Source organism: Asticcacaulis sp. P2_B1, from assembly GCF_056404915.1.
Map to the genome: position 1 here is coordinate 230,687 of NZ_JBFUDD010000002.1, position 111,846 is coordinate 342,532.

Annotated in this window: 112 protein-coding genes and 1 tRNA gene (2 of these 113 only partly in view); 44 read left to right on the forward strand and 69 right to left on the reverse strand. The window is 61.5% G+C overall.

The annotated features are described in order from the left end of the window. Positions 1-298, forward strand: partial view of a hypothetical protein gene (locus AC1DX3_RS05445; RefSeq protein WP_476988231.1) — the 3' end only. It extends 314 nt beyond the left edge of the window; only the last 298 of its 612 coding nucleotides appear in the window; its start codon lies off the left edge, out of view; it ends in the stop codon at positions 296-298. Positions 299-317: 19 nt separating this feature from the next. Here AC1DX3_RS05445 and AC1DX3_RS05450 read toward each other — a convergent pair. Both AC1DX3_RS05450 and AC1DX3_RS05455 read right to left on the reverse strand, forming a co-directional pair. After that, positions 318-394, reverse strand: a tRNA-Met gene (locus AC1DX3_RS05450). 203 nt (positions 395-597) lie between these two features. Next, a complete protein-coding gene (locus AC1DX3_RS05455) occupies positions 598-1,626 on the reverse strand; it encodes a glycosyltransferase (RefSeq protein WP_476988232.1) in 1,029 nt (342 codons plus the stop codon). A 163-nt stretch (positions 1,627-1,789) separates the two neighbouring features. Here AC1DX3_RS05455 and AC1DX3_RS05460 point away from each other — a divergent pair, with 163 nt between their 5' ends. From AC1DX3_RS05460 to AC1DX3_RS05480, 5 genes are all read left to right on the forward strand, one after another. Then, positions 1,790-2,320: an Lrp/AsnC family transcriptional regulator gene (locus AC1DX3_RS05460; protein ID WP_476988233.1), complete on the forward strand. Its 531-nt coding sequence runs from the start codon at positions 1,790-1,792 to the stop codon at positions 2,318-2,320. Further along, entirely contained in the window at positions 2,320-3,576 is a 1,257-nt protein-coding gene (locus AC1DX3_RS05465; RefSeq protein WP_476988234.1) for an NHL repeat-containing protein, read from the forward strand. Before AC1DX3_RS05460 ends, AC1DX3_RS05465 begins: the two co-directional genes overlap by 1 nt. Positions 3,577-3,980: 404 nt before the next feature. Further along, a complete protein-coding gene (locus AC1DX3_RS05470; RefSeq protein ID WP_476988235.1) occupies positions 3,981-4,148 on the forward strand; it encodes a hypothetical protein in 168 nt (55 codons plus the stop codon). Positions 4,149-4,274: 126 nt separating this feature from the next. Then, the gene (locus AC1DX3_RS05475) at positions 4,275-4,793 is read left to right on the forward strand and encodes a hypothetical protein (RefSeq protein ID WP_476988949.1); all 519 of its coding nucleotides are present in this window, start codon (positions 4,275-4,277) and stop codon (positions 4,791-4,793) included. A gap of 140 nt (positions 4,794-4,933) precedes the next feature. Beyond that, positions 4,934-5,425 carry a winged helix-turn-helix transcriptional regulator gene (locus tag AC1DX3_RS05480; RefSeq protein ID WP_476988236.1) on the forward strand — a complete coding sequence of 164 codons (492 nt, stop codon included), beginning with the start codon at positions 4,934-4,936 and terminating at the stop codon, positions 5,423-5,425. Positions 5,426-5,533: 108 nt separating this feature from the next. Here the strand turns inward: AC1DX3_RS05480 and AC1DX3_RS05485 are convergent, their stop codons facing one another. The 7 genes from AC1DX3_RS05485 to flgK all read right to left on the reverse strand — a co-directional run bounded on the left by AC1DX3_RS05485 (position 5,534) and on the right by flgK (position 15,843). Then, positions 5,534-7,207: a carboxylesterase/lipase family protein gene (locus AC1DX3_RS05485; protein WP_476988237.1), complete on the reverse strand. Its 1,674-nt coding sequence runs from the start codon at positions 7,205-7,207 to the stop codon at positions 5,534-5,536. A gap of 60 nt (positions 7,208-7,267) precedes the next feature. After that, a complete protein-coding gene (locus tag AC1DX3_RS05490; protein ID WP_476988238.1) occupies positions 7,268-8,854 on the reverse strand; it encodes a GH39 family glycosyl hydrolase in 1,587 nt (528 codons plus the stop codon). Positions 8,855-9,289: 435 nt separating this feature from the next. After that, positions 9,290-10,477: a tRNA 2-thiouridine(34) synthase MnmA gene (gene mnmA / locus AC1DX3_RS05495; RefSeq protein WP_476988239.1), complete on the reverse strand. Its 1,188-nt coding sequence runs from the start codon at positions 10,475-10,477 to the stop codon at positions 9,290-9,292. Between the two features lie 161 nt (positions 10,478-10,638). Then, positions 10,639-11,292, reverse strand: coding sequence for a hypothetical protein (locus AC1DX3_RS05500; RefSeq protein WP_476988240.1), 654 nt, complete (start codon positions 11,290-11,292; stop codon positions 10,639-10,641). Positions 11,293-11,306: 14 nt separating this feature from the next. Next, positions 11,307-12,680: a hypothetical protein gene (locus AC1DX3_RS05505; RefSeq protein WP_476988241.1), complete on the reverse strand. Its 1,374-nt coding sequence runs from the start codon at positions 12,678-12,680 to the stop codon at positions 11,307-11,309. Between the two features lie 99 nt (positions 12,681-12,779). Then, the gene (locus AC1DX3_RS05510; RefSeq protein WP_476988242.1) at positions 12,780-13,706 is read right to left on the reverse strand and encodes a flagellin; all 927 of its coding nucleotides are present in this window, start codon (positions 13,704-13,706) and stop codon (positions 12,780-12,782) included. 13 nt (positions 13,707-13,719) lie between these two features. Beyond that, positions 13,720-15,843, reverse strand: a complete 2,124-nt coding sequence (gene flgK / locus AC1DX3_RS05515) for a flagellar hook-associated protein FlgK (protein WP_476988243.1) — start codon at positions 15,841-15,843, stop codon at positions 13,720-13,722. A gap of 623 nt (positions 15,844-16,466) precedes the next feature. Between flgK and AC1DX3_RS05520 the strand changes: the two genes are divergently transcribed. The 6 genes from AC1DX3_RS05520 (at position 16,467) to AC1DX3_RS05545 (ending at position 23,139) form a co-directional block, all read left to right on the forward strand. Further along, positions 16,467-19,115, forward strand: a complete 2,649-nt coding sequence (locus AC1DX3_RS05520; protein ID WP_476988244.1) for a flagellar hook-length control protein FliK — start codon at positions 16,467-16,469, stop codon at positions 19,113-19,115. A gap of 10 nt (positions 19,116-19,125) precedes the next feature. Next, entirely contained in the window at positions 19,126-19,782 is a 657-nt protein-coding gene (locus AC1DX3_RS05525; RefSeq protein WP_476988245.1) for a flagellar hook assembly protein FlgD, read from the forward strand. A 24-nt stretch (positions 19,783-19,806) separates the two neighbouring features. Next, positions 19,807-21,285, forward strand: coding sequence for a flagellar hook protein FlgE (locus AC1DX3_RS05530; RefSeq protein WP_476988246.1), 1,479 nt, complete (start codon positions 19,807-19,809; stop codon positions 21,283-21,285). Between the two features lie 234 nt (positions 21,286-21,519). Next, positions 21,520-21,801 carry a CtrA inhibitor SciP gene (sciP, locus tag AC1DX3_RS05535; protein ID WP_476988247.1) on the forward strand — a complete coding sequence of 94 codons (282 nt, stop codon included), beginning with the start codon at positions 21,520-21,522 and terminating at the stop codon, positions 21,799-21,801. 353 nt (positions 21,802-22,154) lie between these two features. Beyond that, on the forward strand, positions 22,155-22,574 hold the full coding sequence (locus tag AC1DX3_RS05540; protein ID WP_476988248.1) for a DUF805 domain-containing protein: 420 nt from the start codon (positions 22,155-22,157) through the stop codon (positions 22,572-22,574). Positions 22,575-22,749: 175 nt separating this feature from the next. Further along, positions 22,750-23,139 carry a DUF805 domain-containing protein gene (locus AC1DX3_RS05545; protein WP_476988249.1) on the forward strand — a complete coding sequence of 130 codons (390 nt, stop codon included), beginning with the start codon at positions 22,750-22,752 and terminating at the stop codon, positions 23,137-23,139. Between the two features lie 73 nt (positions 23,140-23,212). On the opposite strand, the gene AC1DX3_RS05550 is transcribed toward AC1DX3_RS05545, so the two are convergent. Beyond that, positions 23,213-23,977, reverse strand: a complete 765-nt coding sequence (locus tag AC1DX3_RS05550) for an EF-hand domain-containing protein (RefSeq protein ID WP_476988250.1) — start codon at positions 23,975-23,977, stop codon at positions 23,213-23,215. A gap of 335 nt (positions 23,978-24,312) precedes the next feature. On the opposite strand from AC1DX3_RS05550, the gene AC1DX3_RS05555 reads away from it, so the two are divergent. From AC1DX3_RS05555 to AC1DX3_RS05570, 4 genes are all read left to right on the forward strand, one after another. Continuing rightward, complete coding sequence (locus tag AC1DX3_RS05555) at positions 24,313-25,002, forward strand: EF-hand domain-containing protein (RefSeq protein WP_476988251.1); 690 nt, start codon at positions 24,313-24,315, stop codon at positions 25,000-25,002. Positions 25,003-25,108: 106 nt separating this feature from the next. After that, positions 25,109-25,867, forward strand: a complete 759-nt coding sequence (locus AC1DX3_RS05560; protein WP_476988252.1) for a prephenate dehydrogenase/arogenate dehydrogenase family protein — start codon at positions 25,109-25,111, stop codon at positions 25,865-25,867. 96 nt (positions 25,868-25,963) lie between these two features. Continuing rightward, a complete protein-coding gene (locus AC1DX3_RS05565) occupies positions 25,964-26,332 on the forward strand; it encodes a hypothetical protein (protein WP_476988253.1) in 369 nt (122 codons plus the stop codon). Between the two features lie 3 nt (positions 26,333-26,335). Further along, on the forward strand, positions 26,336-26,695 hold the full coding sequence (locus AC1DX3_RS05570; protein WP_476988254.1) for a hypothetical protein: 360 nt from the start codon (positions 26,336-26,338) through the stop codon (positions 26,693-26,695). 111 nt (positions 26,696-26,806) lie between these two features. Here the strand turns inward: AC1DX3_RS05570 and AC1DX3_RS05575 are convergent, their stop codons facing one another. Beyond that, complete coding sequence (locus tag AC1DX3_RS05575) at positions 26,807-28,654, reverse strand: cation:proton antiporter domain-containing protein (protein WP_476988255.1); 1,848 nt, start codon at positions 28,652-28,654, stop codon at positions 26,807-26,809. A 207-nt stretch (positions 28,655-28,861) separates the two neighbouring features. On the opposite strand from AC1DX3_RS05575, the gene AC1DX3_RS05580 reads away from it, so the two are divergent. After that, on the forward strand, positions 28,862-31,000 hold the full coding sequence (locus AC1DX3_RS05580) for a M13 family metallopeptidase (protein WP_476988256.1): 2,139 nt from the start codon (positions 28,862-28,864) through the stop codon (positions 30,998-31,000). A 506-nt stretch (positions 31,001-31,506) separates the two neighbouring features. Here AC1DX3_RS05580 and AC1DX3_RS05585 read toward each other — a convergent pair. After that, positions 31,507-31,743, reverse strand: coding sequence for a hypothetical protein (locus AC1DX3_RS05585; protein ID WP_476988257.1), 237 nt, complete (start codon positions 31,741-31,743; stop codon positions 31,507-31,509). After that, positions 31,740-32,342 (reverse strand): TetR/AcrR family transcriptional regulator, encoded by a 603-nt coding sequence (locus AC1DX3_RS05590; RefSeq protein WP_476988258.1) that lies wholly within the window; start codon positions 32,340-32,342, stop codon positions 31,740-31,742. Before AC1DX3_RS05590 ends, AC1DX3_RS05585 begins: the two co-directional genes overlap by 4 nt. Before the next feature lie 309 nt (positions 32,343-32,651). On the opposite strand from AC1DX3_RS05590, the gene AC1DX3_RS05595 reads away from it, so the two are divergent. Then, the gene (locus AC1DX3_RS05595; protein ID WP_476988259.1) at positions 32,652-32,864 is read left to right on the forward strand and encodes a hypothetical protein; all 213 of its coding nucleotides are present in this window, start codon (positions 32,652-32,654) and stop codon (positions 32,862-32,864) included. Positions 32,865-32,866: 2 nt separating this feature from the next. On the opposite strand, the gene AC1DX3_RS05600 is transcribed toward AC1DX3_RS05595, so the two are convergent. From AC1DX3_RS05600 to hisS, 3 genes are all read right to left on the reverse strand, one after another. Next, positions 32,867-33,100, reverse strand: coding sequence for a hypothetical protein (locus AC1DX3_RS05600; RefSeq protein ID WP_476988260.1), 234 nt, complete (start codon positions 33,098-33,100; stop codon positions 32,867-32,869). A gap of 36 nt (positions 33,101-33,136) precedes the next feature. Continuing rightward, a complete protein-coding gene (locus AC1DX3_RS05605; protein WP_476988261.1) occupies positions 33,137-35,269 on the reverse strand; it encodes a M13 family metallopeptidase in 2,133 nt (710 codons plus the stop codon). A 450-nt stretch (positions 35,270-35,719) separates the two neighbouring features. Then, positions 35,720-37,189, reverse strand: a complete 1,470-nt coding sequence (hisS, locus tag AC1DX3_RS05610; RefSeq protein WP_476988262.1) for a histidine--tRNA ligase — start codon at positions 37,187-37,189, stop codon at positions 35,720-35,722. 348 nt (positions 37,190-37,537) lie between these two features. On the opposite strand from hisS, the gene AC1DX3_RS05615 reads away from it, so the two are divergent. Both AC1DX3_RS05615 and AC1DX3_RS05620 read left to right on the forward strand, forming a co-directional pair. Further along, positions 37,538-37,711 carry a hypothetical protein gene (locus tag AC1DX3_RS05615; protein WP_476988263.1) on the forward strand — a complete coding sequence of 58 codons (174 nt, stop codon included), beginning with the start codon at positions 37,538-37,540 and terminating at the stop codon, positions 37,709-37,711. A gap of 86 nt (positions 37,712-37,797) precedes the next feature. Then, on the forward strand, positions 37,798-38,277 hold the full coding sequence (locus AC1DX3_RS05620) for a hypothetical protein (protein ID WP_476988264.1): 480 nt from the start codon (positions 37,798-37,800) through the stop codon (positions 38,275-38,277). 191 nt (positions 38,278-38,468) lie between these two features. Here the strand turns inward: AC1DX3_RS05620 and AC1DX3_RS05625 are convergent, their stop codons facing one another. The 4 genes from AC1DX3_RS05625 to AC1DX3_RS05640 form a co-directional block, all read right to left on the reverse strand. After that, positions 38,469-40,565, reverse strand: a complete 2,097-nt coding sequence (locus AC1DX3_RS05625) for a protein-disulfide reductase DsbD family protein (protein WP_476988265.1) — start codon at positions 40,563-40,565, stop codon at positions 38,469-38,471. Between the two features lie 73 nt (positions 40,566-40,638). Then, the gene (locus AC1DX3_RS05630) at positions 40,639-41,223 is read right to left on the reverse strand and encodes a class I SAM-dependent methyltransferase (protein WP_476988266.1); all 585 of its coding nucleotides are present in this window, start codon (positions 41,221-41,223) and stop codon (positions 40,639-40,641) included. Between the two features lie 34 nt (positions 41,224-41,257). Further along, positions 41,258-43,459, reverse strand: coding sequence for a phosphoenolpyruvate--protein phosphotransferase (gene ptsP, locus AC1DX3_RS05635; protein WP_476988950.1), 2,202 nt, complete (start codon positions 43,457-43,459; stop codon positions 41,258-41,260). 530 nt (positions 43,460-43,989) lie between these two features. After that, positions 43,990-45,273, reverse strand: coding sequence for an aspartate kinase (locus AC1DX3_RS05640; RefSeq protein ID WP_476988267.1), 1,284 nt, complete (start codon positions 45,271-45,273; stop codon positions 43,990-43,992). A 140-nt stretch (positions 45,274-45,413) separates the two neighbouring features. On the opposite strand from AC1DX3_RS05640, the gene ubiG reads away from it, so the two are divergent. The 3 genes from ubiG (at position 45,414) to AC1DX3_RS05655 (ending at position 48,712) form a co-directional block, all read left to right on the forward strand. Then, positions 45,414-46,211: a bifunctional 2-polyprenyl-6-hydroxyphenol methylase/3-demethylubiquinol 3-O-methyltransferase UbiG gene (gene ubiG / locus AC1DX3_RS05645; RefSeq protein ID WP_476988268.1), complete on the forward strand. Its 798-nt coding sequence runs from the start codon at positions 45,414-45,416 to the stop codon at positions 46,209-46,211. Positions 46,212-46,365: 154 nt separating this feature from the next. Further along, a complete protein-coding gene (gene prmC, locus AC1DX3_RS05650; protein WP_476988269.1) occupies positions 46,366-47,217 on the forward strand; it encodes a peptide chain release factor N(5)-glutamine methyltransferase in 852 nt (283 codons plus the stop codon). Between the two features lie 349 nt (positions 47,218-47,566). Beyond that, entirely contained in the window at positions 47,567-48,712 is a 1,146-nt protein-coding gene (locus AC1DX3_RS05655; protein WP_476988270.1) for a DUF4167 domain-containing protein, read from the forward strand. Between the two features lie 191 nt (positions 48,713-48,903). Here AC1DX3_RS05655 and AC1DX3_RS05660 read toward each other — a convergent pair whose 3' ends face one another. From AC1DX3_RS05660 to AC1DX3_RS05675, 4 genes are all read right to left on the reverse strand, one after another. Continuing rightward, on the reverse strand, positions 48,904-49,386 hold the full coding sequence (locus AC1DX3_RS05660) for a DUF1178 family protein (RefSeq protein WP_476988271.1): 483 nt from the start codon (positions 49,384-49,386) through the stop codon (positions 48,904-48,906). Further along, a complete protein-coding gene (locus AC1DX3_RS05665; RefSeq protein ID WP_476988272.1) occupies positions 49,383-50,222 on the reverse strand; it encodes a carbon-nitrogen hydrolase family protein in 840 nt (279 codons plus the stop codon). The genes AC1DX3_RS05660 and AC1DX3_RS05665 overlap by 4 nt, the downstream gene beginning before the upstream one ends. Beyond that, positions 50,223-50,477, reverse strand: coding sequence for a glutaredoxin 3 (gene grxC, locus AC1DX3_RS05670; RefSeq protein ID WP_476988273.1), 255 nt, complete (start codon positions 50,475-50,477; stop codon positions 50,223-50,225). 80 nt (positions 50,478-50,557) lie between these two features. Beyond that, entirely contained in the window at positions 50,558-51,403 is an 846-nt protein-coding gene (locus AC1DX3_RS05675; RefSeq protein ID WP_476988274.1) for a ComF family protein, read from the reverse strand. A 9-nt stretch (positions 51,404-51,412) separates the two neighbouring features. On the opposite strand from AC1DX3_RS05675, the gene AC1DX3_RS05680 reads away from it, so the two are divergent. After that, complete coding sequence (locus AC1DX3_RS05680; RefSeq protein ID WP_476988275.1) at positions 51,413-52,312, forward strand: class I SAM-dependent methyltransferase; 900 nt, start codon at positions 51,413-51,415, stop codon at positions 52,310-52,312. On the opposite strand, the gene AC1DX3_RS05685 is transcribed toward AC1DX3_RS05680, so the two are convergent. The 7 genes from AC1DX3_RS05685 to AC1DX3_RS05715 form a co-directional block, all read right to left on the reverse strand. Next, complete coding sequence (locus tag AC1DX3_RS05685; RefSeq protein WP_476988276.1) at positions 52,309-52,746, reverse strand: hypothetical protein; 438 nt, start codon at positions 52,744-52,746, stop codon at positions 52,309-52,311. The two genes, AC1DX3_RS05680 and AC1DX3_RS05685, sit on opposite strands and share 4 nt — an antisense overlap. Before the next feature lie 34 nt (positions 52,747-52,780). Continuing rightward, positions 52,781-53,341 carry a hypothetical protein gene (locus tag AC1DX3_RS05690; protein ID WP_476988277.1) on the reverse strand — a complete coding sequence of 187 codons (561 nt, stop codon included), beginning with the start codon at positions 53,339-53,341 and terminating at the stop codon, positions 52,781-52,783. A 47-nt stretch (positions 53,342-53,388) separates the two neighbouring features. Beyond that, on the reverse strand, positions 53,389-53,868 hold the full coding sequence (locus AC1DX3_RS05695) for a hypothetical protein (RefSeq protein ID WP_476988278.1): 480 nt from the start codon (positions 53,866-53,868) through the stop codon (positions 53,389-53,391). A 33-nt stretch (positions 53,869-53,901) separates the two neighbouring features. Further along, positions 53,902-54,108, reverse strand: a complete 207-nt coding sequence (locus tag AC1DX3_RS05700; RefSeq protein WP_476988279.1) for a hypothetical protein — start codon at positions 54,106-54,108, stop codon at positions 53,902-53,904. Positions 54,109-54,185: 77 nt separating this feature from the next. Then, positions 54,186-54,584 carry an 8-oxo-dGTP diphosphatase MutT gene (gene mutT / locus AC1DX3_RS05705; protein ID WP_476988280.1) on the reverse strand — a complete coding sequence of 133 codons (399 nt, stop codon included), beginning with the start codon at positions 54,582-54,584 and terminating at the stop codon, positions 54,186-54,188. Next, entirely contained in the window at positions 54,581-54,976 is a 396-nt protein-coding gene (locus tag AC1DX3_RS05710; protein ID WP_476988281.1) for a type II toxin-antitoxin system VapC family toxin, read from the reverse strand. The genes mutT and AC1DX3_RS05710 overlap by 4 nt, the downstream gene beginning before the upstream one ends. Then, complete coding sequence (locus tag AC1DX3_RS05715) at positions 54,973-55,230, reverse strand: type II toxin-antitoxin system Phd/YefM family antitoxin (RefSeq protein ID WP_476988282.1); 258 nt, start codon at positions 55,228-55,230, stop codon at positions 54,973-54,975. Before AC1DX3_RS05715 ends, AC1DX3_RS05710 begins: the two co-directional genes overlap by 4 nt. A gap of 122 nt (positions 55,231-55,352) precedes the next feature. On the opposite strand from AC1DX3_RS05715, the gene AC1DX3_RS05720 reads away from it, so the two are divergent. After that, positions 55,353-55,811, forward strand: a complete 459-nt coding sequence (locus tag AC1DX3_RS05720) for a hypothetical protein (RefSeq protein WP_476988283.1) — start codon at positions 55,353-55,355, stop codon at positions 55,809-55,811. Positions 55,812-55,965: 154 nt separating this feature from the next. Here the strand turns inward: AC1DX3_RS05720 and argJ are convergent, their stop codons facing one another. Continuing rightward, entirely contained in the window at positions 55,966-57,408 is a 1,443-nt protein-coding gene (argJ, locus tag AC1DX3_RS05725) for a bifunctional glutamate N-acetyltransferase/amino-acid acetyltransferase ArgJ (protein ID WP_476988284.1), read from the reverse strand. A 203-nt stretch (positions 57,409-57,611) separates the two neighbouring features. Beyond that, positions 57,612-58,757, reverse strand: coding sequence for a peptidylprolyl isomerase (locus AC1DX3_RS05730; RefSeq protein ID WP_476988285.1), 1,146 nt, complete (start codon positions 58,755-58,757; stop codon positions 57,612-57,614). A gap of 270 nt (positions 58,758-59,027) precedes the next feature. On the opposite strand from AC1DX3_RS05730, the gene secA reads away from it, so the two are divergent. From secA to AC1DX3_RS05755, 5 genes are all read left to right on the forward strand, one after another. After that, positions 59,028-61,907: a preprotein translocase subunit SecA gene (gene secA, locus AC1DX3_RS05735; protein ID WP_476988286.1), complete on the forward strand. Its 2,880-nt coding sequence runs from the start codon at positions 59,028-59,030 to the stop codon at positions 61,905-61,907. Between the two features lie 127 nt (positions 61,908-62,034). Continuing rightward, positions 62,035-62,619, forward strand: coding sequence for a hypothetical protein (locus tag AC1DX3_RS05740; RefSeq protein ID WP_476988287.1), 585 nt, complete (start codon positions 62,035-62,037; stop codon positions 62,617-62,619). 31 nt (positions 62,620-62,650) lie between these two features. Further along, entirely contained in the window at positions 62,651-63,520 is an 870-nt protein-coding gene (locus tag AC1DX3_RS05745) for a hypothetical protein (RefSeq protein ID WP_476988288.1), read from the forward strand. A gap of 93 nt (positions 63,521-63,613) precedes the next feature. Next, on the forward strand, positions 63,614-64,756 hold the full coding sequence (locus tag AC1DX3_RS05750; protein ID WP_476988289.1) for a succinylglutamate desuccinylase/aspartoacylase family protein: 1,143 nt from the start codon (positions 63,614-63,616) through the stop codon (positions 64,754-64,756). Positions 64,757-64,782: 26 nt separating this feature from the next. Further along, a complete protein-coding gene (locus AC1DX3_RS05755; protein ID WP_476988290.1) occupies positions 64,783-66,423 on the forward strand; it encodes a tetratricopeptide repeat-containing sulfotransferase family protein in 1,641 nt (546 codons plus the stop codon). 215 nt (positions 66,424-66,638) lie between these two features. Here AC1DX3_RS05755 and AC1DX3_RS05760 read toward each other — a convergent pair whose 3' ends face one another. Genes AC1DX3_RS05760 through AC1DX3_RS05780 form a run of 5 tightly spaced genes read right to left on the reverse strand, consistent with a single transcriptional unit; the run spans position 66,639 to position 70,142 of the window. Beyond that, positions 66,639-66,992 (reverse strand): nuclear transport factor 2 family protein, encoded by a 354-nt coding sequence (locus tag AC1DX3_RS05760; RefSeq protein ID WP_476988291.1) that lies wholly within the window; start codon positions 66,990-66,992, stop codon positions 66,639-66,641. After that, complete coding sequence (locus AC1DX3_RS05765) at positions 66,989-67,702, reverse strand: lysophospholipid acyltransferase family protein (RefSeq protein WP_476988951.1); 714 nt, start codon at positions 67,700-67,702, stop codon at positions 66,989-66,991. Before AC1DX3_RS05765 ends, AC1DX3_RS05760 begins: the two co-directional genes overlap by 4 nt. A gap of 5 nt (positions 67,703-67,707) precedes the next feature. After that, complete coding sequence (locus AC1DX3_RS05770; protein ID WP_476988292.1) at positions 67,708-68,427, reverse strand: YdcF family protein; 720 nt, start codon at positions 68,425-68,427, stop codon at positions 67,708-67,710. Positions 68,428-68,463: 36 nt separating this feature from the next. Beyond that, a complete protein-coding gene (locus AC1DX3_RS05775) occupies positions 68,464-69,369 on the reverse strand; it encodes a cell division protein FtsX (protein ID WP_476988293.1) in 906 nt (301 codons plus the stop codon). Beyond that, the gene (locus tag AC1DX3_RS05780) at positions 69,366-70,142 is read right to left on the reverse strand and encodes a cell division ATP-binding protein FtsE (RefSeq protein WP_476988294.1); all 777 of its coding nucleotides are present in this window, start codon (positions 70,140-70,142) and stop codon (positions 69,366-69,368) included. Before AC1DX3_RS05780 ends, AC1DX3_RS05775 begins: the two co-directional genes overlap by 4 nt. Before the next feature lie 120 nt (positions 70,143-70,262). Between AC1DX3_RS05780 and AC1DX3_RS05785 the strand changes: the two genes are divergently transcribed. The 4 genes from AC1DX3_RS05785 to nadS are packed head-to-tail and all read left to right on the forward strand — an operon-like array spanning position 70,263 to position 72,474. Then, positions 70,263-71,300 (forward strand): MJ0042-type zinc finger domain-containing protein, encoded by a 1,038-nt coding sequence (locus AC1DX3_RS05785; protein WP_476988295.1) that lies wholly within the window; start codon positions 70,263-70,265, stop codon positions 71,298-71,300. 1 nt (position 71,301) lies between these two features. Further along, positions 71,302-71,832, forward strand: a complete 531-nt coding sequence (locus AC1DX3_RS05790) for a phosphoribosyltransferase (protein WP_476988296.1) — start codon at positions 71,302-71,304, stop codon at positions 71,830-71,832. A gap of 37 nt (positions 71,833-71,869) precedes the next feature. Then, the gene (locus tag AC1DX3_RS05795; RefSeq protein ID WP_476988297.1) at positions 71,870-72,181 is read left to right on the forward strand and encodes a type II toxin-antitoxin system RelE/ParE family toxin; all 312 of its coding nucleotides are present in this window, start codon (positions 71,870-71,872) and stop codon (positions 72,179-72,181) included. A gap of 2 nt (positions 72,182-72,183) precedes the next feature. Then, positions 72,184-72,474 (forward strand): NadS family protein, encoded by a 291-nt coding sequence (nadS, locus tag AC1DX3_RS05800; RefSeq protein ID WP_476988298.1) that lies wholly within the window; start codon positions 72,184-72,186, stop codon positions 72,472-72,474. A gap of 288 nt (positions 72,475-72,762) precedes the next feature. Here the strand turns inward: nadS and AC1DX3_RS05805 are convergent, their stop codons facing one another. Genes AC1DX3_RS05805 through argH form a run of 4 tightly spaced genes read right to left on the reverse strand, consistent with a single transcriptional unit; the run spans position 72,763 to position 76,356 of the window. After that, a complete protein-coding gene (locus AC1DX3_RS05805) occupies positions 72,763-73,296 on the reverse strand; it encodes a DUF4175 family protein (RefSeq protein ID WP_476988299.1) in 534 nt (177 codons plus the stop codon). A gap of 19 nt (positions 73,297-73,315) precedes the next feature. Next, the gene (gene lysA / locus AC1DX3_RS05810) at positions 73,316-74,635 is read right to left on the reverse strand and encodes a diaminopimelate decarboxylase (RefSeq protein WP_476988300.1); all 1,320 of its coding nucleotides are present in this window, start codon (positions 74,633-74,635) and stop codon (positions 73,316-73,318) included. Continuing rightward, positions 74,636-74,992, reverse strand: a complete 357-nt coding sequence (locus tag AC1DX3_RS05815) for a hypothetical protein (protein WP_476988301.1) — start codon at positions 74,990-74,992, stop codon at positions 74,636-74,638. Then, a complete protein-coding gene (gene argH / locus AC1DX3_RS05820) occupies positions 74,989-76,356 on the reverse strand; it encodes an argininosuccinate lyase (protein ID WP_476988952.1) in 1,368 nt (455 codons plus the stop codon). The genes AC1DX3_RS05815 and argH overlap by 4 nt, the downstream gene beginning before the upstream one ends. Before the next feature lie 88 nt (positions 76,357-76,444). On the opposite strand from argH, the gene AC1DX3_RS05825 reads away from it, so the two are divergent. The 3 genes from AC1DX3_RS05825 (at position 76,445) to AC1DX3_RS05835 (ending at position 80,514) form a co-directional block, all read left to right on the forward strand. Further along, the gene (locus AC1DX3_RS05825) at positions 76,445-77,218 is read left to right on the forward strand and encodes a TlpA family protein disulfide reductase (protein ID WP_476988302.1); all 774 of its coding nucleotides are present in this window, start codon (positions 76,445-76,447) and stop codon (positions 77,216-77,218) included. Then, positions 77,218-77,853, forward strand: coding sequence for a Fe2+-dependent dioxygenase (locus tag AC1DX3_RS05830; RefSeq protein ID WP_476988303.1), 636 nt, complete (start codon positions 77,218-77,220; stop codon positions 77,851-77,853). Before AC1DX3_RS05825 ends, AC1DX3_RS05830 begins: the two co-directional genes overlap by 1 nt. A gap of 114 nt (positions 77,854-77,967) precedes the next feature. Next, positions 77,968-80,514 carry a beta strand repeat-containing protein gene (locus AC1DX3_RS05835; RefSeq protein ID WP_476988304.1) on the forward strand — a complete coding sequence of 849 codons (2,547 nt, stop codon included), beginning with the start codon at positions 77,968-77,970 and terminating at the stop codon, positions 80,512-80,514. A 6-nt stretch (positions 80,515-80,520) separates the two neighbouring features. On the opposite strand, the gene AC1DX3_RS05840 is transcribed toward AC1DX3_RS05835, so the two are convergent. From AC1DX3_RS05840 to AC1DX3_RS05860, 5 genes are all read right to left on the reverse strand, one after another. Further along, positions 80,521-81,687 (reverse strand): DUF418 domain-containing protein, encoded by a 1,167-nt coding sequence (locus tag AC1DX3_RS05840; RefSeq protein WP_476988305.1) that lies wholly within the window; start codon positions 81,685-81,687, stop codon positions 80,521-80,523. Continuing rightward, entirely contained in the window at positions 81,684-82,130 is a 447-nt protein-coding gene (locus tag AC1DX3_RS05845; protein ID WP_476988306.1) for a hypothetical protein, read from the reverse strand. Before AC1DX3_RS05845 ends, AC1DX3_RS05840 begins: the two co-directional genes overlap by 4 nt. A 2-nt stretch (positions 82,131-82,132) precedes the next feature. Next, positions 82,133-83,008 (reverse strand): 3-hydroxybutyryl-CoA dehydrogenase, encoded by an 876-nt coding sequence (locus tag AC1DX3_RS05850; protein WP_476988307.1) that lies wholly within the window; start codon positions 83,006-83,008, stop codon positions 82,133-82,135. A 126-nt stretch (positions 83,009-83,134) separates the two neighbouring features. Beyond that, positions 83,135-84,067 carry an electron transfer flavoprotein subunit alpha/FixB family protein gene (locus AC1DX3_RS05855; protein ID WP_476988308.1) on the reverse strand — a complete coding sequence of 311 codons (933 nt, stop codon included), beginning with the start codon at positions 84,065-84,067 and terminating at the stop codon, positions 83,135-83,137. A 1-nt stretch (position 84,068) separates the two neighbouring features. Next, the gene (locus AC1DX3_RS05860; RefSeq protein ID WP_476988309.1) at positions 84,069-84,815 is read right to left on the reverse strand and encodes an electron transfer flavoprotein subunit beta/FixA family protein; all 747 of its coding nucleotides are present in this window, start codon (positions 84,813-84,815) and stop codon (positions 84,069-84,071) included. 221 nt (positions 84,816-85,036) lie between these two features. Between AC1DX3_RS05860 and AC1DX3_RS05865 the strand changes: the two genes are divergently transcribed. After that, complete coding sequence (locus AC1DX3_RS05865) at positions 85,037-85,327, forward strand: hypothetical protein (RefSeq protein ID WP_476988310.1); 291 nt, start codon at positions 85,037-85,039, stop codon at positions 85,325-85,327. Here AC1DX3_RS05865 and AC1DX3_RS05870 read toward each other — a convergent pair. From AC1DX3_RS05870 to AC1DX3_RS05880, 3 genes are all read right to left on the reverse strand, one after another. Continuing rightward, a complete protein-coding gene (locus AC1DX3_RS05870; RefSeq protein ID WP_476988311.1) occupies positions 85,324-85,794 on the reverse strand; it encodes a hypothetical protein in 471 nt (156 codons plus the stop codon). The two genes, AC1DX3_RS05865 and AC1DX3_RS05870, sit on opposite strands and share 4 nt — an antisense overlap. 12 nt (positions 85,795-85,806) lie before the next feature. Continuing rightward, positions 85,807-86,364 carry a cob(I)yrinic acid a,c-diamide adenosyltransferase gene (locus AC1DX3_RS05875; RefSeq protein WP_476988312.1) on the reverse strand — a complete coding sequence of 186 codons (558 nt, stop codon included), beginning with the start codon at positions 86,362-86,364 and terminating at the stop codon, positions 85,807-85,809. 105 nt (positions 86,365-86,469) lie between these two features. Next, on the reverse strand, positions 86,470-86,670 hold the full coding sequence (locus tag AC1DX3_RS05880) for a twin transmembrane helix small protein (RefSeq protein ID WP_476988313.1): 201 nt from the start codon (positions 86,668-86,670) through the stop codon (positions 86,470-86,472). A gap of 298 nt (positions 86,671-86,968) precedes the next feature. Between AC1DX3_RS05880 and AC1DX3_RS05885 the strand changes: the two genes are divergently transcribed. Further along, entirely contained in the window at positions 86,969-87,634 is a 666-nt protein-coding gene (locus AC1DX3_RS05885) for a TetR/AcrR family transcriptional regulator (protein WP_476988314.1), read from the forward strand. Positions 87,635-87,691: 57 nt separating this feature from the next. Here the strand turns inward: AC1DX3_RS05885 and AC1DX3_RS05890 are convergent, their stop codons facing one another. The 6 genes from AC1DX3_RS05890 to AC1DX3_RS05915 form a co-directional block, all read right to left on the reverse strand. After that, a complete protein-coding gene (locus AC1DX3_RS05890; protein ID WP_476988315.1) occupies positions 87,692-88,789 on the reverse strand; it encodes a Rieske 2Fe-2S domain-containing protein in 1,098 nt (365 codons plus the stop codon). A 57-nt stretch (positions 88,790-88,846) separates the two neighbouring features. After that, positions 88,847-89,938 carry a histidinol-phosphate transaminase gene (gene hisC, locus AC1DX3_RS05895; RefSeq protein WP_476988316.1) on the reverse strand — a complete coding sequence of 364 codons (1,092 nt, stop codon included), beginning with the start codon at positions 89,936-89,938 and terminating at the stop codon, positions 88,847-88,849. 141 nt (positions 89,939-90,079) lie between these two features. Next, the gene (locus tag AC1DX3_RS05900; protein WP_476988317.1) at positions 90,080-90,874 is read right to left on the reverse strand and encodes a chorismate mutase; all 795 of its coding nucleotides are present in this window, start codon (positions 90,872-90,874) and stop codon (positions 90,080-90,082) included. Between the two features lie 104 nt (positions 90,875-90,978). Next, the gene (locus AC1DX3_RS05905) at positions 90,979-92,040 is read right to left on the reverse strand and encodes a DUF2125 domain-containing protein (RefSeq protein ID WP_476988318.1); all 1,062 of its coding nucleotides are present in this window, start codon (positions 92,038-92,040) and stop codon (positions 90,979-90,981) included. Between the two features lie 90 nt (positions 92,041-92,130). Beyond that, positions 92,131-95,046: an ATP-dependent DNA helicase gene (locus AC1DX3_RS05910; protein ID WP_476988319.1), complete on the reverse strand. Its 2,916-nt coding sequence runs from the start codon at positions 95,044-95,046 to the stop codon at positions 92,131-92,133. A gap of 68 nt (positions 95,047-95,114) precedes the next feature. Beyond that, positions 95,115-98,336 (reverse strand): SEL1-like repeat protein, encoded by a 3,222-nt coding sequence (locus AC1DX3_RS05915; RefSeq protein ID WP_476988320.1) that lies wholly within the window; start codon positions 98,334-98,336, stop codon positions 95,115-95,117. Positions 98,337-98,531: 195 nt separating this feature from the next. Between AC1DX3_RS05915 and AC1DX3_RS05920 the strand changes: the two genes are divergently transcribed. After that, positions 98,532-98,753 carry a hypothetical protein gene (locus AC1DX3_RS05920; protein ID WP_476988321.1) on the forward strand — a complete coding sequence of 74 codons (222 nt, stop codon included), beginning with the start codon at positions 98,532-98,534 and terminating at the stop codon, positions 98,751-98,753. Between the two features lie 137 nt (positions 98,754-98,890). Here the strand turns inward: AC1DX3_RS05920 and argF are convergent, their stop codons facing one another. Then, complete coding sequence (gene argF / locus AC1DX3_RS05925; protein ID WP_476988322.1) at positions 98,891-99,817, reverse strand: ornithine carbamoyltransferase; 927 nt, start codon at positions 99,815-99,817, stop codon at positions 98,891-98,893. Positions 99,818-99,908: 91 nt separating this feature from the next. Continuing rightward, the gene (locus AC1DX3_RS05930; RefSeq protein WP_476988323.1) at positions 99,909-101,117 is read right to left on the reverse strand and encodes an acetylornithine transaminase; all 1,209 of its coding nucleotides are present in this window, start codon (positions 101,115-101,117) and stop codon (positions 99,909-99,911) included. Between the two features lie 155 nt (positions 101,118-101,272). Between AC1DX3_RS05930 and AC1DX3_RS05935 the strand changes: the two genes are divergently transcribed. Continuing rightward, a complete protein-coding gene (locus AC1DX3_RS05935; RefSeq protein ID WP_476988324.1) occupies positions 101,273-101,560 on the forward strand; it encodes a hypothetical protein in 288 nt (95 codons plus the stop codon). Here AC1DX3_RS05935 and AC1DX3_RS05940 read toward each other — a convergent pair. From AC1DX3_RS05940 to AC1DX3_RS05965, 6 genes are all read right to left on the reverse strand, one after another. Then, on the reverse strand, positions 101,557-102,633 hold the full coding sequence (locus tag AC1DX3_RS05940; protein WP_476988325.1) for a TraB/GumN family protein: 1,077 nt from the start codon (positions 102,631-102,633) through the stop codon (positions 101,557-101,559). The two genes, AC1DX3_RS05935 and AC1DX3_RS05940, sit on opposite strands and share 4 nt — an antisense overlap. A gap of 58 nt (positions 102,634-102,691) precedes the next feature. Further along, the gene (locus tag AC1DX3_RS05945) at positions 102,692-103,474 is read right to left on the reverse strand and encodes a TraB/GumN family protein (RefSeq protein WP_476988326.1); all 783 of its coding nucleotides are present in this window, start codon (positions 103,472-103,474) and stop codon (positions 102,692-102,694) included. Positions 103,475-103,672: 198 nt separating this feature from the next. Then, a complete protein-coding gene (locus tag AC1DX3_RS05950) occupies positions 103,673-104,584 on the reverse strand; it encodes a TraB/GumN family protein (RefSeq protein WP_476988327.1) in 912 nt (303 codons plus the stop codon). A 24-nt stretch (positions 104,585-104,608) separates the two neighbouring features. Further along, positions 104,609-104,800: a helix-turn-helix transcriptional regulator gene (locus AC1DX3_RS05955; RefSeq protein WP_476988328.1), complete on the reverse strand. Its 192-nt coding sequence runs from the start codon at positions 104,798-104,800 to the stop codon at positions 104,609-104,611. Between the two features lie 16 nt (positions 104,801-104,816). After that, positions 104,817-105,032 (reverse strand): hypothetical protein, encoded by a 216-nt coding sequence (locus AC1DX3_RS05960; RefSeq protein WP_476988329.1) that lies wholly within the window; start codon positions 105,030-105,032, stop codon positions 104,817-104,819. Beyond that, on the reverse strand, positions 105,029-105,460 hold the full coding sequence (locus AC1DX3_RS05965) for a hypothetical protein (protein WP_476988330.1): 432 nt from the start codon (positions 105,458-105,460) through the stop codon (positions 105,029-105,031). Before AC1DX3_RS05965 ends, AC1DX3_RS05960 begins: the two co-directional genes overlap by 4 nt. Positions 105,461-105,685: 225 nt before the next feature. Between AC1DX3_RS05965 and AC1DX3_RS05970 the strand changes: the two genes are divergently transcribed. Continuing rightward, entirely contained in the window at positions 105,686-106,690 is a 1,005-nt protein-coding gene (locus tag AC1DX3_RS05970; RefSeq protein WP_476988331.1) for a glycosyltransferase, read from the forward strand. A 16-nt stretch (positions 106,691-106,706) separates the two neighbouring features. On the opposite strand, the gene AC1DX3_RS05975 is transcribed toward AC1DX3_RS05970, so the two are convergent. Then, entirely contained in the window at positions 106,707-107,348 is a 642-nt protein-coding gene (locus AC1DX3_RS05975) for a TolB family protein (protein WP_476988332.1), read from the reverse strand. A gap of 112 nt (positions 107,349-107,460) precedes the next feature. Here AC1DX3_RS05975 and AC1DX3_RS05980 point away from each other — a divergent pair, with 112 nt between their 5' ends. After that, positions 107,461-108,591, forward strand: coding sequence for a PA0069 family radical SAM protein (locus AC1DX3_RS05980; RefSeq protein WP_476988333.1), 1,131 nt, complete (start codon positions 107,461-107,463; stop codon positions 108,589-108,591). Here the strand turns inward: AC1DX3_RS05980 and AC1DX3_RS05985 are convergent. From AC1DX3_RS05985 to AC1DX3_RS05995, 3 genes are all read right to left on the reverse strand, one after another. Continuing rightward, positions 108,588-108,905, reverse strand: a complete 318-nt coding sequence (locus AC1DX3_RS05985) for a hypothetical protein (protein ID WP_476988334.1) — start codon at positions 108,903-108,905, stop codon at positions 108,588-108,590. The two genes, AC1DX3_RS05980 and AC1DX3_RS05985, sit on opposite strands and share 4 nt — an antisense overlap. Before the next feature lies 1 nt (position 108,906). Further along, positions 108,907-109,581 (reverse strand): hypothetical protein, encoded by a 675-nt coding sequence (locus AC1DX3_RS05990; RefSeq protein ID WP_476988335.1) that lies wholly within the window; start codon positions 109,579-109,581, stop codon positions 108,907-108,909. 63 nt (positions 109,582-109,644) lie between these two features. Continuing rightward, the gene (locus AC1DX3_RS05995; RefSeq protein WP_476988336.1) at positions 109,645-110,673 is read right to left on the reverse strand and encodes a 2'-deoxycytidine 5'-triphosphate deaminase; all 1,029 of its coding nucleotides are present in this window, start codon (positions 110,671-110,673) and stop codon (positions 109,645-109,647) included. 158 nt (positions 110,674-110,831) lie between these two features. On the opposite strand from AC1DX3_RS05995, the gene apaG reads away from it, so the two are divergent. After that, positions 110,832-111,230, forward strand: coding sequence for a Co2+/Mg2+ efflux protein ApaG (gene apaG, locus AC1DX3_RS06000; protein WP_476988337.1), 399 nt, complete (start codon positions 110,832-110,834; stop codon positions 111,228-111,230). A 129-nt stretch (positions 111,231-111,359) separates the two neighbouring features. Here the strand turns inward: apaG and gcrA are convergent, their stop codons facing one another. Next, positions 111,360-111,846: the 3' portion of a cell cycle sigma 70 cofactor GcrA gene (gene gcrA, locus AC1DX3_RS06005; RefSeq protein WP_476988338.1), read on the reverse strand. Its footprint extends 50 nt past the window's final position; the window shows 487 of its 537 coding nt (coding positions 51-537); the start codon falls outside the window, past its right edge; its stop codon occupies positions 111,360-111,362.

Below are 111,846 nucleotides of genomic sequence, written 5' to 3' on the forward strand. Positions count from 1 at the left end.
TCGCTCCGGCTGGATCACTGATCTTCTCAGCTATAGCCTGGCGTGGGCCGAACATGTGCCGGTGGCCGAAGGATTGGCCGTGCGGGAGGCTTTGCGGTTCGGGATCAAGGCGTGCGGCATCGGGAGCGTTGAGCTGGACGAAAAGTCGCTGATGGATGTGGCGGCGGAGAGGCTTGGCATGGCACCGGCCGGGATCGAGGCGCAGTTAAAGGCGCTTGGTGTGAGCGCCGGGAAGCCGTGGCGGAAAGAACAGAAGCTGGCCTGTCTGGCGGCGTGGCTCGCAATTGCCGGGTGGTAACCTTTGGCGAAGCCGAAGGTGGTGGTTGGAGGCGGGATCGAACCGCCGACCTGTGGGTTATGAATCCACCGCTCTAACCATCTGAGCTACCCAACCGTACCATCGGAGGGAGGGCCTATAGCCAATATGCCCGGACTGTTCAAGCCTTGTTATACCGACAGCGGATGATTTTGAATCATACGCTGTCGGCAGTGGGCAAGGCCTGCCGAGGGGGACGCCTAGTTCTAATGCGAGGAGTCATGCGGCGATTGAGCTCAAGAAAAGCTAATACCGACGGTCATTCTTCATGATCGTTGGTATTAGGGGAGACCGGACGCAATTTGTTGCAGGACGCTGGCCAGGCGGGCTTTTCCGGCGTCGAGGCTGAAATGGGTCAGGGCGTAGTGTTGCGCCGCCCGGGCGCGTTTCAGGGTCGCCGGCCAATCGCCAAGTGCCGCCGTGACGGCTTCGGCCAGGGCTTCCGGGTTCTCGTTATCGCTTAAAGCCCCCAGCTCGCCGTCGAGCAGGATTTCGCGCGGGCCGTCGATGCGCGTTGCTACCACCGGCACGCCGGCTGCCATGGCCTCGGTCACCACCAGGCCGAAGGGCTCGACCCGCGACGGCAAAACGAACAGATCCAGGCCTGCGAGATAGTCGGCCGCCGGACTGACCCAGCCGCAGAAATCGATCATCGCGGCGACTCCCAGAGATGCGGCCAGGCGGACCAGGTCGTCCTTCAGCGGGCCGTCGCCGGCGATCCTGAGCTTGACGAGGACACCGCGGGTTTTCAGCACCGCCAGGGCGCGGATCATGATGTCCAGGCCCTTATTGACATGCAGCCGGCCAAGCGTGCCCAGGACAGGCACGCCTTCGGGCGCCGACTTGACCGGACGTTCGGTCAGGGGACCGAAATTGACGACGTCATAGACGGGGATGCCGGGGTGGGCGGCGTGGACGCTGTCGTGGACGGAATGGCTGACGCAGATGGCGGCGCGGGCGCGATCCAATTGATTCTTGTGGCGGAAATTGTGCACGACCTGGACGGTCTTGTCCGCCGTGCCGAGAAACGGCAACAGGCAGATGCCGGTGGCGCGGTTGCCGTGGGTCAGGACGAGGTCGGGCCGGAAGGTCCCGGCGATGCCGCGCAGGGCAAAGGYGGCGAAAGGGTCGTGATTGACCATCGCGTTGAGCGGCTTGAAATCGCTGGTCAGGCTGTGTGCCAGGACACCGTCCTTGTGGCCCAGGCTGAGGACTTCGAACCCGGCGTCCTTCATGGCCTCGTGATATCTCAGCGCCATGGTCTCGACGCCGCCGCGTACCTGGGCAAGCATGATATTGAGGATACGCATGAACTTCCCGGAGTCGTGAGTCGAGGCAATCTAGGCGCAATTCCTGTAATTTGAAACTACCGGGGACAAATTTGCCGCCCCTGTGTCTTTGAGGTAGATTTTATCGCCAAAAGCCGTCAATAGTTACGAACTTACGAGAATAGTAGCGTTACAGGGGTATAATTTGTCTGATCTGATCGATGAACTGGACGTCCGCATTCTCGACCTCATTCAGGAAGATGCGTCCCTGTCGGTGGCCGACCTGGCCGAGCGCGTCGGGCTGTCGCCGTCGCCGTGCTGGCGCCGCATCAAGCGGCTGGAGGACATCGGCGTCATCAAGAAACGCGTCACCGTGCTCGATTCCGACAAGCTGGGCCTTGGGTTCGAGGTCTATGTCTCGGTCAAGCTGTCCCTGCCCTCACGCAGCAATCTCGAGGCCTTCGAGGCCCGTTTAGCCCATTGGCCGGAGGTCGTCAGCTGCGCCACCGTCACCGGTCACGAAGACTATATGTTGCGGGTGATGACGCGCGACATGCATGCCTATGACGACTTCTTGCGCGACAAGCTGCTGGCCTCGGACCTGGTGTCCGGGGTCGAGTCGCGCATCATCATGCGGACCGTGCGGCAAACGACCGCCGTGCCGATCCGCCTCGCGCTCGATACGCCCCCGGCCTTCGAACCCGTAAAAGACCTCAAGACAGGAGACGCCCGCTAATGCGCACCGCCGCCCTTGCCATGGCCTTAATCCTGACGGCGACGACCGCCGGCGCCCAGACCATCGACCCCAATTCCGATCTGGGGCAGTTCCGCGGCTTCCGCGCCGCCGGCATGCAGGCGATCGATGCCCGTGACGGCACGGCGGCGGTCGACAACCTGACCAAGGCCGGCACCATCATGCCGGATTCGCCGTCGATCATGCTGTTGAAAGCCCAGGTCGCCCTGCAGCAACGCCGCAAGGCCGACGCCAAGGCGGCGCTGAAGGATTACCTGACGCGCGGCTATGTCCTGGATCTGGCGAAGAATCCCGATTTCAACGCCGTGTGGGACGAAGAGTTGGAAGAGCTGTTGCAGGGCAATGAAAGCCCGGTCGGCGACATGCATGTCACCTCGACCCTGCCCGACTTTACCCTGGCCGAGGGCATTACCTATATGCCGGACGGCGAGATGTTCGTCAGCGGCGTGCGTTCCGGCAAGATCATTGCCCTGTCGGCCTCCGGTTCACGCGACGTCGTCACCTTTCGGCCGGGTGTGGCGGCCTATAGTTTGGGCGTACACGACGGCAGCCTGTGGGCGGTGACGGCGGCGACGCGCCAGACCAAGGGCTATGATCCGAAGGCCAAGATCGCTTCGAAGATCCTCACCATCGACCCGGCGAGCGGCGTCATTTCCAACCCGATCAGCGACCCGACGAAGGACCGTAATTTCACCCATATGCTGTTGGGCCGCGACGATCTCTATGTCACCGACGCCAATTCGGGCGAGGTGCTGCGCGTCCAGGGCTATGGCAATGCGTTGCAGACCCTAATCCCTGAAGGCTATATGGATGCGCCGGGCGGCATGGCGGAGAATGAGGACGCCTCGGTTTTGATGGTCGCCGATTTTATCTCGGGACTGTACCGCATCGACCTGACGCAAGGCTCGATGGTGCGTTTGCTGCCGCCGGACAATGCGGCGCTTTTGGGTATTTCCAGCCTGTCGCGTTACGGCAACGACCTGATCGCCATCCAGAACGGCTTCCAGCCCAACCGCATCCTGCGCCTGCATATGTCGGACGACTGGAACGCGGTCGAGTCGGTGGACGTGTTGCTGGCGTCGCCGAAAGTGCTGGCCCAGCCGACCCAAGGGTTCGTGGCCGACGATCACTTCATCTTCGTCGCCAAGAGCCAGTGGGCCAATATGGACGACCAGGGTAACCCGTTGAGCGATAGCCCTGAGCCGGCAGTGATCGGGGCGATCAAGCTGGAGCCGTGAAAGTAAAAGGTTTGTCCACGGATAGGAAGGAATGCGCCGCTACGCGGCGTCACGGTTATAGGCGCTGCTAACAATTGTGTTTGACAACTATTGCGCCGAACACAGGAACGCCTCGCACCATGTATCGGGACGCCAGCGGATGAGATCACCAGCTGAAGAAAGTACCCCTCACCCGGCAGGCTGAAGCCTGCCACCCTCTCCCCTTGAAAGGGTAGAGGGGATACGTGAAGCATGTTCAGTCTCCGGCGCGAGAACACTTTGTGCCTTCGTCCGGGCCCGCGCAGCGGTATCTCTTCTTATCCGTGGTTTCCCCTCTTCCTGACTTCACGCGATCGTTCCTAACAAACCGCTTGCCTTTTATGATTTGCGAATTATTCTCAATCGCAAATTACTGGAGGCACGCCATGCTGCTCTTGAGTCTCGGTCCCGAAGTGCTGATCGCCCTGATGCGGTCGGGTGATACACGCGGATTCAGCGGTCCCGACCTGTCGTGGCTGTTGTTCGGGCCGGACGGTTTTGCCGTCCAGGACGAGGATCCGCAAGGCGAATTGGCGACTCGCCCAAATGGTTAACAAATTATTATTGTCCCCTGCCCCGGTTTATGGCAAAGCTGGCACCGAACCTGCGTGAGAAACACGCAAAGGCGTTGTTTATGTGCTGTTTTCGCACACGGACACGACCTCAAAGGTCGATAGGTGATGGTGGTGATCTTCAAGTCCTGCGCGAAAAGCGCTCTTATCGCGGCGGCGCTTTGCCTGGCCGCCGGCGCCAGTCAGGCGGCATCGCTGATGCCCAATGTCAGCGCGCTCAATCCGGCCTTCGATCTCACCCGTCAGGGTGATTTCGACGGCGACGGCCGCACCGACACCCTCTATCTCATCGGCGAGGACAGCGGCCGGACGGCCGTCCATATCCGCCTCAATACCGCGGCCGGCACCGAAGACGTCCGCGTCACCAGTGTGGATTTGCCGGACGGGGTCGTGCCCGATATCCAGGTCGTCAAGGCAGGCGCCTATCGCCTCGATTGCGGCAATTTCGCCTCCGATTGTTCGCAAATCGCCATTCACGCCGCCCATGACAGCCTGATCCTGGGTTTGGACGGCGGTGTCAGCGTCCTCGCCCATTGGCAGGATGGCCGTTTCGAGCAGGATTTCGTGCGCAGCGACGAAGCCTTGATGGCCCATGCGGTCGCCGCCCTCTATGCCGTTAATCCGTAAAACGCGGGTTTAGGCCAAAATATACAAATAATAGCAATTTGCTGCGACGGAATAATGATCCGCCTACGTTGAATCCTTGCGCGTCATGTCGGCGAAGATCGGCCACGCCAACCAGATCAACAGTTAAGAGTACGACTGACATGGGGCGATCCGCAGATTACAGTAAACAAAAGTGCGCCATCGCGGCCACGCTCGATATCGTTGGGGAGCCGTGGACCCTGCTGATCCTGCGCGACTCGTTCCGCGGCCTGTCGCGGTTCGAGCAATGGCAGGACTCGCTGGGGCTGGCGCGCAACGTGTTGGCAGCGCGGCTGAAGTCCCTGGTCAAGAACGGCGTGCTGGAAACCAAGGTCTATTGCGAACGCCCGCGCCGGCAGGAATATCTCCTGACTGAAAAGGGCTTTGAGTTGCGGCCGATCATTCTGCACATGATGGATTGGGGCGAACGCAATGTCTATGGCGAGCACCAGTCGGAATCGGAACTGGTCCATATTTGCGGCCAGCGCTTCAAGCCGGTCGTGCATTGCGCCCACTGCGACGCGGCCGTCAAGCGCGGCGACATGACCGTGGTCCACAATGATCAATCACCGACGGTCGGCGATATCCAAAGCCTGCGCTTCGAAAACGCCTAGGCATTTCCCGCCAAAATGGACGCCGGAAGCCGGGATATTCGCACATCGGCTTGGCGAGTAGGGCGGGATCGCGAACCGGACGGACTGCCGGTTCGCGACCTTTAACAATCAACCAAGCAGGATCCGCCGCGTGGCGCCTTCCGGATCGTCGCGCATGCCGCAGGCATTGTCGAAGACCATGGTCTGGCACCTGACCGGGTCGCTGGGCGTCCAGGCCAGGGCGGCCTGGCTGGGGCTGCCTGTTCGCGCGAAGCTGGCCCACGCGCGGGCCATCTTTGTCGCCAGGGTCCGCGCCTGCGGCGTATCGCCGGTGCCCTGGTCGCAGCGGCGCGTATTGTCGAAGCAGAAGGCCAGTTCGGCCGTGTGCCAGGCGCCGGCGATGCCGTCCAGTTGCGGCGACTGCCACTGAAACAGGTATTGGTAGACCGGCGCCGCCTTCTGTTCGTACTTCAGCCGCACCATGCGTTGGACATTGTTGCGGGCAACGATCCCGCCGACACCGTAGGACAGGGTGCGGATCGCTTTTTCGGGATGTGCAGCCTTCATGGCGGCGATCAGGGCGTCGGCCTTGCCGTCGCCCAGCGAACCTGCGAGGTCGGCGCGCCATTGGGCCTCGGTCGGATTCGAGCCGAAGCGCATACCCTCCTCGCTAACATTGCCGATGATCACCGGGACATTGCGCGAGGCGTCCGGCGCGATGTCCTGAAAAGAGCGGCAGATCACCATGCGGCCGTCAAGGGTCGGCGCCCAGCCGACGCGCGGTGTCGGGTTGGGATTGGGCGCGGGCGACAAGTAGCCGCCCTTCATAGGGCCGTTGATGCGCTCGGCAACGCGCATGCCGGCGGCGTTTACGGTGGCCCAGTCCATCTTTTGCAAGGCTGCCATATCGCCCGCCGCCACGCCCAGCTCCTTGATCACCTGGCGGGCGAAGTCCTTCGACTGATCCGCCGAGGGGATGTTGCCGGCGCCGCCCGACTGGATGATGCCCTTGTGGATCATCCCCGCGGCCGCTGGCATGCCCAGCAGGGTCGTCACCTTGGACCCGCCGCCGGACTGGCCGTAGATCAGCACATTGTCGGGGTTGCCTCCGAAATTGTGGATGTTCTCGCGCACCCAGCGCAGGGCGACGACCAGGTCCATCATGCCGATATTGACCGAGTCGTCGTAGGCGGAACCGCCGAATTCCGACAGGTCGAAGAAACCCAGCACGTTCAGGCGGTGGTTGACCGACACCTGGACGACGTCGTGGTTGCGCGCCATCTGGGCGCCGTCATGTGACGCCAGCTCGTAGGACGAGCCGAAGCTGAACCCGCCGCCGTGGAAATAGACCATGACCGGGCGATTTCCGGTCAGGGACGGCGTCCAGATGTTCAGCTTGAGCATGTCCTCGCCGAGGAAGCCGTCCGTCCATTGCTGCAGGAAGGTGTGTTCGGCTGCGCGGAAATTGTGCAGGGTCTGTGGGCAATTGGCGCCGTAGGCCAGGGCGGGATAGGCGTCCGTCCACGGCTTGGGCGGCTTGGCGGGAAGCCAGCGATTCTCGCCGCCCGTGTCGTCGCCATAGGGTATGCCCTTGAAGGTGAGGACGTCATGGTCGACATAGCCGCGCACCGGGCCATACTGGGTTTTGGCAATGGCCGACACGGGTGTCGAACAGCCGGTGTCTTCGGCAACATGGGATGCCGTCTCGGCCTTGGCCGAGCCCTGGAAGGCGAGACCGGCGCCCGCCGTGGCGGTGGCGAAAAGCGCGTGGCGCCGGCTGAGAGGCAGGTTCTCGAAGGTCATTGGCTTGGTTCCCTGTTTCAATGTGGCTGCTCTTTTCGGCAGTTTGGCGGCCCGTCCTTGCTATTTCACAGGGATCAGGATGAATTCGAAGCAGTCATTGGCCCGCAGTGGCACCTGGCGGGTGAAGCGTCCGTTGCTGACCGAAACCTCTCCGTCGAATACCGGTGCGCCGCTGCTGATGTCCTTCAGGTCGCTGACCTGGGTGCGCGTCAGCTGTTTGGGCGAACCCATGGCGACGTAGGCTGTAAAGGGGTCGTTCTGGTGGTAGCCGATCTGGTAGATCTGGAGCCGGTAGCGGCCGTTGGCCACGCCGGCCAGGTCGAGCGTCAAGTGGCCCTTGTCGACGGTCGGCAGGTCATTCCTGTAGAAGACCTGGTCGGTCTGGCCCTTGGGCGGCACGACGGGCGAGTAGTCCCAGACGAGGGCCTGGATCGAACCATCCCGCGATTTTGTGATCCACGACGCCGCGTCATTGGTTTCGACATCGGTGTCGCCGAGCCGGCGGAGAAACTTGAACGCATGATAGGACGGCTTCTTGATGCCTTGCAGGTTCAGCATGCCGAATCCACCATGGAAGGGCGTGAAACGCGGGCCGTTCTCCTCGAAAATATCGGTGAAGGTCCAGTAGGACATCGAATCGACATAGGGCGTGGCGCGCTTGACCATGTTCAGGATGAAACTGGCCTGGTGGTACTGGTCGTGCATGTAGTCGGTGGGCGTGTAGGACGAGCTCCACTCGGTGAAGTGTAGTTGGCGGTCGTGCAGCGGGGTGGCGTTCATCAATTCGCGCGAATGGCGCATGCGCCCGCTGACCCGTTCGGGGTTGGGATCGATGATCGTGCCGGCCGTACCGTCTTCGTCCAGGAAGCCCTGTTCGACGCCATAGGCGTGCAGGGCGATGAAGTCGATCGGCGCGGGATTAGCGATGATCCACTTCTCGAAGGCTTGTTCGGAGGCGTAGGGAATGGCCGTCGCCGGGCCGCCGATGCGGCATTTGGCGCATTCCGACCGGATGGCTTCAGAGGTCGTCTTGTAGAGCTGGAAATAGTCCTCAAGGGGGTGGGGCCAGAAGCCGTGGATGTCGGGCTCGTTCCACACCTCATAATACCATTGCGAAATCTCGTCCTCGCCGTAACGTTCTTTCCAGTGGTCGATCAGAGCCTTGATGAGGCCGGCCCATTTCGCCTGGTCCTTGGGCAATGAGGTGTTACCCTTCCACCAGAACACGGTCGTCGTACCGCTGGCCAGCTTGCTGGGCATGAAGGTCAGTTCGACGAACGGACGGATTTTCTTTTGCAGAAGCGAGTCGTACAGCACGTCGACATATTGGAAATTGTACTGGGGATTGCCCTGCTTGTCCTCGTCATAGACGGCCATCTCGTCATTAAGAATGCCGTGCATGCGCAGATAGTGGAAACCGATGTCGTCCTGGACAGTACCAAGCTGTTCCTGCCAATCCGCGCGAAGGCCCTCCGCGGCGCGGCCGGCGCCGACGACCTCGAGCGGGACGGTCGAGTGCGGGCCGATGACGCGTGACACATCGGCCGTGACGACCCTGTCTGCCGATTGAGCCAGGACGGGCGCGGCCGACAGCAGCAGGACCGTCGCCGAAAAGACGAGGGTATCAAGGGTAAGCCCCAAGCGCATTCGTTGTCTCCCTGGCAAGCGGTCGAACGCCGCATTTTTTTATATATCAAATATTGACGTCAAAAAATTGCAGCCGTCAACTTTAATGTCGGACAAATGGCGTGTTTGGAGCCGGCTTCATTTATCTGGAAACCTATCCTGAGTTTTTGAGATAATTATTGCATCCCTGTTGTGAGAACAGGTGCAGCCGTTCACGGGGCTATTTCCATGCGGCTGCGCCGGCCCGTCCGCGTAAATTTCCGAATAAAGTCGTGGCGTGCAAACGGGTCTCATGACCCAGACAAAAGCCTCAATCACGACACCGACGATTTGGGAATCCCGGTCAGTAAAGTGTAAAGCATGCTCTAAACGAGCGCAGCGCGGGTGGAGGCGATGAAGCCACCGCTCCGCGCTCAAGCAGCGTAGCGGTAGCGCACTAAAATTGCGAGGCGGCGCTCAATAGGCAGCTCGCGTACTCGATATAAAGCCACCGCCGAGCACGCGGCCGTCATCGGCGGCGTCATAGAGCACGCAGGCCTGACCCGGCGCCACGCCTTCTTCGGCGTCGAGAAATTCAACTTCGATACCGCTTTCGGTGGCGACCAGGCGCGCAGGCGCCGGCGGGCGCGTCGAACGTACCCGCGCCAGGACCGATTTATTGAGCCGGGCGGCACTGATCAGATCGGCTTCGCTGCCCAGCCAGTTGGTTTCCTTGAGCACCAGGGCGCGCGTCAGCAGGGCTTCGCGCGGCCCGACGATGACTTCGCGGGCGTCGGCGTCGATGCGGATGACGAACAGGGGCTCGCCGACCGCGACATTGAGGCCGCGCCTTTGGCCGATCGTATAGCCAGTAATGCCGTCATGGGTGCCCAGGACCCGGCCGTCGATATGGCGGATGTGGCCCTTTTCCATGCCTTGCGGCCGCAGCTTGTTGATCAGGGTCGTATACTTGCCTTCCGGCACGAAACAGATGTCCTGGCTGTCGGGCTTGTGAGCGATTTTCAGGCCCAGTTGCAAAGCGATGTCGCGGACCTGGGGCTTCGGGATGCCGGCCAGCGGAAAGCGCAGATAGTCGAGTTGGTCCTTCGTCGTGGCGAAGAGGAAATAGCTTTGGTCGCGCGATTGATCAGCGGCGCGGCGCAAGGACACGACACCGCCGTCGTCGGAGCGTTCGACATAGTGTCCGGTCGCCATGGCTTCGGCGCCGAGGTCGCGCGCCATGTCGAGAAGATCGTGGAACTTGACGCTTTGATTGCAACGGATGCACGGCACCGGTGTTTCGCCGCGCAGATAGGAGTCGGCGAATTCCTCGATGACCTGGTCGCGAAAACGGCTTTCGTAGTCGAGGACGTAATGGGCGATACCGATCTTTTCGGCGGCCATGCGAGCATCGTGGATGTCCTGGCCGGCACAGCAGGCGCCGGTCTTTTTCAGGGCGGCGCCATGGTCGTAGAGTTGCAGGGTAACGCCGATGACTTCGTAGCCGGCTTGGTGTAGCAAGGCGGCTACGACGGTCGAGTCGACGCCGCCGGACATGGCGGCGACGATGCGCGCGCCGAGTGGCAGGCCAACGCTTTGGCGCGTGGCGGCGATGGCGGCATCGAGATCGGCCGATTCAATGATGGGTATAACGCAACTGTCCATGCCGCGCTAAATAGGGCAATCCTGAGAAAATTGCTAGGTTATAGAGTCTAGCTTTTACGCGCAATTTATCCAAAAAGTGGGAGGCACTTTTTGGATTGCGCTTAGAATTTGGCCAGGCAGGTATCGGCGGCAAAGGTCCGGATCAGCGTATCGTAGATATTTTAGAAAAACTTTCCCTGACTCGGACAGGCCGTGCCATGTCCGTAGCTATAGGCCTTGCCGGTATCGGGGTGAATCGTAGCGATACAGGTCTTGGTGGAGGCAAGAAGCGCCTTGAACGTCACCAAATCCTGGCGCAATCGGCGTGGCGTCGTCACCAGCGCGAACTGTGCCTCGGCTTCGACGTCGGCATTATAGCGGCCGGCGATACCGATACGCAGCATGCCATCCTGGCGGCTTTGACACAGGTTATGGCGGACGCCTAGAAAGCGCACACGCCCGATCCTGTGGCATGGCGGCTTGGGCGGTTCGTCCTCTCCCATCCAATAGGCGTAAAATATTTCGATACGTGAGGGATTGGAGGTAAATCCTCTGCTGCTGGAGGGATAGCCTGCGCCTCCGCACGTCTTGGGCTTGACCAGGAACAGGACCGTACCGTGATCCGAGCCTGTGAAGTCTTTCGGTAGCGGACAGTAACTCAGACCCGGCGGCACATGGAAGGTCAAGGTGTAGGCGTCGGTCAAGAATATGCCGTGCGCCGGCTGTGGCTCGCTCGCCATGCCCTGGCGAGCCAGGCACAAGGCCAGACCAATGCCGACCAAGGCCAGGTATCGCGCGGTCAGGAAGACGGTATGCATGCGCGCACGATAACGCACAATGCGGTGAAATCCTAGTGCCCGATGGAGGCGTCGGCCCGCACCATCGCCTGGTCGCGGTGATGGTCGCCATGGCGGCGATCGTGGGTGGCAGGCTTGGGCGGTGTGACGGCTTTCGGCGGCACATGGCCGGGCCGGGCCGCACGCGGCGGTTTGGCCGCGGGCTTGCCGGTGTCGCTATGATCGCGGATATGACCGGCGTCTGGTTTGGCCTGGGCGTTGTTATGGGCGCGTTCCTGACGATTGTGGTCGGCCCGGGCTATGCGTTCGCGTTCCTGACGATTTTGCTCGGCGCGGGCCTGTTGGGCGCGCTGCTGGGCTTCGCGGTCGGCCTTCGCCTTGGCGTCCGCCTGGGCTTTCACGTCGGCCTGATGCTGGCGGTCGGCGGCAGCCTGATCCTGACGCGCATGGGCGGCGGCGTCCTGTCGATGGTCGCGGCTTTGGTCTCCGTAACGATTGTCATGACCGTCGCGGTCCTTGTGATCGTTGTTGCGATTGTCATTGCGGTTATCTGGCCGGTTATCTGGCCGGCTATCTGGCCGATTGTCCGGTCGTTGATAGACGACCCTGACCGGTTGGGGCGGGGCGCCCTGATAGCCGCGGTTTTTCCAGCCGTCGAAATCATGGGCGGCGCGTTCCCGGCGCGTCTGTTCCGCCTGCCATTGCGTTCGCTGGGCGGCCTCATGCTGATCGTGATAGGCCTGCCATTCGCGCGATTGGCGTTGTTGTTCACGTTCGCGGGCACGGTCCTGGGCGATGCGGTCGCGCTGCGATGCCCAATTGCTGGCGGCGATCTGTTCGCGGCGGTCGCGATAGGCGGCGGCTTGCAGGGCGCGGGCGCGGGCCAGGTAACGGCCGGCATAGTCGGTGCGCGGGCCGAGGTCGCGCTCGGAGACGACACGGCCGCGGTCATCATAAACGGTGACCAGTTCGCCGCCCGAATAGGCGTAGGCATAGTGCGGATCGCGGACCAGGTAGGGGTCCGACTGACCCGGGCGGTAATAGTAGTAGCGGTCGCCGTCGGAGGTGTTTTCGACGACGCGCATGGCATTGTCGTCGCTGCGCCAGACATAGGGGCGGCTGCCGCCATAATCGAAGCCGTAGTCCGGTGGGGCATCGCCGAAGGCGTCGTTCATGGCGTAGGCGTCGTCGGCATATTGATAGGCTTGCGCCGGCTGCCTGACATAGACGACCTTGGGCGCCGGTGCGGCCGGCAGGGATTCGACGGGCGGGGCCGGAGCATAGGCTTGCGCCGAAGTGGTCAACGGCAGGGCGTCGACGTCGGCGCTGGCCTGGTTATCGGCGGATGAGCCGTCCATCCGGCAACCGGCCAGGGTGGCGGCCGCGAGGACGATGAGGGAGGCTTGGGTAAGATATCGGAGCGACATGGCGCGACCTTTGTGCGTTCAAAATGATCGCAATTGGGCGCTCCAGCCAAGGCTATTCCATGACCGAAAGATAAGCGGACGATTGGATTTTAAGCGCCGCTATTTCAACAGGTTCAGCAAGCTGGACTGGTTGAGATTGGCCAGGACCTGGGCCGAGGCCTGGACCGAGACCTGGGCCTGCTGCAGGTCGGAATAGGCCTTGGACAGGTCGACATCGGTGCGGTCACTGACCAGGCCGGACAGCGAATCCGATTGGCCTTGCAGGGATTTCTGGCTGTTGTCGACGCGGTTTTGCAAGGTGCCGTTCAGCGAGGTCGCCTCGGTCAGCTGGTCGTATTCGGCGCTGAATTCCTGCGATTTGGTCGTCAGGAACGCCTTTTGCGCTTCGGTCAGCTCGTTGCCGAACGGGCCGGTCAGCGGGTCGTCATTATAGGCCTGAATGTCCTTGAAGGTCTGCATCATCGCCTTGCCGAGATCCGATGCCAGCATGCCGGTTTGCAGCGAGGTGCTGGCGTCGATGCGCGACGTTTTCTTGACGGTGCCGTTGACGAAGATCGAGTCGACGTCGGGCGCCGCCGCCAGCGCGGACAAGCTGGTCGTCGTTACCGGGGCGTTGTTGTCATTGCCGCCGCCGAACAGATATTGGCCGTTGTGCTCGAAATTGAGTCCTTGCAGGGCGGTGGCGAAATTGCCGCGGATCGATTCCATCAGCGAAGCGCCGCTGTTGGAGGCCAGGGCGTTCATGACGCTTTCCTTGGCGTCGCCGGCGCCCTGGCTGGCGGTGCTGAGCGCCAGATCCTGGCTGTTCAGCCGCTCGGTCACGGTCTTGTTGACGGCGATATAGCTGTCGGTCTTGGCAAGGCTGGATTGGTAGGCGGCGATGATTTCCGACGACCGGCCGTAACCCATGAGGTCGGTGGCGACCTTCTGGGTCGAGACCTGGTTATTGGCCTCTTCCTGCCGTTGTTGGGCGGATTGCAGATTGTTGAGGGCGTTATGCCAGCTCTCAGATGTCGAAATGCGCATGTTAACTCCTCTCTTAGATCATGTTCAGCAGGACATCGTACATGTCCTTGGCGGCCTGAATGAGGCGGCCGGCGGCGCTGTAGCCCTGCTGGTAGGTGGTGAGATTGACCAGTTCCTCGTCGAGATTGACGCCTTCGTAGGAATTGCGGCGCGAGCTGGCTTCGGTGAGAAGGGAGCCGTTGCTTTCCTTCATGGTCTTGGCATTGGCGGCGAGATTGCCGACCTGGCCGGCGAGATCGGAGCCGTAACGCTCCAGCGTCGAGATGCCGCCGCTGTTGAGGCCGGTCTTGGCGAAGGTCAGGGCGGTGGTGCCGACGCCCGCCAGTTCCTGGCCGCCGCTGCCGTCGCCGGCGAGCAGGTTGGCCTGGCCGGCTGCGGCGGCGAGATTGACCTTGGCGAGCGACAGTTTCGACGGGTCGTTATAAACGATCGGGTTGACGTTGAGGTGGCCGGCGACATTGGATTGGTTGCCGGCCAGGCCGAAGAAGGACGAGAACGAGGCGCCGGTGCCGTTGCGCGAGGTGGTGTCGCTGGAGACGGCCAGGGTATTGGACGGATTGCCGAAACCCTGGAAGGTCAGTTGTCCCGAAGTATCGAGCGAAAAGGTGCCGTAGCGGCCGACGCCGGTTGAGCTGTCGTTCAGGGCCGAGACCATGTCGCTCATGGTGCCGCCGGTCGGCACGGTGAAATTGACGTTCGACAAGGTGGCGCCATTGGCCGATTTGAGGGCGAAACCGATCGTGCTGCCGGCGGTGAAACCGTGGTCCGAGGTTGCCGACAGGCCGGTCTGCGGATTGGTCGGCACGTCCGACGTAACCAGGTCGTTGAGGCCGAAATAGTGCGAGAAGCCCTGGCCCAGCTTGGTGGCGCCGCCGGTCGATGGATCGACCACGGCGACGCCGGCGCCGGCGACGTTGGAGGCAAAGGACAGGGCGCCGTTGCTATAGGACACGGTCGCCGCGCCGGCGAAGCCCGCCGTGATGTCGGCGGCGAAATTGTTGGGGTCGAAGGTCGTCGCCGCCCCGCCGTCCAGGGTGTAGGTGCCGGCGGTGAAGTCGACCGTCATCTGGTGGCTCATCCTGCCGGTGGCGTCGATCGTGACCAGGTTGGTGGTGCCGGTAAAGCCGCTCATGGCTTCGGGCTGGGTCAGGCTGGTGTTCTTCCCGGAGAGAGTGGTCGGTGGCGGCACGGCCGTGGCGTCGTTATGGGCGGCGTTCACGGCGTCGGCGAAGCGGGCCATATATTGGTTGAGCTGGTCATTGACGGCGACGGCGGTCTTGTCGCGCATGTCCATCAGGCCCTTGAGCTCGCCCGAGGAAATATTGTCTGCCAGATCGCGTTGTTCACCGTTGACGCCGGTGACGACGATCGGATTGAAGCTGGTGGTGGCGTCGACATTGGTGGTCGGCTGATAGCTCAGCTTCACATAGGAATCGCCGGCCAGCATCATCCCGGTTTGGGTGCGGACGGTGACGCCGCCGTTTTCGTTCTGCGACACCGCGACATCGACCAGTTTCGACAACTGATCGATATATTGCATCTGGGTCGTCTGGGCGCCGGTGGCGTCCTGGCCGGCGACATGGGCGCCGGAAATGGTCGAGTTGAGGTCGCTGATGCTTTTCAGCAGGTCGTTGACGGCGTTGACGCCGCTGGCGATGCGCGAGTCGGCGTCGCCGCGGATGGTTTGGATCTTGTCGCTGATGCGGGCGCCTTCGTTGAGAAAGCTCGACATATAGCTCAGGACCTGCTGGCGGCCGGCGTTCGAGGTCGGGTCTTCCGCCGCCTGGGCGACGCCGGTCAGGGCATTGGCCGCCTGGTTGAACAGGTTATTGGTGTCGGTGATGTCGCCGAACTGGGCCTGGATCTGATCGAGCAGCTCGAAATTGATGTCGGAGGCCGACGAGGCCGAGGATGCCTTGAGGGCGGCCTGTTGCAAATAGCGGTCGGCCGACAGGGTGACGGCGCCCGAGGTGACGCCCATGCCGACGCCGCCGATATTGACGCTTTGCTGGTGCGAGACCTTGCGGACATAGCCCGGGGTGTTGACGTTCGAGATGTTGTCGGAGACGACGCGCAGTTGGTCCTGCGAGGTCATCAAGCCGGAAACACCGATATTGAAAATCGAACTCAGAGACATGTTGCGCCTCCATGCATAGCCATCGCCGGCCGCATTTTGCGGGCCCGCTTAGGCAAAGCCTGCACATTACCCGGCAAAATCGGCCGGGTGCCGTGATCGGCTGATTCTAAAAAGCCTATATTTTCCATAGGTTTGTTGTTTTCCATGGGCAAATGCGCCCGCCATCTGGCGTTAAGGTTTCAAGTCCTGTGCCAACCGCCTTGGGCGGGACGTTTGCGAAGGACCGGGCGTGACAAGCAAGGGATGAGCGGGATCGGAGTCGATTCGGAGTAGACGTGGCCATTTCCTCACTCCGATACTCAAAAAATCGCTCCGAATGGCACTTCTTATAATGGTTTCAATTCATATTACATCCAAGGGGTGAAAACGTGTGGCGGCCACTGAAGCCGCCAGGACCCACGCCTAATGCGGCGGATATCTAGGCAAATTTGGCCGCGAACGGTCCGTGACCGGCAAAATCTGCGCGGCGTTAACTATAATTAATCGCGTAAATTCAATGCATTAGCACTTGGCCCATGGCTTGCAATGTGAAGCGTTCGAGATGCGCAAAATGCGTTGACCCGACAGAAATTGCCCGGCGCGAGCCGTCCGGGTCCTGTCATTTGGTTTTAACGCGAGCGCATATGTCCTTCGACCTGACCCAGATGCTGATGTCCCTGACCGCCTTGCTGAGCAAGAGCGGCGACGACGCGTCGGCGACGGTCGCCACGCCGGATCAGTCCGCTCAGTTCAATACCTTGATGACGGCGGCACCCGCAAAGACAGCCGACGCCGCCAGTCTTCCAAGCGCCAGTCTTCCAAGCGTCAATCTTCCAAGCGTCAATCTGGCGGCAGTCAATTTGGCCGACGTCAATCTGGTGAGCGCCGCAAGCCTGACGCCGGCCGCACCGCAACCGGTAACGCCGCAATCGGTAGCGCCCCAGCCGACCGCTCCGGAAGCTGCGATGCCTCTGGCACAGCAAGCCCTGCCCGTGGCCGCCACTGTGGTGCCGTCAGAGGTCCTACCGCAAGTCACAACTGCCGAGCCCGTTGCGCCTGCGCTTCCACAAAAAGCATCGACGCAAAAAACGCAGCCCGCCCATGTGGCCGTCACCGCGCCTGTGCACCTTGTTGCCGACACAGCGCCTGCCGAGGCGGACCTGCCGACAGCAATACGTGTTGCGAAACCGGCCGCGTCCGCCCAACCAACGCCGGTTATGGCCGCGCCGACCGAGACCATCGCGGCTGAAGTCGCCATGCCTGAACTCAAGGTCACCGTGGCGCCGACGGCTCCGGTCACGGCCACGCCGGCCGAGCCTGTTGCCGCCTCCCCTGCCGCCGTACCGGCCGCGCCTGTCGTGGCTGAGGCCATCGTGCCGGAGCTTAAGGCCGTTGTGGCGCCCGCTGCGGCCAAGACCACGGCCACGCCGGCGGCACCTGCCGTTGACGCCATCGTACCGGAGCTTAAGGGCGTGGCAACGCCCGCTGTGGCGAAGACGACGGTCCAGCCGCAGGACGCGCCGAAATCGCCCAAGACCGCTGTCGCGATCCCGACGGTGACGAACCCCGTCCAAACGGTGGCCGAGGCGCCAGTGATGGCTCCGACAACTGAAATGACAGCCGATCCCGTGATGCCCGCAGCTCCGGCTCCGGTTATGGACACGAAGATTGCGCCTGTGACGCCTCAGGTTACCGTGGCCGAACCCGTTCTTACGGCAGCTCTGCCGAAAGCGGCCAAGACGGCCGCGGATGCTCCGAAAGCCGCGGCGGCCCCGCAAGCGGCTGCCGACAAGGTCGCAACTCCGGTCGTCGCGCCAACAACTCCGGCGCCGGCGCCCATTGTCCTGCCCGAAGCCGTCTTGCCTGAAGCCGTTGAGACGAGCACGGCCGCCCTGCCTCTGCCCTTGCCGGATAACGGCGAGGCGCCGGCCACGCCTATGCCTATCTCGGTTGCGACGAAAATCGTCGCTGAGCCGACCCAAACCCCGGTCGCGAAAATCGCGACGTCACCTGTGACAGAAGACACAATGACACCAGATCTCGGCGAAGCCGTGAAACCGACCCCGCCGGCGCCGCGCGACCAAGTCGCTCAGCCGCGCACCAGCCGCTCCGTGACCGTGGCGGCTCCCAAGTTCGAAGCCTATAAGGCCGACATCGCACCGGAGCCGATCGATGCGGCAGCGGCGCCGGTGATGACCCAGGACGCCGTGGCCGTGGTTACCGCGGCGGCTGTTGCCGTGGCCAGCCAGCCGGCACCAGCAGCGCAAGCCGAAACCCAGCCCGCGCCGGCCGCGCCGCAACCGGCCGTCGTCGCCGCCTTGCCGCCGGAGGCCAAGGGCCAGCCGCGTATGCCCAAGGCTGCCGAAGCGCCGGTCAGTACGGACGCGCCGGTTCAGGAGGTTAGCGACGACAGCGCAGAACCCGCCAAGGCTTCAGGGGCCAGTTTCGCCACCGAAATCGACAAGGTCGTTCGCCCCGCCAAGACTGTAAAGGCCGACAGCAAGACCGCCGCGATGACCGCCGACGCGCCGGTCAAGGCTCAGGCTCAGGCCCAAACCCCGGCAAAGGCAGCCGTGGCCGACACGCCGCGCCCAGTCACGCCCGAACGCATCGCCGCCGCGGCGCAGCCCATCCAGACGACCGCTACCGAACCGGCAAAAGTACCGTCGGGCTTTTCGTTCCAGCCGGTCGCCGCACCGGCCGAGAGCGCCCCGGCCTATAGCGCACCGGCGGCGTCCGCGCCGGCAACGACCCTGTCTCAGGCCGCCATCGACAATATCGGCGCCATGAGCGTGCAGATCCAGAAACGCCTGAGCGCCCAGTCGAGCAAGTTCACCATGGAACTGAAGCCGGCCGATCTCGGCCGCGTTGAGGTCGCCATGACCATCAGCCGCGAAGGCAAGCTGACGGCGCATTTGAGCTTCGACTCGCCGGTGTCGGCGTCGACCTTCAGCGCCCACGAATCCGAGTTGCGTCAGCAATTGAGCGCAACGGGCCTGTCGCTGGACGGCGATGCCCTGACCTTCTCTTCGCGGCCTGAGAGCGACAAGGTCGGCAGCGACACGCCGGCGAAAGACAACAACGGCCAAACCCAGCAGCAGACCCTGAACGACCATCAAGGCCAGCAGCACCGTCCGACCCCGCAGCAGGCGGCGCGCGCCCTGGCCTCGGCCAACCTGGCCAGCCAGGAACTGGACGCGCAAACCAGCGCCCTGTCCGACCTCGACGCCTCGCTCAACGCCTTCCGCAACCGCTCTTCCACCTCGCGCCTCGCGCTTAACTTAATCGTCTAAGGACCCAGTCATGGTTTCCGCAGTCACTTCCAATACCACGGCCGCCACGTCGACATCGCAGGATGCGTCGTCGCTGGCCGGCAATTACACCATGTTCCTCAACCTGCTGACCTCGCAGATCAAGAACCAGGATCCGCTGTCGCCGATGGACACCACCGCCTGGACCAACCAGCTGGTGCAATATTCCTCGGTCGAACAGCAGTTAAAGGCCAACCAGTTCCTCGAAAAGATCGCCGCGGGTTCGGGCGGCAACGATATGAATGCCGCCGTCAGCTATATCGGCAAGACCGTCTCCGCCGCTACCGACACGGCGGCGCTGAGCGACGGCTCGGCCAAGTGGGATTACACGCTGGGCGGCACGGCGGATAACGTCAAGCTGTCGATCCTCGATTCCACCGGCAAGACGGTGTGGAGCCAGCAGGCGTCCGGCGACGATCTCACCAAGGGCAAGCACAGCCTGGATTGGGACGGCAAGGATAGCGCCGGCAATACCCTGGCCGACGGCAATTACGTCCTGCAGGTCACTGCCACCAATGCCGGCGCCGCCGTCGCCGCGGAAACCAGTGTTTCGGGCGTCGTCACCTCGGCCGAGAATAACGGCACCGACGTCGTCCTCAATATCGGCAACACCTCCGTACCCATCACCAGCATCACCAGCGTTTCATAATTTACCTTATCCGGGAGTATCATCATGAGTATCACCAGAGCCATGCAGTCGGGCGTCACCGCCCTGCAAGCCAACTCGGCCGCCCTGTCGGTCATCTCCAACAATATCGCCAACTCGAACACCACGGGTTACAAGCGCGTCACGACCAATTTCACCGACTTGGTCAGCGGCGCTTCGACCGCGCAGAACTATGGCGGCGACGGCGTTACCAATGTGTCGCAGCAAAGCCTGAACACGACGGGTGAGCTGAACTCGTCGACGACCGGCTACAGCCTGGGCATCGATGGCCAGGGCTTCTTCGTCACCTCGAACAATTCTGATCCGGTGGCGGCGGGCAGCTCGATGCTGTTCACCCGCGACGGTTCGTTCAATACCGATACCAAGGGCTATCTTAAAAACGCCGCCGGGCTCTATCTCGAAGGCTGGCCGGCGGATTCGGCCGGCAATGTGACGCCGTCCTCGACCGATATCACCAAGCTGGCCCCCATCAATGTGACGGATTTGGCCAATCAGGTTGCGGCGACGGATAAGGTGACATTTACGTCGAATGTAGATTCCGGCACAGCGGTTTCAGATGCAGTGACGAACGGCACCTATGATCACACTACCGCCGCTGGCGCCATGTCGACCTATGACGCGACGTCTGGTGTTGGTACCAAGCCGGATTCGACAATTTCCATGACTGTGTCGGACTCACTTGGCAACGCACACACAGTTACGATCTCTTTGCTGAATTTAGGCGTCGACACGACCTCGGCATCAGGAGCCGGTAGCACCCTTGGAAAAACGCTGTGGGCATACGAAATATCTTCGCCTGACGTAGACGATAATAACAGCACTCACCAACTGTCGTCCGGTACTCTGGCTTTCGATAGCGACGGTACGCTCGCCTTTGATACTTCAACGACGCCGCCGACACCATTGTCGACCACGAATAGCGGCACTACCGCTGTTCCGTTTAATACTGATCTCAGCATTGCTGCTTCGAATAACACGACCACCACCTACCCTCGTTGGAATGACTCCATCGGCGCAGGGGCACAAACGGTGGCGTTGGGCCTGAGCGACTCGCCTGCCACCAGCACCATTACCCAACTGGCTGATGACTCGACCACAACGGCGATGACGGCCAATGGCACCGAGTTCGGCACCCTGACCAAGGTCGAGATCGCCGACAATGGCGATGTCAACGCCATCTACAACAATGGCGACAAGCGCCGCATCGCCCAGGTCGCCCTGGCCACCTTTATCAATGCCAACGGCCYGACCCCGGTCTCGGGCAATGCCTTCCAGGTATCGACCTCGTCCGGCGTCTTCTCGCTCAAGACCCCCGGCGACGGCGGCTCCGGCAAGCTGGCGGCCGACACCCTGGAAGCCTCGACGGTCGACCTGGCCCAGGAGTTCACCGGCCTGATCACAACGCAGCGCGCCTATTCCGCCGCGTCCAAGATCATCACCACCGCCGACCAGATGCTGCAGGAACTGCTGCAACTGAAGCAATAGTAAATAGCGCGAGGACTCTGTCCGACTGAACAGAGTCTTCGCGCATGAATTACTGGCGTAAAAATCAAACATGAATCTGCGTTAACCTTACAAGCATCGCCTTTCATCATACTAAACAGAGTATTAACAACCCACATTCGCTTATTAGTACAATATTTACTAAGGCGATTAAGCGGATATTATAAGTCCTGGGTTAGAGTGCTCCTATGTGATGGGTAACAAAGGCAAAATGCCATGCTGCAAGAGCAACGCCGCGATAGTAAAGGCGAAAAATACGTGATTGGTCCTACCGGGGCAAAACTGACTCTGAACGACCTGCCGCCTGCCGGCACGGAACGTTGGGTCATCCGCCGCAAGGCGGAAGTGGTCGCTGCCGTGCGCGGCGGTCTTCTGAGCTTCGATGATGCGTGCGAGCGCTACAACATCACCTCGGAAGAATTCCTTGGCTGGCAAAAGGCCATCGAAAGCCACGGCATGGCGGGTCTCAGGACCACGCGCATTCAGCAATATCGCTGATACGGCGGGTCGAATATTTTTGGTAAATAGCCCTGGCGACCGTTAGTGAAGTCGGCAACCAAAAGTAAGAACCCCTCACCCGGCAGGCTGAAGCCTGCCACCCTCTCCCCTTGAAAGGGTAGAGGGGGAAGTAGGACTTCTACATTCCTGGGTGTAAACTTACATCGCAGAACTTTGACTGTAGCTTCAGATTTAAGATCAGGCGCCTGAAAGGGCGCCTTTTCTGCGTGCACAATTTCCCGGCAAGTTTTGCTTTTCTTTTCAATAGCCTGTGCAATAGTCAGGCACGAGTTAGTGGCGTTTACATATCGATTCAACGGCCGAATGACCGGCCATCTTCCGGGGCGAAACACATGACCTTTATGCAGGCTATCCAGAGCGTATTGAAGAATTACGCGAATTTTGAGGGCCGAGCCTCAAGATCGGAATTCTGGTGGTTCTACCTTTTTCACCTGTTCACCGTTTTCGGCGGGCTTTTTGTTCTCTTCCTGCTGGCGGCAGCGGCGGAGGCAGCCCTGGGCCGAGAGTCGGCCGCGCCGATCGCCGGTATATTGATGCTCCTGCTGGTGGTGGTCTGGCTCGGCCTGGCCATACCGTCCCTGGCGGTTTCGGTGCGCCGGCTGCATGACACCGACCATAGCGGCGCCTGGTTACTCCTGGCCTTCGTGCCGTTCGGCTTCATTGTGCTGCTGGTCTGGTACCTGACGCCAAGTTCGCTGGGTGCGAACAGGTACGGCGGCGATATCACGGCAAAGGTCGCCGACAGATTCTGATTTAAGATCAGGCGCCTGAAAGGGCGCCTTTTCTGCGTGCACACTTTACCGTCAAGTTTTGCTTTCCTTTTCAAGAGTCTGTGCAATAGTCATGACTTCGAGTCAGTAGTGCGTAAACATCGACAATCTATCGGGTCGATCCTACGGGCGCCCGATTTTTCACAGGGCGACACACATGACCTTCGTTCAGGCTATTCAAAGCGGATTCAAAAACTACGTCAACTTCCAGGGCCGGGCGACCCGGTCCGAATTCTGGTGGTTCTACCTCTTTTACCTCATCGTTATCGTGGTCCTCGAAATCCTCGGGGGACTTCTCGGGCGCAACGGCGTTGGGATAACCCTGGGCCTCGTAGGCCTTGCTGCGGTGGCCTTCTTCCTACCGATGCTTGGCCTGACCATTCGCCGGCTTCACGATACCGACCGAAGTGGTTGGTGGATATTTTTAGGCTGTGTCCCCCTGATCGGTCTTATCCTGATCGTGTGGTATTGCACGCCAGGGACACCCGGCCCGAATAAGTACGGCGTTGGCAATATCCTGACGAACGTTGCCAATACGTTTAGCTGATAGTGGCGTAAAGCACATTAAAGGGCGGACCGGCAACGGCCCGCCCTTTTTGTTTGCCTTCACACATCGCGTGTCAGGCTGCGATCGATGTCGTGGTCGTAGCGGCAGACGTCGCCACCGTCGTGCTGGCCGTGGTCGCGTAGGATTGCAGGGCCATAAGGAACTGCTGCATCAGATCCGTCAGGGTCGAGTCCGTGGTGGTCGAGTCCGTTGAAGCCGTGGTCGTTGTAGAGCTGGACGAAGCGGCCGCGTCCGACGGCGGCGGGCCTTTAGGTCCCCCTGGAGGTCCCTGGGACGCCATCTGACTGTCGAAAGCCGTCTTCTCGTCGGCCGAGACCGTGCCATCGCTATTGCTGTCCATCGACGAGAACAGCTTGTCGGCTTTGGTGGTGTCGGTATCGCCCATGGTCGTCGTACCGAAGGCCTCCATTTCGGTCTTGCTGATGCTGCCGTCATCATCGCTATCGATATCCGACAAGGACGGCGGGGTCGGAGCCTGGCCCGCGGAAGCCCGGTTGGGGCCGCCTTGCCCACCAGGTGGCGGTCCGGGCGGTGGCCCACCCATTTGGCCGCTATCTTGAGCTTGCAACAAGCCGCTCATCGTGTCCGAGGACAGGGCGTTTTGCAGATAGGCCAGGGTTTCGTCGGAACTGACCGATCCATTGCTGTCGCCGTCGAGGGCGGTCAGCAGCGAGGTGGCGGCCGAGGTCGAGCTGGCGGACGACGACGTCAGTTCGGACAGGGATAAAGACTTGCTTTTGTCAGCATCCAGGGTGGAAAAAAGTTTTGAATTCAGTTGTGACAGGAATGGACTGGACGACAGGCTGCCCACACTCATGTTTGTCTCCCGATCATAGACCGGCACAATTACCGGCAAGATAAAGGAAACGAATATTCCAATTAACAAGATGTTATTTTAACGCATATTTCAATAGCGTAACGCAATGAACACAATTATAACTTTAATGCATCGATTATTTTCAATATATATTTCACCTTCATCATAAACGCAAGCATGATTTACTGTAGGCATAATCTGCCGGGCAAGCTTTTCCGCCTTCGATTCCCCCTTGCATCGGCGCATTCCGGCCGCTAATCTGCAATTCGGCCCGAATTCGACCACAAAGCGGCTTTAGGCCTACCCATCCCTCCCCCCTGATCCGTGAGCCGCCCATGCGTTCGCTTTTACCCGCCCTTTCCGTCCTGGTCCTGAGTGCGGTGGCCGCCCCCGTCCCTCTTCTGGCGCAGGACTATGTCGGCATCGGCATGGGCCAGAACGTCTTCTTTTCGCCGTCGGGTCAGCCCTTTCGTGCCGCCGCCGGCCAGCCTTACCCGGTCGCCGCCTGGTTCAATCAGGCCGACACCGATCACGACACCAAGATCAGCCACGACGAATTCATCGCCGACAGCACGGCGTTTTTCAACGTCCTGGACGTCAATCACGACGGCTATGTCAACAGTCCGGAAAACACGCGTTACGAAACCGAGGTGGCGCCGGAAATCCAGCGCATGGATCCGCGCATCCAGCAGCCCGTCAATCGTTACCGCGCGCCCGATCCCGATATGGGCGCCGACACCAGCAACGATCCGACCGGCGGCAAATACCTGAAACAGATTATCGGCGCCTCGCAATACGGCCTGATCGACGAACCCCAGCCGGTGCGTGCGGCCGACGCCAATTTCGACTTCCGCGTATCGTCCGGTGAGTGGCAAAACGCCGCCAGCCAGCGCTTCACCATCCTCGACCGCAATGGCGACGGCTTCATCACCATGGACGAGCTACCGAAAACACCGGCGCAGCTGGCGGCCGAAGCGCCCAAGGACGAACCCGGGCCGAAGAAAAAGAAGCGCGGCTTCTGGTAAACCGACCGGCGGCCGCGTTTCACCCGTTTACAGGAGTTTCATCTCGCTAACTGTAAGCTTTTATGTTACGGGCGCGGCTTCTCTTTTTTTCTTCTACGGCGTTTGCGTGTACAAAAAGGTTCATAAGCTGGGTTTGTTTGGTCTGGGCGCCTTCGGCCGCCTGATCGTCAAGCATTTGTCGCCCTATTTCGATATCTATGCCTATGACACCAGTCCGCACGCCCGTGCCTTCGCCAAGCGCCACAATGTCGCCCTCGCCAGTTTCGAAGAGGTCGCCGGTTGCCGGCTGGTCGTCCTGGCGACGCCGATCCGCACCTTCCCGGAATTGATCGCCGCCATCGCGCCACACGTTCATCCCCATGCCCTGATCATCGATGTTGGCTCGGTCAAGATGAAGCCGGCCAAGTGGATGCAGGACCTGCTGCCGCCCAGCGCCTATATCCTGTGCACCCATCCCTTGTTCGGGCCACAGTCGGCGCGCAAGGGCATTCACGACCTCGAAATCGTCGTCTGTCCGGTGCGGGTTCGCCGTCTGGCGCCGATCCTGCGCTTCTTCCGCGAGACCCTGGACCTCAAGGTGTCGGTGGCGACGCCGGAGCAGCACGACCGCGCCCTGGCCGCGGTTCAGGGGCTGACCCACCTGATCGCCAAGGTGATGACGGGGCTGGAGCCCTTGCCGACCGTGCATACGACGCGGTCCTACGACCTGATGATGCAGGGCATCGGCCTGGTCCAGGGCGATAGCGATGAGCTGTTCCTCAGTATCGAACGCGACAATCCCTTTGCCGGCGAGGTGCGCAAGCGCTTCTTCGCCGAAATCGACAGCCTGCGCGGCCGGTTGGAAAGCCAAGAAACGGGCAAATAACTAGCTGCGGAAATAAATAACCGCCCCAATACTAACAGCCTTTGTCATTCGGCGATGGCGGCCGATGCTGTTAACCTCTCGCAAGGGAGGCCCATCATGAAACGCATATTTATCGCTATACTAGCCCTGTCCTTCGCCGTGACAGCTCCGGCCATGGCCGACAACCGCGACGCCCTGGAAGGCGACATGGTCATGCACGCCAAGGCAGCGTCCGCCGCCACCACCTCGGCGGTTACCGCCATCAATGCCGGCGATACGACTACGGGGTGCACAGCCATGCGCACAGCCGTCGACGAAATCACCATAGCCGAGGCGCTGGTCTCCGTAGACGGGCCCCTGATTAACGCCGACACACGGTTGGACAGCGCCGCACGCACCGCGCAGCAAGGTCAACTGACCGACCTGGCGACCAGCTTCGCCAGTTCGCACAGCCGGCTCGACGCCCTGATCGCGAAATATTGTTAGGCGATGCATGTCCTGGTCCTCGCCGCTGCCCTGCTGATGGCTCCGGCGCCGGACTATGACGCCGCCATGGCGCCCTATCACAGGGCGTTCGACGCCGCGCAGAGCGAAATGGCAAGCGCCAACCGTTTGAATGAGGCCCATGACAGGACCGGCACGTGCCTGGCCCTGACGGCGGCGATCGGCGATTTCGCCAAGGCCGCCACCGCTATCGATCCGGTACTCGCGCTGCTGGCCGGCGACGGGACGCTGGATGACGGCAAGCGCGCCGGACTGGTCGCCCAGGCCAGGCAGGCGAAGGATACGGCGTTACTGAATGCCGGAGATGCGCAGGCCGATCACGACAGGCTGTGTTCGAAGACTTAAAGCACGACGATGCATCTTAAGAAGAAAGAACCCCTCACCCGGCAGGCTGAAGCCTGCCACCCTCTCCCCTTGAAAGGGGCGAGGGGTTAAGGGAAGTGCCTCAATCTAAAATTACCCAACTTCCGTCTTCTGGGCTGCCGCCAGGGCTATGGCGGCGACCGGGGCGTCGCTGCCGCGGACGCCGAACATCTTGCGGAAGACGTCGCGGCGCTCATGAACGCTGGCCAGGACCAGGCCCATCGGTATGCCAAGATCGATCAGGGTGTTTTCCGCGAGTTGCAGCGAGGCTTCGATGGTTTCCGGCACGGCGTCGGTCGCCCCCATCTGATATAGGCGTTGCGCGTGCGAGGCGTCGCGGGCGCGGGCGATGATATGGACGTCGTCGCGGAGGGCCCGCACCGCCTTGACGCAATTGTCGGTAAAGCCCGGATTTGAGGCCGTCACCACGACGGCGCGGGCGCGTTCCAATCCGACATTGGTCAGGAAATCCGGCACGGAAGCGTCGCCGTACCAGGCCTCGATGCCCTGGGCCCGGGCGCGCGAGGTCACCTGCGGATTGAAGTCGACCACCATATAGTCGATCTTGTGCAGGGTCAGCATGTCGGCGACCAGGGCGCCGACGCGGCCGAAGCCGATGATGATGACCTTGTCGCCTTCGCGGATGGTGTCGGGCGCGACCGCGGTCTGGTCCTTGGCCTTGGTGATGGATTTGACGATGCGGCCGCCCACCATGGCCAGCAGGGGCACGCAGAACAGGCTGATGATCGCCGACAGGATGACCGCCTGGCCGAAGCCGGCGCTCAAGACCTTGTGGCCGATGGCTTCGTCGATGATGACGAAAGCGAATTCACCGGCGGGCCCAAGAACCAGCGCGGTTTCAATGGCGTTGCGGTTGCCGAGCCCGAAGGCGCGGGCCGCCGGATAAAGGACGGCGGCCTTCAAGGCGATCAGGCCGGCTGCCAGGCCGAGAACCAGGACGGGCTCGGCCAGAACGGCGGAGACTTCGAGGCGCGCCCCGACGGTGACGAAGAACAGGCCGAGCAACAGGCCTTTGAACGGGTCGATCATGACCTCGATCTCGCGGCGATATTCGGTTTCGGCTAGTAGCACGCCGGCGATAAAGGCGCCCAGGCCCATGCTGAGGCCCGTCATCACCGCGACCTGGCCGGAGACGACGACGACCAGCAGGCAGGCCGCCATGAACAGCTCGCGGTTCTTCGACCGGGCCACCGAATTGAACAGCGGGCGCAACAGCCAGCGGCCGCCAATGACGAGAACCCCCATGCCGATCAGGGCCGGAATCAGGGCCCACAGGCCTTGCAAGCCTGCCGCCTCTCCGCCGGCGGCGCCGGCTAGCATGACGACGGTGATCAGGATGGGCGCCACGCTCAGATCCTGAGCCAGCAGGACGGCGAAAACCGTGCGGCCCGAAGGACTGTTCAGCGCCTTGCGGTCGGCCAGGACGGGGATGACGACGGCCGTCGACGATAGGGCCAACGCCATGCCGAGCGTTACCGAGGCGATCCAGCCGGCGCCCAGCACCATGAAAAGCCCGGTCAAGACCAGGGCGCTGACGCCGACCTGGACGGCGCCGAGGCCGAAGACCAGCTTACGCATCGACTTCAGGCGCTCGAAGGTCAGTTCCAGACCGATGGAGAACAGGAGGAAGACCACGCCCAGCTCGGCAAGATGGGTGACGGCGTGCGAGCGCATGACGGCAAAGGCATCGAGCGGCGCCCAAAATTTCGCCAGCCGCCCCATAATGTCGGGCCCCAGCACGACGCCGACCAGCAAGAAGCCGAGCACACTCGAGACCTTGAGGCGCTGGAACAAAGGTATGATCACCGCCGAAGCCAGCAGGAAGACGATGATGAAGACGTAATAGGCCTCGGCTCCCGTGACGATAGGGGTGAGCGTTTCGGTCAGGGCGGCGGGTAAGGCGGCGGCGGGCGGGGTCATGTTTGGCTCCTCGTCGTCGGGTGTCCTTCTTATAAAGGGAATTTTCGGCGATATGTAACCCCGCGGTGCGTCATTTCTGCCGAACATGAAAAAAAATTCATGTGGCAGCGACGGAAAAGCCGCTACAAAGTATTTAGTTTCTAACTGAACTACTGTTTGGCCAAAATTCCGGCGTGCTCAAGCGCCGATAAAAATAGGGTGTCCTGAATGCGTCTTCTGAAAACCTTGACCTGCACGACCGCTTTGGCCGTCGTAGCCTTGTCCGGCACGGCCTTCGCCGCCGACAAAACCAACTGCCTCGACACCTACTGCACCATGCAATCGCTGGAAAGCCTGGACGGCTTCATTCCGGCCGATACCGCGGCGGGTGGCGGCGACGCCACGTCGACGGTCGCCAAGACCTACGGCAAATGGGGCATCGACCTGAGCGGCATGGACACCTCGGTCAAGCCGGGCGACAGCTTCTTCAACTATGTCAACGGCACCGCCGTGGCGAACATGGTCATCCCGGCCGACAAGACCTCCTATGGCAGCTTCATCGCCTTGCGCGACCTATCCGAAGCCCGTTCCAAGGCCATTGTCGAAGCCCTGGCGGCCCGGAGCGACCTTACTGGCGACGACGTCAAGATCGCCGCCATCTATAACAGCATGATGGACGCCGCCGCCGTCGAAAAGCTTGATGCCGCGCCGCTGCAGCCCATGTTGGCCAACATCGCCGCCATCACCGACAAGAGCCAGATGGCCGGCTATATGGGCCATACCTCAGGCACGTTCGGCTCGGCCTTCTTCGGCGCCTATGTCGGAGAAGACGCCAAGAACCCGAAGGTCAATGTCCTGCAACTGGGCCAGGCCGGCCTCGGCCTGCCCGACCGCGACTATTATCTGAAAGACGCCTTCGCCGACAAGAAGGCCAAGTATCAGGCCTATGTCGCCCAGATGCTGACCATGGCCGGCTATCCCGACCCGGACAAGAACGCCGCCGACATCGTCGCCATGGAAACCGCCATCGCCACGGTGAGCTGGACGCGCATCGACCGCCGCGACGACACCAAGACCTATAATCCGATGACACTGGCCGAACTGCCGACCCTGGCGCCCGGCTTCGACTGGAACGCTTACTTCGTCGCCAGCGGCACCGCCGGCGCGCAGAAGGTCATCGTCGCCGAAAACACCGCCTTCCCGCAGATCGCCAAGATCTTCGCCGACACGCCGCTCGACACCATCAAGGCATGGGAAGCTTTCCGCACCATCGACCAGGCCGCGCCCTACCTGTCGGAACGCTTCGTCACGGCGCAATGGACGTTCCGTTCGCACGAGCTGGGCGGCGCCCAGGAACAGCGCCCGCGCTGGAAGCGCGCGATCGGCGCCGTCGAAGGCTCGATCGGCGAAGGCCTGGGCCGCGACTATGTCGCCGCCTATTTCCCGCCGGAATCCAAGGCCAAGATGGAAACCCTGGTCGCCGGCCTGCGCACGGCGCTGAAGGCCCGCATCGAGAACCTGACCTGGATGACGCCCGAAACCAAGGCCAAGGCGCTGGAAAAGCTCAGCAAGTTCGGCGTCAAGATCGCCTATCCCAACAAGTGGCGCGATTATAGCGGCCTGACCGTCAAGGCCGACGATCTGTTTGGCAATATCCAGCGTTCCAATACCTTCGATTGGGCGTTTGCCCTGTCCAAGCTCGACAAGCCGGTAGATCCGGAAGAATGGGGCATGACGCCGCAAACCGTGAACGCCTACTATTCGCCGACACGCAACGAAATCGTCTTCCCGGCCGCCATCCTGCAGCCGCCGTTCTTCGACCCGAACGCCGACATGGCCGTCAATTACGGCGGCATCGGCGGCGTCATCGGCCACGAAATCACCCACGGTTTCGACGACCAGGGCCGCCATTATGACGGCGACGGCATGCTGACCGATTGGTGGACCGCTGAGGATTCGGCCAAGTTCGACGCCCAGACCAAGATCTACGGCGCCCAGTACGACGCCTTTGAGCCCCTCCCCGGCGTTCACGTCCAGGGCGGCCTGACCATGGGCGAAAATATCGCCGACCTGGGCGGCAACCTGCTCGGCCTCGACGCCTATCACCTCTATCTCAACGGCCAGGCCGCGCCGACGCTCGACGGCTTCACCGGCGACCAGCGCGTCTTTATGGGCTTTGCCCAGGTGTGGCGCTCCAAGTACCGCGACGACGCCATCAAGCAGCAGGTCGCCACCGATCCGCACTCGCCGGCCGTCTTCCGCGTCATCGGACCGGTCCGCAATATCGATGCCTGGTACAAGGCCTTCAATGTCCAGCCCGGCGACAAGTACTATCTGGCCCCCGAAGCCCGCGTCCGCATCTGGTAAGGGTCGCGGACCCTTAACCCGTTACTGACGCTCGGCAGGGTCCGCGCGTGATCAACTGAGAACCTCCCGGCTGAAAGGTCGGGAGGTTTTTTATAAGCGGGTGTTATTGGGCGTCCGAATTAATATTACGTGCCAGAGGTGTCGTAAAATGAACGTTTTTCCAGGTATTGACCGACTTAAGTCTCAGCATGAGCTGCTGACGCACGAGTTCAAACGTCGGTGTCATGCGCACGGACTCGTGTTCGACTATGAACACCTGAAAGACAAAGAACTATACTTTTCCAGGACGATATTGGACGTAAAAAGGGGCAATAGGCAGATAAATGTGAATTTGACGGAACAAAGGGAGGCCCCATCAGCTTACACAAAGGATGGCGGCTTGAATTACGAGATCAGAAGATTGGTCATAAACGTGGACGACGTTGAGAGCAGTGCTGGCTTTTTATGGGCGGCGTATCAAATGTGGATTCTGGATGGAATTGGCGAAGCGGATATGGAGACATTCATCAACGATTTCGGGAAAACGCCGCTGCCGCCCACATAAGCCCGCCAGCAATCATGACCGTTAAACCAAGCCAAAATCCGATGAACATAACGGGCAAAAGACCCAGCATCGCGACACCTTCGACACCCATTTCGCCGCCGCCGGCATAGGCGTAAACAAGCATGGGGCCGCCGATCCCGACCACGAAAATGGCGAGGCCTATAAAGAAGGTACACTTCGCCTGAGCCAGCGGGCTCATGCTTTACAAGCAGCGCGGGTCAGCCAGGCGATCTCGTCGGCCAGTTTCTGCATCGGAACGGCGATCAGACGTTCTTCCAGCCCGATGGTGATAATGCCGTGGACGGCGGCGAACAGGGTGCGTGCTCGCACGGTCAGCGCCACCACATCGAGGTCGGGCATGATGACCGCCAGGGGCTCGGCGATATGACGGAACAGCCGCAGCTGATCCTGCGCCGCCCAATCCGGCAGCGGGCTGTCCAGCCGGAGTTCGAAGATCATCCGCCAGAGGCGCAGATTCTCGCGCGCGAATTTGAGATAGGTATGCGCCACCGCTACCAGGCGGTCGATGGCCTCGTCCCGCGTCGCCAGGCTCATATGACCGGTCGCTTCGGCCGCCGCCTGGCCCAGACGCGCCAGGGTCTTCGAGGCCACGCGCAGGGTCAGGGCATCCATATCGTCGACGATATTGTAGAGACCGCCGAGCGCCACACCGATATCGGCCGCCAGGTCGCGGGCCTTCAGACTGGCCACGCCCGACTCGCAAATGCGCTTTTCGGCGGCGTCGATAAGGGCTTCGAGTTGCGCTTGCCGCCTGTCTGCCGTGCGGGGAGATGCCATGATTTCATTCCGGAATTATTTTTTGAACGAAGTTCATTTTTTTATTGAACGACGTTCACGATTACGCTATACAACATTTGTGAACGACGTTCATATCATGAAACGCCCGCATGATGGAAGACGTTATTTGCAAGACTACGCATCGCGATAACCCGAAAAGTGTCCTTCCTAGCCGTTGACCACTTTTCGGCGTGATGCAACCTCGGGGGGCCGAGGGGGGATAGTAAGCAGGCGCGGAAACATCGCCATCACGTATGGTTCCGCGCCTGAGCTTCCCCGCAAAACCCGCCATCACATCGGAGAGCACCCATGAAGGGTCTGTTATATACCGCCGCCATTGCCGCCACTGTCGCCGTCACCGTTTCGGCCTTTCAGGCGAGCGCCCACAATCCGCGCGACTGGCATCGCGACATGGCTCTGATGGGTAACGATGTCTCGAGCTTCCTGCATTATCAGCCGACCGACCAGACCACCCGCGGCGGCAAGGTACGTCACGCTATGCATACCGGTCAGGTTAATTAGAGCTATTTCGGTTTCGACGGCGGTACAGTGAGCACCACCAGCCCGATCGCGCCGGCTATGGCCAGGACGACGCCGGCGATAAAACCGACAACCAGGGCCACGCCCAGATCCGCCGCGAAGAGTTCGGCGGGGTTCAGATTGCCGAACACGCACACCGCGCACATGGCCAGCACCGCGGCCACGGTCAAGGCCAGTCCGCCGAAGGTCGCCACAAGACTGAAAAAGGTGCGGTTCATATCAGTCCCGTAGCGGCCTTTCGGTATTCATGTTGCTTACCAGATGCGGACGCGGTCTTCCGGCTTGAGATAGTACTTGTCGCCCGGCTGAACGTTGAAGGCCTTGTACCAATCGTCAACATTGCGGGTCGGACCGACAGCGCGGAAGTGGTCCGGCGAGTGAACGTCGGCGGCAATGAGGAACTTCATGAAGTCCTCCTTGTACTTGCTCTGCCACACCTGAGCGAAGCCGAGGAAGACGCGCTGTTCCGGGGTAAAGCCGTCGATTGTCGGCGCGGCCTGACCGTTCAGCGAGACATGATAGGCGTCCATGGCCATCAGGATACCGCCCAGGTCGGCGATATTCTCGCCCATGGTCTGGTCGCCCTTGACGTTGACGCCGGCCACCGGTTGATAGGTGTCGTATTGGGCGCTCAGATTTTTGGTCTGGGCGATGAACTTCTCCGAATCCTCCGGCGTCCACCAGTCGACGAGATTGCCGACCGAATCGTAGTGGCGCCCCTGATCGTCGAAGCCATGGGTGATTTCGTGGCCGATAACCGCGCCGATGGCGCCGTAATTGACCGCCATGTCGGCGTTCGGGTCGAAGAACGGGGGCTGCAGGATAGCGGCCGGGAAAATGATCTCATTGCGCGTCGGCGAATATTGGGCATTGACGGTCTGCGGATTCATGCCCCAGTCATTGGGATCGAGCGGTTTTTCGATATGGGCAATGCGCCAGTCCCATTCATAGGCCGAAGACCGTTCGACATTGCCGTAGAGATCGTCGGCCTTGATGGCCAGGCTGCTATAGTCGCGCCATTGGTCGGGATAACCGATGCGGACGCCGAAATGCGCCAGCTTGTCGAGCGCCTTGGCCTTGGTCGGCGCCGACATCCAGGTCAGGTTCTCGATGCGCACCTTCATGGCGGCCAGCAGGTTGGCGACCAGGTTTTCCATCTTGGCCTTGGATTCCGCCGGGAAGTAACGTGCGGCATAGACCTTGCCGACGGCGTCGCCCATATTGCCGTCGACCGTGCCGACCGCACGCTTCCACAGCGGGCGTTGTTCGTCGATGCCGTAGAGCGCCTTGGAACGGAACTCGAAACGACGGTTATAGAACCGGTCGGACAGGTAGGCAGAGGCCTGGTCGATGGTGCGGAAGGCTTCCCAGGCCTTCAGAGTCTCGAGCGGCGTATCGGCGAAGATCTTGGCGATCTTGGGGAAGGCGGTGTTTTCGGCGACGATGACCTTGGTCGCCTTGTCGGCCTCGGCGGCGTGGAAGAAGCCGTCCCAGTTGAAGCCCGGCGCATAGGTATTGAGGTCCTTCAGCGCCATGGGGTTATAGGTCTTGGTGTCGTCGCGGCGTTCGATGCGTGTCCAGCTCACCTTTGCGATGGCGGTTTCCATGGCGACGATGTCGGCGGCGTTCTTGGCCGGATCGGCATAGCCGGCCATGGTCAGCATGTCGGTGATATAGGTCTCGTAGGCCGCCTTCTTGTCGGCATAAGTGTCCGTCAAATAGTAGTCGGGATCGGGCAGGCCAAGGCCTGCCTGGCCGACCTGCAAGGCATAGAAACCGGGCACCTTGGCATCGTCATAGACGCTGAGATTGAAGAAGGCCGAGCCAAAACCCTTGGCGGTCCAGCCCATATAGCTGGCCATATCGTCCTTGGTCTTGACCGCGGCGATGGCGTCAAGGTCCGATTGCAGCGGCTTGGTGTCGAGACTATTGCGCAGGTCGCTGTTCATGGCGCTGCGGTACAGGTCGGCGATCTGCAGCTCTTCGCCGCTGAGGCCGGTCTGGCCGGCGAGGGTCGTCACGATGTCCTTCTCGCGCAGTTCCGACAGGTCGGCCAGCTTGTCGAAGCCGCCGGAACCCGGTTCGTCGGCTGGAATCACCAGGGCCTGAAGCGCCTTGCCGTTGGCGTAGATGTAGAAGTCGTCGCCCGGCTTGACCGAGGTATCCATGCCGGCGACGTCGAAACCCCAGCTGCCGTAGGATTTACCGAGCTTGGCCATTTCGGTGGCATCGTCACCACTGACGTCGGCGAGAAAGCTGTGGGCGGGATAGGGTTGCGGGACGTCGCTCGAACGGACCTCGGCCATGGCCGTCGCGTTCAGGGCGGCCGCGAAGGGAAGCGACAAGACAAGGGCTGAGGTCAGGAGACGGGTGCGTAAGGCGCGCATGAGAAGTCTTTCACATATGGGCGCACGCATAACCCAAGCCCGCGCCCCGTTAGGTCAGTGCGCCAGCATGATACAGTTTAATATATTTGTATCATGAATAATTCTTCATTTTTGCATCGGCGTAACATACGGGCCGATCGGCCATATTTTGACACAGTTGTCAAAAATATCGATTTCAGGACTGATTTTTGGGCAAAAAAAAGCCCGCCTGGGGGGATATGTCCCGGCGAGCTTTTTGCTTTGTTTTTAACGAGCGTTTCCTCCCCGAAACGCCGGAACTGACTTCTCTCTGCGGGAGAAGTTCCGTTCTCTTGAGCCGGAGAAAACAGTTTTTCCGTCTCTGTGTCAACCGCTTTTATGACAATGTGTCAAAATTATTTTGGACCTGACTTGGGTTGGTAACAGTCTCAACAAAAAACACTTCAAATCGCCGTTATATTGACAGCGCTGTCAGTGAGATTCTGTTATGGATTTCAAATGGTTGATGGCGCCCGCACGTGGCAGAGTGACCTGGCCGGGACGCCCTTCGCGCCAGGCGTTATTGTCACTTATTTGCATCGCCAGATCGCGGCCTAAATCGAGATCTTTTATGGTAACGGTACCAGCTTTGAGCTCGTCCTCACCAATCATGACGACGGCCGGGCTGAGTCGACGATCGGCATACTTCATTTGCGCCTTCATACCGGAACGGCCGAGATAGACCTCGGCAGCCATGCCGGCGGCACGGATATCGGCGGCCAGGGCGAAATAGGCCCCCATATCGGCTTCGGAGAAGTTGATAATGACGATCGGCCCACGTACCGGGGCTTGGGTCTCAGCCAGGGCCAGGGCTGCCGACAGGCGCGATACGCCGAAGGAAAAGCCGGTCGCCGGCGTAATCTGGCCGGTGAAGCGTGCGATCAGGTCGTCATAACGGCCGCCGCCGCCGACACTGCCGAACTTGACCAGTTCACCCTTGTCATCGCGCGTCTCGATCAGCAGCTCGGCCTCAAAAACGGCGCCGGTGTAATATTCCAGGCCGCGCACGATCGACGGATCGAACACCGCTGCCTCATCGTCGACACCCAAGGCGGTCAAGGCCGAACCGATGCGCGACAGGTCTTCGAGACCCGCCTGCCCTTCCGGCGAATTGGCCAATACCGCGGCGAGGCGTTCCAGGACCTGGCTGCGCGAGGTGGCGTTTTGCGCCGCCGAGACGAAGCCCAGCACGGCGCCGATGGCGGCGTCACCCAGTTCGGCGCCCTTGGTGAAGGCGCCGCTGTCGTCCTTGCGGCCCTTGCCCAGCAGCAATTGCACGCCTTCGAGGCCCAGCCGGTCGAGTTTGTCGATGGCACGAAGCACGCCCATTTGCTGGCCGGCGTCGGTGACGCCCTGGCCGGCCAACAGGCCGTTCAGCAGTTTGCGGTTATTGACGCGTAGCTGCGCCGGAATGCCGGCGGCCTTGAAGCCGGCGACGGCCAGGGCGACCATTTCGGCGTCGGCTTCCGGGCGATCGGAGCCGATGGTGTCGGCGTCGCATTGGATAAATTCGCGCAGACGGCCGGGCCCCGGCTTTTCATTGCGATAGACCGGCCCGAAGGCATAGCGGCGGAACGGCTTGGGCAGGGTTTCCCAGTTTTGCGCGGCGAAGCGGGCCAGAGGCGCCGTCAGGTCGTAACGCAGAGCCATCCATTGTTCGTCGTCGTCCTGGAGCGCGAAGACACCGACATTGGGGCGGTCGGAATCGGGCAGGAACTTACCAAGCGCGTCGGCATATTCGAAAGCCGGCGTCTGCAAGGCTTCGAAGCCGAAGTCTTCATAGACCTTGGACACGGTGTTGATCAGCCGGCGTTCGATGGCGATCTGACGGGCGCGTTTATCGGCAAAGCCGCGCGGGCTTCTGGCTTCGGGACGGAAGGTAGGGTCTGGATTTTCGCTCATGCGCCGCGATTAGACTATTGGGCCCGAAGAGACAAGCTTTTGCTGGTGTTTCCAAGCCTCAGTCGCCGGCCGGCCACTTCCGAGGCTTTGGCGTGGCCCTGGCTACGTGCCAAACGTGGCGCGGGCGCTCAATGCGCCAGGTTTAAAGGCGCGGTATTGGCGTCAACGCCAAAAACCTTTCCTTCGAACGACCGCCCTACTCAATGCCCTTGAAGTCGCTAGATTCGCGCGACAGGAGAATAAAGAGTCCAGCGGTATTTTGACACCAATGTCAAAATATTCAGTTAACCCCCTGTTAAATGAGGCAAAAAGGTGTTATCAATAGTTTCCCCTAAGGAGGGCAAAACTATGAGCAAGTCTTCTCACACGATGGAAAGTTTCTCGCGTTTTGTAGTCGCCATGATCTGTGTGATCGTCGGCGCGGGAATCATCGCTTTTGCGTTCACCAAACTCGATAACGGCTGCGCCGTCGGCATTCCGTGCCACCATGCCGGCGATCCGGTACCGCAACCGCATTACTGACGGCGTTTTAAGCTTTTTCGGGCTTTAACGCTTTGTTTGGCCGGTCTTTTGCATAGTGTGCGCTTGGTTGTCCCGGAGCGCGCACCATGACCTTACGAATCCTGCCGGCCCTTATAGCTCTAGGCCTCGCCTTTCCGGCAGCGGCTTTTGACAACGCGCCAGCGGTCAATCCGTTGTCGCGCGAGCCCTTGTATGCCGGACTGGTCAGTTCGGCCGAGCAGTTGAAAACTCAAACCGCGGCGTTTACGCCGGCGGTTGCCCTGTTGTCTGAGCCGTCGTTCCAGGCCTACCTGCAACAGGTCAAGGCGCTGTCGGACGGCGACATGAAAGGCCATCTCGACCTCAAGGCGCGCGGCACCGACCGCGATCTCAAATGCATCCTGATGGGGGTGTCGCTCGATCTGGGCAACAAGATCAAGGACGTCGAAGCCGCCAAGTCGGACGGCGACATGGCGACTGCCCTTGGCAATATGGAAGCGCTGCTGAGCGACAATATCGATGTCATTGTGACACCGGATACCGCCGATTCCGGTTTGGACTGCGTGCTCGAATTCGGCAATCGGTAAGGGGCTTATCCGCAGATTGACGCAGATTAAAGCGGGTGATTTTTCAGCGTTTTGCTGGCGAATATTGTGCTTGATCCGGCGACCACGTGAAGGCGAGCTACGCTCGCGAAGAGAAGTACATCTCTCTGCCGCTGCCGACCGCGCACTGAAAAATCACCCGCTTTAATCTGCGTCAATCTGCGGACAATACGTTACTTGCCCGACTCCAGAAGTTTCACCACCGCGTCCTTATTGAGGATCTGCGGCAGGACCTTGGGTTCGGCATTGTTGCGGCCGTAATAGACATAGAGCGGCACGCCCGAGCGGCCGTAGAGCGTCAGGTAGTGCGAGATTTCGCTGTCCTGATTGGTCCAGTCGCCGACCATATAGACCGTGCCGGTGTCCTTCAGAGCCTTCTCGAAAGCCGGCGTGGCCATGACCAGGCGCTCATTGACCTTGCAGGTGACGCACCAGGCCGCCGTCAGGTCGACCAGGACCGGCGTATTCTGGCTGCGCAGGTCGGCCAGGGCGGCGACATGGAATTCGCTGTGCGGCGGCAGGTCCGAGGCGACGGACGTGGTTTTCGCCGCGTGCGGCTGCATGGCGGCGAAGATGCAGAGAACCAGGCCGCCGACCAGCAGGAAGGCCTTGGCGAATTTCGGCAAGGGCAGTTTCAGAACGCCGGCCGTCACCACGGCCAGGGCGACCAGCAGAATGATCAGGCCGCTCATCTGGACCTGTTGGGCGAAGACCCAAACCAGCCAGGCCGCCGCGGCATACATCAGCAGCGACAGGGCGTATTTCAGCATGTCCATCCACTTGCCGGGTTTGGGCAGGGCCTTGGCCACGCCGGGCACCATGGTGATCAGGAAGGTCAAGGCGACGAACGGCAGGGCAAAGCCCAGACCGAGCGCGACAAAGATGGCGAAAGAGGTGACGCCGCCTTGCGCCAGGGCAACGCCGATGGCGGTGGCCATGAAGGGCGCCGTACACGGGGCCGCGACGACGACCGCCAGGACGCCGGTCAGGAAGGCGGCGATCAAGGGCCGCTTGGCGTCGAAAGCGACGCCGGCGGCGCTTTGCAGGCTGGCGCCGATCTCGAAAAAGCCCGACATGTTGAGCGCCACCAGCAGCATGACCAGGGCCAGCAAGGCGGTGACAAAGGGCGATTGCAGTTGGAAACCCCAGCCGAGCGAGGCGCCGAGGCTATGGGCGATCTGGAGCATCAGGGCCAGGGCCACGAAGCTGACGATGGCGCCGGCGCCATAGACCAGGGCTTCGGTTTGCGCCAGGCGATGGTCGTGGCCGGCGCGCGACAGGCTGAGCAACTTCATCGACAGGACCGGGAAGACGCACGGCATCAGGTTGAGGATCAGGCCGCCGATAAAGGCGAAGGCCATGGCGATCAGGACGCCGCCGATGGAGGTGTTGGCTTTCTCTTCACCCGGTCCGCCGAGGCCATGGACGTCCGGCGACAGCGGAGCGCGCGCCAGATCGACATTATAGGCTTTGCCATTGGCCAGTTTAAGCACGCCGGAAAGCGGACCTTCCGGCAGGGCGGAACCGGCGCCCTGGGTACGCAGGGCGAAACCCTTGCCGCCCATATCGACCGTCTGCGGCGCCGTCGCGCTGACCACATCGGATTGGGCGGGAAAGAAGTAGGCGCCGCGCGCATCGAAGCTGCCGGGAAAGCCGAATTCGACGGTATTGTTATGAATATCGATCGTGCCCTTGAGCGGATCGGCTTGGGGCAGGGTATTTTTTGCCTTGTCGATGGCGGCGGCGCCCGGACCGCGCGACGGCGGACCGACCTTGAGGTTCAGGCTGACATCGAGGCTTTCGGGGATACAGACGTCGGCGCAGACGAGATAGTCGACATGGGCCTTGATGGGCAAGGTATCGCCGGCGGTCAGTTTCGAAGCGTTGCGTAGCGGGATCAAGAGGGTTGTGGGGCCATCATAGCCGTAGCTCATCAGGCCGAAGGCGGGCAACTGGGTCGGAGTAGGCCACTGGATATCGCCGGCCGTGACGCCGTCGGGCAGGTTCCAGGTGATCTTGGGCGCCAGGCCGGTGTCGCCGGGATTGATCCAGTAGGTGTGCCAGCCCTTGGTGGTGACATAGTCGAGACCGAGCAGCACCTGGCCATTGGGCGCCACCGTGGCGGACTCGGCGATCAGCTTGGCCGTGATATGGGCGCTTTGGCCTTCGGCGGCGTGAACCGGGGCGACGGCCGCAAAGGCCAGCACAATAATGGACAGAACGAACCGGTAAAAGGAAGTCACGCGCACACGCCACCCGCTGAGTTTCATAGGTTCTGTCTTATACGATTGAATAATGTAAACCGCATCGACTCTTTTCGGGCGGGATCGCAAATTTTCCCGGTTAGGACCAGGTATAGACGAAGCTTGGTTTCTCGGCGGCCCTGGCATCACCGAAATCCGGCACGTGATAACCGGTGACCGGTTGCAAACGGCCGAGCGGCAGGGGCGTGCGACCGGGGTCGCCGACCAGGATGGCGATGCCTGCGGCATGGCAGCGGTCGAGAAAGGGAACCATCTTGGCGGCGACATCCTCATGATAGAAGATGTCGCCGGCCAGGACGATATCGACGTCGGGCGACGGGCCGGTTGTGATGTCCTCCGCCAAGGTCGTCAGGGTGACATTGTTGGCTTCGGCATTCAGAGCGATGGCGGCTATGGCGTTAGGATCGATGTCGACGGCCAGGACGGAGGCCGCGCCGACCTGCATGGCAGCGATGCCGACGATGCCGGAGCCGGCGCCAAGGTCGAGCACGCGCCAGCCTTTGACGGTTGCCGGATGGTCGAGAACATAGCGCGCCAGGACCGTACCGCCGGCCCAGCCATAGGCCCAATAGGGCGCGACATCGCCTGCGATACGAGATACGCGGCTGGCCGGGTGGGCTTGATACAGCTGAATTTCGGGCAGGCCGGGCGCCGGTTTCCGCACCAGGTTGGCCGCGATGAAGTCCTTGGGATTCAGGCTACAAATCCACGTTCAGCTTGCGCGCCAGCGACAGGATCTCGTTGCGCAAACTGCCGTTCGAACTGTTCATCAGCTTGGTGATGGCTTTATTGGCGCCGTCGCGATCGCACGACAGAATCATGCGCTTGACCTGGCCGAGGCCGGCCGGCGGCATGGACAGGCGGTTGAAACCGAGGGCGATGAGGACGAAGGCTTCGAGCGGACGGCCGGCGATTTCACCGCAGACCGAGACCGGCGTGCCGGATTCCTCGGCGGCCTTCTGGATGCTGGCCAGGGCTTTCAGGAAGGGCGGGCACAGCGGATCGTAGCGGTCCGACATGCGCGGATTGGTGCGGTCGGCGGCGAACAGGTACTGCATCAGGTCGTTGGTGCCGACGCTGCAGAAATCGACGAGCGGCAGGAGGGCGTCGAGGTGGAACAGCAGGGACGGGCATTCGATCATGGCGCCGACGCGCAGCAGGCTGGGCAAGGGCCGGCCGCGGCGCTTGGCCCACGAACATTCGATATCGACCATTTCGCGCGCCTGACGGAACTCGTCGATCGAGGCGACCATGGGGAACATGATGCGCAGCTCGCGGCCGCGCGCCGCCGTCAGCAGGGCGCGCAATTGCATGCGCAGCAGGGCCGGCCGGTCGAGGCCCATGCGGATGGCGCGCCAACCGAGCGCGGGGTTTTCCTCGCGCTCCATTTCCATATAGGGCAGGATCTTGTCGCCGCCGAGGTCGAGGGTGCGGAAGGTCACGGGCCGGTTGCCGGCGCCGTCGAGGATGCGCTCATAGAGCTCGGTCTGGCGTTTCAGGCGCGGCAGGTCTTCGGAAACCATGAACTGGAATTCGGTGCGGAACAGGCCAATGCCTTCGGCGCCGGTCTCGTTCATGATCTCGATGTCGAATTCGAGGCCGGCGTTCATCAGCAGGGTGATGCGGTCGCCGTCCTTGGTGACGGCGTCGACGTCCTTGATCTTGCTGAATTCGGCACGGCGTTGGGCGCGGACGTCCATGCGCGCCATGGCGGCGTCGATGATGTCGGGACGCGGGCGCAGATAGGCTTCACCGGTTTCACCGTCGACAATGACGACATCGCCCTGGCTGACGCGGTCGCGCAGGTTTTGCAGGCGGCCGACGCAGGGGATTTGCAGGGCACGGGCGACGATGGCGGCGTGGTTGGACGACGAGCCTTCTTCGAGCAGGATGCCTTTGAGGCGGGCGCGGTCGTATTCGAGCAGGTCGGCGGGGCCTAAGTCGCGGGCGACCAGGATGGAGTTTTCCGGGATGTCGCGGGCCGTTGTCTTTTCACCGGCGAGGACGCGCAACAGGCGGTTGGCCAGGTCTTCGAGATCGTGCAGCCGTTCGCGCATATAGGCGTCGCGAGCATTGTTGAGGCGGGCGCGTTGTTCGTTACGGACACGGTCGACGGCGGCTTCGGCGGTCAGGCCATTGCGCACGGCTTCGGTCAGGTTGCGCACCCAGCTGGTCGAGTGGGCGAACATGCGATAGGTTTCGAGGACGTCGAAGGTCGGGCCGGCGAGGCCGTGGGTGCCTTCGAACATTTCGTCGATCTGTTCGCGCAGGGTGGTGATGGAGGCCAAGAGGCGCTTTTCTTCGGCGACCGAGTCGTCGCTGAGGAGATGGTCGGAGGTCACCGGGACTTCGTGGAGGACGACGACACCGAGGGCGATACCGTCGGCGAAGATACTGCCCTTGACGCGCTCCGGCTTGACCGGCGCCAGTTCGATGTCTTTGAGCTCTTCGAGGCCGACCAGTTCGCCGGCGGTGACGATTTCGGCCAGGACCATGGCGATGATCTGGAGGTCCTCGACTTCTTCTTCCTCATAACGCCGGGCGGCCATGTTCTGGACGACCAGGACGCCGATGGTGCGGCCGCCGCGCAGGAGGGGCACGCCGAGGAAGGATTTGAAGGGATCTTCGCCGGTTTCCGGGCGGTAGGAGAAGGACGGGTGTGCCGGCGCATCCATCAGGCTGAGCGGCACGCCGGCGCGGGCGACTTCACCGACCAGGCCTTCGGACAGCCGCATGCGCGTCTTGTGGACGGCGTCGGCGTTCAGGCCTTCGGTGGCGAACAGTTCGAGTTCTTCGGAGGTGCGGCGCAGATAGATCGAACAGACTTCGGCGACCATGGACGAGGCGATGATGCGCACGACGGTGTCGAGCCTGGATTGGGCGGACTGCGCCTCCTCCATGGTCTCGCGGATTTGCCGCAGCAAACCTCTCTGGCCGCGTATGGTCTTCACCACATCTCCCCTGTTTTACGGTTACTACTGTCGGCGCGTTTCGCGGCGCTGTCTAGCCAGTCACCGGGTGCAAAAGCAAGTCACGGAGCCGTGTATAATCAAATTCGCTTAACAGTCTGATACAATTATGAGTTTGGCGGGAATTGCAAAGTCGGGCGGCGAGTGTGCGAGATTCGGAGTGGTTTCGGCCTTATACAAGAAAAACCGACGCTCCGAATGACTGAGGACTGGCTTTTAGCGGTGTTATAATGCCCATATTACGTGCGGCAATCAAAGCGGTAAGAATCAAGAAAATCAATAGCTTGCAGTTGGGCACAGGTGTCCCGTCGCGCTCCCTTTCACATCCACCGGGCGCCGGTAGGCATAAGCCGCTATGATGCGGCGAAAACCGTTAGCTGTCGAGAAACGAAGCGCAGCGTACTTCAGTACGTGAGCATCGTATCGCAGGCAGATGACGGTTTGCAGCCCGTCAGAGCGGCTTATGCCACTGGCGCGGCGCCGATCTTGTCCAGTCCATACGCCGCGTGCAACGCCCGGACGGCCAGTTCGGTATAGGCTTCGTCGATCAGGACACTGACCTTGATCTCCGAGGTCGAGATGACCTGGATATTGATGCCCTTTTCGGACAGGGCGCGGAACATGGTCTCGGCGACGCCGGTGTGCGAGCGCATGCCGACGCCGACGATCGAGATTTTCGAGACGTTTTCGTCGACGCGCAGTTCGGTGAAGCCGATCTCGGCCTGGGCTTCGGTCATCAGCTCCATGGCCAGCTTGGCGTCGCGACGCGACACGGTGAACAGCTGGTTGGCGACCTCGCCGGAGCGGGCGTCCGATTGAACGATCATGTCGACATTGATATTGGCGCCCGACAGCTTGCCGAAGACGGCGGCGGAGACGCCGATCTTGTTCGGCAGGCCCAGAAGGGTGATCTTGGCCTCATCACGGCTGTAGGCCACGCCGGAAACGATATGTTTTTCCACGATTTCTTCCTCGTCGCACACCATGGTGCCCTGATCTTTGTTTTCGCCGGGTTCGACGAAGCTCGACAACACGCGCACCGGCATGCGGTAGGCCATGGCCAGCTCGACCGAGCGGGTCTGCAGCACTTTGGCGCCGAGCGACGCCATTTCGAGCATTTCCTCGAAGGAGATTTTCGGCAGACGGCGCGCCTTGGATTCGATGCGCGGGTCGGTCGTATAGACGCCGTCGACATCGGTATAGATGTCGCAGCGGATGGCTTCGGCGGCGACCGCGACCGCCACGGCCGAGGTGTCGGAGCCGCCGCGGCCCAAGGTGGTGATACGGCCGTCATCGGTGACGCCCTGGAAGCCCGGCACGACGACGATTTCGCCGCCATCCATGGCCTTGATGAGGTTTTCCGGCGGGATGTCGGCGATGCGCGCCTTGCCGTGGACGTCGGTCGTCTTGATCGGCACCTGCCAGCCCATCATCGAGCGCGCCGGGTAGCCCATATTGCGCAAGGTCATGGCCAGGAGGCCGGCGGTGACCTGTTCGCCTGAGGCGACGACGACGTCGTATTCGTCGTCGCTCATGAAGCCCTCATTGCCCGCGGCGACGCCTGTCGGTTGGCCGGCGCCGTCGGTCCAGGCGACAAGTTCGTTGGTCTTGCCCGCCATGGCCGAGACGACGACCGCGACCTTGTGGCCGGCGTCGACTTCGGCGCAGATCAGCCGGGCCGCCCGGCGGATGCGTTCGAGATCGGCCATCGAGGTGCCGCCAAACTTCATCACCAACCGCGTCATTTCGCCACTTTCTTTCGGGTTTCAAATCTTCCGGACAAGTACTAGTCTTGCCGCGTCATCTTGCGCGGCCTATCTAGCCGCTGAACCTTGACAGAGCAAGCGCAATAACGGCGCGAAAACATGAGAAATAGGCGCGTAAAATGGCCGAAATGCTAAACAATTCCGTTGCGAAAGATACGGGCGCCGCGGCGGGCTTCAGTATCGACGACGGTGAAGTGTCGCGTTTTTCCGCGTTGGCCGCCAAATGGTGGGATGTAAAGGGCGAATTCGCGCCTTTGCACAAGTTCAATCCGACCCGGGTCGGGTTCATCCGCGACACCTGTTTGAAGCATTTTGGCCTCGACTATCAACGGCGCGCGCCGTTCAAGGGGTTAAGGTTGCTGGATGTCGGGTGCGGCGGCGGATTGCTGAGCGAACCGATGTGCCGGATGGGGTTCGCGGTGACGGGGTTGGATGCGTCGGAGAAGAATATCGGTACGGCGAAGGCCCATGCCGACCAGGGCGAGCTCGATATCCGTTATCTCAACCAGACGGTCGAGCAGTTGGCCGAGGCCGGCGAGGTCCTGTACGATGTCGTGCTGACCATGGAGGTCATCGAACATGTCAGCGATCCTGAGGCGTTTCTGAAGACGTGCGCCAGTTTGGTGAAGCCGGGCGGGCTGCTGTTCGTCGCCACTTTGAACCGGACGATGAAGTCCCATGCCCTGGCGATCGTCGGCGCTGAATATGTGTTGAAGTGGGTGCCGAAGGGGACGCATGACTGGAACAAGTTCCTGCATCCGCAACAGATCGCGCAGTTTTTGGATGGTACGCCCCTAATGCCGGAGCCAGCGATCGGGGTCAGTTACAATCCGCTGACGTCACAATGGGCCTTGTCGAACGATACCGATGTCAACTACATGGTGGTGGCCAGTTATCCTTTGACCGAAGTCCTTTAAGCAGGACAACTGAGCAAAGTAAGACACCCCACCACCGCATGTAGAAAGCTACGCTTTCGTCGTGCGGTCCCGTCGCTGCGAAGGCTATACCTTCGCGACGCTCCGCCCCGCAAAGCGGGGAGGCGTAAGAAAAAGATCAGCTAGAAGTTTTGCGATGACCACAACCTTAGTCAAAGCCTGGACCGGCGCGCAGAAGCGCCTCAAGGCCGCCTTTATCGACTCGCCGGCGATCGATGCCCGGCTGCTGCTCGAAGCCGCGACGGGCGCCACGCGCGCCGATATCCTGACCGATCCGCATCGTGAGCTGACGGACGAGCAGGAAGAGACGCTCGACGGCTATCTGGCGCGGCGCGAGAAGCGCGAGCCGGTGGCGCGCATCCTGGGCCGCAAGGGCTTCTGGAAGCTGCTGCTCAATCTGTCGGAACATACGCTGATCCCGCGGCCGGAAACCGAGTGCATCGTCGACATGATCCTCAAAAAGACCGAGCCCGGCCAGGCGTTTCATATGGCCGATCTCGGCATCGGCTCGGGCGCCATCCTGCTGTCGGTATTGAGCGAACGTCCCGCCGCCCGCGGGGTCGGTACCGACGTTTCGGAAGAGGCCCTGGCCGTGGCGCGCGACAATGCCGCCAATCTCGGCCTCGATTCGCGTACGGCGTTTTTGCGCACCTCATGGGGCAGCGGGCTGCATGACGAAACCTTCGACATTATCGCGTCGAACCCGCCCTATATCCGCTCGGATGTGATTCCCACGCTGGATCCCGAAGTCAAGCATCACGATCCGATTCTGGCGCTCGACGGCGGCGAAACGGGCCTGGAAGCCTATGAAGCCCTGGCGCCGGAAATCTATCGCCTGCTCAAGCCGGGTGGCCTGGCGTGGCTGGAAATCGGCTTCGATCAATCGCAAGAGGTTGAATCCTTGATGAAAAGTGCCGGATTCCATGAGGTGACGACCTTCCTCGACCTGTCCAACCTGCCGCGCGTGGTATTCGGGCAAAAAGGCTGAATAAACGCGATCCTTGTTGGGATAATCACGGCGTTTCAACAGAAATCACTGAAAATTCAAAAATCCTCTTGGAATTCGTCGCAAGACTCGCTAACTAAGGACTGTCTTCCCCTCACCGTGAACGCCCCGAAGCTCAACATTATGTTAAGTCGGTTCGTGGCACAGTAACGTCAGGGGACTGTAAGAGCGCGACACCGGCATCGAAAAAGCGATCCGCGCCATCTTGAAGCCAAGACACATTGCAAGGGTCACAGCCGCCATCCGTAGCTAACCAGCGGCGCCCTGAAGTTCCTACAACATATGCCGCCCCACACAGTTTCGGGCGGAGCGTAGAGAGACGTAAGACCACATGAAAGATTTCAGGGGCATGAAACGGCAACGCAGCCGTAACCGCAAACCCTCGGGCAATCAGAATAACCCCAACCGCGCCTACGAATCCAACGGCCCGGAGGGTACCAAGGTTCGCGGCAACGCCCAGACCATCTACGAAAAATACCAGCAGTTGGCGCGTGACGCCAATTCGTCGGGCGACCGCGTCCTGGCCGAAAACCACCTGCAGCACGCGGAACACTATTTCCGCATGATCCGCCAGATGCAGCCGACGCGCCCGGTCTCCGAATTCGTCCAGCGTGATCCGTTCTCCAACGGCTTCGACGATTATGACGACGATATCGACGGCAATGACGCCGAGCAGGACGAAAACGCCGTTGTCGGCGCCGAAGACGCCCAGCCGAGCTTCGATGAGCCGCAACGCGATTATAACCGCGACAATAACAATCGCGACCGCGACAACCGCGACCGCAACAATAACTTCAAAGACCGCGATCGCGACGGTAACCGCAACTTCAAGGACCGCGACCGGAATTTCAAGGACCGCGACTTCCGCGATCGCGACCGTAATAACGATCGCCCGCAAGGTGACCGCAACCAGGGTGACCGGCCGCAATTCGACCGGCCTCAGGGCGAGCCGCGCTCGTTCGAACCCCGGCAAAATGCGCCGCAAAATGGTGGCCAAAATGCTGGTCAGAACGCTGGCCAAAATGCGGCTCAGCCGGAATATGATGAAAACGGCAATCGCCGCGAAACGCGCCGTGAACGTTATGAGCGCCGCCGCCAGCAGCGCTTCGCCGAGCAGGAGCAGAACCTGAACGGTGTCGCTCAACCGGCCGCCGAACAGCCCTATGTCGCGCCGGCCTTTATCGCCTCGACCCAGCCTTTGGCGCCGGCCTCCAGTGCCCGTCCGGTGCCTGCGCCGGTTCAGACCGACATGTCGTTCGAGCCAGCGCCTGCGCCTGTGGTGAGTGAAAAGCCGAAGCGTGAAAAGCGCGCGGCCGCCAGCAATGATGCCGCGCAATTGCCGGCTTTTCTGCATCGTGCCACACCGGTGAGTGCTGCTGAGCCTATCGCTGCTGCGGAGAGCGAAGAGCCCGCCAAGCCGAAGCGCGGCCGGCCGAAGCGCAAGGTCGAAGACGTTGGAGCTTCGGAAGAAGCTTAGAATTGAGGCCCTTGTGAGTGATCGCAGGGGCCTTTTTTCTTGTTCTGCGAAGTTCCGAGGTAGCTTTATCGACGGTGGGATGGCCCCCTCCGTCACGGACTTTGCGCGAAGACGCGCAAGCGCCGCGCCACGGCTCGGGCCGCCACCTCCCCCGTTTCGCACTGCGTGCTCACAAGGGAGGAGATTCTTGCTTAGTTCAGCTTTTTATCGAGGATTGGCGTGTCGACGGAGGTTGGTGGCAGGGGTTGGGCGGTGGCGTCGTCGGTTTTGGGGGTGAACACCGGCAATGCCGCGACGGGGACTCCGTCCTCGACCAGGGATCGGACCTCCTGGGGCGTGGCTTCGCCATAGATGGGACGGTCGGGAGTCAGGCCGTTATGGATGTCGCGGGCTTCGGAGGCAAACGATCCGCCGACATAGTCGTGGGTCTTTTCGACGTGTTGGCGCAGGCGGTACATGGCCTCGGCCACGGCTTTCTGGGCTTCGGCCAGGGAATCGGCGCTTTTTTTCGAGGTGCGCACCATCGGCGCCATGATGGCCTTGGTCACGGATTTCGAGCCGCACATCGGGCATTCGACCAGGCCTTTGGCGACCTGTTCGTCAAACCCGGACGACGAGGAAAACCACGCTTCGAAATCGTGGTCGACGTCGCATTTCAACGCATACCTTATCATTTTACATGACTCATACTGATAGGGCGGTCGTGCTGCAGCTGCGGCAGGGCCTGACGCGCCCGCGTGACTTCGCTGAAGTCGAGGGTGGCCGTAAGGACGGCCGGACTGTCGTGATCGAGGCGGGCGATGACCTCACCCCACGGATTGACGACCAGGGAATGGCCGTAGGTGACGCGGCCGTCCTGGTGTGCGCCGCCTTGCGCCGGCGCCAGGATAAAGGCGCCGGTCTCAATCGCGCGGGCCCGCAGCATGACTTCCCAGTGGGCCTTACCGGTCGGCACCGTAAAGGCGGCCGGCACGGCGATCATGGTGGCGCCCCCCTGGGCGAGCATGCGGTAAAGATAGGCGAAGCGGACGTCGTAGCAGACACTGAGGCCCAGCCCGCCCCACGGGGTTTGGGCGATCACCGCCTGCTCGCCCGGCTTGACCGAGGCGCTTTCACGATAGGCCTTGCCGTCGGGTGTGTCGGCGTCGAAGAGGTGGACCTTGTCGTAGCGCGCGACGATATCGCCATGGGCATTGATCAGCAGGGTTCTGTTCACGGCTCTGTCATCGACGCCGGATTTGATAATGGCCGAGCCGATCAGGATATGGACGCGCATGTCGCGCGCCATCTCGCGCACACCCTTGATAAAGGTATCTTCGCTTTCGGTGGTGACGACCAGGGCCTTTTGGTCCTTGCGCGCCTCCATCAGGTTGGCGCATTCGGGCATCAGGATCAGATGGGCGTCGGTGGACGCGGCCTGGAGGATCAAGGGTTTGACGTGCTCGAACGCCGCCACCGGATCGGCCGGGGTGCGTGTCTGGATCAGGGCGATGTCGAGCTTATCCGCCATCTAGGCCGCCAGCAGCGGGTCGAGCCCGCCACGCGATTCCAGCGCCATCAGGTCGTCGCAGCCGCCGACATGCAGGTCGTCGATAAAGATTTGCGGATAGGTATAACGGCCGGAACGCGCATTCATTTCCGTGCGCAGGGTCGGATCGCTGGAGGCGACGATTTCATTGAATTCGACCCCCTTCTTCTCCAGCAACGCCTTCGCGCGGTCGCAATAGGGGCAGTAGGGCTTGGTATAGATATCGATTTTCGCCATGGTAAACTCGGTAATCCCAACAGATACAGGAACAATGACACAAGTGCCGTAAACACAATATAGGAAAAATACCCGCTTTTTTAAAGGGGATCAGATTTCGCGGCCCGCGCCAGCACGATGACATCGACCGACGTGGCGCCGGCTTTGATGAGTTCATTGGCGCAGGCCTTCAGGGTCGAGCCGGTGGTGAAGACGTCGTCGATTAGCACCACCGACTTGCCGGCGATCTGATGGCGGCCGGCCGCGGTGACGGCGAAGGCATTCTTGACATTGGCCCAGCGGTCGGCGGCGGTCTTGCCTTGCTGCTCCGTCATCCTGATGCGTTTCAAGCCGTCGGCGAGATAACGGCAATCGGTGCGCCGCGCCAGGGGCCGGGCCAGTTCGGCGGCCTGGTTGTAGCGTCTGTGGAGAAGGCGCCGCCAATGCAGGGGCACGGGCACGACAAGGTCCGCCCGGGCGAGAACATCGCCGCCGGCGCGTTCCAGCCAGCGCGACAGCATGGGGGCGAGGTCCAGCCGGTCGCCGTGTTTGAAGCCGAGGATAATGTCCTTGGAGGTGTCGTCATAGAGGCAGGCGGCGCGGGTGGTACGGAACGGAAACGGTTTGTCCGTGCACCAGGTGCAGCGGGCGTCGGCGCCGAGGTGCAGACCGCCTTCGAACGGCCGGGCGCACATTTCGCAGCCCTCGCGATCGAGGAAACGGATCTTCGCCCAGGCTTGCGGCGCCAGGCCCATGCCCGAGACAGGATCGCCCGCGGTCGCCAGTTCGCCGGGTTGCGGCGCCGTGCGGTCGATACCTTGAGCCGGGAAGACGACCTCGAGGGCGTGGCCAAGCGAGGCGCGGACATGGGCCAGGGTCAGGTGATCGGCCATAAAGGCCTTAACCTCCGACTGGAACTGCCCTACATAGGAGCTCAGTCTCCTCATGAGTGCGTCATGTCTCCCCTACCCCGTCTGTTCGATCGTTCCTTACTCGCCCGTCGTCTTGATCGCGCGGCCGATGGTTTTGCGCAAGCGCAATTCTTGCGGGAACGCGCTGTCGAGGATCTGATCGAGACCCTGAGCGCCATCAATCGCCGGTTCGAGGTGGCTTTGGAGATCGGTGCGCGCGACGGGGCGTTCGGACGGGCGATGGTCGGCACGCCGGTGGCGGCGAAGATCGGACTTCTGATCGAAGGCGAGTTGTCGGCTGGTTTGTCGGCGCGGCAATCGGGGCCGGCGCGGCTCATCATGGACGAAGAGGCGCTGCCGTTTGGTGACGACAGTTTGAATTTGGTGGTGTCGTCGCTGGCCCTGCACAGTGTCAACGACCTGCCGGGGGCCCTGGTGCAGATCCGCCGGGCCCTGACGCCGGATGGATTGTTCGTGGCGTCGCTGTTCGGCGGCGAGACCTTGAAGGAGTTGCGCGGCTGTTTGATGGAGGCCGAATTGGAGGTGCGTGGCGGCTAYGGGCCGCGAGTGGCGCCGTTCGCCGAGGCGCCGGATTTGATCGACCTGCTGAAACGCATCGGTTTTGCCATACCGGTGGTCGACAGCGACCGTGTTTCGGTAAGTTATGAGCATCCCCTGGCTTTGTTGCGCGATCTGAGGGCCATGGGGGAAAGCAATATTTTGTACGACCGACCGCGCACGGGGCTTAACCGGGCGATTTTGGCGCGGATGGCGGAGCTGTATTTCGAACGGTTTTCGGATGCTGAGGGGCGGATTACGGCGACGTTCGAGATTATTACAATATCGGGGTGGAGGCCGCACGAGTCGCAGCAAAAGCCGCTGAAGCCGGGGACGGCCAAGGTACGCTGGGCCGAGGCCTTGGGGGTCGAGGAAGGCAAGCTTTAGGTGGCGGCTCCATACCTTCGTGCATAGTCGGCCTCGGTCAATAAACCCCAATACCAAATGCCGCCCAGCCAGAAATCCCAATCGCCCTTGGCCATGGCTTCCAGACCTTCGGTCAAGGTCTTTTTGCCTTCGGCGTTGAGATGAATATTGAGCTGTGTGCCAATTTCGTCGGCCACTAGCGCCTCATCTTGAGCCTCGTTGCCAAACAGTCGCAAATTATGAAACCCTGTAAATCGGGGGTCCGAAGTCTGCAGTATTAGAGGCATGTTTCGGGGCACCTGCCTCAACGCATAACTGACTTTGATGAACTCAGCGTGGTTCAATCTTTCAATCAAACTCCGACAAGCCGCTTCGTCGGCGCGCAGATGGTAGCCACGTTCGTGCGACCGCGGCCTGTTATATTTCCAAATCCACAGATTTAACGGGGTTTGCATTTCGGTTCCGTGTATCGAACGGTTTGCGATCTCATCACTGAGTGTCGGTCACTGCTTTGTCGGCCTCGATGATATGTTGGCGCAGGCTGGGATAGTTTTGGCTGCTGATATCGTGGATACGCCAGTGGCCGTCGATCTTGACCAGGTCATAGGACAGGGAGCGGGGGCTCTGTCCGGTATCGGTCAAGACGACGCCGGCCTTGGCGGTCGTCGCGGTGGAGTTCAGAATCTGGATATCGGCGGTGATCTTATCGAAGTCTTGGCAGTCGCAGATCGGATCGACCTCGAATGCGAGGAGTTCGTGGAACGACTGGTCCCGGCGGATCAGGACCACCATCTCCGGATCGAAATAATCGGGCGCTTTATCGAAGAGCGGCGTGAAGTCAACCTTCGGGTCCTGGTAGTGGCTATAGAGTTCGGTGAGGAAAGTTTCTAGGTCCCGCCCGGCATCGGCCTTTGCCGATTCAATGCCAGCGGTTACCACTTCGACAGTGAGCGGCGGTTTGCCACCCGTAAATAAGCCGGTAAATGCCGCGACGATCAGTCCGATGACCGCGACCGCGCCCAACCAGGCGGCTATCTGCCAGAATTTCATAGTGTCCCCCTTAAATGGCTCCAACCTACAGCATTATGCCATGCCGTCTATGTCGCTTCTTGCATCCGGCGCAGGATGGCGGCCTTGGCGAGGTCCTTGTCGCGGCCGAACAGCTCGAAAATGGCAATCTGTTCGTCAAGCGACGGTATATAGACCGTGCCGGCTTCGGTGGCGACCGCGATACGGCTGTGGATGCGCAGCTTTTGCCAGATCTCGCCGGATTTCACTTCCAGATCGCCCATGACCTCGATCGGCAGGCCGCCGGCGACCGTCAGGCGGCAAAAAGGCTGTGACCGGAAGCGCGCGCCGGGTGTGCCGGATAGCCAGGCGCCGCCGAAATGGGTGACGATGGCCGTCATGGCCGACGACGAGCCGAAGACATCGATATCTTCGGGCACGAGTTCGGCGCCCGAGAGACGAGCCGCGGTGCTGCCGATCAGCCACCAGTCGCCGGCTTCACAAAGCGGGCTGGCCAGGAGGGTGCGCAAGGAAAGGAGGATTTGGGGCGACAGGACCGGTTTGATCATAACCGCCTGTGTACGTCCGGCGGGACGGTTCGTCTACTTCAGGCGCAGATATTCGACGTAGAGAATGAACAGCAGCACAGCCAGGGACACCGCCTTGATACTGGTCCGCCATATAAGCGACGCTGCCGCGCTCAACGGCCGGGCGCGCAGGCCGTCCAGGCGATTGCGGCGCCGCACGGCCTCTCTTTGCGCGTCCAGTTGCGGGTCGTTGTTTGAGCGGTAGCGAGGCACCTGGGTCATGACGTCCCCTCCTGATAACCGAGAGGGTAGCTTATCAGGATGCGGCTAATCGATCGTTTGCGAACATTGTTAATCTATTACAGAAAGTCGCAGAGATAGGCGACCAGGGGCGCATCGGCCGGCGGCATGGGGAAGTTGCGCATGTCGTTGGGGCGCACCCATTTGATGGCGGTATGTTCGCGGGCCTCGGGTTCGCCCTCCCAACGGCGGATCAGGAACAGCGGCATCAAAAGGTGGAAGCTTTCGTAGGTGTGCGAGGCAAAGACGAACGGCGCCAGGCAGGCTTGCTTGACCGTGATGCCGAGTTCTTCGTCCAATTCGCGGATCAGAGCCAGTTCGGGCGTCTCGCCGGCCTCGACCTTGCCGCCCGGGAATTCCCACAGGCCGGCCAGTTGTTTGCCCTGCGGGCGTTGCGCGATCAGTACCCGGCCGTCGTCATCGACAAGGGCGGCGGCTACGACAAGTACGGTTTTCATAGGGGAGCGTCCAGGGCGGAGATGATGTCGGTTTGTGAAAAGTCGTCGCCAACGAAGAGAAGCGGGCAGTTGCGTTCCTTGGCCAGAGCATAGGCAAAGCAGTCGCCCATGTTTAGCCTGGCCGGATGGTTGCCCTTGCCCCAGGTTTGATAGACGAATGCCACCTGTTCCGCCGTTGTTTCAGTCGCCGGTACGACGTCGAAATCAAGGCTCTCGACCAGGGCCCGAAGCGGTTGACCGATGCCGCGGCCTTGCGCGACGATCAACACCTCGGCCAGGGTGACCGTCGATATCAGTGTCGTTTCCGATGCCTGTAGTCTGGCGGCGCAGGCATCGGCGCTTGCCTCGCCCTGGGCGATCGCCATCAGGGCGGAACTGTCGACGACGATCATCCGGGCATGCCATCGTCACCATAAAGGAAGTCGGCCGAATGCGCGGCGTCGGGGCCTTGTGAAACCTGGCCTTTTACCGACGCACGAAAATCCGCGAGGACGCGGCCGCGTTCCTCGGGTGTCAATCGGGCTTTCACAGGGACCAAACGGACGGCTGCATGGCCGTGACGGGTCAGGACGATCTCGTCCCCCGCTTCGGCGCGACGGACGAGATCGGTGAGTTGTGCCTTGGCATCGCTGACGGATATATGCATGAGATAGCTCCAGGACCAAAATATAGACCAATACTTGGACCAAATCAACGCCTGGCTGAAACCGGCTTGCGAGCGGGCGCGATGCGGTTCATGCTAACGATCTCAATCGAGGGGACCTTATCATGCTAAAATCAATTCTTTTGTCGTCTGTCTTGCTGTGCGCCGTGCCTGTGATGGCCCATGCCGTTGAACCGGCGGCCGAGACATCATCGGCCACGACGATCAGCGATGCTGATAACCAGGCGATCGACGCCAAGGCCAATGCATTCTTTACGGACTTGAATGCCGGACATACCGATACGGCCTATTACAACGCCTTCGTGCCGCGTATGGCGACCGAAAACAAACAGGCCCTGCAAGGCTTGATATCCCAGACCCAAACGGCCCTGGCCTTTGCCGGCTTGCCGGTGAAATGGGAAAAAATGTCGCAAACCGAGTTGGCCAGTGTCATGGTGGCCAGGACCTATATCGTCTATAGCAAGGATCTGCCAGCCAGATTCAAATTCACCTTTTTCAAGACGCCGCAAGGTTGGTACGTACAAAGCGTCTTTTTCAACGACTTCAACGCCCAGGAATATTGAAACAGTCGGGCAGTGCTGACTCCCCACAGACGCGGAAATCGTCAGCCCTTTAGTCGAGTGCTAGCCGGCTAGCGCCGCGGGTATACCTCATACCCGCAAGCGACGACTGCGACGCAATCGGCGGCACGGGCCGCCCCGAAAGGATGGCGATTTCCTAGGAGCGGTAGTCGCCGTTGATGGATATGTATCCGTGGGTCAGGTCGCAGGTGTAGACGTGGGCCGTGGCGCGGCCGACGCCAACATCGACGCTGATCTCGAGTTCGGCATTTTTCATATAGGCCGACATCGCCGCCTCGTCATAGTTCAGCGAGACGGCGCCGTTTTCAGCGGCCACCAGATCGCCGAAGCGGATCGAGACGCGGTCGCGGTCGACCGGCTCGTCGGTCTTGCCGACGGCCATGACGATACGGCCCCAATTGGCGTCTTCACCGGCCCAGGCGGTCTTGCACAGCGGGCTTTCGGCGACCGACTTGGCAATCTTGCGCGCCGAAGCGGGGTTGGAGGCGCCGGTAACATTGACCTTGACGAACTTGGTGGCGCCCTCGCCGTCGCGGATCAGCTGGCAGGCCAGGGAGTGCATGACCTTTTCGAGCTTCGCCTTGAAATCGACCAGGCGCTTGTCGCCGGCGCGCGAGATGCGGGCGGCGCCGGCGGCGCCGGTGGCGAACAGCAGGCAGGTGTCGTTGGTCGAGGTGTCGCCGTCGACCGTAACGCTGTTGAAGGTCGAGCGCGTGAACAGGGCCAGCAGGCTTTGCAGCACGCCTGGCGACAGGGTGGCGTCGGTGGCGATAAAGGCCAGCATGGTCGCCATGTCCGGTGCGATCATGCCCGAGCCCTTGGCGATGCCGTTGATACGCACGGTGACGCCGTCGATCTCGGCGGTTTCAGAAGCGCCCTTGGGGAAGGTATCGGTGGTCATGATGGTCGCGGCGGCGTCGTGCCAGGCATCGGCGCGCAGGTTGTTTTGCAGTTCGTAGAACTTGGCGGCGATCTTGGAGTCGTCGAGGACAACGCCGATGACGCCGGTCGAGGCCAGCATGATGTCGCGCTGACGGCAGTCGATGCGACGCGACAGGGCAGACGCCGTGCGGCGGGCGGCGTCGGCGCCCATCTTGCCGGTAAAGGCGTTGGCGCAGCCGGCATTGACGACCAAGGCGCGAATGTCGGCGCCGTCATTGGCCTCGAGCTGCTTCTTGCACCAGTCGACCGGGGCCGAACCGATGGTGTGGCGGGTGAAGACGCCGGCGCAGGTCGTGCCTTCGGCGAACTTCATCAGCAGCGTGTCCTTGCGTTCGTGCTTATAGAAGCCGGCCTGGGCGGTGGCCAGTTGCACGCCGCCGACCGGCGGCATGTCGGGAATGGCGACGGCAAGCGGGGATACGGCCAGGCCGGGCTTGCCCGGTGCACTCAGGGACGCAGCCGCTTTGGGCTCGTCTTCGCCGCCGTGGCCGCCGAGGCTGGAGGCAAATTCCTGGCCCTTGCGGACCGTGCGTTTGATGGCGCTGGCGACCGGCTCCAGGGCTCGCTCAAGACCCTGCGCCGCCATGCTGGTGATGGGTTGCGAAGCGGGGGTCGATGAGGCGGGCGGCTTGGTCACAGGCGCGGCTCCTTGGTTACAGGCAAAAGGTGGTCTGCCCTTATCAGAGCGCCGCCGCTTCGCCAATGTCTTTTAGGGCCACGTCTCCAAAGTGCGCTTGCACTTTGGCAAGGGCGCCAGTCTTAGCGCTAAGAATTGGCCGCCGCGCACGTTTGCGCGCAAGCCATGGGGGACGCCCAGTCCGGCGTTTGAGCTAAAAAAAGCTACTTGCTTTTCGTGCTGGCGCCAGCGGGAGCGAAGAAATGGTGGCCGGCCGGGACAGGATCGCTGGCGATCAGCGACGACGAGCCGGCACTGGCCTTGCCCAGGGGCTTCGACATGGCGACGGGCTTGAGCTTGCTGGCGGACGACGAAGACGAGGAGGATGCATCCGCGCTGTCGTCTTCGGAATCGGCGTCGGCGGAGTCTGCCCCAGAACCTGACAATGCGCCGGCCGGAGCCGAATCCGGCTCCTTTTCATCTTCCTTCACAGCCGTCTTCGGCAGCAGGAACTCGATCTTGCTGTTGTTCTGCAGGTTGGTCAGCAGGCCCGCGACCTGGTTATAGATCAGGTAGCGCATGATGACCGGGCGTTCTTCTTCGAGCGTCGGCAGTTGTTCGGGGCGGCGGTCTTCGATGCGCAGGATGGCCCAGCCGCCGTCGGTTTGCACCGGGCCGACCGTATCGCCGACCTTGGCCGTCGGAATGACCGTCTTGAAGGCCTGGGGCATGATGTCGGTGGTAAAATAGCCCATGTCGCCGCCATTATAGCGCGTCGCCTGGTCGAGCGATTTTTCCATGGCAAGCGCTTCGAACACCGCTCCGCCCTGGACCTGTTTCAGCGCGGCCTCGGCGTCTTCCTTGGTCTTCAGCACCATGATGCGCGTGCGGATTTCCTCGGATGTCTTGGCCAGCTTAACCTGCTCGTCGTACTGCGCCTTGACGGCCTTGTCGTCGATATCGCGGTCGATGGTGTTGTTGACCAGCATGTCGCCCAGCAGGCGGTCCTGGACGGCCTGCAGGCGGCGTTGCGCGGCCAGGGACTTGTCCAGGCCCTTGTCACGCGCCGCCTTGGCCAGCAGGCGTTGGTCGATGACTTCTTGCAAGGTGCGGCGGAACAGGTCGGAGGTCATGTCGAGCGGTTCGCCCGGGCCGATCTCGCCCTGGGTGACGGCTTCGGCGCGGACGTCGGACGTCCAGATGGTGTGACCATCCAGCCGGGCGACCGCGACGTCGCCGGGTTCGGGCGGGCTGTCGGCGATCTGCGTCTTGTTACAGGCGGAGACACTGATGACCATCGCCAGCATAACCGGCAAAACCCCAAGCCCTTTCAGGGCCGAACGAACGCTTAAATCACGCGCAGACGTCATAAATCTTTCCCAAACCTACTCAATACGCGGGCAGTTGCGTTGACATACACCATTACGCCGCTTAAGTCAGTGCCCGTGCTTGAAAAGCGTATTTTCCGCCTTACCTTTACTCGCAAGACGTTTCAGTCGCGTTACGAAAACGCGAAAAACACTTGAAGATTAAAGAAGCAGAATTTCGCCACCCATTCACGGTTCCTACATCTGACAGGCGATTTTGGCTGAAACTTGGCCGTGCCGCCGGTTGGTCATTATCTACAGTCAAGGTTTCTCATGCTGGCCATCGCCAAAATGTTGTTCGGGTCGTCCAACGACCGCAAAGTCAAGTCCATGATGACGCGCGCCCTGCGCATCACGGCCCTTGAACCGAAATACAAGGCGATGAGCGACGAGGAACTGGCCGGTCAGACGGCGCTGTTCAAGGAACGGATCGCCAAGGGCGCCTCGCTCGACAGCCTGATGGAAGAAGCCTTCGCCGTGACGCGCGAAGCTTCGTGGCGGACCCTGGGCCAACGCCATTACGACGTCCAGCTGGTCGGCGGCATGATCCTGCATAAGGGCGGTATCGCCGAAATGCGAACCGGTGAAGGCAAGACCCTGGTCGCCACGGCGCCGGTCTATCTCAACGCCCTTGCCGGCAAGGGCGTCCACCTGATCACCGTCAACGACTACCTGGCCAAGCGCGACGCCGAATGGATGGGCCGTGTCTATCGCTTCCTCGGTCTTACCACCGGCGTCATCGTCAACGGGCTGAACCAGACCCAGCGCAAGACGGCCTATAATTCCGACGTCACCTATGGCACCAATAACGAATTCGGCTTCGACTATCTGCGCGACAACCTGGCCTATAGCCATGCCGAAATGGTCCAGCGCGGCCACAATTTCGCGATCGTCGACGAAGTCGACTCGATCCTCATCGACGAAGCGCGCACGCCGCTCATCATCTCCGGTCCGACCGAAGACCGCTCGGAACTGTACAAGATCCTGAACGGCATCGTCCTCGATCTGATCAAGGACCCGGACATGTTCGAGCTCGACGAAAAGCAGCGCCAGGTGCTGCTGTCGGAAGCGGGTTCTGAGCGTATCGAGGAAATGCTGCTGGAAGGCGGCCACCTGGCCGAGGATTCCGCCGGCCTTTACGACCCGGTCAATATCTCGCTGGTCCACCACGCCAACCAGGCCCTGCGCGCCAACACGCTCTACACGCTGAACAAGGACTATATCGTCAAGGACGGCGAAATCATCCTGATCGATGAATTCACCGGTCGCATGATGACCGGGCGCCGGCTCAGCGAGGGCCTGCACCAGGCGATCGAAGCCAAGGAACATGTCGATATCCAGCCGGAAAACCAGACCCTGGCCTCGGTGACGATCCAGAACTATTTCCGCATGTACGCCAAGCTGTCGGGCATGACCGGCACGGCGGCGACCGAGGCCCAGGAATTCGGCGACATCTACAAGATGGACGTGCTGGAAATCCCGACCAACCGTCCGATCCAGCGCGTCGATGACGACGATGAAGTCTATCGCACCGAACAGGAAAAGTTCACTGCCATCGCCGCTCAGGTCGCCTATTGCTACGTCAAGGGCCAGCCGATCCTGGTCGGTACCGCTTCGATCGAAAAGTCCGACGACCTGTCGACTTTCCTCAAGACCTATAGCTACAAAGTCGAGGAATCGCGCACGCTGAAACCTCAATTCGCCAATGCCGACAAGAAGGACGTTCTGAAGGCCGGCGAGGACGCCTACGACATCGTGTGGAAGTCCGGCAAGGGCATCCCCCACAGCGTGTTGAACGCCCGTCACCATGAGCAGGAATCCGAGATCGTCGCCGACGCCGGCGTCCCCGGCGCCGTCACCATCGCCACCAACATGGCCGGCCGCGGCACCGACATCCAGTTGGGCGGCAATGTCGACATGCGCGTGCAAAAATGGCTGGCCGAACAGGACGCCGCGGGCGTCGAGGTTCACCAGGAACAGCTTTTGGCCAAGCGCGCCGAGATCGAAGGCCAGGTCAAGGATCTGAAGCAAAAGGCGCTGCAAACCGGTGGCCTGTTCGTGCTCGGCACCGAACGCCATGAAAGCCGCCGTATCGATAACCAGCTGCGCGGCCGTACCGGCCGTCAGGGCGACCCCGGCCGCTCGAAATTCTTCCTGTCGTGCGAAGACGACCTGATGCGCATCTTCGCCGGCGACCGTCTCAATTCGATGATGAAGACGCTCGGCGTCGAAGAAGGCGAAGCCATCACGCACAAGCTGCTGAACGGCGCCATCGCCACGGCGCAAAAGCGCGTCGAAGCCCGCAACTACGAAATCCGCAAGAACCTTTTGAAGTATGACGACGTCGTCAACGACCAGCGCAAGGCCGTGTTCGAGCAGCGCCAGGAGTTCATGGACGCCGACAATCTCAGCGAGCTGATCGGCGAGTTCCGCCAGGACACCATCCACGACCTGGTCGAGCAGCACCTGCCGCCCAAGGCCTATGCCGAACAGTGGAACATTGCCGGCCTCAAGGAAAAGATGGTCGAACTGACCGGTCTCGACCTTCCGATCGAAGACTGGGCGGCCGAGGAAGGCATCGCCAATGAGGAAATCGAGGAGCGCCTGCAGGCGGCGGCCGCCACCAAGATGGAAGAGCGCCTGACCCTGCTGGGCGCCGATCAGATGCACGCGCTGGAAAAGCAGTTCCTGCTGCAGATGATCGACATGCACTGGCGCGAGCACCTGATGCACCTCGACCACCTGCGTGCCGTCATCGGCCTGCGCGGCTACGGCCAGCGCGATCCGCTGAACGAATATAAGACCGAAGCCTTCACCATGTTCGAGGCCCTGCTGGTCAATCTGCGCCACAGCGTCACGCGCTGGCTGATGACCATGGAGATCCGCTTCGAGCAGCCTGCCGAGCAGGTCGAACCGCAACCGGTGGCGCCGCAACTGCCGCAGCAACGCCGTCAGTTCCAGGAAGTGCACCTCGATCCGCATACCGGCCGCAATGAGCGCGCCGCCAAGCTGACCGACGATCTGACGCCGGAGCAACGCGAAGCGCTGGATCCGTCGGCCCTGCCGGTCGGTTGGGAGCAGACCTCGCGCAACGGCCTGTGTCCGTGCGGTTCGGGCAAGAAGTTCAAGCATTGCCACGGGACATTGGTGTAAAGGGAAGCCAAGGGCGTGGCCCCCAAACTCTAAAGACACACCTGCTCGCGCGCTGCGATTCCCCCATTGCCAGATCGGGTTGATGTGCGGTAGTCTCGGTTAATCTTCAGGATTGGCGGGGCGCACCATGACTTTGAAACGCTTGAGCGTAATGACGTTGGCTTTGGCCGCGCTAATTGCCCTGCCCTGCGCCGCGCAGGAAATCGTCGACGCCGCGCCGTCCAATACCCAGGCCGTTGCCGCCGGCGATGTCGCCACCGTCGCCGTCGCGCAATTGAACGACAAGGCCGACGCCGCCCAGGCTCAGGAAAAGGTCCAGCTTTACAAGCAGTTGATGGAACTCAACGGCATGTCGCGCAATATCCGCCTGGTCGTAAACAACACCAAGACGGCGACCAAGCTGATCGTGCTGCAACGCGCCGGCGGCCCTGCCCTGACACCGGCCCAGGACGCACGCTATAACACCATCGCCGACGGCGTCCTGAAGGACACGGAAAACAGCCTGATCAACGATATCGCCACGGCGCAGTCGCAGTCCTTCAGCACCGATGAAATCCAGCAATTGATCGTCGCCAATTCGTCGATCGCCGCCGCCAAATACAATGCCGGCAAGTTCCAGACACCCGACGCCAACGCCCAGGAAATCCAGGGCTATATGGTCGACGCGGTGATCAAGATCATCAAGACATTCACCCAATCGGTCGCCGGCTAAGGCGTTGTTTACAAGGCCTTCGGGGGGACCTGTGTTGTCAGTTCAAGTCAAAAGCGTTCTTGTTGCCACTGCGTTGGCCCTGTGCGCCACCGCCGCCGCGGCGCAAAACGTACCACCGCTCACGGCGGATCAGTCGAAACAGATCGACGACTATCTGAAACAGATGAAGGCGATGGCACATCCGCTGCCGGCTCCGGGCGCCGCGACCCAGGGGGCAGCCGCCGCGCCGGTCGCCTCCGCCGGCGATGAAACCGCGACCACACCCGACGCTGCATCGATCGGCGCCCTGCTGGCCCTGGCTCAACCGGCGACCGTTCCGACCGGCATCGCCTACGGCCTGTCGACCGGCCAGGGCGTCCAGCCGGCCCTGCCGGTTTCGACCGATCTCGACCGGCAAACCGCCCAGGCCATCGTCGCTGCCTTTCAGAATCCGAACGGCACGGCCGCCGACCAGGTCGCCCTGAACGCTGCGGCCGCCACCACCGACCCGGCCCTGGAAGAACGCATTTCGCTGGCCGAGACCATCTTCCACGTCGACGGTACCGAAGACCTGATCCGCCACTTCGTCGCCACCGAGCACATGAAGCTGATCATTGCCGAGGTCGCCAACCACATCGACTTCACCAAACTGTCCGAGAACGACAAGTACCGCCTGTCCGCCATTGCCGCCGTTGCTCAGACCGAGCTCGAAGACAAGATCATCCGCATGAACGCCAAGATTCAGGCCAATGGTTTGAGCAAGCCGGAACTGATGCAACTGATCGTCGCCTACGATATCGACGCCCAGCGCAAGTTGACCCAGATGCGGTTGCACGATGACGGCAAGCAGGACCGCGCCGCCGACCTCGACATTCACATCGCGCAATATCAGATCGTCAAGGCCTTCGAAGCCGGCGAATAGGAAACGTCCCTGCGGCAGCTCCGGTCGAAAAAGATGGCCATAGCGGGCATTGCGCCTTAAGCTGACCTTCCCGCCGTCACCAAAGCGATTGTCATGATGTCCCTTTTCCGCCTTGCCACCGTCATCGCTTTAGGTCTCGCCCTGACAACCGGAGCCGCCTCGGCCGCCACGGTCTATACCGGCGATAGCGTCGACGGCGCGAAAGTAATCGACAAGCTCGATATCGCCGACCAACCGGCAGGCACCACCCATTTGTGGTTTCGTGTCGCCGACACCTCGATCGGTCAGGGGTGGTACGTGCCGGTCGTCGTCATTAAGGGCGCCAAGCCCGGTCCGCGACTGCTGCTAACGGCCGGTATCCACGGCGATGAGTTGAACGGCATTGCCGTCATCCAGCGATTGGCGGCGACGATCGATCCGAAGGCCATCAGCGGCGCCATCGTCGCCGTGCCCGGCCTGAATACGCCCGGCCTGCTGCATTCGACGCGCGGCTTCACCGCCGACGAGATCGGCACCAATGGTGACAATCTCAATCGCGTCATGCCCAATCCGGCCGAAACCTTCAGCCCCGACAGCGGCGGTGTCGCGACGCGCTATGCCGGCCGGTTATGGTCGCAGCTGTTCATCGGCAATGCCGATTACGCCATCGACTTCCATACCCAATCGCGCGGTGGCCAGTATCCGGCCTATGTCTTCGCCCAGACCAAGGGCGCGCGGCAATTGGCCGACCTGCTGCGTCCCGACGTCATCAATATGGATCCCGGCATCGACGGCGCTCTGGAAAACATGCTCAATGCCGCCGGCATCACCGCCGTGACCTACGAGCTGGGGGCGCCGGAACGCTTCGATGGCGATACGGTCGCCCACGCGGTCACGGGGGTGCGCAACATCCTCATGAATAAGGGCATGCTGAGCGGCAAGCCCGACCTGTCGGCGCCGCCGCCCTTCGTCGGCAATGAAATCAACGACATCACCAGCCCGCGCGGCGGATGGGCGCACCTCCTGGTTCACCTCGGTCAGGACGTCAGGACGGGCGATCCGCTCGCCACGATCACCGATCCCTTCGGTACGACCATCGCAACTCTTACCGCGCCTTCGGCCGGCCGCGTGCTGTCCCTGGCGACCGACCCGCGCACCGAGCCCGGCGACATGGTCGTGCGCCTGATCGACTGGAACGACGCCTTGCCGTGCAAGGCCGACGGCTGCCCGGACACCGCGACCATGGCAGCCGATTAAAATGGCGCCCGACTAAGTCACACAACATGCAAAATATCACCACCGCCAATCCCGCTCAGCCGGCGCTTGCCGAAGCTTCCGCCGCCTTGCAACAGGGCCGGCCGGACAAGGCCGTGCTGGCCGCGCGGCGTGCCGCAGCCTTGGACCCCAACGCCTTGCAAGCCTGGTGGCTGTGGGGTCTGGCGGCCATCGAAATCTACGCCTTCGCCGAAGCCGAGGCGGCTCTGGAAGAAGGCGCCAAACGCCTGCCATCGGGTAATCCCGCGCTGGCGCGCTTCCTGACTCAACGGGCGCGCGCCTTGATCCCGCTCGGCAAGGGCAGTGAGGCGGTCACCCTGGTCCATCAGGCGCTCGCTGAACTGGACAAGACCGGCACGGCCGACGCCGCCACCCTGCACCTGTTGGCGACCAGCCTGTCCCATGCCACGCGTGAGGCGGAAGCCCTGCCGCTCCTGGTCAGGGCCACCGAGATGGAGCCGCACGTTGCCGCCTATTGGTCCGAGCGCGGCGACATCGAGCAGTTTTTCGGCCGGCTGGACGACGCCGAACGCAGTTTCGAAGCCGCCATCGCCGGCCAGCCCCAGCCCTATTGGGGTGCCCATTTCGCCCTGTCGCGGCTGAAACGCTGGACACCCGAGCATAATCATATCGAACGGCTGAAGGCGACCCCGGCCGTCCATCCGCTCGATGCCGCGCGCCAGGGCTATGCCCTGTTCAAGGAGTTGAACGATATCGGCGATTATGCCCAGGCGTGGGAGTGGCTGCAAAAGGGCGCCGAAGCCGCCCAACGGCAGCCGGTGACGCCGCGCAACCCGAAATGGTCAGCGGAAGACGAACGCGAGACTGTGGCGGCGTGGAAGCGTTTCTTCCCGGTGGAACGTTTTGCCGGCGTGCCGCCGCGTCCATCCAAGGGCCAGCGCCGGATCTTCATCGTCGGTCTGCCGCGGTCCGGCACGACCTTGGTCGAGCGCATCCTGTCGGCGCACAGCCAGGTCCAGGGTCTGGGCGAATTGCAGACCTTTCCCGCCGCGACCAAGCTGATGTCCGGAGCCCAGGGCTGGCGTCTGGTCGACGCGGAAACCATTGCTGCGGCGGCGCAGGTCGACCCGCAGGCCATCGCCGATTTCTACAATGCTGAGACCGCCTATCTCAGCGACGGCAGCCCGTGCGCCACCGACAAGCTGCCGCACAATTCCGACTATGCCGGCCTGATCCGTCTGGCCTATCCCGACGCCGCCATCGTCCATGTCCGGCGCGAGCCGCTCGACGCCCTGTTCGGCGCCTATAAGCTGCATTTCGCCGCCAATTGGTCGTTTTCGCTCGACGATATCGCCGACCATTACGCCAATTACCGCGAACTAATGCAGCATTGGCAGGCGTGCCTGGGCGACGGCTTGATCGATATCTCGTTGGAGGCCTTGATCGCCGACCCGGAGCCGCAGATCCGCCGCCTGCTCGACGCCTGCGGCCTGCCGTTCGAAGAGGCCTGCTTGCGACCGCACGAGGCCGGCGGGGCCGTAGCGTCGGCCAGTTCGTCCCAGGTGCGCAAGCCGATCAATGCCGAGGGCGTCGGCGCCTGGCGGCTCTATGCCGTGGGTTTGACGCCCCTGCGCGATCGTTTGGAAGCTATGGACGCGATCGACTCGGCCGGGCGAGGGATAGGCTGATACGAGATTCGGAGTAGCCGGGGCTGTATTCGGAGAAAATCGACACTCCGAATAGCCTGAAATTGGGTTTTTGAAGTATTATATTACCTCATACCTTATGGCGCAGCAGACGCAAAAGTCATGCCCACTGCCGTTGCCATTATAGCACGGCCTATAGTCCGCTCCTCATTCGGAGCGCCGGTTTTCCCTGAAATAGGCCCGCTCTACTCCGAATCTCAACGGAGCTCAGGCGTTCCCATGAGGAACCACGCCCGCGCGATCCGCCCGTCGCGGAATGCATAGATCGCGACCACATCGATCTCGCCGACGCCTTCGGGGAAGTTGCGCGTTACCCGCTCGGTATCGACGACCCGATCGGCCAGGACCAGCCGGCTGACCAGATGGGCGTGGAGATCGGGCTCCTGAAACCGCGCCACGTGGCGCGCCCGGATATCGGCATGGCCCTTGGCCAATAGCGTATCGGGATGGGCATAGATCTCGGCGTCTTCGGCCCAGAACGCCAGAAATCCATCGATATCCTTGGCATTATAGGCATCGAGCTGGCCGCGCACGATATCCTCGGGACTCATCTCTGTTCCTCGACCAGGCGGTTGGAGGCCTCTTCCAGGCGCGCCTTCATCTCGGTCATCAGCTCGCCGCGCTTCATGCCGGCCGGCAGGGGCGGCAGGAATTCGAAGACGATGGTGCCCGGTTTGCGGTCGATGCCGTGGCCCGGCCAGAATTGTCCGCTATTGGTCGCCAGCAGATGGCACGGCGTATCGAGCTCGCGATAGAGCGCCGCCACGCCGGGTTTATATTGCGGATCGTCGCCAGGATTGGAGCGTGTGCCTTCGGGAAAGATCAGGACCTGGCGCGCTTCCTTCAGACGCTCGCGCGTCAGGATCACCATCTGTTTCAACGCCTTGGCGGCATCGGCGCGCACGATCGGCACCATCCGCGCCCGCCAGGCGAACCAGCCGAAAAACGGCAGGTAGATCAATTCCTTCTTCAGGACGTAGCACGGATCCTTCAGCACGGTGAAAGGCGCGATGGTGTCCAGCATGCTCATATGCTTGCCGGCGATCAGGGCGGCGCCGGTCGGCCGGTGTTCCAGGCCGCGGAATTCGATCTTGATGCCGACGATGAAGCGCGCGCCCAGGACGATGGAATGGGCCCACGAGCGGATCACCCACATGGCGACGAATCGCGGGAACAGGAGCAGCGGCGACAGGCCCAGTCCGAAGACCAGCATCGAGCCGTACATCCACAGCATGAAAAGCAGCGACCGCAGCCGTGTAATCAGTTTCACGAAGCTTTACTCGCCGAGGCGCTGCCAGAAGCACTTCCGGAGGCACTGCCGGAGGAAACGTTCGACGACGTGCTGCTGACCGCGTCTTCCGAGCCAGGCGCCTTCTTGACCTCGCCCTTGTCGCCGAAAGCGCGCGACAGGCTGAGGACGGCGTCGCGGCCCATAATGGCGAGGTATTTGCAATATTCGACGACGATAATGCGTTCGCCCTTGCGCGACTTCCACCAGCCGCGGGCGTCGAGATCCGGCGTCGCCACCGGATAGGGAATGAATTTGGCGTCGGGCATGTCGGCCTTCAGCTCCAGCAGGGAGCGCGGCATATGATAGTCCGAGGTCACGACGATCAGGGTGTAGAAGTCGTGGCCGCGCGCCCAGTCGGCGATTTCACGGGCATTGCCGACGGTGTTTTCGGCTTCGTAACCCAGGTCGACGCAGCATTCGTACAGGCGCTTCGAGCCTTCGGTAACGTCGAGCAGTTCCGGCCGCTTGACTTCGGGATTGACCCCGGAAATGAACAAACGCTGGCCCTTGCGCCGTTCCAGCAGGCGCATGCCTTCCTTGAGACGCAGATCCGAGGCGCCGGTCAGGACAACGATGGCGTCGGCAGGATCCTCGGGTTCGACGGCGGGAGTGGAATCGATGACGCGGTCGGCAAACACGAAAAGCCCCGCCAACCACAGCAGGACGACCACGCCCAAGGCGATGAGGCTGCGCATGTGTTTAATTTCCGCCTCCCCTCAAAATTTTGGCCCTCAAGACCGAGCCCCGTCATTGGCCAGCAACCGCAAAGTGACGAAACGCGCCGTAACCGCGCCGATCAGAGCGACCAGCAGCGGGCAAGGTATTAATATTAACAGGTCCTGCCATGAAAAGGGAAGAGCCATCGCGAAGCTTTGTGAACTGCCTGTGACTTTTATGATAGTCATGACGATCGCGGCTATGATGGCGCCCAGCAGGCCCGACTCGAACGACATGCGGGCAAAGCGGTATTGGAACAGCCGCGCCACGAAGAGATCGCTGGCGCCGCACAGCGACAGGACCTCGACGATATTGGCCCGCGCCGTCAGCCCGGCACGTGTCGCGAAGCCGACCACCGCCGCTGTCGCCGAGCCGATGATGAAGAAAATACCGAAAGAAATCAACCGGATGGTCAGGGCACTCTGCTCGACGTCCTTCAGCCAGACGCTGTGATCGTCGAGGCTGCCGTCGATATCGTTGGCTGTCATGGCGTCGAGCAAATCCTTGGGCTTGGCCGGCGTCTTGGGGTCGAGCTTGACCTCGACAAGATTGGGAATCGGCAGGTCGTCGAGTATGGCGTCGCCCAACCATGGCTTGATCAGGGCCTTGGCTTTTTCCGGTTCGATGGCGGTCACTTCTCCGACACCCTCGACGCCGGCGAGGACTTCGGCGGCCTTGGCGGCGGCAACCGAGCCGCTTTCCAGTCCCGACGGGCGGACCTGGACCGTCACTTCGGAACGAATATCGCGCGACCAGCCTTGCGCCGCGCGGTCCGACGCCAGGGTGACGAGCGCTGCCAGGCAGGCCAGGACGCACAGGACGCCGATGACATAATGCAGGGCGATTTCGCGCTGATCCTGCTGGGGCAGCAGATTGTGCGCCTTCATGGAGGACAGGCGCGACGGCGACTGGCTGTTCATGGCGCCGTCCCCGCATTGAGGTCGCGGCGCGACAAGTGGCCGCCTTTCAGTTCCAGGACAGGCATGCCCGAGGCGCGCACCAGGCTTTCGTCGTGGGTGGCGATCAAGACGGTGGCGCCCAGGCGATTGAGCTCAACGAACAAACGCATGATGCGCAAGCCCATGGCGTAGTCGATATTGCCGGTCGGTTCGTCGGCCAGGATCAGGGTCGGCCGCGTCACGACGGCGCGCGCAATGGCGAGGCGTTGTTTCTCGCCGCCCGACAGGACGTGCGGCATGGCGTGCAGGCGGCTTTTTAACCCCACCCAGGTCAGGAGTTCGGTGACATCGTCGCGATAGCTTTTGAAATGGCCGCCATGGACGAACAAAGGCAGGGCGGCATTGTCGAAGACATTGAGATGTTCCAGCAGGCGGAATTCCTGGAAAACGATGCCCAGTCGCTGGCGCAGGGCGGCGCTTTGCGCCCGGTCGTGCGGCTGAACCGTCTCGCCGAACAGGGCGATTTCGCCGAAGGTCGGCTTTTGCGCCAGGTAGATCATCTTCAGCAGCGACGTCTTGCCCGAACCCGACGGTCCGGTCAGGAAGTGGAAAGAGCCGGCCGGCAGGGTGAAGTTGAGGTTTTTAAGGATGAGATCGTCTTCGTCGACGCCCATGGCCAGGGACTTCGGCATGCCCAGATCGTAGCCCAGGGATACGTCGCGAAACGTCACGACGGCCGCGTCATCGCGCGTCACGTCGGCAGTTGGCGAAATCCGGGCGGGTGTCGAAGGCATCGGGTCCTTATATGGTTAACCAGCTTGATCAGTTATTAAGACTTTTGCGACCATAAAGTTAAAAACCTGTTCTGGTAACGGCTTTTTTGCATTGATTCGGCGTCCACAGTTTAACTGATCATGATCCTTAGCTGCCCCTCCTGCGCGACGCGTTACACGATCGATGAGTCCCAATTGGGGCCGGCGGGCCGCACCGTGCGCTGCACGGCGTGCAAGACGACCTGGCACGCCGAAAAACCTGAAATACCGATCGACCTGTCGTTCAGCGACGTGCGCAAACCCGAGCGGGTCGAGGACCTGCAATCGGTCAAGGCCAAGGTCCTGCCGCATACCTATCGCGCCCTGATCGAAGACAAGAAGCGCGCCAAGGCCTTGACGGCGCAAGGTCTGGTCTGGGCCGGCCTCGGTTCCGTGGCGGTGCTGATCCTGGCCATCGGCTTCTTCCTGCGTGTCGATATCGTCAGTGCCTTCCCCAGTGTCGCCGGTGCCTATGCCATGGTCGGCGCTAAGGTTAATCCGACCCATCTCGACTTTGTTACGACCTCGATGGACCGCGGCGTCAAGGGCGGCCGTTTCGTAGTCACCGTGAAAGCCCAGATCCGCAATACCAGCGACAAGCCCGTGCCGGTGCCGCCAGTGCGCGTCAAGCTGCGCGACACCACCTTGCAGCAGTTCGACACCGTGCTGATGCCCGCCGGCGGCCTGGTTGTCGGGCCGGGCGCCACGCGGACCTTGCTGTTCGATGTGCGCGACCCGATGAACAAGGCCGCCGCCATCGATCTCGATTTCGATCTCGTCGCCATGAAAAAGATGAAGTCGCATTCGGCGCCGCACGCCGCGGCCGACGAAAATACGCATGAGCCCGCCTCCGAAGACGGTGAAGCTGAACATGGCAATCCGGAACAAGGCGCGGAACCGGCTACAGAAGCCTCGCCGGTCGCGGAAAACATGACGGACACCGGCCACGGTCTCGACGGCGACAATAGTGTTGACGGCGGCGACAGCGTGACGCAAGACGGAGGGGCGCAAGAGGGGGGTGCGCAACATGATGCACACGACCAGCCTGTCTCCAACCGCACCCTGCCATCCTTGAGACCCGCCTTGCACGATGACATTGCCTCGACCGACACCCCCAAGCTCCACGGCGCCAAATCCTGACATGGCGCCCGCTGTCCTGCTCAGCGAAAGCGAAGTCCAGGAACGCGTCCAGGTTCTCGCCGACCTTATGGTCGACTATATCAGGCCCAATTGCGTCGGTGTCTGCCTGCTGACCGGCGGCATCTGGTTCGCCGCCGATCTCAGCCGCGCGCTCAATCGGGCCGGCCGCGACATCGCCTTTGACGCACTATGGCTGTCTTCCTATGCCGATGGCCGCGAGAGCAGCGGCACCATGCTGATTCGCGCGCCCCTGCAGCGTTCGGTCGAGGGCCGTCAGGTTCTGATCATGGACGATGTGCTGGATACCGGGGCATCGTTGAATATCGCTCGGGAGATCGCGTTGGAAGCCGGCGCCGCCGAGGTGCTGACCGCGGTTTTCGCCCGCAAGCCCGACCCGTTGAAAGATGGCGCGCGGCGAGAGACCGAGGCCGATTTCACCGCCTGGGACGCGCCGGCAAGGTATTTGGTGGGTTACGGATTGGACGATGGCGGCAAGTACCGCGCCCTGCCCTATATCGGCGCGCTGGATTAACTTGAATTGTACGCCAATGGCGTATATGTATCATCCTATGGAATTCGTTGAGACGCCGACCTTCACACGTTTGGTAACGGCCTTGCTGTCCGACAATGAATATCGCGGTTTGCAGAACGACCTACTCGAGACTCCTGACCTTGGCGACCTTATCAGGGGCGGCGGCGGTATCCGAAAAATGCGCTTTGCCGCCCAAGGACGCGGCAAGAGTGGCGGCGTCCGGGTTATCTATTACTGGCTGAAGGACAATCACCAGATCTATATGTTGGTTATCTACCCCAAGTCCCAAAAGGACACCCTAAGCGACAAGGAAGTCGCCATTCTGGCCCAACTGGTAAAGGCGTTATAGTGATGGACAAAGAGCTGTTTGACGATCTGGTACAAAGCTTGAAAGAAGCCGGCGATATCTCGGCCGGCAAGGCTGAGGCGTCGCGCCGCTTTAAGCTGGAAGCCCCCGATGCCAAGGATGCGCGCGAAAAAATGGGCTTGTCGCAGGGCGAATTCGCCAAGCTGATGCGGGTCAGCGTCAAAACATTGCAGAACTGGGAACAACATCGCCGCAAGCCAACCGGCCCCGCAGCCGCTTTGCTCAAGATAGTGTCCGCAGCGCCGGAAGTTGCGTTGAAGTCGCTGCACGGCTGAAGATTAATCTGAAGTCCTGCTCGAGTTCACGATCTTTGAAAGTGCGTGTCAGCGATTATGCCGGCGAAAATCGCTGACACGCCCAAAAGCATGAACACCACAAAAACCATATGACTGATAACAGTTGCACGGAATAAGATCGGATCTTCGTGTCTGTCGAAACCCAAGACCTTACCGGTCTTGTAGGCCTTGATAATCGCCTGCACGGAAAGCCATGTGAGCCCAATCCAACCCAGCAAAACAAGGATTGGAAATATCCAGGACAATATTGATTGGCTGCCCAAGGCCCTACTTCCGCGCCAGGCTCATATCGGCGAAATGGCTGTGGTCACCGAACAGGCAAAAGCCGCTCTCGACGCGCGACCACGGCACCGGGCCCATGATCAGAAAACCCAGCAGGGCCGCCACCAGGGCGACATAGCGCAGGGCGAACGGATCGGATTCGGCAATGCCGGCCTTGGGCTTACCGATGCGCAAGGACGGTTGCTCGACTTCATGGCGCATGCCGATCAGGCGCTCGGGCTTGACGCCGTTATCGACCGCCAGGCGGGTATTGAGCTCGGTAAAGGTCGGCATACGGAAATGCAGCAGGGCGCGCACCGATACCATCAAGGCGACGACGAAACCGGCGGCGACGATCGCCAGATGCAGGGGCTTCGACATATGCAGGAACAGGCCCCATTGGCCGGCGACGGCAATGATGAAAGCCAGCAGGGCGTAGGGAAACAGGGCCGGCAGCAGACGTTCCCACATCATCACCAACCGCGTGCCGAACAGACCGCGGTTAAGAGGTGATAGGGCCGAAGGCTTTCTGCCGGTCATCGCGATTACCCCCATGCAACTACGCGCTGGCGACGCGCGGACCCGGCCGCAGCCAGTCCGGCAGCGGTTCACGCGCCATCATCTCATCATAACTCGGGCGAGGACGCACGACCGCCCAGTCTGCGTCACGCACCAACACCTCCGGCGCGAGCGGACGCGAATTATATTCGCTTCCCATGACGGCTCCATAGGCGCCGGCGGTCATGAAGGCGACCAAGTCGCCCTCTTTCAGCACCGGCAGTTCACGGCCGCGGGTGAAGGTGTCACCGGTTTCGCAGACGGGGCCGACGACGTCATAGGTGTCGGTGGCATCGTCGACGGGGGCTGCGACGGGGCGGATGTCGTGGAAGGCGTCGTAGAGCGCCGGACGCAGGAGATCGTTCATCGCTGCGTCGAGCACCAGGAACTTCTGGCCCGATTCGCTGCGTTCATGGACGTGGACAACGCGCGACACCAGGACGCCGGCATTGGCGGCGATCAGCCGGCCGGGCTCGAACGTATAACGCACGCCGAGATTGCCGACGGCCAGCGCGGCCATCTCGGCATAGTCGGTGACGCTGGCCGGCTCTTTTTGATTGAAATAGGGCACGCCCAGGCCGCCGCCGAGGTCGAGGCGTTCGACGCTCAAACCGTTGGCGCGCAGTTGTTCGACCCAGCCGCGCATCAGCGAAAATGCCGACTGCAGCGGTGTCAGGTCGGTGATCTGGCTGCCGATATGGCAGGCGATCCCCATGGGCGCCAGATAGCGGTGGGCCGAGGCTTCGGCATAAAGTGCCAGGGCTTCTTCGGCCGAGATGCCGAACTTGTCCTTGGCGCCGCCGGTAGTGATCTTGGCGTGACCGCCGGCGCCGACGCCGGGATTGATACGGATGACGACCGGCGCCACCATGTTGAGCGAGGCCGCGACCGCCGCCAGCCGTTCCAGCTCGGGGCGCGATTCGACGTTCATCTGGTAGATGCCGGCCTTCAAGGCAAACGCCATTTCGGAGTCGCGCTTACCGACGCCGGAAAAGACGATCTTGTGGGCTGGAATCCCCGCCTTCAAGGCCTTGCGAATCTCGCCTTCGCTGACCGTATCGGCGCCGCAGCCCATCAGGCCGAGCGTGCGCAAAACGCCGAGATTGGAATTGGCCTTCATGGCGTAGGCGATCAGCGGCGCCTCGCCCTTGGGGCTGACCAGGGCCGGCTGGGCACCCAGCGCCGACGAAAAGACGCCATAGTGCCGTTCCAGGGTAGCGGACGAATAGACATAGAGAGGCGTACCGACCGTGTCCGCGAGGTCCTTCAGGGGAACTTGCTCGCAGTGTAGCTGGCCGCCGGCGTAATCGAAGTGGTTCATTTAGTGCGAGGCGGGATCGTTGTTGTTGAATGTGGTGGCGTTGCCGAAGCCTTCGAGCGGGGCATTCTCGATCTTCTTGTTGCCGCGGTAAGGATCCGGCATCTTGTTCTTGTCATTGGCGTCCGGCAGGGCGCGTTCGGTGTCGCGCGACGCCGATTCCGACGTCGTGACCGTCGTGCCGCCATCGGCGTTTTGCGACGACGACCAGCTCGACTTGGCCTTGTCACCGAACATCGGCGGCGCCTGGTCCAGCGTACCCAGCTTACCGCACGCCGACAACGCCATCGCTCCCGCCAGAAGCACGGCCGCGGTCAGCGCCGAGGTCATCACGAAGCGGGTCTTTTTAGCGGTCATCATGAGCGTTGATCCTTCCAGCGCTGAATTTGCAGTCGAACCTGATCCGGCGCCGTGCCGCCGTAGGACTGGCGGGAGGCGGCCGAAGCTTCAGGTGTTAAAACCTTATACACATCCTCTGTGATCCTGGCTTCCAGATTTTGTAAGTCTGTTAAGGTTAGTTGCGCCAAATCCACACCCAGGGATTCCGCCCGCTTGACCGCCGCCCCGGTAATATGGTGAGCATCGCGGAACGGAATGTTCAGTGTACGGACCAACCAGTCGGCCAGGTCAGTCGCGGTCGAATATCCGGCGCCCGCCGCCGCCTGCATTTTGGCCTTATCGGCTTTAAGATCCAATACCATTCCAGTCATGGCGCGCAGCGCCAGATCCAGCGCGTCGAAGGCTTCGAAGACCGGCGGCTTGTCTTCCTGCATGTCCTTGGAATAGGCGAGCGGCAGGCCCTTCATCACCATGGACAGTGCGATCAGCGAGCCGGTGATGCGGCCGGTCTTGGCGCGGACCAGCTCGGCTGCGTCGGGGTTGCGCTTTTGCGGCATGATCGACGAGCCGGTCGAAAAGGCGTCGGACAGGCGGACGAAACCGAATTGCGGCGTCGTCCAGATGACGATCTCCTCGGCCAGGCGCGATAGATGGCCGGCGCAGATAGCGGCGTGGCCCAGGGCTTCGAGGGCGAAATCGCGCGCCGACACGCCGTCGAGGCTGTTGCCCATGGGACGGTCGAAGCCCAAGGCCTGACTGGTGGCGAAGCGATCGATGGGAAACGGCGAACCGGCCAGGGCCGCCGAACCCAGCGGATTTTCGTTCATGCGGGCGCGGGCATCGGCAAAGCGCGAGCGGTCGCGGCCGAACATCTCGACATAGGCCATGAGATGGTGGCCGAAGGTCACCGGCTGAGCCGGCTGCAGGTGGGTAAAGCCCGGCATCAGGCTGTCGGCATGTTCCTCGGCGCGCTTCAGCAGGGCGCCTTGCAGGTCGAACAATTGCTGGATGGTGGTATCGACGGCGTCGCGCACCCACAGGCGGAAATCGGTCGCCACCTGGTCGTTGCGCGAACGCGCCGTGTGCAGCCGGCCGGCCACGGGCCCGATCAATTCGCGCAGGCGAGCCTCGACATTCATGTGAATGTCTTCGAATTCGTGGCGGAAAGGAAACACGCCGGCCTGAATCTCGGCTTCGCAGGTCGCCAAACCGGCGTCTATGGTTTGGGCATCCTCGGAACTTATGATAGCTTGGCGGGCCAGCATGGCGGCGTGGGCGCGGGAACCTTTAAGGTCCTGCTGCCACAAGCGTTTGTCGACATCGATGGAGACATTGATGGCTTGCATAATTTCGTCGGGTCGGGCACTAAAACGTCCGCCCCACATTTTTTGGCCCGGCGCACCGCCGGCGGGGGCCCCAGAATCGCTGGGTTTTGGGGAGCTTTTAGAGCTTTGATCGTCGGAATGATCGGACATGGATAACCCTTTGGACAGTGACGACATTAAGTCCGCGCAGCCGGCACCAAGACCCACGGTCGCGCCCGACCACGTCGTCGTTGACACGCCTATAGCCGAGCCGGCCGCGGAACCCAAGGGCCGCGACGGTGGAAATATGCGCAAAAAGAAGCGTATCAACATCGCCTGGGTCGTCGTATCGGTCGTTGCCGTGCTCTTCCTGGCCGGTGTCGGCGTCGTGATGTTCGTACCCGACCTGTTCAAATCCAAGGTTGCCGAGGTTCAGACCGCCGCTTCGACGGCACCCGTCGGGCCGCTGGCGCCCTATGTCAAAGGCTCGATCTCCCATATGGTGACCCTGGCGGAGCCCCAGCCCATCGACAATCTGGCCTTTGTCGACCGGGATAAAAAGCCCATTCATCTGGCCGATTTCAAGGGCCAGGTCGTTGTGCTGAATTTCTGGGCGACCTGGTGCGCGCCATGCCGCAATGAAATGCCGACCCTGGCCGACCTGCAAACCGCCTATGCCGGCAAGGGCCTGAAGGTCCTGCCGCTGAGCGGCGATGTCGACACGCAGTTCAACGACGTGAAGTCGTTTATCGACGTCCAGGAACCGCTTGAGGTCTATGTCGATTCCAACCTGATCCCGAAGACGGCGAAGTTCGGCATAATGGGCCTGCCGGCGACCCTGATCATCGACAAGCAGGGTCGTGAAGTCGCCCGCCTCGACGGTAGCGCCGACTGGAACACGCCGGAAGTCAGGGCCTTGATGGATAAACTGCTGGCTGAATAATGCTCTTTATTCAATCCGCCTTGGACAAGGACGAACTGGCCGAGGTCACGGCCCGGCTGAAGACCCTGCCGCCGCCGGGACCGCGCAAGGCCAAGCCCGGCGATCCGCCGCACAACGATTCCAAGACCAAGGCACTGATGGGCTGGATCAAGACGATCGTCAGCAACCATCCTTTGGTCCAGGCCTATTCGCAGCCGGCGCGATTTTCGTCGTTTTACCTGGCGCGGCACCTGCCGACCGATGCTTTCGGCCTGCATCCGACCGACCCGCTGATGAAGGGCGAGGACGGCCAGCCGATGCGCACTGATTTGAGTTTCACCCTCTTCCTGTCGCCGAAGAGCGCCTACGAGGGCGGCGCGCTCAGCCTGGAAGCCAATGACGGCACACGCGACATCCGGCTGGACGCCGGCGACATGGTCATCCATCGCACCGGCCAATTGCACCAGATCATGCCGGTGCTGCGTGGGGAGCGTTTCGCCTGTGTCGGCTGGATCCAAAGCCTGGTCCAGCGCGAGGACGAACGCGATATTTTGTTCGATCTGCAACGCATGTTGCTGGCCACCAAGGACAAGACGCAAGGCCTGATGTTGCAAAAAACGATCGGCAATCTGCACCGCATGTGGGCGAAGATTTAGGCCAGTGTAATTTGCTTACCAGACCATCGTGGCGTCTGGACTTTATAAAAAACGCCGTTACAGATAGTTGCATATACGCGGCCATTGGGGGGCGCGAAATACCGGGGGACTTCCATGACCGATCTCAGTTTCAGGCTGCAACTTGACGCTTATGTCAGGACCTTTGTCTATGACCCGGTGGCGAAGGTTTACTATATCGCCACCACAAACCAGACCGTCGTGTCATTTAACCCGGTGACGCACGAAAGCCATGTCGTGGCGACCTTTGACGCCAACCTCGGCTCCATGGCCATGTCATCCGACGGGACGCACCTTCTCGTCGGCCTGATGTACCCGGAATCCCTGCCGTCCGGTGACTACGTCAGCACCGTCTACAATATACCGCTGGCGACGGCGGACGACACCTCGACCTATGTTAAATGGACCCGTTCGGGGGGGATCGACGACGACTATGTTGTGGACAGGCTGGCCACCGACGCCGCCGGAGAACTTTTGTATGCTACCAGCTTCAACGTCCACGTCGCGTCCGACAGTGGGCCGGCTGGCGAAATCCACGACCTCGATACTCCCGGATCGCCCTTTCCCGAGGCCGCATGGCTCTTCACCTCGGAAAACGGGCGCTACGTTCTTATGGAACAGAACGGCGGTAACATCTCGGTCTACGACTCTCAAACCCATTCGATTATCGCATCGGGCGGCGTAGGCGGTACGAGTGTCGGATATAGCGATATCAGCGAAGCGGCTGGCCTGATCATTAACCGCGCCTACGGAGCTCTGCAGGTTTTCGATCTGTCGATGCATGAGGTAAGGGATCTGACATCCATACTGGATTCGCAATCCCTCCAGGACGTGAAGTTCAATGTCGGCGGTCACCAGATGCTGGCGTGGGACGACACGGCCAAAATCATCCAGATCTATGACACGCAAAACTGGAACCTGATCGGCTCGGCCGATGTTGGGGTCGACTTTGCTTTAGACATGGTCCTTTCCAAGGACGGTCATTTCCTGTCGCTTCTCGTCGCTCAAGGTCTGATGACGGTCGATCTGTTTAGCCGCATTCAGACGTCGCAAACCGGCACTTCCGGGGACGATGTGTTCTTCGGCACCCAAGGCCAGGATACGGTGGACGGCGGCGACGGTAATGATACGTTCGACTTCGGTACGGGCTTCGGCGTCGGTCTCACGGTCTCGCTTAGCAATGGCCCCCAGGACACGAGCAATGGTGTCGATACCTTGGTCAATATCGAAAATGTGCGGGGCGGAGACCAAGGCGACCTTATCATCGGCAATGACGGCGGTAATCGCCTCGAAGGCAGCGCCGGTAACGATGTGCTGACCGGCCTCGGCGGCAACGATATCCTCGATGGCGGCACCGGTACCGACGTCATGGCGGGCGGCGACGGTGACGACACCTACTATGTCGATGGCAGCGACACCGTGACCGAGGCCGCCGGCGCAGGCAATGATACGGTATATACCTCCGAAAACTTCTCGCTCTTCGGACGGGCGATTGAAAACCTGATCCTGACCGGATCGGACATCATTAACGGTACCGGCAATTCGTCGGCCAATACAATCACCGGCAATAGCAACAACAACAGCCTGAGCGGCGAGTCGGGTGCCGATACATTGAACGGCGGCGGCGGAGATGACCGGCTGGATGGGGGCAACGGCGCCGACATCATGGCGGGCGGCATTGGTGACGACATCTATATTGTCGACAATTTCAGCGACAGCACCAGCGAAAATGCCGGTGAAGGCACCGACACCGTCATAACGACCAAGAGCTGGACGCTGAGCGCCGATATCGAGATCCTGCAGTTGAACGGCAGTGACAATATCAATGCTACCGGCAATGACTTGAACAACACCTTGGTCGGCAATAGCGGCAACAATGTCCTGGACGGGGGCGCCGGAGCCGATGTGATGACCGGCCATAAGGGCGACGACGTCTATATCGTCGACAATGCCGGCGATACCGTTGTGGAAGCCATCGGAGACGGCACGGACCTGGTTAAGTCATCTGTCGGTTTCGGCTTGTCCGGCCAACATATCGAGAACCTGACCCTTACGGGCGCTGACAATATCAACGCGACCGGCAACAGCCTGACCAACAGTCTGATAGGTAACAGTGGCAATAATGTGCTGAACGGCGGTGTCGGCGCCGACACCATGACCGGCGGTTTGGGTGATGACAGCTATGTCGTCGATAATGCCGGTGATATCGTCAAGGAACTCGATGGCGGCGGCACGGATGCGGTCAATGCTTCCGTGACCTTTACGCTGGCTGGGCAGTTTATCGAAAACCTGACCCTGACGGGAACGTCGGCGATCAACGGAACGGGCAACCATCTCGACAATATCATCAAGGGCAATAATGCCGCCAATATCCTGAACGGCGGCGGCGGCCATGACGTCTTGTCGGGCAAGGGCGGAGCAGATACTTTCATATTCACCGCGGCCAGCGGCGCCGACACGATCAGCGACTTCTCGGCCGTGCAGAATGACAGTATCGACGTCAGCGCCTACACCCATGGTACGGCCCACAGCACCTACATTACCCAGGTCGGCTCTGACACGATCGTCAACCTCGGCCACGGCAATATCATCACCGTGCAAAATACGGCCATGGCTGATGTCGGCGCGCATATGGTGTGGTAGCCGCGGCTATTTAAGAATGCCAACCCACCGCCGATAGGTCAGGCACCGCCAGACCCATTCGAACGGGCCGTAACGGAAGGCTTGTAGCCACAGGACGCTAAAGACCAGTTGGCCTAGCCAGATCATGGCCACGATCGGCACCAGGGCCTCGTGGTTCATGGTGCCGAACAGGCCGGGTCCACCGCGGCCGCCATAGAAGATGACGGTCATGATCAGGGACTGGCAAAGATAGTTGGTAAAGGCCATGCGGCCGGCGCAGGCCAGCGGATAGAGCAGGACGGCGCCGGGCTTGGTCCGCCCCAGTAGGATCAGGGCGGACGCATAGCCGATCGCCACCGGCAGACACAGGACGGCATTGGCTATGGCGCCGACGCCGAACGAATCCGGGAAGGCGAAGTTGGACCTGACGATCAGCCACGATTGCCAACCGATGATGGCGAGGCTGACCGTGCCGGCAGCGACGAATATAAGATAGGTCCGGGTCTTGGCCGCGCCGCTGAGGATGCCAGACTTGAACAGACCAAGTCCCAGCATCATCAGGCCGAGCGTCGCCGGCAGATACATGATCAGTTCGAGGGCGATCGATGACGCCCAGTCGGCGAAGTTCTGGGCCAGCGAGTCCCAGAAACCGCCGCGCATGGCGGCGATGATCGGGCCCTGGGCGGGAGCGACGTTCAGCGTCCCCGGCTGAAAATCGATCAGCGGCCATAGCTCGATCGCCGCCCCCATCAGGAACAGAAAGCCCCCCCATAACAGCAACTTGCCGGCTGGTGCGGCCCGCCAGCGCCAGAACAGGAAGCCGGTGCAGGCATAGGCCAGCAGGATGTCGCCGTGCCAGATCAGGGCGCCATGGATCAGGCCGAACACCACCATCCATAAGAGACGGCGAAACAGGGGGGTACCCGTGACGCCTGGTCCCTGATCGCGACCGATCAGGAACATGCTGATGCCGAACAGCATGTTGAACGAGGTGATGAATTTCAGTTTGAAAAAGGTTTCGATCGCCCACCAGGTCGTCAGGTCAGCATGGCTCAACGGCAGGGTCGAAAGGGTCGGATTGGCGTAGACAGCAAAGGGCTGGGCGAAGGCGACGGCATTGACCATCAGGATGCCGAGAATGCTCAGGCCGCGGATATAGTCGAGCGACTTGATGCGTTCGGCATCGGCCGTCATGCGGTGGCGCGCCGCAACGCTACCGCTTGCAGGACAATCGACGACGGGATGGCCAAGATCAGTTGCGCCGCCACCAGAAGCCCGCCGAGCGTCAGGAAGGACGAGACCAGCTTGCCTGTGACGACGGCGTGGTCGACGAAGATCAGCTTGAGGAAGGCGGCGGCGCTGCCAAGCACCGTCAGGAACAGGGCGCAGGTCAGGACGGTCAGGACGGCGTGCAAGCGCGAGGGCGGGGGACTCATTTTCCAGATGACCAGAGCGCCGATCATCCAGGCCAGGGCCAGGCACATTTGACGCTGGGTTTCCGCCAGGGCTTCGGGCCCGTCACCCAAAAGGGTGCGCATCAGATACCAGCACAGGCCATGCAGGCATAGGGCCATGACCGCGGCCAGGATCAGCCAGCGGGTGTCGGGCGTACGGATTTGTAAAGCGCCTTTGGCCATGGTCAGCGTGTTGGCACCGGCTTTTCGCCGCGGTAATCGTAGAAGCCGCGGCCGACCTTGCGGCCCAGCCAGCCGGCTTCGACATATTTGGTCAGCAGCGGGCACGGGCGGTACTTGCTGTCGGCCAGGCCGTCATAAAGGACGTTCATCACCGCCAGGACCGTGTCCAGGCCGATAAAGTCCGCCAGTTCGAGTGGCCCCATCGGATGATTGGCGCCAAGCTTCAGCGCCGTGTCGATGGCGTCGACCGTGCCGACGCCTTCATAGAGCGTGTAGATCGACTCGTTGATCATCGGGATCAGGATGCGGTTGACGATAAAGGCCGGAAAGTCTTCGGAATTGGCGGTGATCTTGCCCAGGGATTTGGCGAAATTGACGGCCGTTTCATAGGTTTCGGCGTCGGTGGCGATGCCGCGGATGATTTCGACCAGCTTCATGATTGGCACCGGATTCATGAAGTGCAAGCCGATGAACTTGCCCGGGCGGTCGGTGGCGGCCGCCAGGCGGGTGATCGAGATGGACGAGGTATTGGAAGCCAGCAGGGCTTCGGGCTTCAGGTGATCGCACACCGATTTGAAGATGGCGTTCTTGACGGCCTCGTTTTCCGTCGCAGCCTCGATGACGAGGTCGCAATCCTTGAGGTCCGAGGTGGCGCCGGCCGGCATCAGGCGCGCGATGGCGGCCGTGGCGGCATCGGCAGTGATGACTTCTTTTTCGACCAGGCGGTTCAGGCCTTTTTCGATTCGCCCGATCGCCGACTTGACGGCATCGGCGGACTGATCGAACAGCAGGATGTCATAACCTGCCTGGGCGCAGACCTGGGCGATGCCCGCCCCCATTTGGCCGGCGCCGATAATGCCTACGGTTTTGATGGTCATGGGACGGTCCTTGCAGATGACTTGGGTCTGATATGGGGATAGTGCGGCCGCCGTCGCAAGGCAATAGGGAAGGCTGTCTCCTCTTGGTGTCGCCTTGCGGGATCACATAAGAGGAGACTTTCAGGTTTATCCCAGGGCCTTCATCAGGTCCGGGACAGCGGTCTTGTAGTCCGCCACCAGGCCGTAATCGGCGACCGAGAAGATCGGCGCTTCGGCGTCCTTGTTGATGGCGACAATGACCTTCGAGTCCTTCATGCCGGCGAGGTGCTGGATAGCGCCCGAAATGCCGATGGCGATATAGAGGTCCGGCGCCACGACCTTGCCGGTCTGTCCGACCTGGTAATCGTTGGGGGCATAGCCGGCGTCGACCGCCGCGCGTGAAGCCCCGACGGCAGCGCCCAGCTTGTCGGCCAAGGGATCCATCACGGCCTTGAACTCTTCGGCCGAACCGAGCGCACGGCCACCGGAGACAATGATCTTCGCGGCCCCCAGTTCGGGACGGTCGGAGGTAACCTTCTCTTCCGAGATGAAACGCGTACCTGGCTTGGTGGCCGGCGCCGCGATGGTCTCGACGCTGGCCGAACCGCCTTCGGCCGCGGCCTTGAAGGCCGTGGTGCGGACGGTCATGACCTTCTTGGCTTCGGACGACTGCACGGTTTCCAGCGCATTGCCGGCATAGATCGGGCGCGTAAAGGTGTTGGCGTCGACCACGACCATTACGTCGGACAGCAGGCTGACATCCAGCAGAGCGGCGACGCGGGGGGCGTAGTTCTTGCCGGCGGCCGAGGCGGGAACGCAGATGGCGTCATAGTTCGCGGCCAAGCCGGCGACCAGGATGGCGACGTCTTCAGCGATATCGTTCTTCAGGTCGTTGTCCTGGCTGAGGAAGACCTTGCGGACGCCGGCGATCTTGGCAGCGGCATCGGCAACGGAGGCAACACCGTCGCCATAGACCAGAACGTCAACGTCCGACGCCAGTTGCAACGCGGCGGTGACGGTCTTTGAGGTGGTGTCGCGCAGGTGGGTGCCGTCATGATCGGCAATAACTAAGGCGGCCATATTACAGCACTCCTGCGGTCTTGAGATTGGCGACGAGTTCGGCGGCGTCGGCGACCTTGATGCCGGCGGTGCGCTTGGGCGGTTCGGTGACCTTCAGCACCTTGAGGCGCGGGGCGACGTCGACGCCGTAATCGGCGACGGTCTTGATATCGAGCGGCTTCTTCTTGGCCTTCATAATGTTGGGCAAGGAGGCGTAGCGCGGTTCATTGAGGCGCAGGTCGGTGGTGATGACCGCCGGCAGCTTGACGCCCAGGGTTTGCAGGCCGCCGTCGACTTCCCGCGTCACTTGCGCTTCGCCGTCGGCAATAACGACCTTGGAGGCGAATGTCGCTTGTGGCCAGTCGAGCAGGGTCGACAGCATTTGGCCAGTGGCGTTGTTGTCGCCGTCGATAGCCTGCTTGCCCATGATAATCAGGTCGGGTTGTTCGGCTTCAGCCACGGCCTTCAACAGCTTTGCGACGGCGAGCGGTTCAACATCGACATCGGTCTGAATGAGGATGCCGCGGTCGGCGCCGATGGTCAGGGCCGTGATGATCGTGTCCTTGGCTTGCGCCGGACCGATGGAAACGGCGACGATCTCGGTCGCTATGCCCTTTTCCTTCAGGCGGACGGCTTCTTCGACGGCGATTTCATCGAACGGGTTCATCGACATCTTGACATTGGCCAGATCGACGCCCGACTGATCCGACTTGACGCGGACCTTGACGTTGTAATCCAGCACCCGTTTGACCGGCACAAGTATCTTCATGGGACATCCCTTTTTTGTGGCCCTCTTTGTGGCTTTAACTCCGCAAAAAAGGGCAGGCATTGTTGCGGCGATAAGTGACGATGCGCGGCCGCAAAGTCAATCAAATCTAGGCGCTAAAGGCCACAAGATCGCTATTTTCATTTGCCGTGACGTAAGGATTAGCGCATAAAGCCCGGCAAAATGAGTTTACCCTAAAGTCAAGTTACGCGCGGAAACCGTCCATGCCCAGCCAGATCGGCAAACTGAAATACGTCTTCCTCGGCCTGTTTTTCACCATCAGCGCCAGCCTGGTCGCCTATGGCTGGCTGTACAATATCCCCAAGCGCAAGTGCGAGGCCGCCGGCGGCTGGTACACGTTCAAATACCACAAATGCACGGCGCCGGTTTACCTGCCCAGCATTACCCACCGCAAGCCGGGCGATCCCGCGACCATCGACTTCCACGAAGACTCCAAGAAGGCCAGCAATGCCGTGGCGGTCGAACAGGCGGCGGCGGCACCCGCGTCGCGTTAATCCGGTCCCTTATTGACGTCACAGGTGACCGCCGCACCGGTCGTCACCATGCCGGCGACCTTGCTGCGATAATAGCTGCATTCCAGCATTTCGTCGGCCGAATGCTGCTTGTTGCGGCTATAGACCGTGATCTGGGCATAGGGTTCGACGACCTTGGTGAACAGAACGGGGTCCATGAGGGTCGGCGTGACATGCACCTGGGTGTCGGTCGCCTTGATTTCATACAGCTCATTGCCCAGCCGCACCCGTCCTATCTGATCGATCGGCGCCGACACGCCGGGTTTGGGGAAGCCGTAATAATAGACGTCGACCACGGCATGGTCGCCCGCGCCCTGCAAGGCCGCAATGCCCTCAGGCGTGATGGCGACCTTGACATCGAATGACGGCTGCGGCGGCAATTTGGGCGCCGGCGTACATTGAGACAGGCCGAGCAGGGCCAGGCTGGCGGCGATGGCGCGCAATTTCATCTTAAGTTCCCCTCACGATTTCGACGGTACCCATAGCACATCGCCGCGGCCGTCGTCATTGGCATGGCGCGCCAGAACGAACAGCAGGTCCGACAGGCGATTGAGATATTTAACGACCTCGGGATTGACGGCTTCGACCCGGGCCAGACCGACCGTATCGCGCTCGGCCCGCCGTGCCATGGTGCGCGCCAGATGCAAATGGGCGCTGAGCGCCGTACCGGCCGGCAGGATAAACGAGGTCAGGGGCGCGATCGGCGAATTATAGGCATCGAGAGAAACTTCCAGCGCCGTTACCTGATGCGCCTTGATCCGCAACGGTGGCCAGCTGACGTCGTCGGTCGGCGTCGCCAGATCGGCGCCGAGATCGAACAGATCGTTCTGTAGACGGGCCAGTAAGCCGTCCAGCTCCCCGGCGGCATGCAGGCGCACCAAACCCAGGGCCGCATTGGTCTCGTCGACGCTGCCGATTGCGGTCAGCCGGACGTCGTCCTTGGGCCGGCGGCTGCCGTCAGCCAGTCCCGTGGTGCCGTCATCGCCGGTGCGGGTATAGATTTTGTTGAGCTTGACCATGGAATATCGCGGGCCCTTTTATTGAGAATTTCCAAATCTCTTCGCGAGATTTGGCAAGGGCAAGCGCCCGCCGCCGCCGATGCGGCGAGCCATGCGGCGCTTGAGCTAAGTATGATGCATGGCCCAGGCCAGGCAGATCAGAATCACAATGGCGATCGCCTGAAGCAGCACGCGCAGCCGCATCAGCTTGTTTGACCAATTTTCGCGAAACGTCCCGCCGCGGACCAGGCTGAAAATGCCGATTCCGAGCACCACCAGGACGGCGAACATCGCAAAAAATGCAAGATAAAGCAAAAAGTGACTCATGAGACACGTCATCGCCCTTTTGCGGTCAAAAGTCGAGACCCATATAGTCTTCAAAATATCGCCGTAATCAAAATCCCTTGAGCGGCGAAGGAAATCCGTCCGCTAACAGCGTTCCTCTTTGCAACGCACAATTAAGCATTTTACCGCATTGCCTTGTGCGGATCGTCATACTAATAAGAAGCAGACCCTAGGTATAGCTTCCCTTAGGTCAACTTTCTAGTTGTCGGTTTACGGACAGTTTTTGCAGTCGCCGGCGTTTGTGTGTGTAAGCGTAACGTAACAGTAAGAGTTAAGACCCATGTACAGTGACCTGCCTAATCCGAATATAGTTGAGGAAAAAAAGTTGCCGACCGGAAGCCGCGCTAAATCCAAAGAACGCAACCGCCAAAAAATCCTCGACTCAGCTATGACCCTGTTCCGCGAACGCGGCTTCGAGGCGGCTACCTTGCGTGACATCGCCAAGGCCGCCGGCCTCTCGACAGGCGCCCTGTTCGCCAATTTCGCCGACAAGAACGAGATTTTCATCACCGTCGTCGAGGCCGAGAATGCCCGTGTTATCCGGGTGATGCGCGATTCCTACGATGAAACGCTCGACCTGGTCGATCGCCTGCACCAGCAACTGATGAGTGGCTATGAAACGGCCCAGATCAATGCCCGTCTGATCCTGTCGGCCTTCGTCATGAAATGGAGCGCCGGTCAGACGACGCTCAATGAAGTTGCCCGTCTCAGCGATCTGGTGCGCTATGCCCTGCTCGATACGCTGAAGGCCGCCCAGGCACGCAAGGAATTGCCTGAGTCGGCCCAGGTCGATTGCGCCGCTGAAATCCTCGAAGACCTGTGTTTTGCCAATATGCGCCGCGCTTTCCAAAACAGCAGCGAACAAGGCAGGTTCAACGTCCAGCAACTGACCGAGAGCCTGAGCATCCAGATCAAGCTCCTGATTGCCGGTTTGAAGGCGGTCTAAGCTTTAAAATGCGTTAAAACAAAACACCTCTCGGCTTCGGTCGGGAGGTGTTTTTGCTTAACTCGTCCACTTTAAAGTGGTCGGCTTGATAGGGTTCACAAACGTCCGCTTTTCGGCGCGTGAGGCCAGCCATTCCTTCTTGAGCTGCTGATACCACTTGGCCTGGGTGTCGGCGTCGTCGATCCATAGCAAGGCCGGATCGTATTTCAGCCCCTCGTTCTGCAGGTTGACCATGTCACCGTCCTGTTTAAGGAAGGCTTTGGCGCCGAAACGGAACAGGGGCGAGATCAGGCGGAACAGGCCGTGATCGGACCAGAATATCTGGGTGATGCGGGTATGGGTGTCGTCGATCGGCGTCAGACAGGTCAGGCCCAGGACCTGTTGCTTACCGATCTCGATATGTTCGTAGCGGATGCCCGGCAAGCGAAAGGTGATCTCGGTCGCCGGCGCGCCACCGAGAATCTTGTAGGCGCGGCTGTTCGATGACGGCGCATGACGGACCATGGCGAAACCGAGGTCGCGCGGCTCGAAGGCCTTGCTCTTCGCCAACTGTTTCTTGGCCGACCGCCACCACCATTGTTGGTGGACATAGGGCCCGTGAGCCGGATCCATCAGGCCGACGACGGCATGATCGATATGGCTGTCGAAATCCATGGTCTCGACGATGATGGGCTTGCCCCCGACGACGCCCGGGAGAACCGGCGGCTCGTGGTCGGGCTCGGCGGGGCGGCGGAGGTCGACCGTGATATAGATCCACACAATGCCCTGGGTTTCGCGCACCGCATAGCTGCGGACCTTGATTTTCTCAACGTCCATTGGCTGATCGGCGGTCAGGGACGGCACACTGGTGCAGGCGCCCTGGGTATTGAAGGTCCAGCCGTGGTAGCAGCATTGCACGACGCAGGCACCACCCTTCCCGTCCCTGATCATCTCGCCAGCCGATAAGGGCGCGGCGCGGTGCGGGCAGATGTCGCGGATAGCGTAGACCTTGCCGTCGAGATCGCGGCCCAGCAGGACCGGCTCGCCCAAAAACACGTAACGCTGCAGCTTGCCGGCAACCAGGTCGCCCGACAAGGCGGCAAACCACCAGCAGTCTTTCAGGAAACCCTGACCGAAGACGACCTTGGTTGGCGATGGTGCGGATTGATCGGGCATGGCGTCTTTAAAGCGGCTTAAAGCGGCAATATACGGACGCTTCCGGCTTACGGCAAGTCAGCGTTGCGCGGCAAAGCGCCCCAGGGCTTCGAGGAAGGCCCGGTTTTCGTCGTCCTTGCCGATGGTGACGCGCAGGGCGGCCGGCAGGCCGTAATTGGCGACATGACGAACTATCAGGCCCTGGGTCATCAGGTACTCGTTCGCCGCCGCCGCCTCGGTACCGTCGCGGAAATGGATCAGCACAAAATTTCCGATCGCCTTGCGCACATCCAGGCCCATGGCGCGGATTTCCTGAACCATGCGGGGATGCCAGCTCAGGACGTGAGCGCGCGAGGCTTCGATATGCGCCGTGTCGGTCAGGGCCGCGATGGCGGCCGCCTGGGCCGGCAGGTTGACATTGAAGGGCAGGCGAATGCGGTCGATAGCCTCGACCACCGCCTTCGGGCAATAGCCGAACCCGACGCGAAGGCCGGCCAGGCCGTGGATCTTGCTGAAGGTGCGGGTGACGATGACATTGTCGAGGCCGCGCGCCATCGGAAAGGCGGTCGCCCAGGTCGGCTCATCGACGAACTCGGCATAGGCTTCATCGACCACCAGCAAGATGGACGGGTCGAGGCGGGCGCGCAGGTCAGCCAGTTCTTCCGGCGTGTTCCAGGTGCCGGTCGGATTGGCCGGGTTGGAGATGTAGACGATCTTGGTGCGCGCATCGACCAGGTCCATCAGGGCGTCGATTTCGACGCGCTCCTCGGGCTCGGGCGCCAGGCGGACATCGGCCTGACAGGCCAGGGCGCTGATACGGTAGGCGAGGAAGCCGTGCTCGCCGGTGACGATATTGTCGCCGGCCTCGAGATAGCACTGGTTCAGGATGGCAAAGACCTCGTCGGAGCCATTGCCGAAAACCAGGCGCTCGGGCTCGAGATCGTGATAGGCGGCAACGGCGGCGCGCAGCGGACCGGCATGGCCGTCAGGATAACGGAACAGCTTCTTTTGCGCCTCAACGAAGGCTTCGGCGGCGGCGGCGCCGCAGCCCAGGGCATTTTCATTGGACGACAGCTTGATCGGCTCGGCGATGCCGGCGATCTTCGACTTGCCACCGACATAGGGGGCGATATCGAGAATACCGGCTTTAGGCGCGGGCGAAGCGGTCATATCTTGGGTCATAGCGAGGTCATCCACGGGGCGGCTCCGATGTCGGGATTTGTCGCCGCCTGCTCTATCGCGTCAAAGGCCGGGCAACAAACGAAATCTGCGATAAAGTGGTTTAATTTGAAACTATTTTCTTGTTGGCGGCTATATCCGCGGAGCGGCGCCTATAATGCCGCTGAGCGCGCCGAGCGCACCGCCACCCAGGCGGGGGTCGTTTTCCTGGACATAGCCGCTAAGGCCGAACAGTTTCAGGCCCTGCGCCGTGCACAGCCACTCGGCGGCAAATCCGCGCTGGCCGAGGTCGTCGATGATCTTGTTTTCGCGTTCGGCGGAATCGGACACCCAGAAGGTCAGATCGTCGCCGGTCGGCTCGGGGGCGATAGAGGCCAGGGCGACGGCATGCGGCCGCGCCTTCGACATTTCCGGCAGGGCGGCGATGATGCGTACCTTGGGCTCGGCCAGCAGGCGCGCCCACCACGCCCCGCCGCGCGGATCGAGACTGAGGACCGAGATATGGCGGACATCGCGCGCCGCGGCGATGGCGGCCGCCGGATCGTTGACATAGCCGTAGGTCGGGGCAAAGCCGAAACGCTCGCGCGCCCACACCAAAACCTCCTGGCTGTGCTCGCCGGTGCTGAGATTAAGGTGCAGACCGCCTTTTGCCTGCCCCTGGATCCGAAGGTTTTCCGAGATCAGTTCGCGCCAGATGCGCACCACCACCGCTTCGCTGGCGGCCTTGCGCGGCATGGCAATCAATTTGCGGATCAGCATGGCTTCGCGATCGGGGCGCAGCAGGGACGACGACGCGGCGATGGAACCTTCTTCGCGCGCCTTGGCCTCGCCGATGGCCTGGCCCAGGGCGGCGCGGGCATCAATCAGGCGCAGCAGTTCGGCATCGAGGGCGTCGATTTCGGTTCGCAGATCGGCTAAACTAATCAAGTCAAAACTCTTCGTGTGGCGATTAGAGCGACATTAGGCCGCGAAAACGCTTGCGACAAGTCCAGACTGGGCCAAAACGCGCGGCCGATCAGTATAAATCACCCTTACGGCAGTATAGGTGCATCTGAAACTTTTAGCGGGCCGATATAGGCGCCGCCGTCGTGAAAGTCGAGCTTCAGCTTTTGCGTGCCCTGGGTCGCCATTGTCATATCAAGCAGGGGCTGGGCCAGTGTCATGTTCTCGGGCGAGATCAGGTGAAGGGCGCCCAGGACGGCGACCGGGTGGAAGGCGCCGGTCATCTCGACCTTGACCTTGCCATAGAGGTGCCCGCCCTGGTCCAGGGTGATGGCGTCGCTCATGGCGCGGACATCGAGATCGCCGGCAATGACCTCCGACTGAAAGCCGGTCATATGACCGCCGGATGCCGTCCACGCCTTCAGGCCGTCGGCGAAATCCTTGCCCTTGAAACCCGACACCTGGGCCACCGTGCCCTCGACGTGCAAGCTGAGCGGCTTCTCGGGGCTGAGGTCGCCGACCATGCTGTGCGGATCGCCGTGGGCGCCGGAAACACGGATCAGCATATCGGCGGCATCCGTCGTGTCCTTGCTCGGGCGAACATAGGCTTCGAAATTGTCGGCACTGGTGAAGACGAAAGGCCGGGTCGGGTCGGACGGTATCAGTTTCAGCCCCGTCCCTCGGAGAGCGATATTGTAGATGGGTTTGGTCAGGCCGGAAGCGCTCGCCTTCAGGGCCGAACCGGTGACCGCGACCGAACCCAGTTCGACGCCGGCGGGATGGCCGCGATAGAGGGTCAGCCCCAGCGGCGCCGTCATCACCCATTTGTCGAGCGCATAGGCATTGGCCTCGGCCTGGAAGACCGGCGCCGCCACGCCGCGACCGGACGGCGCGATTAGGGTGACGTTCTTGAGCTCGACGAACATGCGGTAAGGATAGCCGCGAATGGCGTATGGGTCGTGCTTGACCTGATAGCCGGCGGCTTGCAAGGCCGTGAACCGACTATCGATCTGCTTGGTGATGCTGTCCTTGATGTAGAACCAGTATCCGCTCCAGGCGCCAAAGGCGACGAAACAGGCCAGGGCCGGTCCGAACAGGCCGATGCGGTGGCGCTTCGATTTCGGTGCGATGGTGATGTCGTCCTCAGACACGGCAGTCTCCAAAAAACTTATGTCCACAAAAAGCTATGCCCACAAATAACTATGCGACGACTATAACCATGGCTGTGGCGGTATAAAGGCTCAATTCGGATAGAGGAAGCGCTCGATCGACTCGATGGCCTCTTTCAGAGTGCAACGTTGCAGCACCACGCCCTCGGGAAGGCCGGAAAACAGCCGCGTCGGCGCCGCCGAATCCAGCATGACAAAGACGCCGCGGTCGTCGCGCTTGCGGATCAGACGGCCAAACGCCTGGGCCAGCCGGGCCCGCGTCAGGGCATCGTCATAGAGCTTGTTGCCGAAATGCATGCGGCGCGCGCGGTGCAGGCAGTCCGGCCGCGGCCATGGCACACGGTCGAACGCAATCAGCCGCAGGGCCTGCCCGGGCACGTCGATACCGTCGCGCACTGCATCCGTTCCCAACAGGCAGGAATGGTGCTCGCTGCGGAAGACACTGACCAGGTCGGAAACATCGAGCGGGTCGACATGCTGGGCATAGAGCGAGATGCCCTCTTCGCCCAACGGCTTGCTGATCGCCTCATACACGGCGCGCAAACGGCGAATGGCGGTGAACAGGCCCAGGCCTCCCCCCCTGGCGGCGACGAACAGGGCCTGCATGGCCGCCGCCACGCCGCGCGCGTCGTCGCGGCTGACATCGGTGACGACGAACAAACGCGCCTGAGAAGCATAGTCGAAGGGCGAGGCAATGCGCACGCTCTTGGCGCCCATGACGAGATGGTTGGCGCCGGTGCGTTGCCGCGCCAGGGCGAAGACATCTTCGTGCGTGCCTTCCTTGGGGCCGTCGCTCAAGGTCGCCGACGCCACCAGCACGCCATGCGCCGGTTTGAGGACGAATTCAGCCAGCGGCAGGCTGGGGTCGACATAATGGCGGTTGAGGCAGACATCGACGACGCGGCCGCGCATGACTTCGGTCGAGAACCAGTCGATGGTGACGGCTTCCGCTGCCGGCTGTTCCTCGGCCAGTTGCTGTAATAATGACCGCCACGCCGGCAGCAGCATGCGCGCACGCCGTTCCAGTCCGCGCAGGGCGCCTTCGATGCGGATGCGGTCGGCGGCTTCGAGATCGGCCGTGGTATCGTTCAACCGGTCTTCCAGCGCTCGCACCAGGGCCAGCAAGGGCGCCTCGACACTGGCCAGGGCGCGCGCCGCGATCCTGGCCGAGGCCGCCACGCTGTCGATACAGGGATGGGCCTCGCATTCGCCGCCCTGGTCGGCGCTTTCGGAAAAACGCGAACGTAGTTTCGCCTCGCCCTGGCGGACATCGATCTGATTATAGACCTCGACCAGAAGCGCCTCGATCGGCCCCACCGGATCGAGCCCGCCGCCGCTCTGCGTGCGCACGGTGATACGTTGCGAGAAGCCCTCGGCCGGCAAGACCGCCGCAGCGCGGATCAGTTCCTGCATGGCCGTCTTTGCCGTGTCCTGGCCGGCGATCAGGTCGCCCAGCCGCGCTTCCAGTCCCCTGCCCCGTCGCGAGCGGCCTTCGTTGCCGCGGATCCAACGCCGTAGTTCGAAGGCTTCGAGGCCGGACAAACGCGTGGCGAAGGCGGAGTCGGCGGCTTCGAAAACATGGTGGCCTTCGTCGAAGATCAGGCGCGACAGGACGGGCATGGCATGGTCGTCCTGGACATCCTGGCCGTTCAGCTCGGCTTCGAGCTCGGCCCGCGCCACATCGCGCAGGTCGTAGGCCGCCTGGGACATGACCAAGGCATGGTTGGCAACGACGATCGAAGCGGAACGCGCCTTGCGCACCGACTTTTCGATGAAACAGGTGCGGTAATGCGGACAGGCGGCATAGGTACATTCGCCGCGGCGGTCGACCAGGGCCGACGGGGTCAGGGTCTGGAAGACGTGGGCCGGCGAGTTGAGCGGCAAGAGCGACGGCAGCCAAGTCGGGAAGTCGCCGCTCAATATGTCGCCGTCTCGCGTATAGACGACCCAGCGCGCCATCAACACGGCCATAATGATTTCCGCCGCCGTCTGGGCGCCGCCCAGCCGCTCCTGGAAATTGAGCAGGCACATATAGTTTTCGCGGCCCTTGCGCACGACGACCTTCTGCAGCCGCTCCTCGGCCGTGTCGAACAGCGCCCGGGTATCGTTGAAAATCTGTTTCTGCAAGGCCTTGGTATAGGTCGAGACCCAGACCTGGCCTTGCGCCTTGGCAGCCCAGGTCATGGCCGGCGCCAGATAACCCAGGGTCTTGCCGACACCTGTGCCGGCCTCGGCCAGCAGCATATTGGGCTGATCCTTCATCCATTTCGGCGCGAAGATATCCTTGGCTTTCAGGGCGAATTCGAGCTGTTCGGGACGGCGTTCGTCCAAGCCGGCGCGCGTCAGGTCGGCAGCGAGATGGGCCGTGACCTCCTCCTCGGTCAGGGCGACGGCGCGCGCCTGGCCTTCGGGCGGCATGTCTTCCCACTCTTCCAACAGCGACCACACTTCCAGCGCCGGCGGGGCGACATAGTCGGCCGGCATCTGGGTTTGATCCAATGCGGCCTGAACCAACGGCGCCCACACCCAACCCTGTTTGGCCATCAGGCGGACACCCGACTGCGCCACCAGGCGATAGCCGAGCGGCGCCACCTTGATATGATCGATCAGGTCGGTGATGACGGAGAACAATACCCGCGCCTGATCGGCCGGTGTCTCGGGCTCGACATAGCCGCAGGCCAGGGCCAGGCCGGCCACCGACGGGGCGCAAAACTGCGCCGGACGGACGAAGGCGAACAGCTCAAGCACGTCGAAGTGCTGGGCCTCGCGATGTTGACGATTGCCGAACAGCCGATTGCGGATCAAGGCGGCATTGGCGACGATCAGCGGCTCGCGGCCCCAGGCTTCGCGCAATTCGTTGACCGAAATGTCGCGTTCGTCGTCGCCGGCCAGGTGGGCACGCACCGGCGAATAGCCCAGGGCCTGTTTGGGGGCGTGTTGGCGCCACCATACGGGTTCGGTTGTCGGGGAAAGGACGAGATCGGTCACGGGCAAAGCTTAGCTTGCGCTGGGGGATGAACCAAGCGCTTTTTGTTCACTTTTAGTACCGGGGGGACCTAACCCTGCGATGCCGAAGACGACATCGGCGGCTGGCCGTCGCTAATCGGCGTGAAGCGCGCAATGGCGTCCTCGACCTTTTGCAGCTGGGCGTCGCTGAGCTGCGATTTCAGCTTGGCGGCTTCCTTCGCGGCATCCTTGTCGCCGGAATTGGCGGCGATGCTCAGCCACTTATAGGCCTCGCTCGGATTGATCGGTACACCCTGGCCGCCTTCATAGAGGATGCCGAGATTGTACTGGCCGTTCTTGACGCCGCGCTCGGCCGCCTTGCGGAACCACACGGCGGCCATGCTGCGGTCCTGGGTCACGCCGTCGCCGTTATAATACATGGTGCCGAGATTATACATGGCGTTGGAGATACCGCCGTCGGCAGCCCTTTGCGTCCACTTGCGTGCTTCCACGCTGTTCTTGGCGACCAGATCGCCTTCGGCATAGACGTGGGCCAGGCTGTCCTGGGCCGGGGCATAGCCCTGGTTGGCGACCTGTTTCAACAGATCGACCGCCTTGGGTGATTTGGCGTTCAGGGCATTCAGGGCCAGATCGTAGCGTGTCTTCAGGTCCTGCTGATTGTCGAGCTCTTCGGCGGCGTCCGGCACGACGACAGCCGCGGCGATCGGAGCCGCATTGTCGGAAGAACCGGACGACTTTTTGGCCATGTTGTTCAGGACGGCGTTACCGCCCACGATACCGCCGCCGATGATCAGAGTCGCCACGACTGCCAAGGCCGAAGCCGCGGCCGCCTTGCCTGCCGTGCTACCGCTTTGCGGCGCCTTGCCCGGCTTGGGCTGGACACCACGCGAACGCGAAACGCCGGGACGCAAGCCGCCCAAAACGTCCTCATTCGGCGCTTCCATGCTGGCGCGAACGGCGGCGCGGGCGGCCGCCAGGGCGTCACGCGTCGAATTCGACACCGAGGACACCGGCACATCGTCATCTTCGAAAGGCGAATGCGGCAAGGGCGCCGAGACTTCGCGCTGGGCGCGCGGCGCGGCGAAGGAGGCGGCCGGACGGGCTTCCTGCGGACGCGGCGCGGTCTTGCGCGACACCTCAATCTCGGCGAACGGATCGCTGTCGTCGTCTTCGCCCACAGGATCCGCATTCAGACGATCTTCGTGGATCGGCGTGGCGGTATAGGCTTCGTCTTCGTCCTCGATGGCCGGCGCGTGCGCCACGGCCGCGTCATCGTCGAGGTCGTTGTCGTCGAACGGATCGAACTCGGGCTTGAAGTCGGTGACCGACTGCAGCAGATGACCGGTCAGGTCGAGGGCATCGGGCGGTGTGCGCAGGCGCGCCTTGGCGGGCTCGTCGTCGAAGCCGCCGGAAAATTTCGAAAACGGCGTCTTTTCGATATCGGCCGCGGGGGCCGCCGCCGCAACGGGCGCCGGTTGCTGCGCGACATGACCGAAGGGGCTGGGCAACTCCTGGGCTTCGACGCGCGACGGCTTGACCGCTTCGCTCAACAGGGTCTGCTTCTGGACCTGGGCCAGCTTCTGGTCGAGACGGCTGCGCGCCTCTTCCAGCATTTTTTGCGTGCGCTCTTCGCTCTGACGGATGCGTTGGGTCAGATCTTCGCGGGCCTGATCGCGCTGAACCTCGAACTGTTCGCCGATGGCGCCCAGGACTTGAGTGGTGCGGCGTTCCGATTCCGCTAGTTTGACACCAAGGCGTTCCGAAATACGGGCGATCTCGCCACCCAGGCGTTCCAGCGCCTGGGCGTGACCGCTTTCGACGCGCGCTACGCGGGCATCGACGGTTTCCGCCACGGTTTCGGCAACGCGGCGAACGTCGGAATTGATGCGCGCCAGGCCTTCGCGGCTCGAATTTTCAACGCCGGCCAAACGGCGGTTGAGGCTGTCGGCGACGCGCAGCACGTCCTGGCCCATCTTTTCGATGGCGCCGGCCGAGCGCTTTTCCGATTGTTCGATGCGTTCGTTGAAGGCCTTGATAGCCTTTTCGACCGATTCATTGGTGCCGTTTTGCAGGGCCTGCAACAGCTCCTGGCGCGAATCCTCGACGCGGCGCGACAGGTCGGCCGCCAGGCCGGTCAACGACCTGACCGCTTCCGGATCGCTGACATCGCCACGCTCTTCGGCATGGTTCAGACGGCCTTCCAGCAGTTTGAAAGCCTGTTCGAGATTGCGAATGGCGCCAGAGGTCTGGGCCTCGGCGGCTTCCAGCCGCTGCGCCATCTTGGCGACGACCTTGTCGATCAAGCTTTGCGCGGCGCGGTCCGGATCGCGCAGTTCGACCTGGGCCAGGCGATGCGACAGCCCGACAATGTCCCCGCGCACGTCCTTGACCGTCTCGCGCATGCGGACGTCGCCTTCGTAGAGCTGGTTGGCCAGCTTGCCGAGCGCACCTTCGACGGCACGAACGGTTTCGATGGCTTGCGGCGACTTGACCGCCTGCTCGACCTTGGCGACGCGTTCGCGTTCTTCACGCAGGTGGCCCGACAGGCCTTCCAGACGTTCGGCCTGGGCATCGATCAGGCGTTCGGCCTGCTCGAGACGGCCGGCAATGGCTTGCTGGTCCTCCTCAGTACGGCTGAGACGTTCGAACGACGACAGGACCTCTTGCGATTGTTCGTCGAGCTTGCCCTGCGTTTCGGCGTGGGCGGCTTCGGAGCGCTCCAGGCGCGACAGCAGGGTTTCGACGGCATGCGACACGCCGCGAACGGCGCCGGCGGAGCGCGTTTCCGAGGTTTCGATACGCGAGCCCAGGGTTTCCAGGGCGCGGGCAACGCGGCCGAGATCGTTGGAAGCCGGCGCCGGCTCAGGCTCATACCCGTCATCGTAACGCGGGCGATCTTCGAAAATCGAGCGGCGGCGCAGATCGCGCGACGCCAGCGGTTGGGCGGCGGATGAATAGGGCGGGGCCCGACGGGTCACGCGTGGCGCCTCAACAGGGTCATCACGATAAATCGGCGCGCGCTGGCTGCGCGGCACGAAGCGCTCTTCATACTCATCTTCATAGTCGATATCCGGAATGCGGCGGGCGGTCGCACGGGGCTGCGGCTCCCGGACAGTCTCCCGGACCGCTTCTCTGGCGGGCGCCTCACGGGCACGTTCGCGCGCGATCATGGCGCCGACGTCCTCGCCTTCGAGAATCATTTGGTTCAGCCACTCACCGAGTGTCATGCCGGAACGGCGCGCCAGATCCTTGGCGACTTCCCGCGCCTTCGCATCTATGCCTTTAACACTCCAAGGTGCGCCCGCGCTCATGCGATTCCCTCTAATACGGTCCAGACGCGAGCCTAGACTGCGTTATCTTGGGTGTAAACCCATTATTAACCACCAGATATGGTGTCTCGTTAATCTTCTGTGGAAATCGTCCGCCACCTGATCGCCCAACAGGCGAAACACCCCAAACAGGGCATTTTGCTTGCCCTCCGCCCGGTTCCGCGACATAGGAAAATCATGGAACTTACCTTGCCCATTACTGTGATTCTGCTGATTGTGTCAGCCTTAATAACGGTCTTTTTCGGCTGGATGGGCGCGCGCCCGTACAATCCTCACAAAGGGCCGCGGATGGTGCCGTGGCGCTTCTTGATGATGATCACCTTTACTTTCTGCCTACTGATGATCGTGCACCTGCTGACCGTCACCGGTTTGAAGACCGACCAGCCTATGCGGTTCTAACTGGCTTGCAGACCGAAGCGCGGTCCGCGAAGAGTTTAAACCGTCAGGTTTGAGTCGAGTGCTAGCCGGCAAGCGCTGCAGGTATAATAAATACCTGCAAGCGCAGACTGCGACGCAATCGGCCAAAGATGGCGGTTTTAACCTTCGCGGAAGCACCAGGCGATGATAGCCTTTTGCGCATGGATGCGGTTTTCGGCCTCGTCGAAGATGACCGACTGCGGGCCGTCGATGACGCCGTCCGTCACTTCCTCGCCGCGATGGGCGGGGAGGCAATGCAGGAACAGGGCGTCAGCTTTGGCCGTCTTCATCAGGGCCTCGTCGACCTGGAAACCCTGAAAAGCTTCGAGGCGTTCATCATGATCGAGGTCGCCCATCGACACCCAGGTGTCGGCCAGGACGACGTCGGCGCCCTTTACAGCAGCATATGGATCCTGCGTCACGGTCACCTTGGCGCGCGATTCCGAGGCAAATACCATGGCGTCCATTGACGGCTTATAGGCCGCCGGACAGGCGATATTGAGCGTAAAGCCGAACCGTGCCGCGGCATGAATGAAGCTGTTGCACATATTGTTGCCATCGCTGACCCAGGCGAGCGTCTTGCCTTCGATGGCGCCGCGATGCTCTTCGATCGTCTGGATATCGGCCAGTATCTGGCACGGATGCGACAGGTTGGTCAGGCCGTTGATCACCGGGATGGTCGATGCCTTGGCGAGACGCAGGACGTCGTCATGCTTGTTGGCGCGGATCATGATGGCGTCGACCATGCGCGACAGGACGCGCGCCGTATCCTCGATCGGCTCGCCGCGGCCCAACTGCATGTCGGACGCTGTCGAGATGATGACATTACCACCCAGTTGCCGCATCGCCGCGTCGAACGAAAAGCGCGTCCGCGTTGAGTTCTTCTCAAAGATCATGGCCAGGACGCGGTCTTTTGCCGGCGCATCGGCGTCGGCGCGGCCGCGGGTCCAGCCCTGACGGGCGGCCTTGCGGGCATGGGCATCATCGACGATAGCGCGTAACTCGGCCGTCGTCAGGTCGCAGATATCGAGAAAATGGCGGGCCATGATGTGTTCCCTCTGTTTTTTCTATTGCCCTCCATCATCGCCTTGACCAAGGCAACGCGGACTCCCCTTCGGGCTTACGCGGGAGTGTAACCTAAGCGGTTTCCTTGGCCTTGGCAGCGGCGCGGATGGCGGTGAAGGTCTTTTCCAGCAGGCCCAGGGCCTCGCGCGCCTCGGCTTCGCTGACATTGAGCGGCGGCAGCAGACGGACGCAATTGTCCGAACCGCCGGCAATCAGCAGCCCCTGGTCGCGCGCGGCCGTCATGACCTCACGGTTATTCGGCTTCAGCTTGATGCCGACCAGCAGGCCCTTGCCGCGGATCTCGTCGATCATGTCGGGCCAGGTCTGTTTGAGGCCTTCCAGCTGCTGCTTGAGATATCCGGCCTGCTGGCGGACATTTTCGAGCAGTTCCGGCTTCGAAATCTCGCCGAAGGCCGCCAAACCAACCGCCATGGCCAGAGGGTTGCCGCCGAAGGTCGAGCCGTGCGAACCGACGACCATACCGGACGCGGCGTCGCGGGTCGCCAGGCAGGCGCCGATCGGATAGCCGCCGCCGAGAGCCTTGGCGATGCACATGACATCGGGGGTGGCGCCCGAATATTCATAGGCCCACAGCTTACCCGTCCGGCCCATGCCGCACTGGATTTCGTCGAAGATCAGCAGCAGGCCGTTTTGATCGCAGAGATCGCGCAGCATCTTCAGCTCGGCGTCGGTCAGGGCGCGCGCGCCGCCCTCACCCTGGACCGGTTCGACCAGGATGGCGGCGGCGGTCGGGGCTTCGGCGGCGGCGCGGATGGCGTCGTGGTCGTCGAGCGACAGGTGGACGAAGCCCGGCAAGCGCGGACCGAAACCTGTGAGATAGGTTTCATTGCCGGCGGCGGTGACGGCCGCATAGGTACGGCCGTGGAAGGCGCCTTCGAAGCCGATAACGTCGATGCGCTCCGGATGACCTTTCGACGCATGGTATTTGCGCGTCAGTTTGAGCGCGCATTCGATGGCTTCGGCGCCGGAATTGGTGAAGAAGACCTGATCGGCGAAGGAAGCATCGCACAGCTTCGTCGCCAGATCGACCTGACCGGGAATGGTGAAGATGTTGGAGACGTGCCACAGCTTGTGCGCCTGGGCCGTCATGGCGTCGATCAGCACCGGATTGGCGTGACCGAGGCCGTTAACGGCGATACCCTGGACGAAATCGAGATAGGCTCGGCCTGATCGGTCATAGAGCCAGGCGCCTTCGCCGCGTTCGACCTCGATGGGCGCCCGCGCATAAACACCGAACAAATGATCGTCTGACTGGTCCATGATCAACATCCTGAAAACGACGAAATCCCCTGCGTCGTGACGTAGGGGAAGACAGATGCCTAAGCTGTGGGGGGCCTAGGCGCGCCTTTTGTAGACATCCGGCCAAAAAGTCAATAAACTTTGAGCCTGCCAAGGGTGTTGCACGGGGGAATGACATGGATGCGACAGTGCCGAAACCGATCCTTTCATTACTGCGCGGCGGCGGTTATCGCGTCAGCTTCGATGGCGTAGCCGATCTTGCCGGCGAAGGCCCGACGATTGCGGCCGCCCTGCAGGCCCTGTCAGCGGAAATCGCCCGCGTCTATGAGACGGAAAAAGGCGACGAAAGCGCCGCGACGGAGACCGCGCGGCTGCAGACCGATATCCTGGCCAACGACCGCTTCATCCGCGGCCACCAGCTGCAGAATTCGGTCATGCTGGCCGCGGCCATGGGCCTGATTTAGGCCTTCCCAGGATCCAGCCGCGTCACCACATGGCCGCGCGCCCTAAGCTGTGCCACCAGGCCATCCGGCCCGACCAGGTGCGCGGCGCCGACGGTAATAAAGACCGTCCCCTTGGTCTGCATCATGGTTTCGATGCGCGGCAGCCATTTCTGGTTTCGCTGCACCAGCAGGATGTCGTTGACGCGCGGTTCGTCGGCCTTTTGGCGAGCGACGACATCGGTGATCGCCTTCTGATCGCCATTACGCCAATATTTGACCATGACATTGATATCGCTGTCGGAGGATCCGGTACCGAAGTGCGCCGCCAGGGCGTCTTTCAGATCGTCCGTGCCGTCGTCGCCCAGGGCCTGCATTTGATAGAGATAGCCATAATGCTCGCGATAGGACTCGAAGCCGCCGGTCTTTTTCTTCATGTCGCGGGCGCGGTGGAACAGGGTGAAGTCGGCGCCGCGCTGGATCGAGAAGCCGCCGCCCATTTGATCGAGTTGCTGGACGAACTGGGCCATGGCCGCCGGTTTGACGCGGGCGACATCATCGAGCGTGTAATTATAGCGCGCCATCAGGATCTTGAGCTGGTTCTTTTCCGTGTCGCTCAGGCCGTTGAGCAGAACGGGCTTCGCCGCAAAGACGGTGCCGCTAAAGCCCTTGAAGGCTGGCAAATGATCGAGATCGGGCACTTCGAACCATGCCTCGTYGGCACTGTCGAACGCCTTGAACAGGCGCGCGTCCATCCRGTTGAGCTTCTGACGCAGGATATGGACGCTGCCGAAGAGGTAGATCGTCGTGTCGGCGTCCTTCATCACCCACAACAAGGGCGCGCCGGTCGGTGGGCCATTGGCTTCGGCGATATCGGGATTAACCGGCGCAGCAGCCGCGGCAACGACAGCGCCGTGCTTGGCCGGCGCCAGCAGGATGAAGGCGACAAGGATGACGACAAGAACAGCGCCCAAGCCCATCAGCCCTTCGCGCCACCACGTCGGCAAGGCGGTGCTGGCGAGTTTTGGGCCAGTGAGCTTTGGACCGGCGGGTTTGACGGCACTGCGCATACCCTGGCGCATCTGTTGCAGATCCATGACGCCCCTCTTCCGTTGTCAGGCGCGGCCAGGATAACAGAACGACTTTGACGCCCGGTTAACCGGTCACCGCATCCAGGCGCGTCACGGTGTGACCATGTTTGCGCAACTGGGACACCAGGCCGTCCGGCCCGACCAGATGGCCAGCATCGACAGTGACGAAAACCGAACCCGGGCGAGCCAGGGCCTTTTCGATCTGCGGCAGCCATTTTTGATTACGGCGGATCTGCAGCGCTTCGTAAACTTCGCGATCGGCGCGCGACCTGGCCATGACGGCGTCCGTCAGCGTCTTTTGATCACCGGTACGCCAGGCGTCGTAAGGCACGCTTAGACCGTCGACGGCGGCGATCGCCGGCGCACGGTTGGAATCGAGGCCCAGGCGCGGCTTGCGCAAGGCGTCGGCGCGGCGATAGAGGGCGAGATCAGCCCCGCCCGAGGCACGGGTCGGGACATAGGCAAAGCTTTGGGTCTCGAACCAGGCGCTCTCGGCGCTATCGAAAGCGGCATAGAGGCGCTGATCCATCCATTTGGACTCGCCGGCGATAGCCGGGACGCTGCCGAACAGATAGACGGTCGAGTCGGCGTCCTTCATGACCCACAATAGCGGCGAACCGGTCGGGCCCGCGGCGGCTTCGGCGGCGTCGGGATTGTCGAAGGCGGCGAACATGGCGATCGTCTCGACCGCCGGCTTGGCGCGGTAAGTGGCGACGCTGCCGGTGAGGAAGACGACGATAACGCCGGCGGTGGCAGCACCGACGATTGCCGTATCAAGCACCCAGCTCAACTGGCCGGTTTTCGGCGGAGAAAGGCGGTTATCCTCGAAACTGACAGACTTGGTCATGACCTGGGCCCTGCGTGTTATTGAGACAGGTCAGGGCGGCCTGCAAGTCGCGGGCCATTTCTTAAGGTTTTATTAACTAATGCCCTCGGGTCATAAAGAATGACCGATGGCATAAGCTTTTTTCAGCTCAATCGCCGCATGGCTCCTCGCATCAACTCGGGCGGGCGCTTGCCCGCGCCAACGGCGATTCTGGCAAGCTCATTCGCCGTTGGAATCGACTTTTTCCGCCGTAATACCATGGGCTTTCAGCATATTGAGCACGCTGTCCGGGCCGATCAGATGGGCGGTGCCGACGGTGATGAAGATTGTCCCTCGGCCGCGCAGCATGGTTTCGATCTGCGGCTCCCAGTTGGCGTTGCGGGCGACGATGACGCGCTGATACTCCCTCGGATTCTCAGCCTTTTCCTTGTCGATCAACACCTTGGTCAACTCAGCTTCGTCGCCGGCTTCCCAGGCGGTTAGCATGTCGCCCAGCAGCTGCGGCGTCTCGTCGGCATCATCAATAGCTTCACGCAAGGTAGCGATGTCTTCGGCGTCATCCTTCGGCACCAGGAACTGCATCTGCTGGTCGGCGGTTTCGAAACCATGGATCGGCTTGCCCAAGGCGCGGGCGCGATGGGCCAGGGTGACATCGACACCGGTTTGCGCGTCGTAACCCAGGGCCTGGATTTGCTTCTGCATGATGACCAGCCCGACCGCCCATTTGCGCAACCCCATCAGCCCGCGGCTGCTGAGACCATAGGGCGCCAGCAGCCCATCAAGCCTGACGATCTCATCCGGTGTCAGGCCATCGGTCATATTATTGGCGGGATTGACGAAGTATTTTCGCGCCGCCTGCATCATGGCCTGGGTGTCGTCGACGTCGGGCAGTTCTTCCCACAGGCTGTCGGCACTGTCGAATTTTTGCTGAATAGCTGGCGTCAGCCACGTCACGCCGTCCTTCATGACGTGGATACTGCCGAACAGATAGATGGTCGAGTCGTCGTCCTTGATGACCCACATCAACGGATGCGGCGACATGGCGGCCGCGGTCCCAGCGGGGATTTCCGCGTGTGCGGTCAGCGGCACAAGGGCTGCGATCAGTCCGAATAGCCAGGATTTCAATTTCATACGCATATCCCCCATCAAGCTTCTCTATTCCGGCAAGAAGATGTCTTCAATGCGCAAGGCGAACAGATCGGCGATTTTGAAGGCCAGCGGCAGGGACGGATCGTATTTTTCCGTCTCGATAGCGTTGATCGTCTGGCGCGATACATTGAGCCGGTCGGCCAGGTCGGCCTGGGACCAGTTGCGCTCGGCACGGAGGACCTTGATGCGGTTTTTCATGAGGTGGATGTGACCGTCATGACCGTCTCATACGCACGCCGGTGACAACCAGCAAGACGATCGCGGCAACAATCAGAACGGCTGAGCCAATATCGAACAGGCGGTGCCATAACGGCTGGACTCCGGGATGATCGAGGTGCCGGGCGGCACCACCCATGGCGGCGCCGCTCCCGGCCACGATGGCGACCAAAGCGCCCATGCGACGGCGGCGGGTCGGGATTGGGCCGCTCATCGGTATTTCGCCCACGATACGACCTGGCCGATCAACAGGCCAATGACAAACGGCGCCATGCCGAAGACGCGTCCAATGATAAACCCTTCTTCTGCTCCATCCAGTGAAGCGAGAAAAGCCCGTGAGGCGTGCGGAAAAAAGAGCGGCAGGGCATTGGATACGGCATAGATGACAAAGCCCAGGATGATGCCGGTCTGGGCGGCCAGGCGTTTCTTGGCGACATGGAACTCGTCGCTCGACTCCGCCTTCATGCGCCGCACATTGACGAAGAGATAGATGAAGACACCCACCATGACGAGGTCGGCTATGTAGCCGTAGATCGGAAACTGCAGTTGCCGCGACCACATCAAATTGAGACCGCCAAGCAGGCCACCCAAGAGCCCAAGGGTAAGTATCCCGGCGATAAAGGGCCATTTTGACGTTTTCATGTTGAACTCCCCACAGGAAATGACAAGGAGCCTTTACATGTGCCGTTACGTCATGTCAAGCATACTTGTCATAATGTCTATAAAACTTGTCACCACGGCACCGGCGTTAAGCCTGTTTCGACATATAAAATTCACCCTTTTCCCTTATGAATCCTTGGCCTGAGCTTTGCATGGGTGGCTTCGCTATCGTTACACTGTACCAAATTGCTTCCCAATAAGGCTCCCATGCTCAGTAGCTCCCCCTCTGAAGAGCATTACGCCACCGCCGATGTGTTTCAGCATGGTCCCGCCGTGCCAAAGCCTGCCGTGTGCGTCATCATTCCCACCTTCCGCCGGCCGGAAGGCCTGGCGCGCGTCATCGCCTCGGTCCATGCTCAGACCGGCACGCAAGGCTATGCCGTTTCGATCCTGGTTTGCGACAATTCGCCCGAAGCCTCGGCCCGCGCCACTTTCGACGCCCTGCCCGTCCGCCGCGACATGCCGCAGCGCTATATCCACGAACCCAATACCGGCCTGGCCAATGCCCGCAATGCCGCGGTCACGGCGGCCGCGGATGCGGACTTCATCGCCTTTGTCGATGACGACGAAGAGGCCAGGCCCGACTGGTTGTCACAGCTGCTCAGCGCCCAAAAGACGTTCGGCGCGGACGCTGTCTTCGGACCGGTCGAGGCCCGCTTGCCGGCGACCCTCAAACGCTATCACCCCTATTTCCAGACCTTCTTCTCGCGCATCGGGCCGGACAGTTCGCAGGTCTTCAATCAATATTACGGCTGTGGCAATTCGCTGGTCCGCGTCGCCGCCTTGCCATCGACCGCGCCATTCAGCACCTTCCAGAACGAGATGGGCGGCGAAGACGACATGTTGTTCAGCGGCATGTTGCTGTCCGGCGCCGTCATGGCCTGGTCCGCCGAAGCCCATGTCTACGAAGACGTGCCCGCGGCCCGCGCCCGGTTGCGTTACACCCTGCGCCGCGGTTTTGCCTACGGTCAGGGCCCGAGCCATGCCGAGGGCCTGAACGGCCGTTGGCTGCAATGCGCCTATTGGATGGTCAATGGCCTCGCTCAGGCTGCGGTGTTTACGGCGCCGGCCCTGATCATGCGCGCCTTCAACCATCCGAAAGCCGCCTATCTCCTCGACAAGGCCGCCCGCGGCTGGGGCAAGTTCCTGTGGTATCCGCCGTTCAAGCTGAAATTCTACGGCCAGGCGATGCTGAAGAAGAAGGCGGCATAGTTCACAGACGCGATTTTCACCACGCCTGCCATCCCCTCGCTTTCAGCCACTCTGCCGTCAGGTCGATTTCGCCTTCGTTGTCGGTGCCCGGCACCATCATGACGATCTTGCCATTGGGCCACACGACATAGGTCGGATCGTAGGATCCGCCTTCCGCGTGATAGCGATRCTGGCTGAGCAGCAGGTAACCGCGATAAGGCCCGGTGCGGATGACCGCCAGGTTATTGCCGCTGGTGACGTATTTTTCCTTGCCGGTGGCGATATTGACCTGATGGATGGCGTCCGAAGTCACCCAGGCCGTCGCCATGACATAGACAAAGCCACCATCGAGCGAAAATGTTGGATTATTGATCTGGCGCAGATTGCGTTCGGCCTTGTCGTTATCCGGGTGTGGCTTCAGAAGTTCGCGGACCTTGCCGGTATCGCAATCGCCGATCCACAGGGCCGCCGTGTCCATGCGCCCATCTTCGGTTTCCACCTGCGAGCTGCGAACAAAGGCGACCGTATGACCGTCGGGCGAAAGGGCCGGCTGGTCATCGACGCCGGCGGAGGTGATCGCCTTATCGTCGCAAAGGATATTGCCGTCCTGGACGGTTACCGCCGCCCGGGCCGAACCGTCGCTTAAAGCCATTAGCGCCGTCAAAAACCAGATATTCATACCGGAACCCTCCGTCGTTTCGAATAGCATCGATGCGCAGCTAAGCCGCGTTACGAATACCGTTAGGCGTAAATGTTCTTGTTATGTTCTGGATAATCGCTATAATGGCGGCATGCCTGCCTCGTTCTACAAAAACATCAGCCCCGATGCTCTGCCCGCTCTGCCGCGCAAGGGCCGCGGTTCGGTGTCCAACCGGCCGCCGTCACGTTTCGGCCTGGCCGATCGCTATGACATCGACGACGGCTGGAGCGATGCCGAGCGCGACGAATGGGCCAAGGCGCGGCGCGAAACCGTCCTGGGGATCGATACGGCGCGCAAGATCATTTCGCGCAACACCTCGCCCGATGTCGGTTTCGATCAATCGATCAATCCCTATAAGGGTTGCGAACACGGCTGCATCTACTGTTTCGCCCGCCCGACCCACGCCTATCTCGACCTGTCGCCCGGGCTCGATTTCGAGACGCGAATCTTCCGCAAGCCCGATGCCGCGCAACTGCTGCGTCAGGAACTGTCGGCGCGCAGTTACAAACCCGGACCGCTGGTGCTCGGGATCAATACCGACGCCTATCAGCCGACCGAAAAGACCGAACGTATCACGCGCAGCCTGCTGGAAGTGTTGTACGAATTCCGCCATCCCGTCAGCATCGTCACCAAGTCCGCCCTGATCCTGCGCGACCTCGACATTCTGGGGCCGATGGCGGCGCAGGGGCTATTTTCGGCGGTTCTGTCGATCACCACGCTCAATCGCGAGCTATCGCGCCTGATGGAGCCGCGCGCCGCCACGCCCCAGAAGCGTCTCGACACCCTGCGCGCCCTGAAGACCGCCGGCGTGCCGGTGTCGGTGCTGGCGGCTCCAATGATCCCCGGCCTGACCGATCATGAGCTGGAAGCCATTCTAAAAGCCGCCAGCGAAGCCGGCGCCGACAAGGCCGGCTATACGCTGATACGTCTGCCGCACGAGGTGGCGCCCTTGTTCGAGGAATGGCTGCATACCCACTATCCCGACCGGGCGGACAAGGTATTGAACCGCATCCGCCAATGCCGCGATGGCAAGCTCTACAACGCGAAGTTCGGCGAGCGCATGACCGGGACCGGCAACCATGCCGACCTGTTGAACCAGCGTTTCCAACTGGCGGCGAAGAAGTATGGGCTGGACGGTTCAAGGCGCGGCATGGACGATACACGCCGGAAGCTGGACTACAGCCAGTTCCGCGGCGGCGATCCACAGATGAGCTTGTTTTAGGGTTGACCAGAGCTCGGCGGCGGAATGATTTGCTTTGCCTTGCGCGCCTGGTCTAACGCTAGAGTGTAACGCGCGCACTTTTCCATGACCCACCCGACAAGCCAGAAAAGCGCCAAAACGGCCAATTCAGGCCACAACGCTCCGTATTTTTCCGCCGCAGGCTGCGCCCACCTTTGCCAGATATCGATGGCGACAATGACAGCGGAAGCAAAGCGAAAAACGTAGCTCATACCGAGAGTTATATAGACGCCAGGTATGCCCCAACGACCAGTATAGGCTTTTTCGCGTTCATACTGCTCCAGCGACCTGCCCATCTTACCAGGCCTTCCAACCCTTAGATTTCAGCCAGGCCTTGATATCCTTTTCACCCCACCGTTCGCTGCCGGCGATGCGCTCGACAACCGTGCCGTCGGGCCGGAAGATGTACAGGGGATAACCGCCGTAATGCTGGCCCTGAGCGTCCGTCAGGTCGGTGTGTTGGGTCGCCAGCAAATAGCCGCGGTGGGGACCGTTGCGGAATAAAGCTACCAGTTCGCCATTGAAGGCAAATGTGTGTTGGCCGGTCCTGATGTCGAAGCGCTGGATAAGCCCGCCGTCGCCACCATAATAGGCACCGGCATAGACGTAGCGGCCACGTGGGGAAAAGACCGGCTGGCCAAGCGACGCCCAACCGTCATTGTCATTCTGCCCTTTGAATTGCGCCGGCAGAGCCTTGTAGACAACGGCCGTGCGACAATTGCCGATCCACAGGGCACCTGCGCGGCCATCGGGCGTGTCCTCACTTTTGTCATCGTGAATGAAGGCAGTGGTGTAACCGTCCGGCGAGAGGGTTGTCTGGCTGTAGCCTCCGTGACGAGTCAGAGACAAGCGTGTTCCGTCTGCCCTTTTGCAGACGACATTGCCATGATGAACCGCGACGCTCGACGCGGCCAGGACAAGGTTCGGCACGCACACTACGAGCAGGGTTATCAATGCGGTTAGCCGCTTCATAGTACCTTCTCCGACGCGAAAATCGTGAGATTTGGCGGGGCCGCCCCGCAAAGACCGTGATTTTCACCAGGCCTTGAAGTGCTTGGAGAGCTTAAGCCCTTGACGTTGATAGTTCGAACCCATCTGGCCGTAGAGCTTTTCCGGTTTGGCGGTCAGGGGCTCGTAAACCAGGCGCGCCACCGTCTGGCCGTCTTCCAGCAGGAACGGCGTCTCGTGGCAGCGGACTTCCAGCACGCCCTTCGAGCCGGAGCCCTGCGCTTCTTCGGTACCGAAGCCTGGATCGAAGAAGCCGGCATAGTGGACGCGGAACTCGCCGACGCTGGGGTCGATCGGCAGCATTTCCGCCGCTTCCAGAACCGGAATCTCGACATTGGTCTTGGACGCCAGGATATAGAATTCGCCCGGATCGAGCAGGAGTTGACCGCCGTTCTGATACAAAGGTTCCCAATATTTCTTCGGGTCGTGGCCGCCGATATGGTCGAGGTCGATAATGCCGGCGTGGCGCCGCGCCCGGAAACCGACCAGGTCGCCCGTCAAATCGACGCCGCAGTCGGCCGTATAGAGCTTGGGCGAGATGCCCCGCTTGAGACGCAGTTGATTGAGGCGCGTGCCGGTACGTGCCAGGACGCTGAAGGTCTGCGGGGCGATTTCGACATAGATCGGGCCCTGATAACCGTCGGCGACATCGTCGAACAGGTCGCCGTAGTCGGACAGCAGACGCACGAAGACATCGACGCGGCCAGTCGAGGATTTGGGATTGGCGCGGGCGGAAATGCCTTTGGGCAGTTTCAGGCTTTCCTGTAGTTCGGCGATATAGACGCAGCCGGATTCGAACACCGCGCCCTTGCTTAAGTCCATTTCATGCATCAGGACATCGGGCAGCCGGTCGCTGACCTTGCGGCCGCGCGGAAGATAGGAGGCCCTCACCCGCCACGCCCGCGCGCCCAGGCGCAGGTCGATACTGGCCGGCTGGATCTGGTCGCGGTCCAAGGGGTGGGCGCTTAAAACCGCGCCTTCGTCCACCAACGCCGCCAGGCTTTGCATGGGCAGAATGCCATTCGGCGCGGACTCGACTGCAAGCTTAAGCGACATCAGGACTGCAATTCTCTTTTCATGGTCGGGTTGACCATTTAAGAGAGCTTTCGAGTCTCAGCAAGTCTTTATGCCGCTCAAGCGCCGCGAGGCTTTCCTCGCATTCGCTCGGGCGGGCTTTGCCCTTGCCGGAGAGGACGCTCTCCGGAGGAAACACCATGCAGTATCAGCAGACTACCCACGACATCATTATCCGCGTCGAGGTCGACTATGTGCCGCACGACGAGCACAGCCATGGCCAGGACCAATATGTCTGGGCCTATCACATTACCATGGAAAACGGCGGTAACGATACGGTTCAGCTGAGGACGCGGCACTGGTCGATCATGGACGGCCGTGGGCAAGTGCATTTGGTCGAAGGCGAAGGCGTGGTCGGCGACAAGCCGATCCTGAAGCCGGGTCAGAGCTATACCTATACGTCGGGTTGTCCGCTGCCGACGCCGTCGGGCTCGATGAGCGGTTATTACATGTTCCGCCGCGATAACGGTCAGAACCTGAAGGTCATCATTCCGACCTTTTCGCTCGATTTGCCTGATAGCCGGCGTACGCTGAACTGAATTTATGGGGCGTGGGGTCTGCGACCCCACATCGAACCTTCCCTTCAAGAAAAAAGGCCCGTCCGCAGGACAGGCCTATTTTCTTGAAAAGAGAAGTCTTGGGGTCACAGACCCCAAAACCCCATAAAATTACAGGTAGCGACGCAGCGACCGCGACAGATCCGTCCCCGTATCGCGCTTCTTGGCCTTCTGCGACGGCTGGTAAGCCACCCGCGCGTGCTCAACGCAATAGGGCGTACCATCATCGGCGCGGCGGCCACAGAACGAGAAGCTGTCCGACGACGGATCGCCAATCGGCCACTTGCACATCTTGGCGCCAAGCGTCAGCACGGTCGCCGTGCCAGGCTCTTCGATATAGGGCACGATCGGCTGGCTGATCACCGGACGGGAAATCACCGGCTCGCGGCGCACCACAGCGCCACTATGCACGGGCGCCGGGCGCTCGCTATGCGACGGCGTCGACGCCGGTCTCGGCGGTCGCGCCGGCTTGTACAGCGGCCGGGTCGGTTGCGACGGCGCCGCGCGGCCCGACAGGCCCAAACGGTGGACCTTGCCGATCACGGCATTGCGCGTCACGCCGCCCAACTGTTTGGCGATCTGACTGGCGGAATGACCT

Excerpts from the sequence above, each read along its gene's own strand:
- AC1DX3_RS05465 (WP_476988234.1), top strand. The coding sequence starts at position 2,320 with ATGCGCACCGCCGCCCTTGCCATGGCCTTAATCCTGACGGCGACGACC.
- AC1DX3_RS05470 (WP_476988235.1), top strand. The coding sequence starts at position 3,981 with ATGCTGCTCTTGAGTCTCGGTCCCGAAGTGCTGATCGCCCTGATGCGG.
- AC1DX3_RS05475 (WP_476988949.1), top strand. The coding sequence starts at position 4,275 with ATGGTGGTGATCTTCAAGTCCTGCGCGAAAAGCGCTCTTATCGCGGCG.
- AC1DX3_RS05480 (WP_476988236.1), top strand. The coding sequence starts at position 4,934 with ATGGGGCGATCCGCAGATTACAGTAAACAAAAGTGCGCCATCGCGGCC.
- AC1DX3_RS05485 (WP_476988237.1), bottom strand. The coding sequence starts at position 7,207 with ATGACCTTCGAGAACCTGCCTCTCAGCCGGCGCCACGCGCTTTTCGCC.
- AC1DX3_RS05490 (WP_476988238.1), bottom strand. The coding sequence starts at position 8,854 with ATGCGCTTGGGGCTTACCCTTGATACCCTCGTCTTTTCGGCGACGGTC.
- mnmA (WP_476988239.1), bottom strand. The coding sequence starts at position 10,477 with ATGGACAGTTGCGTTATACCCATCATTGAATCGGCCGATCTCGATGCC.
- AC1DX3_RS05505 (WP_476988241.1), bottom strand. The coding sequence starts at position 12,680 with ATGTCGCTCCGATATCTTACCCAAGCCTCCCTCATCGTCCTCGCGGCC.
- AC1DX3_RS05510 (WP_476988242.1), bottom strand. The coding sequence starts at position 13,706 with ATGCGCATTTCGACATCTGAGAGCTGGCATAACGCCCTCAACAATCTG.
- flgK (WP_476988243.1), bottom strand. The coding sequence starts at position 15,843 with ATGTCTCTGAGTTCGATTTTCAATATCGGTGTTTCCGGCTTGATGACC.
- AC1DX3_RS05520 (WP_476988244.1), top strand. The coding sequence starts at position 16,467 with ATGTCCTTCGACCTGACCCAGATGCTGATGTCCCTGACCGCCTTGCTG.
- AC1DX3_RS05525 (WP_476988245.1), top strand. The coding sequence starts at position 19,126 with ATGGTTTCCGCAGTCACTTCCAATACCACGGCCGCCACGTCGACATCG.
- sciP (WP_476988247.1), top strand. The coding sequence starts at position 21,520 with ATGCTGCAAGAGCAACGCCGCGATAGTAAAGGCGAAAAATACGTGATT.
- AC1DX3_RS05540 (WP_476988248.1), top strand. The coding sequence starts at position 22,155 with ATGACCTTTATGCAGGCTATCCAGAGCGTATTGAAGAATTACGCGAAT.
- AC1DX3_RS05545 (WP_476988249.1), top strand. The coding sequence starts at position 22,750 with ATGACCTTCGTTCAGGCTATTCAAAGCGGATTCAAAAACTACGTCAAC.
- AC1DX3_RS05550 (WP_476988250.1), bottom strand. The coding sequence starts at position 23,977 with ATGAGTGTGGGCAGCCTGTCGTCCAGTCCATTCCTGTCACAACTGAAT.
- AC1DX3_RS05555 (WP_476988251.1), top strand. The coding sequence starts at position 24,313 with ATGCGTTCGCTTTTACCCGCCCTTTCCGTCCTGGTCCTGAGTGCGGTG.
- AC1DX3_RS05565 (WP_476988253.1), top strand. The coding sequence starts at position 25,964 with ATGAAACGCATATTTATCGCTATACTAGCCCTGTCCTTCGCCGTGACA.
- AC1DX3_RS05570 (WP_476988254.1), top strand. The coding sequence starts at position 26,336 with ATGCATGTCCTGGTCCTCGCCGCTGCCCTGCTGATGGCTCCGGCGCCG.
- AC1DX3_RS05575 (WP_476988255.1), bottom strand. The coding sequence starts at position 28,654 with ATGACCCCGCCCGCCGCCGCCTTACCCGCCGCCCTGACCGAAACGCTC.
- AC1DX3_RS05580 (WP_476988256.1), top strand. The coding sequence starts at position 28,862 with ATGCGTCTTCTGAAAACCTTGACCTGCACGACCGCTTTGGCCGTCGTA.
- AC1DX3_RS05585 (WP_476988257.1), bottom strand. The coding sequence starts at position 31,743 with ATGAGCCCGCTGGCTCAGGCGAAGTGTACCTTCTTTATAGGCCTCGCC.
- AC1DX3_RS05590 (WP_476988258.1), bottom strand. The coding sequence starts at position 32,342 with ATGGCATCTCCCCGCACGGCAGACAGGCGGCAAGCGCAACTCGAAGCC.
- AC1DX3_RS05595 (WP_476988259.1), top strand. The coding sequence starts at position 32,652 with ATGAAGGGTCTGTTATATACCGCCGCCATTGCCGCCACTGTCGCCGTC.
- AC1DX3_RS05600 (WP_476988260.1), bottom strand. The coding sequence starts at position 33,100 with ATGAACCGCACCTTTTTCAGTCTTGTGGCGACCTTCGGCGGACTGGCC.
- AC1DX3_RS05605 (WP_476988261.1), bottom strand. The coding sequence starts at position 35,269 with ATGCGCGCCTTACGCACCCGTCTCCTGACCTCAGCCCTTGTCTTGTCG.
- hisS (WP_476988262.1), bottom strand. The coding sequence starts at position 37,189 with ATGAGCGAAAATCCAGACCCTACCTTCCGTCCCGAAGCCAGAAGCCCG.
- AC1DX3_RS05615 (WP_476988263.1), top strand. The coding sequence starts at position 37,538 with ATGAGCAAGTCTTCTCACACGATGGAAAGTTTCTCGCGTTTTGTAGTC.
- AC1DX3_RS05620 (WP_476988264.1), top strand. The coding sequence starts at position 37,798 with ATGACCTTACGAATCCTGCCGGCCCTTATAGCTCTAGGCCTCGCCTTT.
- AC1DX3_RS05625 (WP_476988265.1), bottom strand. The coding sequence starts at position 40,565 with ATGAAACTCAGCGGGTGGCGTGTGCGCGTGACTTCCTTTTACCGGTTC.
- ptsP (WP_476988950.1), bottom strand. The coding sequence starts at position 43,459 with ATGGAGGAGGCGCAGTCCGCCCAATCCAGGCTCGACACCGTCGTGCGC.
- AC1DX3_RS05640 (WP_476988267.1), bottom strand. The coding sequence starts at position 45,273 with ATGACGCGGTTGGTGATGAAGTTTGGCGGCACCTCGATGGCCGATCTC.
- ubiG (WP_476988268.1), top strand. The coding sequence starts at position 45,414 with ATGGCCGAAATGCTAAACAATTCCGTTGCGAAAGATACGGGCGCCGCG.
- prmC (WP_476988269.1), top strand. The coding sequence starts at position 46,366 with ATGACCACAACCTTAGTCAAAGCCTGGACCGGCGCGCAGAAGCGCCTC.
- AC1DX3_RS05655 (WP_476988270.1), top strand. The coding sequence starts at position 47,567 with ATGAAAGATTTCAGGGGCATGAAACGGCAACGCAGCCGTAACCGCAAA.
- AC1DX3_RS05660 (WP_476988271.1), bottom strand. The coding sequence starts at position 49,386 with ATGATAAGGTATGCGTTGAAATGCGACGTCGACCACGATTTCGAAGCG.
- AC1DX3_RS05665 (WP_476988272.1), bottom strand. The coding sequence starts at position 50,222 with ATGGCGGATAAGCTCGACATCGCCCTGATCCAGACACGCACCCCGGCC.
- grxC (WP_476988273.1), bottom strand. The coding sequence starts at position 50,477 with ATGGCGAAAATCGATATCTATACCAAGCCCTACTGCCCCTATTGCGAC.
- AC1DX3_RS05675 (WP_476988274.1), bottom strand. The coding sequence starts at position 51,403 with ATGAGGAGACTGAGCTCCTATGTAGGGCAGTTCCAGTCGGAGGTTAAG.
- AC1DX3_RS05685 (WP_476988276.1), bottom strand. The coding sequence starts at position 52,746 with ATGCAAACCCCGTTAAATCTGTGGATTTGGAAATATAACAGGCCGCGG.
- AC1DX3_RS05690 (WP_476988277.1), bottom strand. The coding sequence starts at position 53,341 with ATGAAATTCTGGCAGATAGCCGCCTGGTTGGGCGCGGTCGCGGTCATC.
- AC1DX3_RS05695 (WP_476988278.1), bottom strand. The coding sequence starts at position 53,868 with ATGATCAAACCGGTCCTGTCGCCCCAAATCCTCCTTTCCTTGCGCACC.
- AC1DX3_RS05700 (WP_476988279.1), bottom strand. The coding sequence starts at position 54,108 with ATGACCCAGGTGCCTCGCTACCGCTCAAACAACGACCCGCAACTGGAC.
- mutT (WP_476988280.1), bottom strand. The coding sequence starts at position 54,584 with ATGAAAACCGTACTTGTCGTAGCCGCCGCCCTTGTCGATGACGACGGC.
- AC1DX3_RS05710 (WP_476988281.1), bottom strand. The coding sequence starts at position 54,976 with ATGATCGTCGTCGACAGTTCCGCCCTGATGGCGATCGCCCAGGGCGAG.
- AC1DX3_RS05715 (WP_476988282.1), bottom strand. The coding sequence starts at position 55,230 with ATGCATATATCCGTCAGCGATGCCAAGGCACAACTCACCGATCTCGTC.
- AC1DX3_RS05720 (WP_476988283.1), top strand. The coding sequence starts at position 55,353 with ATGCTAAAATCAATTCTTTTGTCGTCTGTCTTGCTGTGCGCCGTGCCT.
- AC1DX3_RS05730 (WP_476988285.1), bottom strand. The coding sequence starts at position 58,757 with ATGACGTCTGCGCGTGATTTAAGCGTTCGTTCGGCCCTGAAAGGGCTT.
- secA (WP_476988286.1), top strand. The coding sequence starts at position 59,028 with ATGCTGGCCATCGCCAAAATGTTGTTCGGGTCGTCCAACGACCGCAAA.
- AC1DX3_RS05740 (WP_476988287.1), top strand. The coding sequence starts at position 62,035 with ATGACTTTGAAACGCTTGAGCGTAATGACGTTGGCTTTGGCCGCGCTA.
- AC1DX3_RS05750 (WP_476988289.1), top strand. The coding sequence starts at position 63,614 with ATGATGTCCCTTTTCCGCCTTGCCACCGTCATCGCTTTAGGTCTCGCC.
- AC1DX3_RS05755 (WP_476988290.1), top strand. The coding sequence starts at position 64,783 with ATGCAAAATATCACCACCGCCAATCCCGCTCAGCCGGCGCTTGCCGAA.
- AC1DX3_RS05760 (WP_476988291.1), bottom strand. The coding sequence starts at position 66,992 with ATGAGTCCCGAGGATATCGTGCGCGGCCAGCTCGATGCCTATAATGCC.
- AC1DX3_RS05770 (WP_476988292.1), bottom strand. The coding sequence starts at position 68,427 with ATGCGCAGCCTCATCGCCTTGGGCGTGGTCGTCCTGCTGTGGTTGGCG.
- AC1DX3_RS05775 (WP_476988293.1), bottom strand. The coding sequence starts at position 69,369 with ATGAACAGCCAGTCGCCGTCGCGCCTGTCCTCCATGAAGGCGCACAAT.
- AC1DX3_RS05780 (WP_476988294.1), bottom strand. The coding sequence starts at position 70,142 with ATGCCTTCGACACCCGCCCGGATTTCGCCAACTGCCGACGTGACGCGC.
- AC1DX3_RS05785 (WP_476988295.1), top strand. The coding sequence starts at position 70,263 with ATGATCCTTAGCTGCCCCTCCTGCGCGACGCGTTACACGATCGATGAG.
- AC1DX3_RS05790 (WP_476988296.1), top strand. The coding sequence starts at position 71,302 with ATGGCGCCCGCTGTCCTGCTCAGCGAAAGCGAAGTCCAGGAACGCGTC.
- AC1DX3_RS05795 (WP_476988297.1), top strand. The coding sequence starts at position 71,870 with ATGGAATTCGTTGAGACGCCGACCTTCACACGTTTGGTAACGGCCTTG.
- nadS (WP_476988298.1), top strand. The coding sequence starts at position 72,184 with ATGGACAAAGAGCTGTTTGACGATCTGGTACAAAGCTTGAAAGAAGCC.
- AC1DX3_RS05805 (WP_476988299.1), bottom strand. The coding sequence starts at position 73,296 with ATGACCGGCAGAAAGCCTTCGGCCCTATCACCTCTTAACCGCGGTCTG.
- lysA (WP_476988300.1), bottom strand. The coding sequence starts at position 74,635 with ATGAACCACTTCGATTACGCCGGCGGCCAGCTACACTGCGAGCAAGTT.
- AC1DX3_RS05815 (WP_476988301.1), bottom strand. The coding sequence starts at position 74,992 with ATGATGACCGCTAAAAAGACCCGCTTCGTGATGACCTCGGCGCTGACC.
- argH (WP_476988952.1), bottom strand. The coding sequence starts at position 76,356 with ATGTGGGGCGGACGTTTTAGTGCCCGACCCGACGAAATTATGCAAGCC.
- AC1DX3_RS05825 (WP_476988302.1), top strand. The coding sequence starts at position 76,445 with ATGGATAACCCTTTGGACAGTGACGACATTAAGTCCGCGCAGCCGGCA.
- AC1DX3_RS05830 (WP_476988303.1), top strand. The coding sequence starts at position 77,218 with ATGCTCTTTATTCAATCCGCCTTGGACAAGGACGAACTGGCCGAGGTC.
- AC1DX3_RS05835 (WP_476988304.1), top strand. The coding sequence starts at position 77,968 with ATGACCGATCTCAGTTTCAGGCTGCAACTTGACGCTTATGTCAGGACC.
- AC1DX3_RS05840 (WP_476988305.1), bottom strand. The coding sequence starts at position 81,687 with ATGACGGCCGATGCCGAACGCATCAAGTCGCTCGACTATATCCGCGGC.
- AC1DX3_RS05845 (WP_476988306.1), bottom strand. The coding sequence starts at position 82,130 with ATGGCCAAAGGCGCTTTACAAATCCGTACGCCCGACACCCGCTGGCTG.
- AC1DX3_RS05850 (WP_476988307.1), bottom strand. The coding sequence starts at position 83,008 with ATGACCATCAAAACCGTAGGCATTATCGGCGCCGGCCAAATGGGGGCG.
- AC1DX3_RS05855 (WP_476988308.1), bottom strand. The coding sequence starts at position 84,067 with ATGGCCGCCTTAGTTATTGCCGATCATGACGGCACCCACCTGCGCGAC.
- AC1DX3_RS05860 (WP_476988309.1), bottom strand. The coding sequence starts at position 84,815 with ATGAAGATACTTGTGCCGGTCAAACGGGTGCTGGATTACAACGTCAAG.
- AC1DX3_RS05865 (WP_476988310.1), top strand. The coding sequence starts at position 85,037 with ATGCCCAGCCAGATCGGCAAACTGAAATACGTCTTCCTCGGCCTGTTT.
- AC1DX3_RS05870 (WP_476988311.1), bottom strand. The coding sequence starts at position 85,794 with ATGAAATTGCGCGCCATCGCCGCCAGCCTGGCCCTGCTCGGCCTGTCT.
- AC1DX3_RS05875 (WP_476988312.1), bottom strand. The coding sequence starts at position 86,364 with ATGGTCAAGCTCAACAAAATCTATACCCGCACCGGCGATGACGGCACC.
- AC1DX3_RS05880 (WP_476988313.1), bottom strand. The coding sequence starts at position 86,670 with ATGAGTCACTTTTTGCTTTATCTTGCATTTTTTGCGATGTTCGCCGTC.
- AC1DX3_RS05885 (WP_476988314.1), top strand. The coding sequence starts at position 86,969 with ATGTACAGTGACCTGCCTAATCCGAATATAGTTGAGGAAAAAAAGTTG.
- AC1DX3_RS05890 (WP_476988315.1), bottom strand. The coding sequence starts at position 88,789 with ATGCCCGATCAATCCGCACCATCGCCAACCAAGGTCGTCTTCGGTCAG.
- hisC (WP_476988316.1), bottom strand. The coding sequence starts at position 89,938 with ATGACCGCTTCGCCCGCGCCTAAAGCCGGTATTCTCGATATCGCCCCC.
- AC1DX3_RS05915 (WP_476988320.1), bottom strand. The coding sequence starts at position 98,336 with ATGAGCGCGGGCGCACCTTGGAGTGTTAAAGGCATAGATGCGAAGGCG.
- AC1DX3_RS05920 (WP_476988321.1), top strand. The coding sequence starts at position 98,532 with ATGGAACTTACCTTGCCCATTACTGTGATTCTGCTGATTGTGTCAGCC.
- argF (WP_476988322.1), bottom strand. The coding sequence starts at position 99,817 with ATGGCCCGCCATTTTCTCGATATCTGCGACCTGACGACGGCCGAGTTA.
- AC1DX3_RS05930 (WP_476988323.1), bottom strand. The coding sequence starts at position 101,117 with ATGGACCAGTCAGACGATCATTTGTTCGGTGTTTATGCGCGGGCGCCC.
- AC1DX3_RS05935 (WP_476988324.1), top strand. The coding sequence starts at position 101,273 with ATGGATGCGACAGTGCCGAAACCGATCCTTTCATTACTGCGCGGCGGC.
- AC1DX3_RS05945 (WP_476988326.1), bottom strand. The coding sequence starts at position 103,474 with ATGACCAAGTCTGTCAGTTTCGAGGATAACCGCCTTTCTCCGCCGAAA.
- AC1DX3_RS05950 (WP_476988327.1), bottom strand. The coding sequence starts at position 104,584 with ATGAAATTGAAATCCTGGCTATTCGGACTGATCGCAGCCCTTGTGCCG.
- AC1DX3_RS05955 (WP_476988328.1), bottom strand. The coding sequence starts at position 104,800 with ATGAAAAACCGCATCAAGGTCCTCCGTGCCGAGCGCAACTGGTCCCAG.
- AC1DX3_RS05960 (WP_476988329.1), bottom strand. The coding sequence starts at position 105,032 with ATGAGCGGCCCAATCCCGACCCGCCGCCGTCGCATGGGCGCTTTGGTC.
- AC1DX3_RS05965 (WP_476988330.1), bottom strand. The coding sequence starts at position 105,460 with ATGAAAACGTCAAAATGGCCCTTTATCGCCGGGATACTTACCCTTGGG.
- AC1DX3_RS05970 (WP_476988331.1), top strand. The coding sequence starts at position 105,686 with ATGCTCAGTAGCTCCCCCTCTGAAGAGCATTACGCCACCGCCGATGTG.
- AC1DX3_RS05980 (WP_476988333.1), top strand. The coding sequence starts at position 107,461 with ATGCCTGCCTCGTTCTACAAAAACATCAGCCCCGATGCTCTGCCCGCT.
- AC1DX3_RS05985 (WP_476988334.1), bottom strand. The coding sequence starts at position 108,905 with ATGGGCAGGTCGCTGGAGCAGTATGAACGCGAAAAAGCCTATACTGGT.
- AC1DX3_RS05990 (WP_476988335.1), bottom strand. The coding sequence starts at position 109,581 with ATGAAGCGGCTAACCGCATTGATAACCCTGCTCGTAGTGTGCGTGCCG.
- AC1DX3_RS05995 (WP_476988336.1), bottom strand. The coding sequence starts at position 110,673 with ATGTCGCTTAAGCTTGCAGTCGAGTCCGCGCCGAATGGCATTCTGCCC.
- apaG (WP_476988337.1), top strand. The coding sequence starts at position 110,832 with ATGCAGTATCAGCAGACTACCCACGACATCATTATCCGCGTCGAGGTC.